Origin of the sequence: Candidatus Electronema sp. JC, from assembly GCF_048287365.2 — a bacterium.
GTDB lineage: Bacteria > Desulfobacterota > Desulfobulbia > Desulfobulbales > Desulfobulbaceae > Electronema.
In genome coordinates this window covers 1-92,405 of sequence record NZ_JBLWEM020000057.1, presented here as the reverse complement: position 1 = coordinate 92,405, position 92,405 = coordinate 1, and the positions used below count along the sequence as shown (strand labels likewise).

The following is a 92,405-nucleotide window of genomic DNA, read 5'->3' as shown; positions in this document are numbered from 1 at the left end:
GCATAGTTTTCCGCCTCTTCTTCCGTCATGTCCATTGTGAATCAATACCAAGAATTGGTTTTCACAACGAAATATTCCCCTTCATTCCATTTCTTGCCTTGGAAATTTTTTGCAAAGGAAAGTTTTGAATAGTAATCATAGATAACCTGATCAGGAATGACCTGATCAGGCGGCGTGTCTGTCCACGGTGTTTCTTTATGCGTCATTGCGCTCAAAGCAACAGCGGACTGATTCACATAAGGATCGAGGAAGAATTTCAGCAGCTCCGCATCTTCACCTTGTATCTGCTGCTCTGATGGAGTTGCAGGCGCAGGAATGGGCTGCTTGCTGAAATCCCTATAGGAAAGATAAATAGACCTGTTCACCGGGCCATATTCCCACCGTTCAAATGCAGCATCAATGCACGGCCTGCCCGCAACAAGTGCCCATGCCTTTGCGTAATAGGCAAGTTTCTGCAATTTCATCGGAGTGATGTTCTTATCAGGATAAGAAATCAGGATGAATTCGGCGAGTGCGGCGGCGTTGATTTGGCACATGGCAGACTGTATCGAGCAAAAGGGTTTGAAAGGAAAATGCACAGCCCGACAGGCTCTGAAAAAACAGGAATACAGCTCAGTGTATTGTATCCTGCTGTAGATAGGTTGTCAATTATTCCTGAAACTGCGGCCTTGTTCCTTCCGGGCAATCCCTTCCAATATCCCAGCAATCTCGTTCGGGCGGAAGGAAGCAGACTCATGCCAAATCCCGAAGCCGCCATGATTGTTGACCGCCTCCACCCATTCCCGCAGATATTCCCGCTTGCTGCGGGCCAGCTCGTTGTCCTGCCCTTTGGTTTCCAAGATCAGGTGCGCCCCGTTGTTCAGCCGCACGATAAAATCAGGGGAATACTTGCGCACGGCTCCTTTGTGGGCGTACATGATGACAAGCCTATCAACTTCCTGTGCCGACAGTATATTCAGGGTGAACCCATTCTGACTCCCAATTCAGAGGTTCCGAAAGAGCAGCCACTTGTCCCCATTCTGAAAAATATGCTGAAGCTAAAGATAGTGATTCTATATATAGCGCATTTTCAAAGGAGTTGTTGCCGTTTTTTGATAAATTGTATGATCCTGACCAAACAGCGTAAGGTTTAATTTTTCCATAGTTGCCAAACAAATTGCACGATGGATATTTACCTGTATAATCTTCATATTCTTCATATATTCCTTTGTATCGACAGAAAACAAGAAACTTGTGGTGCATTAAAGGGAGAGAAAATTGGTTTTTTCTTCTTGCAAATCCAACACAACGGATAGCAGATATTGGTTCTGCTTCTGAGTCCATAGTATTTGTACGTAACACTATCGCTTCTGACGTTGCTTTATTTGTTCGATAAAGGCGAGGTAGTGAATTATAGGATTTATGAAGACGTTTATTAGAGCAATCTTTTTTTTCACCATAATCTGGCCTGAGAAATTCTTCCTTTTGAACTACAATAGATACGGCCACCTTCTCTTTAAGAGAATTTAGTATGGGAAAACTTGTAAGCCACGCCACACAGCCAACAACTATATCGGCATTTTTTATATATCTTATTATATTCGATTCTAAATCACGAAAATGCACTGAAACGCATTCAATGTCCTTAATATCTGAAAAAGAATAATCTGCCAAGTTGGCTTGTCCACCTTTCAATCCGTTTCCAAATAATTTTTGTTTGTTTAAATTTTGGATATCACGCCCCTGTATTTCAGCGATATTACTTACCAACATTTCATCAAATTTTTCTTGAGTAATACAACCACGATCTCGCATCGTAGTAAGTTCTTTTAACTTACTAAAAAACTGTTTGTTAAACCAATCTTCGTCAACATGGGCATGTTGCTCAATATTCCGTTTCTTCGGGGTGCTTTTCATGGTGTCGGCTGAAAACTGCGGCTGTGTTTTTTGAGAAATACAATCGGGCGGCGCGGCGGGTCTCTTGCATCCCAGCGCGGGAACGAGACCTGTCAAATATAGCATAAGCGGCACCTTTTTTCAAGAAATGCGAAAGCTGCTCTGCTCTCACAAAAAAGGGTCAAGCGTTCCCCATAACCGAGCGGCTGCCTGCCATAAAAGAAAAAGGGCTGCCGCCTTTCAGCCGCAACCCTTGAATTGACGTGGTGCCCGGAACGAGAATCGAACTCGTACAGCTGCGAAGAGCCGAGGGATTTTAAGTCCCTTGCGTCTACCTGTTCCGCCATCCGGGCGATGAAGAAGAATGCCGCTGCAAAGATTACCGCCTGTCCGCCCTTTTGTCAAGAGAGCGGACAGGGCGGCGGGTGTCAGAGCAGAAAATCAATCTTCTGATCGTTGGGCTTCATCTCCGGGCAGAGGCGGATTTCAATCGCCGCCTGATGCTTGGCCTCCAGCTCGGCGATGTCCTCCCGCTTCTTGTTGAGCAGATACTGGCCGACTTCGAGCGGCAGATGCACCTCAACCCGCCGCACCCTCCTGCGGCTGACTCCGGTCTGAATCCGGCGCAAGTAGTGCAGAGCCAGCGTTTCGACCGAACGGAGCACGCCGCGCCCGCCGCAGTATTCGCAGACGTGATAGCTGCCCTTCTCAATCGGCGCGCCCATCTTCTGGCGTGATATCTGCATCAGGCCGAAGCGCGAGATGCGGCTGATGTCCACCTTGGCTTTGTCGCGGCGCATGGCGTTCTTGACCTGCCGCTCCACCTCCTTGATGTGGGACATGTTGCGCATGTCAATGAAGTCCACGACAATCAGGCCGCCGAGGTCGCGCAGGCGGAGCTGGCGGGCCAGCTCGTCCGCCGCCTCCATGTTGGCGAGGAAGATGGATTGGTCGAAGTCGCCCCGCTGCGAGGTGCGGCCTGAGTTGACATCAATGGCCACCAGCGCTTCGGTGGGGTTGATGACAATTGAGCCGCCGGACGGCAGCTGCACCTGCGGCTGGTAGATGGACTCAATCTGCTCCTCGATGCTGTGCTGATTGAAGATCGGCTTCACGCCCCGGTGCAGCTTGACTTGGATTTTCCGCTGCTGTTCCGGCAGGCCAGCGACAAAGCGGGTCGCCTGATCGCAGGCATCTTGGGTGTCAGCGATGATCTCCTGAATGTCCGGGGTGAAATGGTCACGGAGAAAGCGGACGATGGTGTCCTGATCCTCATAGACCATTGCGGGCGAGGGCATGGTCTGACCGCGCCGCTTGATCTCCTCCCAAAGCGTGAGCAGCTGGCTGAGGTCTTCCTCCAGCGCGACCGGGGTGATCTCGGCGCTGGCCGTGCGGATGATGTAGCCGATGCCCTCCGGCAGGCTGAGGTTGCCGATCATCTGCCGCAGCTCGCTGCGCCGCTCCTCGCCGGAGATCTTGCGCGAGATGCCGGTGCTGTCGCTGCCCGGCATGAGAACAAGGCAGCGGCCCGGCAGCGACAGATAGGTGGTCATGTTCGCGCCTTTGTTGCCGGTGATCTCCTTGACCACCTGCACCAAGACTTCCTGTCCCTTGTTGACCACATCCTCAATCTTCAGCTTCCGCCACTGCTGCTGGCGGATGAGCGTGCGGGTCTGCTCGCTGATGTCCTCTTTGTAGTATTCCGGGTGAATGTCGCAGAACGGCAGGAAGCCGTTGCGCCCGGTGCCGATCTCCACAAAGGCGGCTTGCAGATTCGGCTCGATAGAGACAATCCGGCCTTTGTAGATGTTGTTCTTGGTGCGCTCGCTCACCGTGGTTGAGACATGGAAGGTTTCCAGCCGCCCGTCCTCAACAATGGCGATGCGGCATTCCTCCGGCTCCTCCGCGTTGATCAGCAGCTTCGCGCAGACCTTTTTGCCGCTGCGCTCCTGCGGCTCATCATCGCGAATCAGATCGTCTTCATCATCGTCCTCTGTCCGGCTCCGCTGCGGCTGCCGCTCAGGCCGCTTCTTTTCCCGCTGGCCTTTCTTCTCAGCAGGCGGCGCTGGCGCAGCAGCCTCATTGACAAGGGCGGCCCCGCCCTGATCTGTCTGCGGCTCGGCCTTTTTCTTGCCCCGGCGGCGCGAACGCTTCTTCTTCGCGGGAGGCACTGCGTCTGTAGCTGGTGCCGCTGCGGTGCTGGCTTCAGCGGACGACGGCTGCTCTTCAGCGGGAATCACCTCGGCAGCAGCCACCGGCGGCGCGGTCTCCTCTGCAACAGGCGCGGCTGCTTCTTCCGCCGCTGGCTGCTCTTCGCTTTTCTTTTTCCGAGGAGCGCGTTTCTTCGGCACTTTCTTTTCCGGCACAGCATCAGGCGGCACTGCCGCTTCAGCCGGAGCTTCTGGCTGTACTATCTCCGCCGCTGGTTCCGCTGCCGCAGGCTCTACGCTTTGCTTTTTGCGAGGAGCGCGTTTCTTCGGGGCCTTCTTTTCTTCAGCTGGAGCTTCCGGCTGAACTGTCTCTGCTGTTGTTGCAACTACAGTCGTCTCTTCGCTTTTCTTTTTGCGAGGGGCGCGCTTCTTCGGCGCAGGCGGTGTCGCCTCTTCTGCCGCCGCTTCCGGCGCGTCTTTTTTCACTGACGCTTTGCGCGCCTTTTTCTCCTGCTGCTCTTCAGCGGGCTTCTCCGCTTCATCGGTCATAATTCAACATCCTGAATAAAAAAGTAAACAATCTAAGCAGCCGCGCTCATTCCGAATGCGCCTCGTCCGGGCCTGTCTGATAATAGAGCCTGCCGTTGTGCGTCCGCTTGTGCAGCAGACCGTCCCGGATCAGCGCGTCAAGCAGCTGCTCAACCCTGTCCGCCCCTCCCGCATGGAAGACGCGGTTTATGTCGGCAGCCGTGCAAGGCCGCCGTTTCAGCATTTCAACAATCTCAGCCTGCAAGGCCAGCCGGTCCGCAGTCTTGCCGAGATCAATTGTTCTTTGCCCGTCTGCTCCGTTTTCCTCCTGCGTTGCGCCGCCGGAAAGCATGTCCACAGGCCGAGCCGGGTCGTGACGGAGAAACTCCGCTGCAACCGCCTCCATCCGTGCTTGTTCCACAGGCCGGGCGAACGGCTCCAGCGGAGGCCGGATCACCGTGTTGAGCTGAATGCGGTCAAGCCGCATCTGCGCCGCCGCCTGGCAGAGGGCCGCCACTTCCTCATCCGTGTCGTTGATGCCTTGGGCGAGCAGGATTTCCAGCCAGATCTGGCCGTGAAACTCGTGCGAAAAGACTGTCAGCCCCTCGATGATTTTGGCCAAATCAAGGCAGCGGGCCGGTCGGTCAATCTTCCTGAATCCGGCAGGCAAGGCGGAATCCAGCGATGGAATAACCACATCCGCAGCGGCCAGCTCGCGCCTCACCTGCGCGTCCCAGAGCAGAGTGCCATTGGTCAGCACTGCAACCGGTTTCGCCGCCCGCTGCTTCAGGTGGGCGAGAATCTTGCCCAAGCCAGAATGCAACGTCGGCTCGCCGCTGGCCGTGACCGTGACGAAATCCACTGCCGCCGCTCGCTCCTGATCCGCGAAAAAGGCATCTATCTCCGCCTTGACCGCCACTGTTGGAGCATATTCCACCCGCTCGCAGGTCAGAAGCGTGGTTGCCCCCACTTCGCAGTAGATGCAGTTGAGGGAGCAGATCTTTTCCCTGAAGAGGTCAATGCCCAGCGAACGTCCGAGCCGCCGCGAGTTGACCGGGCCGAAGATGTAGTTCATAGGAAGACTGCGGAGATGCGGAGACCGCTGCCGCCGGAGGAATTCACTTTGGCAAGGATGAGGTTGAAGGGCCAAAAACCTGACTGCGCAATACCTTGCTGTATAAAAGAAAATTCCGCTTTGCGCAAGGACAAACTGCGCCGCCTGCCGCGCCTTTTCCCTTGACACGGGCAGGGCGGGAGCGTAAGTTTGAGGCTGAACCAGCCGTTTGCAAGCTGTTCTTTTCCTTTTCCGAACACATCCACAGGAGCGCGTCACCGTGCATTCCCAGCGATATTTTTTCCCGGCAGCGGCGCTGGTCTGCTGCGCCGTTTCCGTTTTGCGTCCTGCCGCCGCTGAGGCGGAGTCTGTCAAGGCCCTGCAATGGGAGATCAACGCCGACAAGCTGACCCGGCTGGAGAATCCTGCCCGGATTGTGGCGGAAGGCCATGTTGAACTGATCAAGCTGCAAAAAACGGCGGCGGACAGAAAAAAAGGCCGGTCAGCCCGCTGGAACGACCTGCTCGGCGAGGATGCGGGCCAGCCGGAGGAGGAGCAGCGTCCGGCGGACAGCGGCAGCTCCAAGGCTGTGCCGCAGATCAGTGAGAACGCCGCTGCCGAGGCGGATGAGGCCGGGCCGCGCATGGTCTCCACGGTCATGACCACGGTCAAGGCCGACCGGATGCTCTACAACATGGACGAGGGCACGGTGCGGGCGGACGGCAAGGTCTTTATCGAAATCGGCCCTGACCAGCTCAAGGCGGACGGCGGCACAGTCAATCTCAAGCAGGAGACCGGCTCCTTTGAGAACGCGGCCATCATCCGCCAGTACAAGGACATGCACCTTGAAGGCCAGAAAATTGAGAAAACCGGCGAGCTGACCTATCATATAGAGGACGGCTGGATCATCACCTGCAAGCTCCAGGACGGCGAAACGCCGCCGTGGAGCTTCAAGGCGGCGGAGGCGGACATCACCGACGGCGGCTACGCGTATCTCAAACACGCCACCTTCCGCATCAAGGATGTGCCGGTGCTCTACACGCCGATCATGATTCTTCCGGCCAAGCGCAGCCGCCAGACCGGCTTCCTTTTCCCGCTGGTGTCCATGTCCGACCGCAACGGCTTCGGCATGGAGCTGCCTTTCTTCATCAATCTCTCGCCAAGCGCGGACATCACCCTGTATCCGCATTACATCGCCAACCGGGGCTTCATGGCCGGAGCCGAGGGCCGCTATGCGCTGGATCAGGGCGGCAAAGGCACGCTCATGGCCAATTTTCTCTCAGACGATCTGAAGGCCGAAGGCAGCCGCACCTACACAGATCAGGAGCGGTACTGGCTGCGGGGCAAGGCGGATCAGGAATTCGGCGAATGGACAACCCGTTTGGACATTGATCTGGTTTCCGACCGCGATTACCTGAGCGAATTTGATTTGGGCCGCACCGGCCTGACCCTCAGCGACCGTTATTATTTGGAGCAGTTCGGACGCGGCTTGCAGGACAGAACCACAGATCAGCGGACCAACAGCCTGAAGGCGCTGCGCTCCTGGGGCAACGGCATGTCGCTGCGGGCCAGCCTGACCGGCGTTGACGATCTCGCCGAAGGCGAGAACGGCTCGGCCGCTCTTTGGAAATTGCCGGAAATCGAACATAACGGTCGCTTGACCGTTTATGAGGCGGTGAAAACTGACCTGTCATGGAGCACGGACTACGTTCATTACTGGCGCGAAGAAGGTGTCGGAGCGCAGCGGCTTGATCTGTATCCTAAAGTCACGGCGGCTGTGCCGCTGCTGGAGCAGCGGCTGAACGGCTCAGTCACCGCCGGTCTCCGCAACACAGCTTACGCCATTGACGGCAACGGCGATGCGGCTTGGGCTGACAGCGACACGGAAAACCGGCTTCTCGGCATTCTTCAGTCTGAACTCTCCACGCTGATGCGCAAGGATTTCGGAACTGCCGGCGACGGCTGGAGCCATGTCCTCCGCCCCTTCCTCAAGCACACCTATGTCACCGATGACGATAAGAATCTGCCCCAGTTTGACGGGGTGGACAGCTTCGGCGACCAGAACAGCATCACCTATGGCATCAACAACTTTTTCACTGTTTCCGGGATCAAGCGGAACAAGGAGGAGTTTGAGCGCGACTACGGCTATGTCAAGCTCCAGCAGAGCTATGACCTGCGCAGCGACGCAGGCGACGAGCCGTTCCTGCCGATCGAGCTGCGCACCGCCTGGTATCCGACCAGCAGCATGATTTTCCGCTATGAGACAGATCTTAACGTCTACGATGACGGTTTCCTCCGCCATTTCGCCGAAGGCGACTACCGGAGCTGGCGGGGCGACATCTTCTCCTTGGATTATCTCTATTATAAAAATATCTACAAGGACACCCAGGGCGGCAGCGACACCAGCTCAGTGCGGCTCTCAGCCTTGGTCAACTTGATGTATGACTTCTCCGCAGGCTACTCGCTGGAGAAATCTTTGGAAGATTCGATAACCCTCAAAGAGAAGGTAAGTTTGGTTTATCATCCGGCCTGCTGGGCCGTTGAGCTGGGCGCGGAGACCACCCCGGACAACGAGCAGATCACCATCATGTTCCAGCTCGCCAATATCGGCGCGCCCTTTGGCGTGGATTTCTAAGGCTATGAAGACGACGGATGTTTTCAACGGCGACGCGGACGGCATCTGCGCCCTGCACCAGCTCCGGCTGGCGCAGCCGCAACCGGAAGCCCGCCTGATCACCGGCGTGAAGCGGGACATCGCCCTGCTTCAGCAGATTGAGGAGGAGCGCGGCGGCCAGATCACGGTGCTGGACATCTCTCTGGACAAAAACCGCGCCAGCCTGCTCAAGCTGCTCGCCAACGGCTGCACGGTGCTGTACGTTGATCATCATTACGCAGGCGAGGTGCCGGTTTCCGAACGGCTGACCGTGCATATTGACCCGGAGCCGCTGCTCTGCACCTCGCTGATTGTCAACTGGCTGCTGGAGGACAAACACGCGCTTTGGGCGGTGGCCGGGGCTTTCGGCGACAACTTGGATGAAGCCGCCCTCCAGCTCGCCCGGCGGCTCGGCCTCAGTCAGGAGGATACGGAGCGGCTGCGCGAGATCGGCATTCTGCTCAACTACAACGGCTACGGCGCGGCCTTGGACGATCTCTATTTTCATCCTGCCGAGCTGTACCGCCTTGTCCGGCCTTACGAAAATCCGCTGGCTTTTCATGCCGAATCCCCGGCCCTGCGCACGCTGCGCGAAGGCTGCCAGAACGACATGGACAGAGCTTTGTCCGCCAAACCGCTGCATGAGGACAAAGCAGGCCGGGTCTTCCGCCTGCCTGCCGAAGCGTGGGCGCGGCGGGTTTCCGGGGTCTGCGCCAACGCCTTCGCCAATCAGCGGCCCGCGCAGGCGCACGCCCTGCTGACCGAAAACCGCGACGGCTCGCTCTTGGTCAGCGTCCGCGCTCCTTTGCAGAACCGGAACGGCGCGGACCTGCTCTGCCGCCAGTTTCCGAGCGGCGGCGGACGAGCGGCGGCGGCGGGCATCAACGCCCTGCCTGCTGACCAGCTTGACGATTTCATCAAGGCCTTCAGCTGCCAGTTCGGGCGGCAGGCCGTCTGATCAACCTGAACTTCCGGCCTTTCTCATGCGCATAGCCTCCCTTTCCTGCTCCGTCCTGCTGTTCGCCGCCCTCCAGCTCGCCGTACCGCCTGCACCGGCATTTGCGCAGACAGGCAAGGCTCCCAAAGCCGCCGATCTGGTGCAGGACGGCCAGCTGATTGACCTTCAGCAGCCGAAATACCGCCAGCTCTTCCGCGAGCTGGAGCAGAAATACGGCTTCAGCCAGAACGAGCTGCGCCAGATCTTTCAAGGCCAGAAAATCTCCAGAAAAGTGCTGGAGCTGATGGACCGGCCTTGGGAGGCCAAGCCGTACTATCAATATTCTCCGCTCTTCGTCACCGAGCAGAATATCCGCACCGGCAAGGCCAAGCTGCGCGAGCACAAAGCACTGCTCGACCGCGTTGAAGGACAGTTCGGCGTGAATCGGGAAACCATTGTCGCCATCTGGGCGGTGGAGACCAAATACGGCACGAATCAGGGCAGCTTTGATGTTCTTCAGACGCTGAACACCCTCTTTGACGCATACCCGCGCCGCTCGGACTTCTTCCGAGAACAGCTGGTTGATTTCCTCCGCCTCTGCAAGGAAAACGGGATTGATCCGCACGGCATCAAAGGCTCTTATGCCGGGGCCTTCGGCCAGACGCAATTCATTCCCTCCTCCTTCCGCTCCTTCGCAGTCAGCTTTGACGGCGACCGCAAGCGCGATGTCTGGAACTCAGTGCCGGATGTGCTCGCTTCCATTGCCAATTACATCAGCAAGCACGGCTGGGTGCTGGACGCGCCGGTTTACGCTGAGCTGGGGCCGGAGCTGAAGGACAAACGGCTGCGCGAGGCGATGGAGAAAGGCTGGCAGAAAGGCCGGGTTCCAGTCGAGGCCGTCCGCGCCGCCGCGCCAGGCCGGACGATTCCGCCTTCGCCGGGCAGTCGGTCGCTGTCGATTGTCGGGCTGGAATTGGATCCGCAGCAGTCAGCGCAGGCCTTCCGCTACATCGCGGGCTATCCCAACTTTCAGGCCATCACTCACTGGAACCACTCCAACCGCTACGCCATGGCCGTGACGGAGCTGGCCGAGGCGTTCAAGAAGCCCTGACGCGCGCCTTCGGCTCCGCTCAGGGGCCGTTCCCTGCTGCTCCTGCAAAAACATCGGGCGAGGTTTTTACAAACCCTCGCTCGATCTCATAACACGGCATCGCTCGATCCCGTATAATTCCCTCGCTCGACCTCGTGCTGCGAGATCGAGCGAGGGTTTCTTTTGACATCGGGCGAGGCACTACTTGAGGATCAGCTCGGTGATTTCCTTCTCCGTGCCCACCCGCATCGGCGGCCCCCAGCTGCCTGTGCCCTGATTGACGTAAATCTGCATCTTGCCCTCGCGGTACAGGCCCCGGATGTAGGGCTGCTGGAGAAGGACGAAGTATTTGAAAGGCCAGATCTGGCCGCCGTGCATGTGGCCGGACAGCACCAAGTCCGGCTGCCAGACGGCAGCCTTCTGGGCGGCGGCAGGCTGATGCGCGAGCAGGATAACCGTGCGGCCCGGCGCAATCCCGCCTAACGCCCGCTCGTAGTCAGGCGCATCGCCGAAGCGGCCCGCCTTGTGGTCGTTGACTCCGGCGATCACCACGCTGTCGCCGCCGCGCCGCAGCTCGGTTCGTTCATTGCGGAGAATCCGCACGCCCAGCCGCTCAATCTCCGGCAGCCAGTCCTCCGCGCCGCTGTAGTACTCGTGGTTGCCAGTGACAAAGAACACGCCCTCCTTCGCCCGCAAGCCTCCCAGCGGAGCCAGTTCGCCGCGCAGCTGCGCCGCCTCGCCGTCCACCAAATCGCCGGTGATCGCGACCATGTCCGGTTCAAGGCGGTTGACTATGGCTACGATTTCGGCCAGTTCAGCGGCGGTGGTCATCTCGCCGATATGGATGTCAGAAAGCTGCACAATCTTGAAGCCCTTGAAGGCGGCGGGCAGCGTGTTCAGGCTGATCTCAACCCGGTGGACTGTCGGCGGCTCGGCTCCTTTTTTCACGCCGAAGGCGGTGACGGTCAGCACGATGAGCAGCCCGGCAGCAGCAGTGAGGCGGGAAAGCTGCTGCCAGCGGGCCGGATCCGGCTTTGCCCATTGCCGCAGCAGCAGGCAGCGGCCTGCTAAGGCAAGGATTTTCAGGGCATCGGCGCAGAGAAAAAAAACGAAGAAGAGCAGGAGCATCCCCAGCCAGAGATAGCCCAGCCAGGAGATGTGGAAGGTGTATGCGTAAGGCAGATGCCGCTCCAGCAGGCGGGGGAGCAGCGGCAGGAAAAAGAGGCTGACGAGGGCCGCTGTGCCTGCGCTTCTGGCTCTGCCGCTGAGGCCGGTGTCCTTGACCAAACGCCGCCAAAGATAATAATGCGCCCCGGCCAGCACCAAGCTGACCACGGCGATGAAGCGGAGGAAAAAGAGGGCTGCGGACATGAACAAATATTATTTGTGGTTACGCGGTTGAAAGTTGAAATTCTGTTACAAAGCGTTGCATTGCAATAGCACGAACCGCCAGTTGAGCAAAATCAACACGTTCTCCTGCGCATCCTGCTCCGCCGCCTGCGGAGCAGGACACAGAGCTGCCTACGCCTCTTTTTTCAGCACCAGCACGGCGCAGTGCGCCTTGCCGATGACCTTTTCGGTGACATGGCCCATGAGCAGCTTGCTCAGGCCCTTGCCATGGCCGCCAATTAAAATCATATCCACATTGCGCTCCCGCGCCGCTGCTGTGATCACCTCCGGCGCATGTTTGCCGACCAAGGCCAGCGGATGGAAGGCCACGTGCGGCGCCTGCTCCAAGCCCTGTCGGCACACCGCCTCGACCAGCTCTTGGGCTTGCGCCAGCCCGTCCTCAGACGAGGCCACAGAGACCACGTAAACCTCGTTCAAATTGGAGCAGTTCGCGCCTATGCTCACCGCCTCCGCCGCCGCAAGGCCGCTCGATTCGGAGCCGTCGACCGCCACGAGGACCTTTTCGCCGCCGATGGAGAAATCTTTTGGCACTACAAGCACTTTTGGGAAACCGTGACCGATAACCTTGGCGGTCATGCTGCCGACCAGCAGTTTGAGCAGACCTCCCCGGCCATGCCGACCCATGATCAGAACATCAGCCTGCTCCCTGCGGGCCAGCTCGGCAATTGTTTTATCCGGCTGATATGACTCCTCAACGAACGCCTCGCAGACCACCCCGGCATCCTTGGCCATTTTGAGAATTTTATCAAGATGACCGCTGATCTCCTCGCGCAGAACTTTGGAAACAGCATGGATGCTCATCGCCACCTCCGAATCAATCGGAATGACATGCAGCGCCACGAGTTTAGCCCCGCAGGCCTGAGCGAGAAAAATCGCCTCCTGCGCCGCGCCGTCGGTGTAAGAAGAACCGTCGGTCGCCAGCGCGATGATTTCCGCCTGCCCAATTAGCTGCCCGCTTTTTTCCCTCATCGCTGTCTCCTTTCTGCATCTGTTTGAAAAAGAAAGACTTTGCCAAGATTTTATCCCGGCAAATGTTTTCACCATCTTAACACCGCTGCGGAAAAGATCAAGCCTCAGAAGGTCTTTCTCTCCGCATTTTTTTCTTGACTTTTATTTTTTGTTTGCCTCCATTATGCTGACAGGGCTGCCTGTCAGCTCGCCTGCTTCGGAAGTTGTATTGTTTTCAAGCAATTACAAAGCAAGAGTGTCAAGTTTGCCGCCGCTGCCACTGTCTGTCAGTGTTGAATTTGTCAACAACTGTTGCTTTTTTAAACAAATCGAAAAAGAGGGCAAAATGAAGAAAAACGGAACAAGTAAGGGTTGGGGGGCGATGCCCGTCCTGCTGGCCGCCCTGCTGCTGGCGCTTCCAGCCGCAGCATTTGGAGCCGAGGCTGTCCCGGCGGACGCAACAGCTTGGTGGATCTGGCCGCTGCTGCTGTTAGTCGTGACCTTTGTCATGGGCATCGTCGCGGTGCTGGGCGGAGTCGGCGGCGGCGTGCTCTACGTGCCGATCATCGGCGGCTTTTTCCCCTTCCATATTGATTTCGTGCGCGGCGCGGGCCTCTTGGTCGCCCTCTCCGGCGCGCTGGCCGCCGGGCCGGGCCTGCTCAAGGCCAACTTGGCCAGCCTGCGGCTTGCCATTCCAGTCGCGCTGGTCGCCTCCAGCTGCGCCATCGTCGGGGCGATGTTCGGCCTCGCCTTGCCCGCGCACATCGTCAAACTGCTGCTCGGCGTGACCATCCTCGGCATCGTGGTGATTATGTTCACGGCCAAGAAATCCGACTGCCCGGACGTGCCCAAGGCCGACGCGCTCTCCAGCGCGCTCGGCATCTACGGCATCTACCAAGGCCCGGACAAAACCTTTGACTGGAAGATTCACCGCACCATTCCCGGCCTGCTGACCTTCATCATCATCGGCGTGATGGCGGGCATGTTCGGCCTTGGCGCGGGCTGGGCCAACGTGCCAGTGCTCAACCTGATGATGGGCGCGCCGCTGAAGATCAGCGTCGCCACCAGCAAATTCCTGCTTTCCATCACCGACACTTCCGCCGCTTGGGTTTATCTCAACAACGGCGCGGTGATTCCGATGCTGGTCGCGCCCTCGCTGATCGGCATCATGCTCGGCTCCTTCGTCGGTGTGCGGATTCTCAAAGTCGCCAAGCCCTCATTCATCCGCTGGATGGTCATCGGCATCCTCGCCTTTGCCGGCAGCAAGTCGCTCTATGACGGCATCAAGGCTATGAACGCGCCCGCAAAACCTGCAGTGCAACACACTCAGGAGGCTTCTCATGGAAAATAAGAAGGAACTGGCCGCATCTGAAGAGCAGATGCTCTACGCTGCCTGGCTGGAAAAAGGAATGCTGCTCGGTCTTGCGCTGATTGTCATCAGCTTCGGCCTCTACGTGTTCGGCATCATTGAGCCGGTGATTCCGTTAGACGAGCTGTCCAAGTACTGGGGCCTTTCGGTGAAAGAATATCTTGCCGCAGTGAACAGCAACTTCCTCCACATGGATCACGCGCCCACCGGCTGGGCGTGGATGACGCTCATCGGCAAGGGCGATTACATGAACTTCCTGCCGATCGCCATTCTCTCCGGCATAACCATTCTGTGCTATGCCGTGATTGTGCCGGTTTTCAAAAGAAAAGGCGACAAAGCCTACATGATCATGGCCATTGCCGAGGTCGTGATTCTGACTTTGGCGGCCAGCGGCCTGCTTGCGGTCGGGCACTGAACGCGGCTGATACGGTGCCGCAAGAAAGGCGGTTTTTAAGAGGAAAACCGCCTTTCTTCTTGACTTTGCCGGAGGAAAGAAGTAGCCTTTTTTGAAAATCAAGCATCTGCAATATCGCAGATGCTTGAAATAAAAAACCAAAAAAAGGTGGCAAGATATGAAAAGCAAAATGATCGTCATGAAATTTGCCAGTGTTGCGATGGCGCTTTCCTTGATTGGACTGGCTGGCGACGGACATGCTGATGATAAAAATGTTTCCAGCCGAAGCCGGAAAAACGCTCTGTCCTCCTCAGATGTCTCTCCTGACCTGCACATGGCCCAGCTGGAAAAAGCAGGCATCCGGCCTCAATCACGGATGCCGATGATCACTGATCCGGCCCAGCTTCCGGCTGGAGTGCGCACAATGCTGGAGAGAAAGGCGCAGGACGGCAGAACGTCCGCAGCTTATGGCAGCGAAGGACTTTTTCCGTTCACAACCAAAAGAGCCTTGACCAGCACAAAAAACAATCTGCCCACAGCATCATATTACAGAAAAGATACGGCGCGCGGCGTTGGCAAGCTGTGGATGCGTTTTGGTTCAGATTGGTATGTATGCACAGGATCAATCATTGACAAAGGCTTAGTGGTCACTGCCGCGCATTGTGTGCATAACTTTGGTCAAGGGGCTGAAGGATGGGCGGATGAGGTTCTTTTTGTGCCGATGCAGAATGGTAATTCTAAACCTTATGGGACATGGAAAGGAGAAGAATGGTGGGTGCCAGCAGTATATTACGACGGAACTGACAGCTGTGAAGTGGAATCACCAGGAGTGGTTTGCGAAAACGATCTTGCTGTCGTTGTCATCAAAAAGAAACCAACGAACCGTTATGTCGGCAAGGCAGTTTTCCCGGCACTGGGTGATTCTGTCGGAGGGAAATATAATCATCAGGCAGGCAATTACAGCTATGTTGACATATCCGCGCTCACAGAAGGCAAAACGCTGCTGGCGGCCCAGATAAGCCAGTTTGGGTATCCAGCGTCGCTGGATGACGGAACGCGCATGATTCGGACTGACAGCTTAGGTCTTCAAGACACCTTTTCAAATGTCGTGATCGGCTCAGACCAGACAGGCGGCTCCAGCGGCGGGCCTTGGTTCGTCAACTACGGCAGAGACTATGTCAGCGAAGAAAGCGCGCCTGCGGACCCGCAAATGGCGGTCATGGCTGTGACCAGCTGGGGATATGACGATGGCAGCATGATAAAAATTCAAGGCGCGTCACGATTCGGAACCAACAGCATATACACAGACAAGTCCAATATCGACAGCCTGCATGAGGATGTTTGCGCCGAATATCCGACGCACTGCTATTGAACCACACGCCGCCCAGTCTGTCCTCTCGGCGGCAAAGAAGAATGAAGCGACTCCTCTCAGTCTTGTCTGCCGCCGCCGTCCTGAGCGGCGGCCTTTTTTTTGCATATCTCGTCCAGCCGCCGCCCTTGCTGCGCAGGCTTCCAGTGCCCTGCTCGGCGCAGGTGCTGGACCGGGACGGCAAACTGCTCCATCTCTTCACGACTCAAGGTGGCTACTGGCGGCTGCCTGCCCGGCTGGAGCGCATTGACCCGGACTTCCTCCGCCTTCTTTTAGCCTGCGAGGACAAACGCTTCTGGTCGCACTGGGGGATGGATCCGCTCGCGCTGGGCCGGGCGGTCATGCAGCTGGCCGGGCATGGCCGCGCGGTTTCCGGCGCGTCCACCATCACCATGCAGACTGTGCGCCTGCTGCATCCACGCCCGCGCACAGTGCTGAGCAAGCTGATTGAAATGGCCGAAGCTCTGCGCCTTGAACGGCATCTGAGCAAGCAGGACATCCTTGAAACCTATCTGACATTGGCCCCGTATGGCGGCAATATTGAAGGCATTGAGGCGGCCTGCTTTTTTTATTTCCAGAAAGACGCGGCCCGGCTCACGCCTTCTGAAGCCGCCTTGCTGATCAGCCTGCCGCAGTCGCCGGAGCGGAGGCGGCCTGACCGCCGCCCGGCGCAGGCAGAAATAGCCAGAAACCGAGTGCTCGACCGGCTGGCGGAAAACGGCCTGCTCAGTGCGGATCAAGCCAAACTGGCGCGAACGCAGCCGGTACCTGCCAAGCGGCAGCCCGCGCCTTTTCTTGCGCCGCAGTTCAGCCGCCAGCTCCGCGCTCTTCAGCCAGAAAAGGAAATGCTCCTCAGCTCGTTAGACCGGGCCGTGCAGGAAAAAATGGAGGCCATCGCCGCGCAGGCCCAGCAGCGTCTCGGCGAGGAAGGCAAGAGAACGCTTGCCCTGCTGGCGGTGGATAACCGGAGCCGCCAAGTGCTGGCGCATGTCGGCTCCGGCGGTTGGCGGATCAGCAGCCTTGATCTGACCAAAGCGCGGCGGTCGCCCGGCTCGGCCCTCAAACCCTTCATCTACGGCCTCGCCTTTGAACAAGGCATTCTTCACCCAGAAACTCTGATCCTCGACCGACCGGGCCGCTTCGGCAGCTACGGCCCGGACAATTTCGACCGCACGCACCACGGCTGGGTCTCGGTGCGCGAGGCTTTGCATCGTTCGCTCAACCTGCCTGCGGTGCAGGTGCTGGAGCGCGTCGGCCCGCAGACGCTGCTATCTCGTTTTGCCTCAGTCGGCATTTTCATGGGCCGCAATCAGGGTGAAGCGGGGCTGTCCTTGGCGCTGGGCGGCACGGCAACAAATCTGCGCGACCTCACCGCCCTCTACGCCGCTCTGGCTGATCAGGGCGAATTCCGGCCCATCACTTTCAACCCTGCCGCGCCGCCCGGCCCGGAAAACCGCCTGCTGGCTCCGGCAGCGGCGTGGCAGGTGGATGAAATTCTGCGCAGCCTGCCTGCCGCCGCCGGATTGCAAACAACGGCAAGAATCCGCTATAAAACCGGCACGTCCTACGGCTTTCGCGATGCGTGGGCCATCGGCTACACCCGGCAGCACACCATTGGTGTCTGGGTCGGGCGGCCTGACGGCGGCTATGGCAAGCGCACTACCGGAGCCGAACTGGCTGTGCCGGTGCTGCTGCAAGCCTTCTCCGCTTTGCCAGCGCAAGTCGAAGCTGCCGACAGCCTGCCTGCTGGTTTCCAGCGGTTCAGTCATAATCAACTGCCGCCGCATCTGCAATATTTCAGCCGCTCGGCTGCCGAGCAGAGCCAGCCCCGCATTTATTATCCGGTGGACGGCAGCAGCCTGAATCTGGGTGACAATCCTGTTTTTGTCCTCAAAGCGCACGGCGGAACCCCGCCTTTTCACTGGCTGATCAACGGCCAGCCGGTGGCCAAGGAGCAGCAGGGCGAAATCATCTCCTGCCCGCCGCCGGGGCCGGGGCTTGCCCGCATCACCCTGATTGACAGCCAAGGCCGCCGCGACCGGGTTTCAGTCTGGGTAAATTTGGAGAACTGAGCGGGGCGATGGCGGCTGCGCCTGCCGCTTTTCCGCTTGCTTGCGGCAGGAAAGAAGTTTACAATCGTACTGTAAACAGTATCATTTAAAATGAGCAACAGGAGGCTGTCGTGAACAATATTACCGCCAACCAATTGAAGACAGAGGGAATTTCAGCTATTGAGAAGCATCTTGCCGTTGACCGTGAATTAGTCATCACAGTCCGGGGCAAAGAGAGATTTGTTGTAATGGAAATGCAGCATTACAACTATTTGCGGGAGTGCGAGCTTAATGATGCATTGCATGAAGTGCGGTCAGATTACGAAGCAGGCCGTTTTATTGCGGAAACCGTTGAGAGCCATATTCAGCGCATAACACAATGAGCTACAGAATCATCTACACGGAAAGCTACCTGAAGAGGGCGGCTCGCTTTGTCAAAAAACACCCTGATCTGATCTCGCAGTACGAGAAGACGCTGAAGATATTGGAAGTAAATCCGCAGCATCCTTCGCTCAGGCTGCACCAGCTCCAAGGCAAACTGAAGCATCTGCACTCTATTTCCATCAACATCTCCTTCCGCATCACCTTGGAGTTCTATTTCTCTGAGCAAGAGATTGTCTTGGTGAATGTCGGGCATCACAAGGAAGTGTATTGAATCTACAAAGAATTACCCGACTTGATCACGCCAAGATGTAGTTTCCGTACATTAGAGAGACACCTTACAGGTGGTCTTATATATTTTGAGAAAGGAATCCTATGTGCCTATATTTTATTATAGCTGTCATTATTATCATTTTTGATAAGAAAAGTTGTATAAAAATTACTGAGATTGATTTTAGTCAGATAGCAAGCTGGAGCAAGAAGAGTTGGCGCTGGCTCTGTATAGGAAGAGAGCTTTTCGGAGGAGCGTCTATCATTATTTTTAGCATAATAATATGCTGGATTTCTGATTGGAACAGCAAAGTTTTTATTATTGTAGGGTGTGCGCTTCAGATAGCAGGAGTAAGCCAAGCTATCACCAGCTTGCTCGAAATTAGAAAATATTTCAACCATCCTCCGTTGTTCAATATTATAAAGCAATGGTTCAAATTATATCCAGAGAAGACAAAGAAGAAAACAGGGAATTGTTGTAGTGTATCTATTACATTTACCTCCTCTAAATCAGAGAAAAACGAGCTGTCAGTAATTGACCAAGCTAAACCTCTTAATGAAAAAGTTGATCTTCTCATCAGTAATATGGAGCAGATCAAGGATATATTCTTTCCAGAGCTTCGTCGTGACATTGACCAGCTCAAGAATAAAACAGACAAACTATCTGCCGACATGAGAAAAGAGATCAAGGAAAAGACAGCTACTATCTACAAAGGGGTGGAACAATTGCACCTCGATGATTTCACTCTAACGCTTATAGGTCTTGTTTGGATTGGAGCAGGCACAATTATGGGTGCAATAGGTTCTTTATTGTAATGAAGTTAAATAACGACTTGCGCAATCCGACCACGTCCAAGCAGCTATTTCCGCCATCGGCGGCATCAGCGCGTACATCACCACAACCTTCCTTGATGTCCACAAGCTGTCGCTCAACCAGCTCAACCGCTATTTCACTCAGCCGGTCATCAACGATCATATCGTCATGGCGCAGCGGCTCGCGGAAGATGTAAAAGATGATGAAGTCAGGAAGAAATCCTACGAGAAGATCGTCAGCAGCATCACCGCGCTGATTGATGCCACCAACGCGGATCTGCATAAAAGCAGCGTGAAATGATGATGCCTTCCTCCGCTGCCCGCCGCGACCGGGTTCCGGTCTGGCGGGAGCATTGAAACCTCATTTTCTGTATGTCCTTCCTCTGCGTTCTTTTTGCCGCCTGCCTGCTTGATCTGCTCTTCGGCGACCCGCGCTGGCTGCCGCATCCGGTCCGGCTGATCGGCTGGTTCGCCGCCCGCATGGAGCAATTCACTCGCCGCCTGCCCATCAGCGAATGGAGCAGCGGCGGACTCACTGTTGCGCTCGTGCTGCTGGCTACGGGCTGCGCTTGCGCCGCGCCGCTGCTCGCCGCTGCGCATTTTTCCCGTCTGGCACTGCTTGTTTGCGCCGCGCTGCTGCTTTGGACGACCTTGGCGGCCCGCGATCTGATCAGCCACGCCATGCAGGTGCATGTGGCATTAGGTGAAAGCCTTGCGGTGGCCCGTCAGCGCGTGGCCATGCTCGTTGGACGGGACACGGCACAGCTTGATGCGCCCGGCGTGATCCGCGCTTGCATCGAAAGTGTGGCTGAGAATATGTCGGACGGCATCACCGCGCCGCTGTTCTGGGCTTTTGTCGGCGCGCTGATCGCTTTGCCTGCTGGCGGGGACTATCCTGCGGCTGGCGCGGCCCTTGCAGCCATGCTGTACAAGGCGGTCAGCACTATGGATTCGATGTTCGGCTATAAAAACGAGCGGTATCTCCGCTTCGGCTGGCACCCGGCCCGCCTGGACGATCTGGCCAACTTCCTCCCGGCGCGGATTTCCGGCTTCGCGATTGCGCTGAGCGCCCCGCTGGCGGGCGGCAGCCTGTCCGGCGCATGGCGCGTCCTCCTCCGCGACCGCCGCAACCACGCCAGCCCGAACTCCGGCTGGCCGGAAGCGGCGGCAGCCGGCGCGCTGGGTGTGCAGCTCGGCGGCGAGGCGAGCTATTTCGGCAAAATTACGCGCAAGCCGCTCATCGGCGACCCGCTCCGCGCCCCGGCGGCGGCGCAGATCGTCATGGCCTGCCGCCTCGCCATAGCCGCCGCGCTGCTCTGCCTGTGCGGCTTCACCGCAATTTTCCTCGCCGCCGCCGTCCAGTGAGTCTTGAAATGGGCCGGACGGCCTGATATAATCGAAAAAAGACACCAACAGACTGTTTTTCAACTGCATTCAGGGGGGAGATGAGATGCGCTTCCGACAATTCTTCTGTGCAGCCGTTATTCTTCAATTCGGCATACTTGCAGCTGTTTCGCCTAGCCCTGCGGCGGCGGAGCAGCTTTCGGCCAAGGAAAAGGCGTGGTTTGACACATTTCAGCGGGGCACAGTCTACGCGCGCGGCTGGCAGGACATCACGGAGGCCATTCTGGCCAAAGCGCCAGCGGCGATCAAAAGCGATTTGGAGAGAAATCTGAACGACCTTGGCGCCCGGATCGGACGGGAGTGGAGCAGAAACAACGATATCCGCAGAATTGACAACGCCATGCTGCGGCAGTGGGGCAACATGCTGGAACAGACGGCGGAGCGGGAGCCGGAGCGCATCCCGCAGGTGGTGGCCAAATTGAATCAGAAAGTTGTGGCTCTGCTCGACTGAACGGGCTTCCAGTACCTCTGCCCGGCGCAGGCCCGGCAGAGCGTTCTGCCGTCCCGCTCCGTCTCGCGGCAGTCTTGGACATAGTCGCCGCAGTCCGCGCACTGCACCCGGCGCAGCGGGCGGCCCGGCAGGTCGCAGTCCGGGATGTCTACAGCGACTTCCTCTGCTGTGAACAACTCCTCCTCCGGCATGACCCGGTAGGCTTCCAGCTGCCGCTGATATTTGTCCGCCAGCTCAGGGCAGTATTTGGTGGACAGCTCGCGGGCTTCCTCCCGCGCTGTGACCCGCGCCGCCTTGCCAGTCGCCAAGTTGACAAAGGTGGCCGCCATGATGCCGAAATCCATCCAGCGCAGCGAGCGCTTGCCAAGGCTGCATCCGGTCACGGACTGAATCGCGTCCGTGGCGCAGCGGTCGATCTCCACGATCACGTAGAGCTTTTTTCGGTCCGCTCCTTTGGGATCGTCAATGCCGATCAGGCGGAGGCCGAGCAGGGCCATCCGCACCCCGATCACCTGCCCGGCGCAGAGATGGCCGTGAATCTTCGCTGAAATCTCCAGCAGCTTTGCAAAAGACTCCATCAGACCCGCTCCTTCAGGGGATGGGAGATGGAGCTGAACAGCTCCATGCAGAAACGGCAGGTCTCGCAGCGGTTGTTGCAGACCGAGAGCATGTTGGCGAAGTCAAAGGACAGGCCGCTGTTGTCAATATGCAGCTCCGAGGCCAGCCAGTGCGAAGAGTCGAGCAGCTCCAGCAGATTGCCCTTCCAGCTGCGGGCGATGTACGCGGCGATAATCCGCCTCAGGGCCGCGCTGTTCAGATTTCTGCCGCTGATCTTGATGATGTCCACATCGTAGAGATAGGAGTCAACATCTTCCGGACGGATGAAAGGCGACTGAAGTATCCGGTACGGCTGCTTTTTCAGCAGCTGGCGGCAGCCGAGGGTGTTGTTGATGCCATGACTGCACGTTCTGCCCTCCATGTTGTCCAAGGCGATGTACGCGTCGTGGGAGGAACGGTAGGGGCAATGAGGCAGGCAGCCTTCATTGCCGACCAGCTCCAGCTTCAGGTCAGGCAGTCCCTCGCGGCACCAGCGGGCGATCTCGGTCAGCCTGCTGAGATTGCGGTTGAGGGCGCGGTCGAGCGCAATCCGCGTCGGCGGGCGGAAGCGGGTCTCGCCGATGTAGGCTAAATGCGCGTCAATCTTGGCCTGCGAGTCGAGCATGGTGTTGAGGCCCGGCACCGCCTCCAGCTCGGCGGCCAGATCCGGGGCTTCGTTGGACAGGCATTGCAGCAGGTAGTGGTCGCAGTAGATGATGCCGCTGATCACCTTGCGCTCGGCGCAGATGGCCAAGGCGTTGATCAGCCGCCTGAGCTGCTCCCGGTCGGTGAGCAGGGCCGGGCCGTAGAAGCGGCTGTTGAGCAGGGCGTAGCGTTTGGGCACCGCTGTCTCCTCCAGCAGGCCGGCCAGAGCCTCGACTGTCTCCACAGTCTGCGAATGCGCCCGGTTGTCCATGCGCCGCGCGCCGGGCAGACTGAAATGGACACTGTCGATGTGGCTGCTGCTGCTGTTGAGAAACTCAATATAGGCTTCTTCAGGAAGAAAGGGCACATCAAGGAACGGTGTCATAATTCAGTCGAGTTGAGGATGATTGATGCCGCTGGTCGAGTCGTTTGCGGAACAGCGCGCTGACCTCCACGCCTGCGGGCGGGGGCGCAAGCTCCGGCGCGACCACGCAGCCGGGACTGGCCCGCCGCACCGCCGTTCCGTCGGCGGCGGCCATGGACAGCACCGTGCAGACTTCAGGCTCCAGCTTCCGGCCCAAATATTCAATTTGGTCGCCGACCTCCAAGACATTGCGGGTTTCGAGCAGCAGCGGCTCGGCGCCGCGCACAATGCCGACAGGGACGAACGGCTGCATCTCCCTCATTCTATCATAAAGCATGGCCGCAGATGAAGGGGCGGCGGCAAAAAAGTTTTCCGTCTGGCCTCGCGTGCCGATTTTGGCCGCCTCTTCAGCAAAGGCGGGCGGCAGGACGATCTCCTCCCACGCCGTCCCGGCCTTGCGCCGCTCTTTGATCCAGTCCAGCGCGGCCCGGTACAGCCTGACCGCCGCGCCCACGTAGCCGACCGACTTCATCCGGCCCTCAATCTTGACGGAATCAACCCCGGCGGCGGCCAGCTCCGGCAGGCGGAGCAGCAGGCAGAGGTCGCGGGAGTTGAAGATGTAGGTGCCGCGTTTGTCCTCCTCGACCGGGAAATACTGGCCGGGCCGCTTCTCCTCCAGCAGGCGGTAGGAGTAGCGGCAGGGATGGGCGCAGTCGCCGAGATTGGCGTTGCGGCCTGTGAGATAGCTGGAGAGCAGGCAGCGGCCTGAATAGGAGATGCAGAGCGCGCCGTGGACAAAGACCTCCAGCGCGATGTCCGGCACAGCCTGGCGGACAGTCCGTATCTCCTCCAAACCCAGCTCGCGGGCGAGATTGATCCGGCGCACGCCCTGCGCCGCCCAGAAGCGGACGCTGGCCTTGTTGGTCACATTGGCTTGGGTGGAGAGATGCAGCGGCATGTCCGGCACAGTTTCCCGACAGAGCAGGAGGATGCCCGGATCGGCGACGATCAGCGCGTCCGCACCTGCCTCGCGCAGAAAGAGCAGGTAGTCCTCAAAACCGTTGAGATCGCGGTTGTGGGCAAAGATGTTCACGGTCACATAGACCTTCACCTCGTGCTGATGCGCATAGCTGACCGCCTCGCGCATTCCGGCGCGGTCGAAATTGCCTGCCTGCGCCCGCAAGCTCCAATTTGCTCCGCCCAGATAGACGGCATCTGCGCCGTAATGGATCGCGGTGATCAGCTTCTCCCGGCTGCCTGCCGGGGCCAGCAGCTCAGGCATTGTTTCGTCATTCTTCATGCGGTTTCTCCTGCCCGGCGGAAAAGCGGCGGCAGCGGCTGCTCCGTCTTGACCGGCTCTGATTTTGCGGATATGGTGGATGTGCGTTCTGCATTCTCACCATAAAGTGCGGGGTCTTCCCTGTCAACAGCGGCGGCTGCCGCGCAGACGCTTCTTGTGCGCCGCAGGCTGGGCAGGTCTTGCATTACTCCATCTCTCATACGGACATGAACCACGAGCAGCAGCAGGAGAGCGTTGTCCGCATCGACAAGTGGCTCTGGGCGGCCCGCTTCTTCAAGACCCGCGCCTTGGCCTCGGCAGCGGTGAGCGGCGGCCATGTGCAGGTCAGCGGCAGCCGGGTCAAGCCCTCGCGCAACGTGCAGGTCGGCAACAAGCTCCAGATCAGGCGCGGCGAGGAGCTGTTTGAGATCGACGTGCTGGCCCTGAGCGAGCGGCGCGGCCCGGCCAAGGACGCTGCTCTGCTCTACGCCGAGACTGAGGACTCGCAAGCCAAGCGTGAGGCCGCCCGCGAGCTGCGCAAGCAGATTGGCGGCCCGATGGCCCGGCCAGAAGGACGGCCTGACAAGCGCGACCGCAAGAAGATACGTCAGTTTATCTTGAAGGAGTAGAGTCATGGGGCACACCTGCAACAACCAATTCGACAGCAGCGGCGAGGGCGAGCAGAACGTCGCTCAAGGCGACCACGCCATTGGCAAGCAGGTGAACGTCACGCAGACGGTGAGCGGCGACGGCAACATCGTCTCCGGCACGGGCAATGTGACGGTGAACGGCATCCCTCCTGCGCTCTTTGCGGAGTACGCAGGCAAGCTCGCGGTCACGGACTCCGCCCTTGCCAGCTTCTTCAAGATACTGGAGGAGCAGCAGGTTCCTCTGCATGACTTGGACAGCAAGCTGCGCGAGATAGCCGGGCAGTACAAGGAGCTGCTCCGCAACTGGGAGGCGGTGCAGTCCGCAGACCCGCAGGTGGCGCGGCTGAAGGACGAAGCGCGGCAGGCGATTGAGGCGGGCGACTACGCCAAGGCCGAGAAGCTGCTGGACGACGTTGCTAACCAGCACAGCCTTGCTGCTGCCAAGGCCCATGCCGACAACGCCCGCCTCCAGCGCATCCAGTTGCGCTACGCCAAGGCCGCCGCGTACTGGCAGAAGGCTGCGGCCCTGCTGCCGGAGGACGAGAAGAAGGACAGGGCAGAGTATTTGGGCGAGGCAGGCTATGACCTGCACCGCATTGCCAAGTACAAGGAAGCACTGCCCCTATTTGAACAGAGCTTAGTCATCAGCCAAGATATCGGCGACAGGGCGGACGAAGGCGTGACGCTGAACAACATCAGCCAGATTTACCATGCGCGGGGCGACTACGGCACGGCCCTGAAGTATCTGGAGCAGAGCTTAGTCATCCGCCAAGAGATCGGCAACAGGGCGGGCGAAGGCACGACGCTGAGTAACATCGGTGCGCTTCACCATGCCAAGGGCGACTACGGCACGGCCCTGAAGTATCTGGAGCAGAGCTTAGTCATCCGCCAAGAGATCGGCGACAGAGCGGGCGAAGGTGTGACGCTGAATAACATCAGCCTGATTTACTCTGCTAAGGGCGACTACGGCACGGCCCTGAAATATCTGGAGCAGAGCTTAGTCATCCGCCGGGAAGTCGGCAACCGGGCAATGGAAGGCACGACGCTGAGTAACATCGGTGCACTTCACCATGCCAAGGGCGACTACGGCATGGCCCTGAAGCATCTGGAGCAGAGCTTAGTCATCAGCCAAGAGATCGGCGACAGGGCGGGCGAAGGCACGACGCTGAACAACATCAGCCTGATTTACGATGCGCGGGGCGATATTGGCACGGCCCTGAAGTATCTGGAGCAGAGCTTAGTCATCCGTCAAGAGATCGGCGACAGGGCGGGGGAAGATTGCACACTGAATAACATCGGTGGCATTTACAGTGCACAAGGCGATAAAGCCAAAGCCTTGCAGCATTATGAGCAGAGCCTATCTATACAACGAGAGATTGGCAATAGGTATGGTGAGGTGATGACAAGCTGGAATATCGGCCTCACCTACGCAGAGCAGGGCGATCTTGCCAAGGCGGAGCAATACATCAGTCGCACGGTGCAGCTTGCCGAGGAGATTGGTCATCCTTCACGGGAGAAATACCGCGAGGCATTGGAAGATGTTCGCGCCGAGCTGCGGAGCAAGTAGTCACCCTGCTGACTCCCTCCGTACCAGCATGGTGATACCCGCCGAGTCACCATGCTGATTCGCCAAGTACCAGCATGCTGACTCCCGCCGTGTCACCATGCTGCTGCTTCAGCGCACTGTCTGCTTGATAAAAAACGCGCAGATAGGTAAACTCATGCGGGCGGCATCCCCTGCCGCTGTCACCCGCCCTCATTTCCACGGAGAACTGCCATGTCCATCCAGTACAAAGTTGAGGAGAATCAGCTGACCACGCCCGCTTCCTACAGCGTCCGCTTTGTGCCGCGCGGCTCGGCGGGCCGCGAGGAGATCGCGGCGGACATCGCCCTGCGCCATCCCAACTTCAGCAAGGCCGACATCCTGACCATCCTCAATGCCGAGGACGAGGCATTCATGGCCCGGCTGCTTGACGGCGAGCAGGTGACGAAAGAGGGCTGCTGCACCTGGTTCCCCTCCTTCGCGGGCCGGTTGGACAACCCGGATGACCCGCTGCCGCCGCTGAAGGACTGCCTGCACCTCAATGTCCGCGTTTCGGCTCCCTTTGTTGAGGACTTCTGCCAGAAGGCGCAGACCGAGCGGCTGGCCGCGACCGAGAAGGCCCCGGTGATCACGGCGGCGGAAGACACAGTGCTCGGCCTGCGCGACGTGCTGCGCTCGGACGGAATGCTCCGCATCAGCGGCAGCAATCTCGCCTTTGACCGCAGCGACCCGGCCTCGCGTTGCTTGATCGAAGGCACCCGCAGCGGCAGCGCGGTGCAAAGCCGGATCGGCACGGCCAGCAACAGCGAGATCATCCTCATGCCGGACGTGCCTGCCCAAGCCGCGCCGCACAACAATGAATACCGGCTGTCTGTCACCACCCGCTACACCGAGCACGGCTCGCCGCGCACCGGCATCTGCAAACACCTGCTGCGCAGCCCGCTCACCTTGACCAAGATGGGCCATCCCAATCCGCCGGAAGTCGGCATTCTCAGCGGCAAGGAAGCCAGCCCGCTGGTCAGCGTCACCGGCGGCAGCGTGAGCGCGGACGAAACCCTGCGCATTCAGGCGGTCATTGATGTACGGCAGGACGCGCTCCTCTTCAGCCTGCTGGACATGCAGGAAGGCGGCCAGACCGGCGCGGTCGTGACCGTCACCGCCAACGGCAGCTTCACTGTGCAGGGCTTCAGCGGCTCGGCAGTCAGCAGCCTTGCTGTCCGGGTCAATGACTATGCCGCCCTGAAAGTGCTGATCCGCAACAGCTACAGCAGCCGCCTGGTGGATGTGCTCAAGGTGGAGACGGCCTGACCCTATGCATTGCGCCGCGCCTGCATCTGACAACCTGACTATACACAATACGCAACAGGAGACACGCACCATGAACAAAGCAGCACGCGCCCTGATCAGCCTGACCGACAAATCCGGCATCGAGAGCTTTGCCAAAGAGCTGGCTGGGCTGGGCATTGAGATACTGTCCACCGGAGGCACGGCCAAGAAGCTGCGTGACAGCGGCCTGCCGGTCAAGGATGTGTCGGAATTCACCGGCTTCCCGGAGATGCTGGACGGCCGGGTGAAGACTCTGCACCCGCTGGTGCACGGCGGCATCCTCAATCAGCGCGGCAACGCCGAGCATCAGCGGCAGTGTGCAGCGCACGGCATCCAGCCGATTGACATCATCGCGGTGAATCTCTACGCCTTCGAGAAGACCGTGGCCGATCCCAGCTGCCCGCTGGATGAGGCAATTGAGAACATCGACATCGGCGGGCCGACCATGCTCCGGGCGGCAGCCAAGAACTTCCATGATGTGACCGTGATCGTTGATCCGGCAGACTACCCGCAGGTGCTGGCCGAGCTGCGTGAGCATGGTAACACCACGCTCAAGACTCGCTTCCGGCTGGCGGTCAAGGTCTTCCAGCTCACCTCGGCCTACGACACCGCCATTGCCGCGTGGCTGACCAAGGTGGACGCGGACAGCAACCCCTATTTCGAGGGCCGATAAATGCAGAAGATAGCCGTGCTGCTCTCCGGCTCCGGCAGGACGCTGGACAACTTCCATCAGCGGATTCAGGCGGGCACGCTGCGGGCGGAGATTCAGGCAGTGATCTCCAACGCGGCCAATGCCTTGGGCTTGGAGAAGGCGCGCCGCTACGGCTATCCGGCCTTTCATGCGGTCGGCAGCGCGGCCACCAACGCCATCCTTGCCGACTACGAGCTTGACTTGATCATCTTGGCCGGTTATCTCAAGCTCTATCAGCCGCCGGAGCAGCTCAAACGGCGGGTGCTGAACATTCATCCCTCGCTGATCCCGGCCTTCTGCGGGCCGGGCTTTTACGGCCATCATGTGCATGAGGCGGTCTTGAAGCGGGGCTGCGCAGTCAGCGGCTGCACCGTCCATTTCGCTGATGAGATCTACGACAACGGCCCGATCGTGCTGCAACGCTGCGTGGACATTGCCGACTGCCGCACCGCAGACGAGATCGCCGACCGGGTCTTCGCGCTGGAATGCGACGTTTACCCGGCAGCGATCAACTTGGTGGACGAGCGCGGGGCTGATTCCTTCTGGAACAAACACTGAGAGCGGCACGGCATTGCCATGAGCGACTGTCCTGATTTGCAGAAGATGCGGCAGCGGGTGCGGGATAAATCCGCCAGCTACGAGCAGTACAACTTCACCTGCTATTTTGACGACTTCCTCAAGGCCTTCTTTGATCTGACCCAGGAGTACGACTCGCTGCATGACTTCTACCGCATCTGCGTGAGCGTGCCGCTGGAGATGCTCGGCCTGTCCAGCGCGCTGTATCTCTATGACGACAAGGATCAGGCGCTGTATTTAGTCTGCGATTCCGAGCAGGGCGTGCTGCAGAAGAAGGTGACCGCGCCGGAGAGCGTCATCCTCTGCGGCGAGCCGTACCGGAGCGGCGAAAGCTATGTGCTGCCGGTCTGGAGCAAGGCGCAGCGGGAGCCGGACGCGCCGCCGGAAGAAGAGGTGGAGCATCCGCCGCAATGCGCCCTGCACGGCAGCCTGCACGGCAAGAACCGGGTGCTGGGCATGTACAGCGTCTCGCCGTGCAGCAAGCTCTCCAAGAACGACCGCTTCTTCTTCAGCAAATACACCAACCGAATGGGCTACAGCCTGCACAACCGGCTGACAGCCCTGCAGAACATCCAGCACCTCAAGTTCATCAACACCTTGGTGCAGGACATTGACCACAACATCATCACCCCGAACATGTTCTTCCGCCTGCTCTTCAAGAAGCTGCGGAAGAACATCCTGGAGCTGGAAGGACTGCGCGAGGAGCTGCTGAAGGCGGCGGCATCCGGCAGGCCGGAGGACACGGCGGCCTGCGCGGCCCGCTGCGCCGCCCTTCAGGACAGCCTGCTCCTGCATCACGGCGAATTGGTCAAGCATCACCAGAACATCACCCTCTTTGTCGAGAGCCTGTTCCGGCGCGAGCATTTCGCCGCAGGCCGGATGATCCTGCATCCCAAACGCTGCTTTGTCGAGAAGGAGATCATCCTGCCCCAGCTGGACCACTACGCCAGCCGCTTCCGCTCGGCTGGCATCACGGTGGAGCGGCCCGGCAACATGCTGGAGGAGGAGTTCCAGCTCTATGTGGACATCGGCCTGCTCTCGCAGGTCTACGCCAACCTCTTCTCCAACGCGGCCAAGTACGCCCGCGAGATCATCACCTGCCACGGCAGGCCGCGCAAAGCCGTGGCCTATGGCCGAGAGGTGATCGACAACTTCCCGGAATGCGGCGAGAAGGGCGTGAAGTTCAACGTCTTCAGCACCGGCCCGCATCTGGGCGGCGAGGAGGCGCGGCATATCTTTCAGGAGGGCGTGCGCGGCAAGGACGTGGAGGGCATCCATGGCACCGGCCACGGCTTGGCCTTTGTCCAGCATGTGGTCGAGCTGCACGGCGGCATAGTCGGCTACGAGCGGACTCCTGAGGGCAACAACTTCTACTTCATCCTGCCGATCATCCAGGGCACGCAGGCGGGGTGCGGAGCGTGAGCAGTGCGCCGCTGATCGTCCACACCGACTGGTCCCGCTCCTGGGGCGGCCAGGAGATCCGCACTCTGACCGAGCTGCGGGAGATGCGCAGGCTCGGCTTCCGCACGGCCCTGATCGTCCGCGAAGGCGCGGAGCTGGCCAGCCGCTGCGGCGCAGAGGGCTTTGCCGTGCATCACATCGACTTCTCCTCCAAGTTCAACCTGCGCGCCTGGCTGGACCTGCTCCGCCTGCTCCGGCAGCTGCGGCCTGCGGTGGTCAACACCCATTCCTCGGAAGACTCGTGGATGGCGGGCGCGGCGGCCCGGCTCTGCGGCGTGCCGCTGGTCGCCCGCACCCGGCATGTGCTGGAGCCGGTCTCCTCCTCCTTCAGCTACCGCGCCTTTCCGCATGTCATCTTCGCGTGCAGCGAGGCCATCGCCAAGCAGCTGGCCGGGCAGGGCGTGCCGCGCCGGAAGATCGTGACGCAGTCCACCGGCATTGACGAGGAACGCTTCCGCTTCTCCGCCCGCGACCGCGAGGAGGTGCGGCGCAGCTGCGGCATCGCTGACACAGACGTGCTGGTCGGCAACGTCGCCTTTCTCCGCCACTACAAGGGCCATGAGTTCATCGCCCGGACTGCGGCGGCCCTGCCGGAGCAGTTCAAGTTCATGATCGTCGGCGGCGGCAATGGCCGCGCCCTGCTGGAAGAGGCCATCACCAAGGCCGGAGCGCAGGAGCGCTTCATCCTCACCGGCCACCGCGAGGACCCGGAACGCTACTTCTCAGCCATGGATCTCATCTTCTTCTCCTCCTACGAGACCGAGGGCATCTCCCAGTCCTTCATCCAGGGCCTGCTCTACGGCCTGCCGCTGCTCGCCTGCCGCACCCCCTCCATCCTTGAGCCGCTGGAGTTCGTCCGCAGACACCGCCTGGTGGACTACGGCGACGTGGCCGCCGCCCGGCAGGGACTGCTGGAGCTGGCTGAGAACTTGGAGCGTGACGAGGAGGCGGTGCGGCTCCAGCGGCGGGACATCGCGGCCAAGTACGGCCTGAAGCGGATGGTGGAGAACATCGTTCAAGTGTACGCCGCGCATGGAGTGCGCAACAACACCATCCAAGGAGGATGATCATGCAGGAGACGAACGTCATGCGGCTGGCCGAGCTGGCCGCGTATCAGGACGGCGCAGTGGTGAGCAAGACCCTGCTCAGCAAACTGACCGGCACAGTCACGCTCTTCGCCTTTGACAAAGGGCAGGGCCTGAGCGAGCACACGGCCCCATTTGACGCGATGGCGCAGATACTGGACGGTGAAGCGGAGATCACCGTTGCAGGCACGCCGTTTCAGGTGCGGCAGGGCGAGATGCTCATCATGCCTGCGCACCAGCCGCACGCGCTGCGGGCGGTCACGCCCTTCAAGATGCTGCTGACCATGATCAGATCGTAAACTAAACACCTCATGCTTTCCTGCGCAAATACAGCTGCCCTTCGGCTCCGCTCAGGGCGCTTGCACGAACAAGCGCCCTGACCGGAGCCGAAGGGCGCGCAGTTCCTGAACCTGTCAAAGGATGGCTCCTGAGCTTGTCGAAGGATGAATAATGTCTGTTGACATCCAACGCCATAAGCGGCAGGCCGAAGAGGCCGCCGCTTTTCTCCGCGTCCAGATGCCGCTTCAGCCGGAAGTGCTGATTCAGCTCGGCACTGGCTTGGGCGGGCTTGCGGCGGCGATGACCGGAAGCGTCAGTATTCCGTATGCGGCGATTCCTCATTTTCCCCGTGCCACCGTCATCAGCCACGCAGGCAATTTGATCTGCGGCAGGCTGGCCGGAAAGCCAGCCGCAATTCTGCAAGGCCGTTTGCATTATTACGAAGGCTATTCGGCCCGCGAGGTCGGTTTTCCGATCCGCGTGCTCTCGCTGCTGGGCGTGAGGACAGCGGTCATCACCAACGCGGCGGGCGGTCTCAACCCGGCGTGGCAGGCAGGCGCGGTCATGATCTGCCGCGATCACCTCAACCTGCTGCCGGACAATCCCCTGCGCGGCCCGAACGTGGATGAGTGGGGGCCGCGTTTTCCAGACCTCTCGCAACCTTACAGCGCGGAGCTGCGCGGCCTTGCCGAACATGCAGCCCGGCGGCTCGGTTTCAGCGAGGTCTGCTCCGGCACCTATGCCTGCATCCCCGGCCCCAGTTTGGAAACTCCGGCGGAAACCCGGATGCTGCGCCTGCTTGGCGCGGACGCGGTGGGCATGTCCTCAGTGCCGGAGGTGCTCACCGCCCTGCACGGCGGCCTGCGCGTCCTTGGCCTGTCCGTGATCGCCAATGTCAACAATCCCGACAACCTCGCCCCCATCCTGATCGAAGACATTGTCGCGGCGGCGCAGCGGGCCGAACCCCGGCTGCAAGCCCTGATCGCGGAGATTGTCAGCTCCCTTTGATCAGATCCAGCAGCTCCTCCGCGCTCATGCGGGCACCTGCGTCCGTGCCCTCCAGCAGCGAGCTGGCCAAATTGCGCTTCTCGTGGTGCAGGCGGACGATTTTTTCCTCAATCGTGTTGGCTGTGACTAAGCGGTACACGGTCACGGGCCGTTTCTGGCCAATGCGGTGGGCGCGGTCGGCGGCCTGATCCTCCACCGCCGGATTCCACCACGGATCCATGTGGATGACGTAGTCTGCCGCCGTGAGATTGAGGCCGAGGCCGCCCGCCTTGAGGCTGATCAGGAAAAGGTCGCCCTCGCCCGCTTGGAATTCGTCCACCTGCCGGATGCGGTCCTTGGGCGGCGTGGTGCCGTCAAGGTATTTGTAGCTGATGCCCTTGCCGTCCAAGTACTCGCGGATCAGGGCGAGATGGCCGGTGAACTGACTGAAGACCAGTGCCTTGTGCCGCGATTCGAGCAGCTCGTCGATCACCTCGCCAAAGACCTCCAGCTTGCTTGACGGAATCTTGCTCTGCTCGTCAATCAGCTTGGAATTGCAGCAGGCCCGGCGCAGCCGCATGATCTCGGCGAGAATTTGCAGATGCCGCCCGGACTTGGCCTCGCTGCCCTCGATATTCTCCAAAGCCTGCTGGCGGATGGCCTCGTAGAAAGCCATTTCCGACTTCTTCATCTCCACCCGCAGGGTGATTTCGGTGCGCGGCGGCAGCTCGTCCAAGACCTGCGACTTGATCCGGCGGAGCATGAAAGGCCGGATCAGCTTCTTCAGTTGGCGCCGAGCGGCGCGGTCGCCGTGCTTCTCAATCGGAATGCCGAAGCGGGTGTTGAACTGCTTGTAGGTGCCGAGCAGGCCGGGGTTGATGAAATTGAAAAGGTTCCACAGCTCGCCGAGATGATTTTCTATCGGCGTGCCCGTGGTGATCAGGCGGAACTTGGCCTTCAGGCGCATTGCGGCCTTGGAACGCTTAGTGGCTGCGTTCTTGATCGACTGCGCCTCGTCTAAAACCACGGTCTGCCAGGCCACAGTTTCCAGCAGCTCCACTTCCTGCTGGAGCAGGGTGAAACTGGTGATGAGAATATCGCGTTTGCCAAGGTCTTTGACCACCTGTTTGCGCTCGTCAGGATTGGCCAAGCTGCGCACAGTCAGGGTCGGGGCGAAGCGGGCCGCCTCCTGCTCCCAGTTCATGCAGACCGAAGTCGGCGCGATGACCAAGGTCGGGCCGTCCTCCGCCCGATCGAGAATCACTGCCAGCGACTGAAGCGTCTTGCCGAGGCCCATGTCGTCCGCCAAGCAGCCGCCCACGCCGAGATGCGCCAGCCGCGACATCCAGACAAAGCCTTCGACTTGGTAATCGCGCAAATCGGCCTGCAAGGTGGACGGCACTTCCGGGACGAAATCTTGAACAAACTCAATCCGGGCGAGCTGCTTCTTCCAGCCCTCGTCGGCCTGCGTGTTGGCCTGCCGGGTGAGATCGTCCAAAGCCAAGGCGGCGAGCGGATGGATGCGGATTTCCTCCTCGCCGCTCTCGCTTTTGCCGCCCGCCTCGCTGAAGCGGAGCAGCTCTTCCAAGCGGCTGCGGAACTCCTGCGTCAGGGCAAGGAACTGGCCCTTGCCAAGCGGGATGAAGCGGCTGCGGGCCTCACGCACTTTGTCGAGCAAGGTTTTCAGGTCGATGATTTCGTCCTGATCCACCTGCACATGGCCGGACAAGGCGAACCAGTCCTGCTGGCCGGTGCGGATGTTGAGGTTGAGCTGGCTGATGCCCGCCTGCCGCCGCACTGCCAGCTTCTCGCCCTCCGGCCATTCAAGCACTGCCCGGTCGCGGATTTCCTCCAGCTCCAGCAGGGCTTGCAGGCATTCCTCCGGGTCGAGCAGATGCCACTCGCGGTCGTTCTCCTGCGCCAAGTCGGTGGCGAGGTCGAGAATCGGGCAACTCTCCTCAATCTCGCGGGCCTTCTCCTCTTCCAAAAGCAGGTTGCGGCGGGTCTGCATCCGCCGTCCGCCGACCTCGGCCATCAGATTGGCCACGCCCATGCCCGGCTTGAGATAAGGCCCTTTGCGCGAGAAGGGCTGGACAAACATCTCCAGCCGGAATCCGGTGCCGTAGGGAATGATGTGGATATGAATGGTCGGATCCGCCTCGACAATCTTCACGTCCTTTTCCGCGCCGCCCACGTCAATCGAGGAGTGCACGGTCATGAAGGAGGCCATGTTGCCGATGACGCTCGGCATCTGCCCGCCCGCCGCCACGGGGTAGCGTTTGCCGCTCGCGCCGATAATCCCGGCCACCCGCCGGTGATCGTCGTTGATCTCCATCACCCGGAAGCGGGTCGGCGTCTCCTGCCAGACCGTCACCTTGCCCTCGCCGATCTCTTGGAGGAAGTGAACGAAGAGGAAGCCGTCCTGCTCCTCGATCATCAGCTCCGGCTCGCCGGCCACGATCTCCACCGGCACGTTGCCGGAACTCTCCAAAAAGACATGCGGGTGGCTGACCAGCGCGGGCAGGGCTTTGTCCATGTCGAAGTCGCAGCCGCCGTTGCGGGCGTTGGGATCGCCGACCTGCCGCAGGGCGGCGCAGATTTTCGTGTCCTGCTCGGTGAGGAAATCAAAGTCGTTGGGCGAATAAAGCAGGCGGTTGAGGCCAATGCCCTTGCCCTTGCTCCACTTGCTGCCCGGCTTTTTCTTCTGCTCCTTGGCCGCCAAGGTCAGCTTGCCGTCGGCGAATTCCACCGTCCACGCAAGGCGGCTGGTCTTCTCCGCCTGTCTGGCTCGGCCTGTGACGCTGATCAGCTCCTCAAGGCTCTGCTTCCACGAGTCCTCGCCCGGCGTGATCAGGCGGGCGACGCTGCGGCAGCTGATCTCCTTAGCCAGCTTCTCGGCGGTTTTGATCATGTCTTTGCGGCTGGGATCGGCGGCGGACAGCAGCTGGGCCGCCTCCATCGCCAGCCAGAGGAAGCCGTTGGCCTTGGCCCGGCGGCAGAGGGATTCCAGTCCGGCCTGGAGCTTGTCCGGCAGCTGCACATTCAGCCAGCGCAGCACCAGCCCGGCGGTGAGGATGCTCAGGCTGCGCTCCTCTTTCTCAAAGCCTTCGCTGAGAATGCGCAGATCGGGCATGCCGCCTTCCGCCGCCGCCACGTAGAGGTCGAGGAAGCGGAAAGGCAGCTCCTCAGGCCCGCCTTGGCAGCGGCTGATGACCACCGCCGCTGAACGCCGGATCAGCTCGCGGTCGCCGGGCGCGCTGCGGGCGAGCAGGGCCATGATGCAGAAGATGCCGCTGATGTTGAAAAAAAACGCGCCTTCAGGGCCTGCGTATTTGTTGAGCAGGGCCAAATCTTCCTCGAAGAGCTGAATCGCCTCGTCAGTGCGGCCCTGAAGAAAGGCCGCGCTGCCTGCGAAACCGGAGCCTTGGAAGGATTCGGCCTGCGCGGCCAGCAGGCTGTCCAGCTTGCCGGTGCAGCCGCGCAGCAGATAATGCCCGGCCAGCAGCCGCCGGAACGGCACCCGCTCATCCTCGGACAGAAGCATCGCCTCCTCCTGCTCCAAGTAGGCGGTCACTGCCGGATAATCCTCGGCCTGCTCTCCGGCGTGGCGGAAAATTTCGTTGAGCAGGTAAAACTGGAGGAAGCCGGGCAGGCGTTTGAACCAGTCCGCGTCAAAAGTCTCGGCCACCACCTGCACCGCAGGCGGCGGACCGGCCTCCTCTTTGCACTGCCCCTTGAGAAAGGCGGCGGCCTCCTCCATCTTGTCGATGTCGCAGCTGTGCAGGCCGATGCGGAACTGGCGCAGAGCGCGGCGGCAGCGGGTCGACCATTTGCCGTACAGATAGGAAACCGGGGCCTTCAGCTCGATCAGCTCAGCCAAGGCCGCGAAGCGGCCTTCGGCGGCGGCCTGCCGGGTGAGCTGCTCGGCCAGCAGCGGCGCGCACTGGTTGAACTCGTTGAGCAGGCCCAGCTCGCGCAGTCTGCCGATCATGCCTTCCAGCTCCTCGCCGCCGAGCCGCCGGAGGCCGGGAATGTCGGCTCCAGCCAGGCAGGAGGCGAGGAAGGCCGGAGACACCGGCTCATAGATCACGGAAATGAAGGTGAGCAGGAACTGCTCCAAGGGCGGCAGGGAGCCGACAAGACTCATCTGTCTGCTGTTCTGATCTGAGAGGGGCATTTTTCTTCCGAACAGGCTGTGCTGCGCAGGCAGCATTGAAAAAGAGAACAGGCGGGAGGGCATCGCCTCCCCGCCTGTCAGACCGTCGCGCCGCTGCTGAACTACTGCAGGGCTTCGTCGTCGCGGCTCCGCAGGGCAGCGCCGCTGATCCGTATTTTGGCCTTGCTTTGCAGGCTGGCCAGCCAGGCGGTCAGCAAGTCATGCTTGGCTGAGGCGGACAGTCGCTGCCGGGTCATTTCGTCCGCCGCGCCCTCGCCGGGCTGCCGCTCGCGCACCTCATAGACAAACCATGCCTCTCCGGCCTGCACCGGCGCGGCAGGCAGCTTCTCCTTCCACGCCAGTTTGAAGGCATCGCTCTGCACCTGATCCGGCGGCGCGTTCTCCCCGCCTGGAGCCATGCGTTTGAGCAGCCCGGTGACGGTCACTGTCCCGCCCTCCGGCGTTTGCAGCTCCTGCTTCTCCCGGCTGGCCGCGAGCAAATCCGTTGCCGCCTTGGCGGCCAGCTCCGCCGCTTTTTCTTTTTTCCAGTCCGCCAGAGCTTTGTCCTTCATTGTCTCCAGCTTGGGCAGCTCCGGCTCCTGCACGTCGTCGGCGAAGAGAACGGCATAGCCCTCGCGCAGCTCGATGATCGAGGACAGCTCGCCTTTTTTCAAACCAAAGGCGGCATCAAGAAATTTGGGATCGGCAGGGATGTCCTGCGGACGCTCGCTGCGGGAGAAAGACTCCGCAACCTGCACCTTGCCCGCCTCCTGCTCGCTGTACTTGTCCAAGCTGCCCGCCTTCATCACTGCCTCGTAGGCCGCCGCCGCCCGCTTGAAGCTCAGAGCCTTGGCCTGCTGCCGTTTGAGACCGGCGGCGATGTTGTCCTTGACCTGCTCAAAGCCGCGCACGTTTTCCGGGCGGATTTCCTCCAGCTTGATCAGGTGGAAGCCGAACTCGGTCTCCACCGGCCCGCTGACTTCGCCCGCCTGCATGGAGAAGACCGCCTGATCAAAGGCGGGCACCATCCGTCCGGCGGCGAAAAAGCCCAGATCGCCGCCCTGCTCCTTGTTGCTCTCGTCGTCAGAATATTCCTTGGCCAGCGCAGAAAAATCAGCCTCTGCCGCCTTGGCTTTGGCCAGCGCTTCCTCGGCCTTTTTCCGCTGCGCCGCCTTGACCTCGTCCGCAGCCCCCTCCTCCACCCGGAAAAGGATGTGGCGGGCATGGCGCTGCTCCGGCTGGCGGTAGCTCTCCTTGTCCTGCTCGTATTTGGCCTTCAGCTCCTCTTCGGGAATCTGCACCTCTTTCTCGTCGTCGCTTTGATTGAAGAGCAGATATTTCAGCCGCACTTTCGGCTCGGAGCGGTATTTTTCCTTGTTCTTCTCAAACCAAGCGGCCAATTCCTGCTCATCTTCGGCGACTTTTGATTCAAAATCAGCCGGAGCAAATTTCACGTAAGCCAGCTTGATCTGCTCGTCCGTCCATGCCTGCCAGCGGGCGGCGGCGTTGTCGGAAATCACAGCGAAACTGCCGACCAGCTCCTGCACCCGGTCGGCACTGAGGTCGGATTGCAGCCCTTTCTCAAAGGAGCCGGGAGTCATCCGGTTCTGCTTGAGAATGTCCTTGTAGCGTTGCAGGCTGAATTTGCCGTTTTCCTGAAAGACTTCCATCTCCGCGATCCGCTCCCGCACCGGCAGCTCGCTGATTTTGATGCCCGCCTCCTCGCCGCCTTGACGAAGCAGCTCGGCCTGAATCAGCCGGTGCAGCACCTGCTCGCGGATGCCGAGCTGATCAGCGAAGCCAGGAGGCATTTTGCCGCCGAACTGCTGCTGGAGGCCGTCCACCGCCTGACTGTAAGCGCGGCTGAAGTCCGTGTCAGGTATTTCTGTGCCGTTGACCGTGGCGACAGAGCTGCGGCTGCCGCCCAGATTGGTGCCGACACCCCAGAAAATAAAGACCACCGCGATGACCACGACCACGGCTTGAATCAGGGTTGACTGAGCCTTCTTGCGTAGAAAATCCAACATCTTGCTTCACTCTCCAATAATTTCTTGGTCCGAAAGGAGCTGCGCCTTTCCTGCCTCATCCGCACAAGATAGCAGGTTGTCAGGAAAAATGCCAATCATTGTGCATCCGCTGTCCGCCGCCGCCGTCCTCAGGCCGCCGGAAGAGACAGAAAAAAAGCGAAGAACGCTTGACAAAGCGGTGACCATAGAGTATGTCTTTGCATTGACATCCGCAACAGACCGCAACGGTGAATACGCCTTTATTCATTTCAATCTATCTATTGAAGGGAGAACTACTATGGCAACTATTGAACATCAAGGAAAATCTTACGAAGTTGACGAAGACGGCTTCCTGCTGAACGGCTCTGAGTCCTGGGACCAGAACTGGGTCGAGTACGTCAAGGGCGTGGAAGGCATCAACGACATCACCGAAGAGCACCAGAAGGTGATCGACGCGCTGCAGGAGTACTACAAGAAGAACGGCATCGCTCCGATGGTCCGCATCCTCTCCAAGACCACCGGCTTCCCGCTGAAGCGGATTTACGAGCTGTTCCCGTCCGGCCCCGGCAAAGGAGCCTGCAAGATGGCCGGTCTGCCGAAACCGACCGGCTGCGTCTGATCTGATCAGCCACGCACGTTCAGCGAATACGAAAGGCTGCCTTACGGGCAGCCTTTTTATTTCAGATTTTTCAAAAGCTGCAACAGATCAACTAGCTGATAATAAAAAAAGCTGTATATCGAAAAAATTGAAAACAATACTGCAACAGGAGAAAAAGGTTCGTCCTTGTCTTTGCCTGCTGCAATCTTGGAGCAAGATCAGCGTGACAGAATTTATCAGGAGGTCTGCAACAAAAGCATGAACATCAGCAACGCTCAGGGCCGCCTTTACTTGGTCGGCATCGGCCCCGGCGACCCGGAATTGATCACCTGCAAGGCCGTGCGGATACTGACACAGACCAGCGTCTGGGCTGCGCCCAAGGCGCGGGAGAACAGCAGCAGTGCCTTGCAGATCGCGGCAGCGATGGTCAGCGCCGCAGACAAGACGGTGCTGGAGCTGTGCTTCTCAATGAAGAAAATCCGCCTTGGCTGCGAGCCGGATCAGGAAGCGGCGCAGAGCTGGCGGCAGGCGGCGGAGACCGTTCTTGCCCAGCTTGATCAGGGTCACGACGTGGCATTTCCCACGCTTGGCGACCCCGGCCTTTATTCCACCGGCTTTTACCTGCTCCACACCCTGCGCGAGCTGCGGCCCGATCTGCCTGTGACAGTGGTGCCGGGCATCACGGCTATGTCCGCCTGCTCGGCGCAGGTGGTCAGCCCGCTTGGTCTGGGCGACGACGTGCTGACCGTGGTGCCTGCGGCCTTTGACGATGCGCGGCTGCGCGACATCCTCATGCAGTCGGACGCAGTGGTGCTGATGAAAATCTTCCGCCAGCTCCCGCGCCTCCTCCCATTGCTCGACGAGCTGGGCCTGACCGACAAAGCGGTGATCGTCGAGCGTGGCAGCATGGATGAGCAGCGCATTCACTATGACATCCGCGCTGCGGCGGGCCGCGAGCTGCACTATTTCTCCACCATGCTGGTGCGGAAAAAACAACTGATCAGCAGAGCATCATGACTTATCCTGTGATTTTCCTTGGAGCCGGGCCAGGCGACCCGGAACTGCTCACCCTCAAAGGCCGCCGTCTGCTGGACGAGGCGGACGTGATTGTCTATGCCGGCAGCTTGGTCAATCCGGCCTTGCTGGCAGGTGTGCAGGCGGAAATTCATGATTCCGCCGGCATGACGCTGGATGAGGTGCTGATCGTGCTGATTGCGGCGCAGCAGGCTGGGAAAAAGGCGGTGCGTCTGCACACCGGCGATCCGGCCTTGTACGGGGCCATCCGCGAGCAAATGCAGCGGCTTGACCGCGAAGGCATTGCTTATGAGGTGGTGCCAGGAGTCAGCTCGGCCTTTGCCGCTGCTGCCGCGCTCAAGGTGGAGCTGACTGTGCCGGAGATTACGCAGACGGTGATTTTCACCCGCATCGGCGGGCGCACAGCCGTGCCGGAAGCGGAGTCGCTGCGCAGCTTGGCCGCAATTCGGGCCTCAATGTGCATTTTTCTCTCCGCAGGCATGATGGAGCAGGTGGCCGCCGAGCTGATTGCGGGCGGCTGTCCGCCGGAAACACCGGCGGCAGTTGTGGAGAAGGCTTCGTGGCCGGAACAGCGCATAGTCCGTGGCACCTTGGCGGATATTGCCGGGAAGGCGCAGGCGGCGGGCATCCGCAAAACGGCGATGATAGTGGTCGGGCAGGCGTTGTCGGATGAGAAGACTGCGGCATCAAGGCTGTATGATGCGGGGTTTAGTCATGGGTGCAGAGCGGAATACAGGAGGGAAAAATGAGTCAGTTTCGCAAAAAACTGCGGCAGGAGTTCAATTTAATTGCGCTGTCCCACCCTAAAAAAGTGCAATGCAATCTTTGTGGCTGGTCTGGCAGGCGTTTTGTCAGCGATGCTTGGCATAAACATATCAAATGTCCTGCCTGTGGCTCAAACACCAGGCACAGGCTGTTTTTCTGCATTTTGCAGCATTCAGAATATTTTCCTTTTATTCGGCTGATTAAAGATAAAAACGTGCTGCATTTTGCGCCAGAACGAATAGTTACGTCGCAGGTGAAAAATTTTGCCCGGCACTATTTCACTGCGGATTTCAACCGGACAGACTGCGATCTGAAAATTGACATGTCCAACATGCCGGAAGTAGCAGCTGCCAGCATGGACACCGTCATCGCCTTCGATGTTTTAGAGCATATTGTTGATTACAAGCAAGCTCTTGCCGAAATATGGCGCATCCTTGCTCCGGGAGGATTTGCCATTTTCACCGTGCCTCAGAAAGATCATCTTCTGAAGACGTATGAAAATTCAGCCATCACCAGCCCTGAGGAGCGGACAAAGCATTTTGGACAATGGGATCATGTCAGGATGTTCGGTGCCGATTTTCCGCAGCTTGTTGCGGAAAAATGTTTTCAAGTCACAGCAGTGGACGAAAAGATTTTTCCGGAAGCACTGCGTAAAAAACACGTTCTCTTTCCGCCTGAGCTGTCTCAGCATCCTTTGGCGACAAATTTCAGAAAGGTCTTTTTCTGCCAGAAGCAAATCGACATGCCGTGAGCTTGCCGCCAAAGCGAACCGCCGTCATCGCTCTGACCAAGGGAGGCAGCCTGCTGGCTGAACGCCTTGCCGCCTTGCTGCCCGGCAGCGAGCAAATACGCAGCCGGGGCAAAGTGCAGGAGACGCTCGCCCGCGCCTGGCAGGACTATGACAGCCTGATCTGCATCATGGCGGCAGGGATCGTGGTGCGCTGCATCGCCCCGCTGCTCCGCGATAAAACGACTGACCCGGCGGTGGTGGTCTGCGACGAACGGGGGCAGTTCGCCATTTCTCTGCTCTCCGGCCATCTTGGCGGCGGCAACGCGCTGGCCCGGCAGCTTGCCGCGCTGCTCGGCGGGCAGGCGGTGATCACCACGGCATCCGATGTGCTGGGCCGCACCGCCTTGGATATCTGGGCGCGTGATCTTGGCCTTGCCGCTGCCGACAAACACCGCCTGACGCAGGTCATGGCCAAATTGGTGAACAGCGGCTCCGTGACCTTGTGCAGCGACTATCCGCTGCCGGAGCTGCCGCCGGACATAATTTTAACCGACAAGCCGGAGCAGGCTGACCTGCGCGTCACCTGCCGCACCGCGCATTGGCCGCGCCAAGCCCTGCTGCATCCTAAGACGCTGGCAGCTGGAATCGGCTGCAACCGCAACACTCCGGCAGCGGAAATTGCCGAGGGGTTGCGGCTGACTTGCGCCGAGAACGGCCTGGCGTGGCAGTCAGTGGCGCGGCTGGCCTCCATTGACCTGAAGCAGGACGAGCCGGGTCTGCTCGCTTTTGCGGAACAAGCTGGCCTGCCGCTTGATTTTTACACCGCCGGACAGCTCAACAGCGTGGCAGGCAGCTCCTCCTCAGCAGCGGTGTTTCAGACGACCGGAGCCAAGGCTGTGGCCGAGCCTGCGGCAGTTCTCAGCTCCGGCGGCGGGCCGCTGCTGGCTCGGAAGAAGAAATATACCAATGTCACTGTGGCGATTGCGGAAATCGCCCAATTTGCATTCCCTTCATGATGACAGACAAATCCCGAAACGGCAGCTTGATCGTGGTCGGCATCGGCCCTGGCGCGGCAGACCTGATCACCCCCCGCGCCAGCTTAGCCATTGAGCAGGCCGAGGTGGTGGCAGGCTACCGCACCTATCTTGAGCTGATCGCGCACCTTGTCCGCCCAGAGCAGAACGTGCTCTCCTCGGCGATGATGCAGGAGATTGACCGCTGCCGCCGCGCTCTGGCCCTAGCTGAGGAGGGGAAGCGGGTCGCCCTGATCTGCGGCGGCGATCCGGGCATTTACGCGATGGCCGGGCTGGTCTATGAGCTGGCGCGGGAAACTGGCAGCACCTGCCGGATCGAGATCATCCCCGGCATCGCCGCCCTCAACGCCTGCGCCGCCGTGCTCGGCGCGCCGCTGATGCACGACTTCGCCGCAGTCAGCCTCTCCGACCTGATGACTCCGTGGCCGCTGATTGAGAAACGCCTGCACGCCGCCGCCGCCGCCGATTTTGTCACGGTGATCTACAATCCTAAATCCGGCAGACGCTCCAGCCAGATCGTCCGGGCGCAGGAGATCATGCTCGAACACCGCGCACCGGAGACCCCGGCAGGCATAGTCACCGGCGCGGGCCGCCCTCACGAGAGCGTCCGCCTGACCACCTTGGCCAAGATGCTGGACGAGGAGATCGGGATGCAGAGCACGGTGATCATTGGCAACAGCGCGACCTTCGCCTTTCAGGGCAAGATGGTCACGCCGCGAGGCTACGCGGAGAAATACGGCCTGCGGTGAGAACGCGGCTCAGGCGAAAGCCAGCGTCAGCGATCTGGCCAGCCGGACTGCGTCGGCAAGCAGATCCACCGCCTCAGCCGCTGTTTTCAGCCGCTTTGATTTGCCCGCCACCTCCTGCGCCGCAGCCCGGAGCTGCCGGGCGTTTTCCTCAAACTGCGGCCCGGTCTGCTTGAGGCTTTTCCGCAGCGCGCCGGTGTAGGCAAGGCTGCACGCAATGCAGTCAGACAGCACCTTGCAGACCTGCTCTTGATTCTGACACCGCCGCAGGGCATCACGCTTGGCGGCTCTGGCCGCCTCATCCGCCACCCGCAGGGCCGCCAGCGCTTCCGCGTTGGTCAGCCTGCCGTCAGGGCGGATTTCTTCTCTGCTGTTCATCGTGAAAATTCCTCCTTGGCCGGGGCCGACGGTCTGGCAGCGCGCTGCTGTTCCTCTGCGATTTGAAGCAGGCGGTCGAGATCAAGACTGCCGTCCTGCTCCAGCTTCTTGTGCTCGCGGATCAGCTCGTCCACCGCATTGACACTGGCCTCGTATCCTTCTTTGATCAAGTTGATTTTGCGGCGCAGCCGGGAAGCGACCACCGCCCCCAGCCCGCTGCTGAATTTTTTATCCTTCTGAGCCAAAGTGTCCGCCTCCACCGAGGCGCGCAGGCCGAGATCAGCACCCAGCTCGTCGAGCAGCGGGCTGGGATCAAAAGCGCCCGCCTCCCAGAGCAGCATGACCCCTTCTCCTTTAATGCCGGCAAGATGCTCCTGAAATCCCAGCAGCTGCTCCTGCACCGCCGGATTGCGCAGCATTTTGGCAAAGGCGGTCAGACGCGACCGAAGCAGCCCGCTGGCCTCTTTGAGCCGCTTCTTTTTCATTTCCGCCGTTGCCAGCCAGCCGAGCGCGCCTAAATTCCGCTGCGTCGAGCCGGAAAAAATCGGTCTGCCGCCGGTGGCTTCGGCGTATTTGCTCACCGCGTCGCTCAACTTCTCAATAGCCTCCGCTGTTTCGACAGCGGCCTGATTGTCCGCCAAGTCGAAGAAAACTTGGTAGGCTGCGGCCAGTTCAGCGAAGACTTTCCGCCGCGCCCGCAGCTCATTGTGAATCTGCACATAGTCCTCAGTCAGCTGGGCGCGCTGCTCCGCCAAAGCGGGCGGGGCCTCCATTCCGCCGTAATCGTAGTGAAAAATTAAGGTGTCCACGTCCAGGGCCTGCTGACAGGCGGCATCGGAGAGCAGAACTGTGGCGGCAATGGCCTCCGCAGCCTGCTGGCCCGCCTCGCCCAGCGATTTGGCGGCATCAGTCCGCAAGGAGGAGCAGCCGCCAAGACAGACGGCGGCAAGCAGGAAAGCGGTCAATGGGCGGCAGATTGTTTTCAGCATGATATCCAAAAGTTGCAGAATAAATTCATGAATTGTGATCGTGGATTCAAATTGTAAGTGCAACTTTTGTTGGGTTGAAAAAAGAGTGAATTGTGATGGTATTCATAGCTCAATTTGCACGACCAAGCAAGAGGAGCACGGATAAAAAATTACATACAACTCACTGAAGCAGAGCGTAACCAGATTTACGCTTTGAAGCAAGCAGGATTTAAACCATCCGCCACAGCCTTGGCACCTGTCAGCCATCTATATGGAATTAAGACGCAATCGTGATCTTTTTGGATATCGTCTCCGACAGGCGCAGCAGATGGCTGACAAGTACCCAGCCAAAACAGCTTTTCTTTCTTCTTCAGGCCAGCAATCTTGGCAGCAATTTCATCAATCAGGTAACGTTGCAGCGCGGCATCAACTGCTGACTGGAGATCGTCGTTGAATGAAGGTAGAAGTTCAGCATAGCTGCTGTTGATAGTGATTGATTTCGCAAGGTTTGCTTCCATATCTTAGCTTTTTCCAGCTAACAGATTAAATTCTATGCGACTATTTGGCCAGACAATTTTTATCATCCGTGCGCGATCAACACTTCCAGTCTGCTTTGCAGCTCCCCGTTTTTCCCGCGCGCCCATGCTCTCAAGTTCATCCGCCAAATGTTCAAAATCAAGCTCATCAGCGCATCGTTCACGAAGGAACCGGGCCTTGCGCATGGCCCAAACGTCACTGTCCATTTCGTAAAGGGCGGCGTGTTAATATGGAATTCTGGATAATTACAGTAGATTAGGCCGCGCCTGCAAGTTTAATTTTGACAGAGATATAAATATCTCTATTATTTTTAACAGCACTCCAATTTCAAACATATCGATAAAAAACAGAAGCGTCAAAGGGGTAACGCTATATAACTTGATATTGCCGATAATCATAGAGATAAACGATACTAAAATGAAAAATATGAATATTGATATGTGATGAAACCATAGTTTATGGTGGGGAGTTTTTCCATCGTTCTGCGTGGTTAATAGCCAGCTCTCCCAAGATAACGCTTTCTCTTTTTCTAAAAATCTACTATTGATTTTATTTTCTATCAACGCAATGAATCTTCCAGCCCTAAACATTCTTCCAGTTTCACCAATATAACTTAAAACTATAAGGTATGACACAGCTGGAAGAAGAGCCATAAAAATAATTTCTGGTAAAAATCTTTTCTCCCAAACATTGAATCCTGCCGATAAAATTATCCCTATCGTTGCGGTGCCAAAAGTAAGTATAGATTGCTGCATCTTCATAGAAGACAAACTTGCTTCTCGAAGAGTTTTGTATTCTTCCATTGCTACTGTTATCCAATCCATTTTTCGTTTTAATTTAGATAAAAATAGGAATTACCACCCTTATAGGGTGGAAGGCATTCTCCTATTCAAGGCAAGGCGGCAGAAGAGCTGCCCGCAGCTGTCTGCGCTAGAAAAAAGGGCGGAACCTGCAATAGCGGCCCGCCCTTTCTCATCCCTTCGCTACAACCACCCCTTACTTCGGCGCAATCCCCAGCTCCTTCTCCTTCTCATGCACAGCCATCCGGGTCTTGATGGCAGTGTCCGGGATCAGCGACATGGAGTCAATGCCCAGCTCGACAAGGAAGGTGGCGAAGTCCGGGAAGTCTGACGGCCCTTGGCCGCAGATACCGATCTTGCGCCCGCGCCGTTTGGCAGTCTTGATCACCATGCGGATCATCTCCTTCACCGCCTCATGCCGCTCGTCAGCAATGCCAGTAAGAATACCAGAATCACGGTCAAGGCCATACGTCAGCTGAGTCAGGTCATTAGAGCCGATGGAGAAGCCGTCGAAGATGTCAGCAAAGGCATCAGCGCAGATGACATTGCTCGGAATTTCGCACATCACGTACAGTTCAAGGCCGTTTTCTCCCTGCACCAAGCCGCACTCGCGCATCACCTGAATGACCTTCTTGCCTTCCTCCGGCGTGCGGCAGAAGGGCACCATCAGCTTGATATTGGTCAGGCCCATGTCATTGCGCGCCTTGAGCAGACCTTGGCACTCCAGCTCAAAGGCCGGGCGGTACTTCGGATCGTAGTAGCGGGACGCGCCGCGCCAGCCGATCATCGGGTTCTCTTCGTTCGGCTCATAGAGATGCCCGCCGACCAAGTTGGCGTACTCGTTGCTCTTGAAGTCGGAGAGGCGGACGATCACGTCTTTAGGATAGAAGCCAGCCGCGATGCGGCCCACGCCCTCAGCCACCTTGTCGATGAAGAACTGCCGCTTATCAGTATAAGCACCAGTCTTGGCATCAATCTGGCGGACAATTTCCTGCTTCTCCGGGTCGCTGGACTTCTTCAGCTCCTCGTAGTTGTACAACGCCAAGGGATGCAGGCCGATGTGCGAGTTGATGATGAACTCCTCGCGGGCCAAGCCAACGCCGTCATTGGGAATCTGGCACTCGGTGAAGGCTTTCTCCGGGATAGCCAAGTTCATCATGATCTTGGTCTTGGTTGCGGGCAGGCTGCCAAGATCGGTCTTCTGCACTTCAAACTTGAGCAGGCCTTCATAGACATTGCCGGTCTCGCCTTCAGCGCAAGAGGCGGTGATTGCCTGGCCGGTCTTGATCCGCTCGGAGCCGTCGCCAGTGCCGATGACGCAGGGAATGCCCAGCTCGCGGGAGATAATCGCGGCATGACAAGTACGACCGCCCCGGTTGGTGATGATCGCCGAAGCAATCTTCATGATCGGCTCCCAGTCAGGATCGGTCATGTCCGTGACCAGCACTTCACCTTTGCGGAAGGTGCCGATGTCTTTGGCATCCGCAATGCAATGGGCAATGCCCTGACCAATCTTGCTGCCGACAGCCAAGCCCTTGGCAATGACGTTGCCTTTCTCCAGCAGCTTGTAGGTCTCCATCACGCCTTTGTTGGCCTGCGAATGCACGGTCTCAGGGCGCGCCTGAACGATGAAGAGCTTGCCAGTGCCGACCTTCACACCGTCGCCGTCCTTGGCCCACTCAATGTCCATGCCCTTCTTGTAATGATCCTCGATGATGCAGGCCCAGCTGGCGAGCTGAAGGATTTCATCATCGTTAATGACATACGCATTGCGCTCGGCTGGGGTGGTGTCAATGTTGCGCACCGGCTCTGGCGTAGAAGGGTCGTTGTCGTAGATCATCTTGATCGCTTTCGACCCGACTTTCTTCCCGACGATAGGCCGCTTGCCCTGCTTCAGGGTCGGCTTGAAGACATAATACTCGTCCGGGTTGACTGCGCCCTGCACGACGTTCTCGCCAAGACCCCACGCGCCGGTGATGAAGACCGCGTCCTTGAAGCCGGACTCAGTGTCAATCGAGAACAGCACACCGGAGCAAGCGGAGTCAGAGCGCACCATCTTCTGCACGGTGATGGAGAGATAGACATCAAACTGACCGAAGCCCTGATGCTGCCGATAGGAAATCGCCCGGTTGGTGAAGAGCGAGGCGAAGCACTTGCGGCAGTTCTGAATGATGTTCTCGTAGCCGTGGATGTTCAGATACGTCTCCTGCTGACCCGCGAACGAGGCATCAGGCAGGTCTTCCGCCGTGGCGGAGGAGCGCACGGCCACATCCACGTTCGGGCCGTATTCTTCCTCCATCTTCTTGTAGGCGGCGATGATCTCGTCGCGCAGCAGGGGCGGGAAGGGAGCGTTGCGGATGATGTCGCGGCACTTGGCCCCGCGCTCGGCCAAGTTGGCCATGTCCTCGGTGTCCAAGTCGGAGAGCACCTGGCGGATTTCCGCCTCAATGCCCGCCTCTTTCAGCAGGTAGCGGTAGGCGTAAGCGGTGATGGCGAAACCATGCGGGACAGCCACGCCCTTGCCGGTAAGATGCTGATACATCTCGCCAAGCGAGGCGTTTTTGCCGCCGACCAGCGGCACGTCCTCAATGCCGATTTCATCAAACCAAAGGATCAATTTCTCGTCATGCGCCTGTCCCATATTCTCAGTCTCCCTGAAGCCGCGATTTGCAAGTAGAATTCGTTCGTCCGGCGAGCTGCCGGACGGTTTTTACTCCTCAGTAAGGACTATGCTAAAAAATTGCCCGGCTGTCAACCTTAACCCGTGCAGGCGCCGCTGTTTTGGGGTACTCTTGCCACAGAAGGCGGACTGCGCAACGCGAGCGTGCAGCGGATCAAACTGCGCTCGCACTTCAGGTAAAAGTACTGCCGTAGTTGAGGTAAAAGTACTACCGTAGTTCAGGTAAAAGTATTGCCGTACAATGGACTAAACTACGCTCGTTCTTTTTTGAAAACTACGGTCGTTCTTTTTGCATAACGCGGGTTCATATCGCGCCCCTCGCAGGCGTGCGGAACGAAACAGAGACGAATACGGACAGCAATCATGTGGGATTATACGGACAAGGTGCAGGAGCATTTCATCAGCCCAAAGAATGTCGGTGAGTTAGACAAGCCCAGCGGCACCGGCGAGGTCGGCTCGCTGGCCTGCGGCGACGCGCTCAAGCTGACTATTCAGGTGGATGACAAGGGCATCATTACCGACGCGAAATTCAAGACCTTCGGCTGCGCTTCGGCCATCGCCTCTTCTTCTGTGCTGACTGAGATCATCAAGGGGATGCACATTGACGAAGCGGCCAAGCTGACCAATCAGCAGATTGCTGACGCGCTCGGCGGCCTGCCGAAAGAGAAGATGCACTGCTCGGTCATGGGCCGCGAGGCACTGGAGGCGGCGATTGCCGACTATCGCGGCGTGATCCTGCCGATGGCGCAGGGCAACGTGGTCTGCGAGTGCTTTGGCGTGACGGATTTGGAAATCATCCGCGCCATCCGTGAATCCAGCCTGCGCTCAGTGGAGGACATCACCAACTTCACCAAAGCAGGCGGCGGCTGCGGACGCTGCGAGGACAAGCTGCGGGAACTTCTTCAGCAGACTGTGCAGGAGCTGGCGACGGCAAAATCAGCCCAGCCCAAGGAGCAGCGGCTGACCACGCTCCAGAAGATCAAGAAGATTGAAGACGTGATTGAACGGGAGATACTGCCGACCTTGAAGAAGGACGGCGGCGGCATCGAGCTGATTGATGTGGACGGCGACATTGTCACCGTCTCCCTGCGCGGGGCCTGCTCGCGCTGTCAGTCCTCGCTGACCACGCTCAAGGAATATGTGGAGAAGAAGCTGCGTGAGCAAGTGGCTGAAACCCTGATTGTCGAGGAGGCACGATAATGGACTGCAAGGGCAAGGTAGTTTACATGGACAACAACGCCACCACCCGGATTGCCCCGGAAGTGCTGGAGGCGATGCAGCCTTATCTGACAGAGTATTACGGCAATCCTTCCTCCATGCACACCTTTGGCGGTCAGGTCGGACGGGCAGTGGAGACAGCCCGCGCGCAAGTGGCAGAGCTGCTCGGCGCAGAGCCAAGCGAGATCATCTTCACGAGCTGCGGCACGGAGAGCGACTCCACGGCCATCCTCTCGGCCTTGCAGACTTTCCCGGAGAAGCGGCACGTGGTCACCACAAAGGTCGAGCATCCGGCGGTGAAAAATCTCTGCGAGAATTTGGACAAGCTCACCGGCCACACGCACCGCATCACGAAGCTCGGCGTGGGCGCGGACGGCACCCTCAGTCTCGACGATTACCGCGAGGCTTTGGCCGATGACACCGCCGTGGTCTCGGCGATGTGGGCGAACAACGAGACTGGTGTGCTCTTCCCAGTGGAGGAGATGGCTGCGCTGGCCAAGGAACGCGGCATTCTCTTTCACAGCGACGCAGTGCAGGCCGTGGGCAAGGTGCCGATCAACATGAAGCAAAACCAGATAGATTTCCTCTCGCTCTCCGGCCATAAGCTGCACGCACCCAAGGGGGTTGGCGTGCTCTATGTCCGCAAGAAGACTCCCTTCGTCACCTTCCTGCACGGCGGGCATCAGGAGAAAGGACGGCGTGGCGGCACCGAGAACGTGGCCTCCATTGTTGGTCTTGGCAAAGCCTGTGAGCTGGCAGGCAAGATGATGGCTGAGGAGAACACGCGGGTGCGCGCTCTGCGGGACAAGCTGGAGCAGGGCCTGCTCGCCGCCGTGCCCAAAGCCATCCTCAACGGCCACGCCGAGCTGCGCCTGCCCAACACCAGCAACATCAGCTTTGAGTACGTGGAGGGCGAGGCCATCCTCCTCCACATGAACCGGCACAATATCTGCGCCTCGTCCGGCTCGGCCTGCACCTCTGGTTCGCTAGAGCCGTCGCATGTGCTCCGGGCCATGGGCGTGCCCTTCACTGCCGCGCATGGCTCAATCCGCTTCAGTCTCTCTATTTACAATACTGAGGAGGAAGTGGACTTCGTGCTGGCCAAGATGCCGGAGATTATTGCGGGGCTGAGGGCGATGTCGCCGTTTTGGCAGGCTGCATGACACAGGCGGCTGCTGATGCAAAGCCAGTCCGATTTGGAGGCGCGTTTCGGCAGCAGGCTGAGGAAACTGAGCGGTCAGCAGCACTCGCAGAACCGCTGTTTCGCCCGTCATCTGTCATCATTGCGGCATGAGCCATTGCAACAAACCTCGCCTGAGCGGGCGGCTGCGTCAGTGTTGGCAAATCGCCAGCCATGCTGCCGCAGTGATCACCGACTGGCTGCTGATCGGCAGCGGCCTGCTGCTGGCAGGCATTGCCCTGCTCCGCGTTGACGTGCCGCTGGCAAAGTGGTTTCTTCTGGCCTGCGGCCTGCTCTTCAGCGGCGCGGGCTGCCGTTTCCGCCGTCAGAGGCGGCGCAGGCAGGCTCCGCCGCAGCGTTCAGCCCGTGCACCTCGTTCTGAGAAAAGCGCTTGAGCAGCAGCTGAATGAGATAGAAGCCGAAATCCGGGTTCTGATAATAGAGCTGCCGGATCTGTTTGTCGGTCATTGAGAGCAGCTCCACGTCAGTTTTGCAGCGCAGGGTGGCGCTGCGCAGCTGATCGCTGGCGAAAACTCCCATCTCGCCGAACAGCTCGCCCGGCTTGATCGCCGCATCCCATTCGTCAACCCGCAGATGCCCGGATTGAAGCAGATAAATCTTCTCCGCCCGGTCGCCTTTGCGGAAGACCACGTCCCCTTCTTGGAAATTTTCCTTGGTCATGTGCGGGATCATGAACTCAAAGGACATGTCGCCTTCCGAGGCTAAGCGCACCTGCTTGATCAGCTTGAGCATCTGCGCCAGCCGCAGGCAGTTCATCGGCAGCAGCGCGGTGTGCAGGACGAAAATCGGCCAGACCTGGGCGTTGAAGGTGTAGGCGATGAAGGTGATGTTGCTGGCGATGCCGACAATCCGCAGCGGAATCATGTTCTTCATGTAGAAGGTCGAGAACATGAGGAAGGCCGCGAGATAGCCGAGAAGCTGGATGAAGTCCATGAGCGGGCCGCCTGTGGTGCTTGAAGCGCGAGGAAAAAGCGCATAGTATGCCTGCAACCATCTTAATGAGCGGAGCAGCCGCTGACAATCGAATAATTGCCTTTCCAAGAATCCATGAAGCATGTCACCGCGCTTGGCCTTTTTTCCGGCGGGCTGGACTCCATTCTCGCCTGCCGGACCGTGGCCGCGCAGGGCATCAGGGTGCAGGCCCTGAAATTCGTCACCCCTTTCTTCGGCCATGAGCTGCTGGCGGAGCCGGAAGAGTTCCGGCGGCGGATGCAGGAAAAATACGGTATCGAGGCCGAGCTGATCGACCTGAGCGCAGGCTACATCGAGCTGCTGCGCCGCCCTGCGCACGGCTTCGGCAAGAATTTCAACCCCTGCATTGACTGCAAAATTCTGATGCTGCGCCGTGCCCGCGAGCTGATGGCCGAGCGCGGCGCGGCTTTTCTTTTCACCGGCGAGGTGCGCGGCCAGCGGCCCATGTCGCAGCAGATGGACACCCTCAATCTGATCGAAAAAAAGGCGGGCTGCCAAGACATTCTCCTCCGGCCGCTCTCAGCCAAGCTGCTGCCGCCGACTTTGCCGGAGCGGCAGGGCCTGATTGACCGCGAGCGGCTGCACGGCTTGGCCGGACGCGGACGCAAAGGGCAGCTCGCGCTGGCCAAAGAGCTGGGCATCAGCGATTTTCCGGCCCCGGCAGGCGGCTGCGTGCTCACTGACCCCATTCTTTCGGCCCGGATTGAGCGTTTTTATGACGGACTCTTCGCCGCCAAAAGCGAGGAGATCTGTGCGGAGGACATCCGCCTCCTCCTGCTGGGGCGGCAGTTCCGTCTGCCGGGCGGCCACTGGCTCGTGCTGGGCCGCAACGAACAGGAGAACGAGCGGCTGGAAAAACTGCGCGGGCCGGAAGACTGGCTCGTGCAGATGCCGGAGCATTTCGGGCCGCTGGGCCTGCTGCGCCGGGCCGCTGCCGCCGTCGGCAGCGAGGAGGCCGCCGTCCTTGCCGCCGGACTGATCGTCCGCTACAGCCGGAAAACTAACGGCGTTCCCCTGCCCGGCAATGTGCGGATTGATCAGAACGGCAAAGAGCTGCTGCTGAGAAACACTGCGCCGCTGGCGGATGAATTATTCAGCGCATGGATCATCTGATATGACCTGTCAACACTAAAAGAAAAAATATACCGCAAGATCATCTTGACATTTTGACTGGAACGAGATAAAGCTGAGTCAGCTCCGGCAGCCCCTGCATCTGCCGGGATATGAAAAAGAGCAAACAGAAGAGGTGCGAAATGAAAAGAACTACAGCCCTGCTGTCCCCGCTGCTTGTTGCCTGTCTCCTCGGAGCCGCCTCGGCACAGGAGAATGAAGGGGTTGATTTTATTGAAAGCTATGCGGAGCCAGCAAAAAATGAGCCGTCTGGGCTGCGTCAGAGGAACGCGGCCAAGGCCGCCGCCGCTGTCAGCAGGCTGGCCGCATTCAATGCCGAGCAGGGCGCAAGCTGGAAAGCGAGCGTTGACCAGCGCAGTGGTCAGGTGCGGCTGCTGCACAGCGGACGTTCCAAAAGCTACGGCAGCAATCCAGAAACAGCGGCCAAGAGCTTCCTCCGCGACAGCCAAGCAGTGCTGGGTTTGCGCGGCGACTTGGCCGACATGAAAACTTTGCGGGTGGATGAAACCCCGGACAAAAATCATGTGCGCTTTCAGCAGACCTATGACGGCGTTCCTGTCAGCGGCGCGCTGGTGCTGGTGCATTCCAATAAAAAAGGCCAAGTGACTATGGCCCAGAACAGCTATGCGGTCAATGTTGCGCCGATAAACAGCCGCGCTGTCGCCGAGGAGGAAGCAGTCAGCACAGTCATGAGCGACCTCCGGGCCAGTCTCAGCGGCAGCACCCGGCTCGGCAAAGCTAAAACAGAGGAAGTCATTGAAACCTTCAAAGACAGGCAGTATTTCACGTGGAAGGTGAAGGTGTCCACGTGGGAGCCTCTCGGTTTCTGGGTTTATTATTTAGACGCGGAAAACGGAAAAACACTTTACAAGGCCAATGAAATCATATCACTGCGCAATGGTGTCGGCAGGGTTTATAAAAACAACAAAGATTGGCTGCGCAACAAGCTGACCAAGGTGCCGTTGAGGAGCCTGTTCACCGAACGGGAATATTACCTCACTGGGTGTCTCTGGGGGCTTCATGCTGATGTTTATGATGTTGAGTCAGACGGCGACGGAGATGATCCTTACGCGCCGAATTTAAAATTTCTCTACAACCCTTACGGAAGAGAAAAACCTTGGTTTGACGCGGTTGGTCTCTATTACCGGATGGATAAATCGTGGAGATGGTGGAAGGCAAATGTGGTCAATAAATATGGCCCTAAAAAGATAGACTATTTTCATACTCTTTCCATTCCTGCCGGAGTTAATGCCGCAGGCATGTGCAATGCATATTACGCTCCAGAATTGCAGGAAAATTATCCTCCTGGATTTGTTTTCGGCAATGAAGAATCCTGCGGTTACGGCTCAGAAGATTTGGCTCTTGACGATGACGTGGTCATGCACGAATTTACCCATGCTTTGATGGAATGGAGCTATTTCGGCAGGCAGTTCGGCGATCCGGTGAACGGATATGGCCGGGCGATGGGCGAAGGCAATGCCGACTGGTTCGCCTATCTGTACACCAAAGATCCAAAAATTGGCGATGTGGCCTTTGCGTACACCGATGAAGGCTATCTGCGGAACCTTGACAATGACAGGATGTATCCGGCAGATGTCAACACTCCGACGTATGGAGCGTACTATATAGATGAAAACGGCTATAAAATTATAGTTCATCATCTGCCTGAAGAACATTACACTGGAGAAATATATGGAGGATATCTTTATGATCTCAGTCAAGTGCTCAAAAAACAGGCCCTGAAGTATGTCTACAAGGGAATGTATTATTTTTCTCCGGCTGGCGGGTTCAAAAGCCGTTGGTCTGATTTTTATGATGCCATTTTGGCACAGATGCTGGCTGAAAAAGATTTGACCGGAAAGCTGACCAACACAGTCAAGGCATGGGGATCAATGTCCAGCCGGGGCCTGCTTGGCAGAATACGTGATACATACAGCAGCAGCTGTTATTTTCCGACAGTCACACCTGTCTGTGTCAAAGAGGAGCAGGCAGAGGGCGAGCCTGCGATTGTCATCTGCGAGCCATGCTCGCCCGGCAGCGATTCTCCGGCTTACTTCTCGCTGCAATTCGGTGAAAAGTCGAATGTAAAGACGCAGGCAAAATTCCTCAAGACTGGAGTCTGCAATGAATATCCCATCCAGCTGACGCAGAGCGGATTGCATCTGCAAGTGACCGCCACAGGCAGCGGCACTTGGCCTTCAGTCAAGCTCTACAACGCCGCCAACACATTGATCACCAGCAGTTCCGGCAACACCGCCGACCGGGCCGCTCTTTCCCTGTCCTCGCTTGCGGCCAACGCCTACACCATCGAGGTTTGCGGAGGCAGCACAGGGAAATACACCCTGCAAGTGCAAACTGCGTTGTGATGCGGAAAAATCAGCGGCGGCGCAGCCAGCGCAGCCACTGCGCCCAGCCGTGGCGGCTGGAAAGCAGCAAGGCCCAGCCGATGGCGAAATAGACCGCGCCGAGGAGCGGGCCGGGCTGGAACAGGAGGCGCAGAAGGATGCCGCAGGCCATCATGAAAAGGACGAGGAGCCAAGTTTTCCACGGATAAACTGCGCCAAGGCAGGTGTTGTCGCTGAAGCCAGTGATCCGGCTCAGGGTCTTCTTGGCGGTCTTGTCCAGCACGGTCAGGGATTTGGCCGTGCCGATCAGCAGGGCGATGAGCAGCAGACGCAAGGTCAGATGCAGCCCCATCCAGCCCAGCCCGCGCTCCATCAGCAGGATGCCGACCGCTGTCCAGATCAGCGGCGCGGCAAAAAAATGAATGGAACGGCTCACGCCCGGCTTCAGTTTGTCAGCTATGTTCAGCATGGCGGCGGTACTCCAGCACACGGCGGTTGATATACCTGATTCTGCTGCCCCTGCTCTCATCTACAGCCCTGGCGCGGCGTTGTCAAGCGTGAACCCGAACCGGCCCGCCGTGGCGCAGGCCGGTTTTTCTTTTGCAAAGATATCAGGCGACACTATAATGGAAAAAGGCAGAGTACTGTTTTAAGCAGTTTCAACCGCAGGAGGATGCAGACATGGTTCGCAATATCGTGATAGTTCTGATTCTGGCCGTCATCGGGGTGCCGTCATGGCAGATTGGCATGATCACGCTTCAGAAGAAGAAGACCGGCTACGTGCTTCAGGAGCAGGCTAACAAAATTAAGAAGTACGACAACGAGGAGCTGATCAAGAGGGATTTGACCAAGGAGCTGGAGCTGCTGGGGCTGCCGACGCAGTTCAAAATGGAGCGGCCTGAGCGTTTCAAACTGAAGATCAGCTACAATTACAGCGCATCAGCCAGCGTGTTCGGCAAAACCTACTACGAGGTGAGCGAAATCATGGAGAAGGTCACGGAAGACAGCACATTTGATTCCAAATGAGCCTGTGACTGAAGTCTGCGCTTGCTTTCCGCCGGTTCTTTCAGAACCGGCGTTCTTTTTTTCAAACTGCGGCAGCAGGAATTATGAATTTTTTCATTCAGAACGGGCCGGTCAGCCAAGCCCTTTTCGCCGCCCTTTTCACCTGGGGCCTCACCGCCGCCGGGGCGGCCTTGGTTTTCCTCACCAAAAGCGTCAACAGCAGATTGATGGACGCGATGCTCGGCTTTGCCGCCGGGGTGATGATCGCGGCCAGCTTCTGGTCGCTGCTGGGGCCGGGCATTGAAATGGCGGAGCAGCTCGGCCAGACCGCCTGGCTGACCGCTGCGGCGGGCTTCATGGGCGGCGGCATCTTCATGCGGCTGATGGACAAGTTCCTGCCGCATCTGCACCCCGGCCTGAGCATGGACAAGCAGGAGGGCGTGCGCACCTCGCTCCAGCGCAGCACCTTGCTGGTGCTGGCCATCACCCTGCACAACATCCCGGAAGGGCTGGCGCTCGGCGTTGCGTTCAGTGCCGGAGCCTCGGAGCTGAACGCCGCCACCTTGGGCGGCGCGGCGGCCTTGGCTCTGGGCATCGGCATTCAGAACATCCCCGAAGGCGCGGCGGTGGCCCTGCCTCTGCGCCGCGAGGGGCTGTCCAAAGGCTGGAGCTTCTTTCTCGGCCAGCTCTCCGGCGTGGTCGAGCTGCTCTCCGCCCTTGCCGGGACGCTGCTGGTCATGCAAATTCAAAGCCTGCTGCCCTTCGCACTCTGCTTCGCCGCCGGAGCGATGATTTTCGTGGTGGTGGAGGAGCTGATCCCGGAATCGCAGCAGCGATATGAAAACATAGACTTGGCGACCATGGCGACCATGACCGGCTTCTGCCTGATGATGATTTTAGACGTGGCGATGAGCTGAGAGGCAGCAGCTTTTTTCCGGGTTGGCAAGAAAGGCCGGGCAGGGTATATTCTGAAACCTTCCAGCAGCTTTTTTCGACGGCAATTCAACAAACCGGAGCAGTTTTATGAGCGACTTGAAAAAAATGTACACCACCATCCTCGGCGACTCCTTCCCGATGGAGATGACCATTTCCTTTGGCGGGCAGACCTTGGTCTATCGCAAGCGGACTTGGGCCATTCCGCAGGAGGACGGCACAGTGGACGAGCGCGGCCTGCGCTACGGCGAGAATCCGGATCAGGAGGCGGCCTTGTATGAATTGGTCAACGGCAACCTTGTGCTCGGCGGCTGCACATACATTGAGCCGGGCAAGGGTCTGGTCAGCGGCATCCGGGTGGAGGACATGCTGCAAGTGGGCAAGCATCCGGGCAAGATCAACCTGACCGACGTTGACAACGGCTTGAACATCATCAAATATTTGATGGACAAGCCTGCGGCGGTGATCCTCAAGCACAACAACCCTTGCGGCGCGGCGATTGGCGCAACTTTGGCCGATGCCTACAACCGCGCCAACCGGGCTGACCGCATCGCCGCGTTCGGCGGGGCGGTGGTTACGAGCCGGGCGATTGACAAGGCGACCGCCGAGCTGATGAGCCAGAATTATCTGGAGGTGGTCTGCGCCCCGGACTTTGAAGAGGGCACGCTGGACATCTTAGCCAAGGCCAAGAATCTGCGCATCATCCGCATTGACGGCATCAAGCGGCTGGCGGAGTTTGAGAACTGCCGCTTTATTGATTTCAAATCGCTGATTGACGGCGGCATTATCGTTCAGCAGTCGGCGGTGAATGCGATCCGTTCTGCCGTTGATTTGAAACCGGCAGTAGCGACGTGGAAAGGCAAAGAATACCGCTGCGAGCGGCAGCCGGATCAGCGTGAAATCGACGACATGATTTTCGGCTGGGCCGTGGAGCATGGCGTAACCTCGAATTCTGTCATCTACGTCAAGGACGGCTGCACAGTGGGCATCGGCACTGGCGAGCAGGATCGGGTCGGGGTGGCGGAAATCGCTGTTCAAAAAGCCTACATCAAATATGCGGACATCTGCTGCTTTGACAAATTCGGAATTCCCTACGCGGATTTGGCTCTTGAAGTCGAGCAGGGCAAGCGGGATGCAGCGGAAAAAGCGGAAATTGACGCGAAGGTGAAAGCGGACCGGGCAGGACTGCCCGGTTCCGTGATGATCTCAGATGCCTTTTTCCCTTTCCGCGATGCGGCAGATGTGGGCATCCGCGAGGGAATCACCGCCATCTTGCAGGCAGGCGGCTCCATGCGGGATTACGCTTCGATTGAAGCCTGCAACGAGTCCCGCCCGCAGGCGGCGATGATGTTCACCGGCTGCCGGGCGTTCAAGCATTAAGCGGGTCATATGCAAACATCTCGCGCCGGGCGGCGCGAGATATTATCTCGGAATTATAGGCTGCCCCCCAGCACGTGCAGCAGTCTGATCCAACCTTTATTTGTGCCCGGAACAGGCTCCTCTGCCGTTTGCAGCACGACTTTAACCTTTCTGCCATCTGCCAAGGCTGTCAAAGCGGCGGCGTAAACACCGTCCTTGTCAGGCGTGGCCGGAACGACAAAGGTTCTTTCACCTGCTGTCCATGCGGTGCCAACAGGATAAGCATCGCAAGTCAGGGTGACACTGCGCAAATTATAAACAATTTTGCCGTTCACATATGCGAAGCCAGCTCCTGTCGCAGTCACATTCCCGGATTCGCATGTGTCGAAGGCTAAAGCCCCGGTTGCCGTCAAGGCGAAAAGAGACAGCGCGGCGGCGATTCCTGTGACAACTTTCTTTGCTTTCATTTCAGTATCCTCCCTGCTTTGTTTATGTGCGCTTCTGTCTGCTGACAGCAGGCATCATGCTGATTTTTATAGAAAATTTCTACATTCTCAGCAGATCCGCATCATCAGGCATTGCATCCTCTTCTAACTATACTGCTGCAAACGAAAGTGCGCAATAATTTTGCGTGCGGCAACAGGCGGAAAAACAATGAAGTTATTTGATGAGCAGACTTCTCTGGAGGCGCGGAAGGAAACCTGCTCCGCATGTCCGCCTGGCTGATCAGGCGGCAGGACATGCGGAACACCGAATACGAATGTCGGCCTGCGGCTGACGACGGCTCATTCTTTCAGGTGCAGCGCACGAATGAACGAACGCCGGTATGTTCTGGCATTCACCCGTTCGCTTTCCGCTGCAGAGCTGAGATAATACTCAACTTTTTTGCCATCCACCAAAGCGGTCAGGGCGGCGGCGTAGATGCCGTCTTTATCAGGAGTCGGCGGCACCACAAACGCTCGTGCCGCCCCGTCCCATTGAGTTGCAGAATCAGAAGTGTCCTTGCTGTGGAGAGTCAGTGCGCCTGCATCGCAGGTCAGATACACCGTCCGATGGGATGTCACAATAGTGGGATCCAGCCTCGGAACAGCAGAATAAGGATACGAGAATCCCGCCCCTGCGCCGACCACAGTTCCTGAGCTGCAATGCGTCAGCAGCTGCGCCGCTCCGTTTGTCGCCGTCAAGGCGACACATGCCGCTGCTCCGATCAATCCTGCCGTTAATTTCCGCTGTGTTTTCATCACGTTCTCCTTTTATTGCGGTTTATCTTTTTTGCTTGCTTTTATTATTATACACGCAACGCATTGCAAAGTCTAAATAAAAATTCTATTCAAAATAAAAACAGCATGTTGCCCGGCAACAGCTCGATCTGCCGCGCAAATGCCGGAAAACATTCTGGCTGCCGCCGTGCTTGCCATACCTGCCGCCTCGGAGTACAATCCGCCCTGTCCCGCTGCCGCCGCTCAGGCCGCAGCCCGCTTCCCGGACGCGCTGCCGGGACATTCTTCTGCTCACAAAAGAACTTATGACTGCTCACGCCGCCTGCGCCGCCGAACTGACCAGCTTTCTCCGCTCCTCGCCCACTGCTTTTCATGCCGCCGCCGCCGCCGCCGCTTTGCTGGCCGAGCAGGGCTTTGTCCGGCTGGACGAGCAGGCGGCTTGGGGCCGTCTGCCTGCGGGCAAATACTTTGTCCTCCGCAACGAGTCCAGCCTGATCGGCTTCACGTGGAGCGGCGGCGGTGCTTTCCGCATGATCGGCGCGCACACCGACAGCCCCGGCCTCAAACTGAAGCCGAAGCCGCTGCGGCGGGAGCAGGGCTGCCTCCAGCTGGCTGTGGAAATTTACGGCGGCGCGCTGCTCCGGCCTTGGTTTGACCGCGAGCTGTCCGTGGCCGGGCGCGTGGCTTGGCAGGACAAAAACGGCGGCCTCCGCTCGGCCCTGCTTGATTTCCAGCGGCCTGTCGCGGTCATCCCCAGCCTCGCCATCCACCTCAACCGCGAGGCCAACAAGCAGCAGGAGATCAACGCCCAGACCGACATGGCACCGCTGATCGGCCTTGCTACCGAGACCGCCGCCGATTTTCAGGAGCTGCTGCGCGAGGAGCTGCGCCGCTGCTGTCCTGACGCTGAACCTGCTGGAATCATTGACCACGAGCTGTTCCTCTATGATCCCGCTCCGCCCGCGTTGACCGGTTTGAAGAGCGAATTCATCACCGGGCCGCACTTGGACAATCTCGTCTCCTGCTTCGCCGCCGCGCAGGCCCTGCGCAGTGCTGACAGCAGCTTGAACTGCCTGATTGTCCTCAATGATCACGAGGAGGTGGGCAGCGTCTCCGCCGCCGGAGCGCAGGGGCCGTTTCTCCGCGACGTGCTGGAGCGGCTGCTGCCTGAGGCTGAAGCGCGGCAGGCGGCCCTGCGCGGCTCGTTTTTCATCTCCGCCGACAACGCCCACGCCGTTCATCCCAATTTCGCGGCCAAGCATGACGCGCTGCATCTGCCACAGCTCGGCAAGGGGCCGGTGATTAAGTTCAACGCCAACCAGCGCTACGCCACCACCGCCGCTTCCGCCGCCCGTTTCCGCCAGCTCTGCGCTGAAGCCGGAGTTCCGGCACAGGATTTCGTCTCCCGCAGCGACATGGGCTGCGGCTCGACCATCGGCCCGCTGACCGCCGCAGGCATCGGCGTGGACACCGTTGATGTCGGCATCCCCTCGCTGGCCATGCACTCTGTCCGCGAAACCGCCGCCAGCGTTGACTGCTGGCATTTTTGCCGCGCTCTGAGCCGCTTTTTCTCTCCCGGACAATCTGACACGCTGTGGCAGAAAAAATAAAAAAGAGAGAAAACAGCATGTTCAAGCGCGATGCGCAGATGCGTCCGCCTGCGCTGTTGACAGGTGCCACAATTTGGTGTAGAAGCATTCCCTTGGCTGTTTGAACAGATGCTGAAACGATGCGATTCACCGGCGCAGCAGGCCGGTTGGGGAACCTTTTAAATTCAAGGAGAGGTATCATGGCTTTTTCGAGGAGAAACTTTCTCAAATACGCCGCCATATCCGCCGGAGGCGCGGCTGTCGCCGACACGCCGCTTTTCTCGGCCCGCGCCCGCGCGGCGGCGGAGGGCGGCACGGCCCGCTATGTGCCGACGAGCTGCGAGATGTGCTTCTGGAAGTGCGGAGCCATCGCCAAGGTGGAGAAGGACAAAGACGGCAAGGACGTGGTGGTCAAGCTGGAGGGCAACCCCCTCCATCCGCAGAGCATGGGCAAGCTCTGCGCGCGCGGTCAGGGAGGCATCGGCCAGCTGTATGACCCGGACCGCCTGAAAAGGCCGATGATCCGCACCGGCAAGCGCGGCGACGGCCAGTACAAGGAGGTGAGCTGGGACGAGGCTTTTGACTTTACGGCTAAAAAGCTGAAGGCGATTATCGCGGAGCATGGCGGGCACTCAGTGTCCATGATCTCCCATGGCTCGCCGGGCGACTATTTCACCAACCTGCTCAACGCGCTAGGCAGCGGCAACATCGCCTTCCCCTCGTTCGCCCAGTGCAAGGGCATCCGCGACGCGGTCTGGGAGCTGACCTACGGCCACAAGCCCGCCACCAGCTGCGAGCGGGTTGACCTGCGCAACAGCAAGGTGATGGTGCTGATCGGCACCCATCTGGGCGAGAACATGCACAACTCCCAGACGCAGGAGTTCGCCGAGGCGGTCGGCAACGGCTGCAAGATCATCTGCGTCGACCCCCGCTTCTCCACCGCCGCCTCCAAGTCCTGGCTCTGGCTGCCTATCAAGCCGGGCACGGACACAGCCCTGCTGCTGACGTGGATCAACATCATCATCAGCGAGGAGCTGTACGACAAAGCCTATGTTGATCAATACACGTCCGGCTTTGAGCAGCTCAAGGAGGCGGTCAAGGAATACACCCCGGAGTGGTGCGCCAAGGAAACCGACCTGCACGAGGCCGACATTGTCGCGGCGGCGCAGGAGCTGGGCCGCTACGCCCCCAATGTGGTCGTGCATCCGGGCCGTCATCTGGCCTGGTACGGCAACGACTCGCAGCGGGTGCGGGCGATGGCCATCCTCAACGCCCTCCTCGGCACGTGGGGCCGTCCCGGCGGCCTTTATCTGCCGCCCAAGGGCAAGTTCGCCAAATTCAACGACAGTGCGCCGGACTATCCTGACGCTGAGGAAGATCCGGTGATCAAGGGCGACTATCCCTTCGCCGGCGGCGAGGGGCTGACGCAGGTGCTGCGCGAGACGATCATCACCGGCGAGCCGTATCCGGTCAAGGCGCTGTTTGTCTGCGGCTCCGATCTGCTCAGAGCCTTGCCTGCGCCGGATATAACCCGCAAGGCCATCGACAATTTGGACCTGATGGTCGCGGTCGACATCATGCCCTCGGAAACGACGATGCTGGCTGATGTCATCCTGCCGGAATGCACCTACTTGGAGCGGCATGACGGCCTGTTCAAAATTGAGACCCGCGAGTCCGGCGTGGCCATCCGCCAGCCTGCGGTCGAGCCGATGTATGACACCAAGCCTGCCTGGTGGATCGCCAGCGAGCTGTGCAAAAAGATGGGCTTGGCGGACTACGCGGTCAAGAGTCAAGGCAGCAGCGACATGAAGGCTTGGGAGGAGCGGATGAAGCGCCAGGCCGCCGCCTGGGGCATCAGCTGGGAGGAGCTGGCCGACAAGGGCTATGTCAGCATTCCCGGCAGCTCGGCGCCGTACATCACAGCTGACAATCAGCCGTCCTTCAAAACCTATTCCGGCAAAATAGAGCTGTACAGCACTGATCTGGCCGACTACCATTTTGATCCGGTGCCCAAGTACGAGCCGACCGAGCAGCCGGGAGAGGGCATGTACCGCCTCATCTATGGCCGCAGCCCGGTGCACACCTTCAGCCGGACAATCAACAGTCCGTGGCTGTGGGAACTGCAAAAGGAAAATCAGGTCTGGCTGAACAAGAAGGAGGCGGAGCGGCTCGGCCTGAAGGACCGGCAGTATGTCCGGCTGGAGAATCAGGACCAAGTGAAGAGCGGGCCGGTGCAGGTCAAAGTGACCGAGCGCATCCGCCGCGACTGCGTTTACATGGTGCACGGCTTCGGCCACAAATCCCCCAGCTTGAGCAAGGCGCACGGGAGCGGCGTGGACGACCAGCTTTTGATAACCAGATATAAAGTGGATCCGATCACCGGCGGCACCGGCATGAGGGTCAACTTTGTCAAGATCATCAAGGAGGTCTGAGAATGCCCAGATATGTCATGGTCATTGACCAGTCGCGCTGCGTCGCCTGCATGGCCTGCGTGGTGGCCTGCAAGCGTGAGAACGATGTGCCGGCGGAGCATTACCGCACCCGCGTGGTGGAGATGGTCCGGGGCGAGTTCCCCCGGCTGCGGAGCGAGATGCGTTCCGAGCTGTGCAATCACTGCGATCATCCGCCCTGCGTCAGCATCTGCCCCACCGGCGCCTCGCACAAGCAGAAGGACGGCACGGTGCAGATTGACCGCAAAAAATGCGTGGGCTGCAAGGCCTGCATCGCCGCCTGCCCCTACGATGTCCGCTACATCGATCCTGTCCACGGCTGGGCGGACAAATGCTCCTTCTGCCAGCAGCGGCTCGCGGAGGGCAAGGAGCCGGCCTGCGTCGCCACCTGCATCGGCAGGTCGCGGATGTTCGGCGATCTGGACGATCCCAACAGCGAGGTCAGCCAGCTGCTCCGGGACAACAGCTGGCGGACACTGAAGCCGGAGGTCGGCACGCAGCCGCATGTCTATTACATCAACCAAGTTCCCCGGAAGAGCTGAGGAGGAGGAGCGATCATGGAACTGAGCATCACCGGCGCCAACGCCGTCACCTATCCAGTCATGCACGTCTGGGACTGGCGCGTGGCCATCTACCTCTTTCTCGGCGGCATGTCCGGCGGCCTGATGAGCATGAGCGCCATCAACTACATCCGGCCCAAGAAAGGGCCTGTGGACAGCTCCTGCTCGTGGCAGATTCCGATCATAGCCCCGATCATCCTCGCTGTCGGCCTCTTCTTTCTCAACCTCGATTTGGCCCGGCCTTTCAACGCCTTCTGGTTTTACTTGGCATTCAAGCCGGTTTCGCCGATGAGCTGGGGCGCGTGGATCGTCCTGGCTATTTATCCGCTGATGATCCTCTACGCGCTGGCCGCGCTGCCTGACTCAATCAAGGCGAAGATCAAGAACCCGGATCTGCTCGGCTTGACGGAAAAACTTCAGCCGCACCTGCTCAAGCTGGCCAAAGCCAACTTCCTCGCAGGCATTCTGCTGGCCATCTACACCGGCGTGCTTCTCAGCAGCCTCGTCGCCCGTCCCTTGTGGAACTCGGCCATCCTGCCGATGCTCTTTTTGGCCAGCGGCATGAGCGCGGGCGCGGCGGTGATGATCATGGTCGCCAAAACCAAGGAGACCAAGCTCTTCTTCACCAAGGTTGACATCTGGCTGATCATAGCCGAGCTGATCATCCTGCTGCTCTTCTTCTACGGCCATTACACCGGCGATGCGGCCCACCAGCAGGCGATCAAGCCCTTCTTCAACACCTCGCATGAGTTCTTCCCCTACGTCCTCAGCATCATCATCATCGGCATCTGTCTGCCGCTGGCGATTGTGCTGAAGTTTCTGGAAGTCACCGGCGAGCACACTGAGGAGCTGACCGCCTCCGGCCTGCTGCTGATGAACGCCAGCGCGGTGCTGGTGCTGATCGGCAGCGCGGTGATCCGCTTCGCGATGGTCTATGCCGGCCAGCTCTCCGGCTACGGCGGGTACATGTAAGCCAGCCGCGCCGTCCGCTGAACGCTGCAAACAAGCCGCTGAACTTTGATGGTTCAGCGGCTTGTTTTTTGGGTGCCGGGTTAATCCGTTGATCGATAAATTAAACAAGCAGGCAGTGTTCCTGCAACGTTACGTTGACGTTCCCGCTCCCTTGCGTCAAGGCGGTTGAGCGGAGCCGAAACCGCCGCCGCCTTCGGCTCCGCTCAGGCAGCTCATTGTTCCTGCGGCACATGTCAGCTTAACGTTGCAACAATAGCAGTCCTTAAGGCGTAGATACCGTCTTGCCTGTCAAGAGGAAAGGCCTCCTGACGGGCAAGACAGCGCATAATTTGGCTGATAAGGAAGGCGTGTTTTTAGTACGCCGAAGCAGAGATGAGCGAGCTTGCGCATGGAGGCACCGAGAGCGGACATTTTGGATTTGCCGCGAGCAAGCAGTCGCTCATAGACAGCCTTGACATGGGGATTATGGCGTACAGCCACGACAGCGGCCATGTACAGGACAGCTCGGAGCTTGGCTGGGCCAGTTTTAGACAAGCGAGTTCGACCGAGAACCGAACTGCCAGACTGCCGTTCGACCGGCACCAGACCCAAATAAGCAGCAAGTTGTTCGGCAGATTGAAAATGACGGGCCTTCATGACTGCGAGCATCTTGCTGCCGGTCTGCGGCCCGACCGCCGGGATGCTGGTCAGCAGCTTCATATCCTGCTTCATGCTGGAATGACTGTCAATATGATCATCAGCAGCCTGCTGGAGCCGTTTCAGTTCCACCGCATGAAAGCTGCAGCGTCAAGAATGGATTGCAGGACACGAGGCGGCGTGTCGGCGGCTTCTACCTTTTCCAGCCGGTTTTTCTCGCGGCGGAGGTCTTCAGCCACGGCATCGCGGCGGGCCAGAAGCGACGAGAGCATCCGAGCTTCCAGTGACGGCGGCTGCCATGCTGCCGGCTTGAGCAATGCGCCGCAGCGGGCCAGGACAAAGCTGTCCGCCTTGTCCGTTTTGGTGCGCACGCCTAAGCCGCGTCCCAGGCTTCTGGCCTGCGCCGGATTGATGACGGAGACAACGGCTCCGGCTTCAATGAGGGACAAAGCGGCCTGTTCGTGATACACGCAGGTGGCCTCCATGATGACATGAAGATCGGAGACCGGAACATTCTGCTTGGCCGTCCATTTCAAAAGGATGGCAATGCCTGCTTTAGAATTGAGCGCAACCTTGGTTTTTCGTTTAGCGCCTGCTTCGTCCAGCAGAAGACAGCAGTCCAGTTTGGCTTTGGCAACATCAATGCCGAGATAGAACATGACAGCACCTTTAATAAAAGAATCAATCCGCCAATCGCGCCCACTTGCCTTGTGCATGCAGGGTTTTCCCCTTGGCTACCGTTCAGTGTTGTCGCTGGCGTAAAAGTGAGCCGGGGGGCTTCATCTACGCATCAAGGTTGAAACCTTAAGGGGCACGCCAAGCTCTCCCCGGCTCCTGTGCTGGCAGCTAACCATCACAACGAGTAAGATACAAGCGGCACGCTTGATTCCTCCGCTGAAAATTTTCGCCGGACTTGCATCGAAACTGTCGGCTTGCAGCTGACGGGCCGCTTCAAAGCCGACCATATCCGAACGCACGATCTTTGGCATTTTCAACACAGTTTGATCCGAAAAGCCTTGGCGCGTAATGCCTGTTTTTTCATCAACTTACCCTGAAGCGGCCCGCCGTTGCATCTGGAGGAGCTGATTGCGCGGTATAAAACAGTTGCACATCAGGTCTGATTCCTGTCAAGAAGAAAATAGGGTCATTTTTTATTGCGCTTGACAAGCTGAAATATTGCCGTATTATCACGCTTGTTGCAAATCCTTTGCAAGGACAAGCTCTGTTCTGCCGGATTTGCGCAAATTTAATCAAGCAATTGCGGCGGATACGGGAGTCGTTTGCGGCAGTCTGCATGGCGCGGGGGAAAATCTTTTTATGAAACTTTGTTGAATTACGGGGCGGTGACGAAAATGAACGAGCCAGAATCGATAGTCCGCCTGACCACGCAGCGGCAGATTTTGCTGGAGGAGCTGAAAAGGGCGAAAAATGATCATCCCACGGCCTGCGAGCTGTACGAATTGATGCGGAAACGGCTGCCCCGCATCGGCTTGGGCACGGTGTACAGAAACCTTGAGCTGCTGGCGGAGAGCGGAGTCATTGTCAAGCTGGAGGTCGGCGGCTCGCAAAAACGTTTTGACGCGGACACTGAACCACATTATCATATCCGCTGCGCGCACTGCAACAAGGTTGAGAATATTGATGTCGACGTTGTTCAGGATATTGTCGAAGCAGCCGCAAAAAAAACTAATTACAACATCATTGGTCATCATATTGAATTTTTTGGAGAATGCCCTGATTGCCAAAGCAAGAAAACATGATATAAAAGAGTATTGCGTTGTTTTTTTCTCAACCGCAGAACATTTAACTTCTCATGTCCAAAGAACATTTCACTGAAGTCAGCAGAAAATCTTGGTTCAGCCGCTTGAAAGAGGCAGTCAAAGGCATCCTTCTTGGCCTGATCCTTTTCATCGCCGCCTTTTTCCTTCTTTTTTGGAACGAAGGCCGGGCGGTCAAGGAGTACAAAACCCTGAAGGAAGGAGCCGGGGCGGTGATTTCCGCGCCTGCGGATCAGGTCGATCCTGCCCGCGAGGGCAGGCTGATCCATCTCAGCGGCAAGGCCGTGACCGAGGAAATCCTGCGCGACCCGGATTTCTTCGTGACCGCCAACGCCCTCCGTCTGGAGCGCACCGCCGAGATGTACCAATGGCAGGAACGTTCCGAGAGCAAGACTGAGAAAAAACTCGGCGGCGCGGAGGAGACGGTCACAACCTATTCCTACAGCAGGACTTGGTCAGAGTCGCTGATCAGCTCGTCCGGCTTCCGTGATCAGGCGGGACATGAGAATCCCGGCGCAATGCCTTTCAGCTCGGCGGAGCAGACAGCGCGGAAGGTCTCACTCGGTGCCTTCAGTCTGCCGCCCTCGTTGGTCGGCAAGATCAGCAATTTCGAGCAGCTGCCTCTGGGCGCGGAGGTTCCGCTGCCGGAGAACACCGCAGGCCGGAAGGTCTGGCGGCACGGCAGCGGCTTTTATCTCGGCGAAGACCCGAACGCGCCGCAGATCGGCGACCTGCGGATCAGCTTCCGCATCGTGCCGCCGACCGAAGTCAGTGTTGTCGCCCGGCAAAGCGGCTCCAGCCTGGAGCCGTACCGCAGCAAGGCGGGCGGCAGCATCGAGCTGCTCCAGACCGGGACGCACAGCGCGGCGGCCATGTTCGAGAGCGCGCAGCAAAGCAGTAGAATGCTGACCTGGCTGCTGCGTCTGGGCGGCTTCATCCTGATGCTGATCGGGCTGAACATGATGCTCAAGGTGCTGTCCGTGACAGCGGACATCCTGCCGATCTTCGGCAATTTGGTCGGCGCAGGCACCGGCATCATCTCCTTCCTGCTCGCGGCAGTTCTTTCGCTGCTCACCATCGCGGCGGCTTGGGTGATTTACCGCCCGCTGATCGGCCTGAGCCTGCTGGCCGCAGCCGCCGCGCTGATCTGGGCCGTGCGCGGCAGATTCCGGGCGAAACGGCCTGCGGCGGCCATGCCTCCGCCCCCGCCGCCCCGATGAGGGCAAGCTCCTCTTTCTCCGCTGAAAAAGCCGCTTGACAAAAAACGGGCCGCTGCGGTAAAGTGCGTCCGCTGTCAAGGTGATCCGGACTTGTTCCGGATGAAAAGGGAAGCCGGTCAGTCGAATTTGCGTTCGGCGAATCCGGCGCTGCCCCCGCAACGGTGGGCGCGTCACGCTCTCCGCCATCATGCCACTGGCCCTCGCAGGCCGGGAAGGCGGCGGAAGCGGAGCTTCAGCGGAAGCTCAACGCGCAAGCCCGGAAACCTGCCTTGCCAGCTCGGCCAGAACATGCTGCGGCGGGCGGCAGAGGCAGGAGCCGGGCTTTTCCTCGCCGCCCGTTTCCCTCCCTCCTCCTTTCCTCCGCGCCTGCTCCGGCCTCGTGATTCTGTCTGCCGCACTGACGCGGCGCGTTCATCTCACGTTCCCCATGAGGAGGAAACAAAATGCACATCGAACCCGGATTCATCGCCCCGGCCAAGTTAGTTTTGGCCAACGCCTCGGCTGTCGGCCTGCTGGCCGCTCACCTGCACGGGATCTTCCGCGCCCCGGCCCTGCTCCTGCGCGCTCTGATCGCGGCAGCCTTCTTCTCACTTTTCATGCAGTCCTTCCATATGCCGGTCGGCCCGTCCGAGCTGCACTTTGTCGGCGGCATGGCCATTTACCTGACCTTAGGCTATCTGCCGACCATGTTCGGCTTCGCCGCCGGACTGCTGCTGCAAGGGCTGCTCTTTGAGCCGGGCGATCTGGTCCATCTGGCCGTGAACAGCCTTTCGCTGATCGTGCCGCTGATGGCTGCGCATCACAGCTTCGGCAAACGGCTGACTGAAGGACGGCGCGGCCTGAGCTGGACAGAGATTGTCCGCTTGGACGCGATCTTTTACGCCGGAGTCACGGCGATGGTCGGCTTCTGGCTGCTGGCCGGCGAGGTGGAGACTCCCTTCCTGGCTTGGACGAAGTTTGCCGTCGCGTATGCCCCGTTGGTGCTGATTGAGCCGGTGGTGACCATGAGCGCGGTGCGTCTGCTCAAACGCTGGCAGGAGCATAAGCTGGTTGACCGCTGCTTCAACATCCGCGCCGTGCAGCTCGCCTGATTTCATCGCCGCCGCTGTTTCTTTTTTCCGGCCAGCGTGTTATACATGCGGATGCTTGCCTGCTGACAAACAATATCCGTATGAAAGACGACACCATGACCACCCCGAACGCGGCGGCGAAGAACTGGCGCGAGACCATGCGCGCTTGGCTGCACCCCAGAGTGCTGACCATGCTCCTGTTCGGCTTTTCTGCCGGACTGCCCATCCTGCTGATCTTCTCCAGCCTCTCGCTCTGGCTGCGCGAGGCGGGTGTTGACCGTTCCACAGTCACATACTTCAGCTGGGCCGCCTTGGCCTATTCCTTCAAGTTTGTCTGGGCACCGCTGGTGGACACCCTGCCCTTGCCGCTGCTGACCAAAAGGCTGGGGCGGCGGCGGGCATGGCTGCTGACCGCGCAGCTGGCAGTGATTGCCGCCATCTGCCTGATGGCCATGATCGACCCGGCTGCGGGCGGGCAGACGCTGACCATGATGGCCGTTGCGGCGGTGCTGCTCGGCTTGTCCTCGGCCACGCAGGATATTGTCATTGATGCCTACCGGATTGAGTGCGCGGAGCAGGAGCTGCAAGCCCTGCTCTCCTCGGCCTATATTGCGGGCTACCGCTTGGGCATGCTGGCTGCCGGGGCAGGTGCGCTGTATCTCGCCGCCTGGTTCGGCACGAGCATGGAGGCGTACAACTACGCCGCCTGGCAGGGCAGCTACCTGATCATGGCCGCTGTCATGCTGGCCGGAGTCGTCACCACCCTGCTCATCCCGGAACCGGCGGCGAACCGGGAGAAGGTCTATTATCCGGCCAGCTATTACCTGCGCTTCCTGCTGCTCTTCCTCTGCGCTGCCGGAGTCTTCGCCTGCGTCTTCTTCCTCAGCGGCGGCGTGGTGCTGGCACTGGACGGGCTGTTCAAGGGCCTGTTCAGCTCCGCCTTGGGCAGCGAGCTGGCTCCCTTCTCCTCCCTGCTGGCGGAGACAGGCCGCCTGCTCTTTGCCGCCTGCGCCGCCCTGGCCGCCGCTGTCCTGCTCATCCGCGCCAATCTGGCCGACAGCGGCATGGTCAGCGAGACCTACATCAGCCCGATGTTGGACTTCTTCCGTCGCTACGGCCTCCAGACCTCGCTGCTGCTCCTCGCCCTGATCGGCGTGTACCGCATCTCCGACATCCTTTTAGGCGTGGTCTCCAACCTGTTTTATCAGGACCTCGGCTTCTCCAAAGAAGACATCGCCAGCGTGACCAAGACCTTCGGCCTCTTCATGACCCTGCTCGGCGGCTTTGTCGGCGGCACCCTGACCGTGCGCTACGGTGTGCTGCGGATGCTCTTCCTCGGTGCGCTGCTCTCGAGCCTGACCAATCTGCTCTTCCTCCTGCTGGCGCAGGCCGGGGCCAACGTGCCGCTGCTCTCGCTGGTCATCGCGGCGGACAACCTCAGCGCGGGCTTGGCCTCCGCCGCCTTTGTCGCCTTCCTCGCCGGGCTGACCAACATCTCCTTCACCGCCATGCAGTACGCGCTCTTCAGCTCGCTGATGACCCTGCTGCCCAAGCTCCTCGGCGGCTATTCCGGCACAATGGCCACAGCCTGGGGCTATGAGCGGTTTTTCTTGGCCACAGCTCTGCTGGGACTGCCGGTGCTGGGACTGATCTGGCTGGCAGGCAAGCGGCTGCGCTAAAAAACCTGACTGCGCCGCCGCTTGCTTTTCCCGGCCTGCCGGGATATTATGGGGCGACCGCAGGAAGCGCTGCGGACTTTCCCGGCAATTCGCCAGAGTTGAACATATTTTTCACCAGAAAGGACGGGACACACGATGATGGAGATCACGCTGCGCAAGGCGGAGACGCTGAAGGAGAAGCCGGACGAGAGCAACCTTGGCTTCGGCAGGCATTTCACCGACCATATGTTTGTCATGCGCTGGAACAGCAAGAAGGGCTGGCATGACGCGGAAATCAGGCCCTACGGCCCCTTCAGTCTCGATCCGGCGGCGATGGTCCTGCATTACAGCCAAGAGATTTTCGAGGGCCTGAAAGCCTATCATGGCGCAGACGGCTCCATTTTTCTTTTCCGGCCTTTGGACAATCTCCGGCGGCTGAACCGCTCCGCTGTCCGCATGTGTATGCCGGAAATACCGGCGGAAGAGGTGCTGGAAGCCCTCAAGCAGATGATCGTCTTGGATCGCGACTGGGTGCCGCAGGCTCCGGGCGCGTCGCTCTACATCCGCCCAGCGATGATCGCCACCGAAGCTGCGGTCGGCCTGCATCCCTCCAGCGAATACCTCTTCTTCATCATTTGCTGCCCGGTTGGAGCCTACTACGCCGAAGGCTTCAAGCCGACCCGGATTTACGTGGAAGACCGCTATGTCCGGGCCACCGCTGGCGGCGTGGGCGAGGCCAAGACCGGCGGCAACTACGCCGCCTCGCTCAAGGCCTTTGCCGAGGCCAAGGAGAAGGGGTGCAGCCAAGTCCTGTGGTTAGACGCGGCGGAGCGCAAGTATGTTGAGGAAGTGGGCACGTCCAACATCTTCTTTGTCCTCAACGGCGAGCTGGTCACACCGCCGCTGGGCGGCACCATTCTGCCCGGCATCACCCGCGACACGGTGCTGCAATTGGCCGCCGACTGGGGCATCAAGGCGAGCGAGCGGCGGATCAGCATGGAGGAGATCATGGCCGCAGCGGCGGACGGCTCGCTGACTGAGGCCTTCGGCTCCGGCACAGCGGCGGTCATCTCGCCGGTGGGCGAATTCCTTTATCAAGAGCAGAGCATCGTCATCGGCGGCGGCCAGACCGGGCCAATCGCCCAGCGGCTCTTTGACGGCATCCAGCAGCTCCAGCGCGGCCAAATGCCAGACACGCACGGCTGGTTAGCGCGAGCGGAGTAACCCTCTTGCGGCCCAGTGCGGGGACGGAATTTTGTCCCCGACATGCGGCAAAAGTTCCTGCCTGAGACAGCCCTAACTTCCTGTAAGAACAAAAAACTGAGGCGGCGAGAGCTGTTAGCGGAAAAGTGCGTTCGTTATCAAAAAAACGATTGCTTTTCCTTCTGCAAAAGAATAAAATTTCTTTTCAAGAAAGATGCCTGCTTTCTTGCAGCAGGTTTTGCTGCCTTTAAAGACAGAAGCGGATTTTGCCGCTTCATAAAATTTCAGAGGAAGTAATACTCCTCGCAAGGACTACTGATCATGAAGAAAGTGCTTTCATTGTTCGCCGCTGCCCTGTTCACTGTTGCCGCCAGCAACGCAGTGTTTGCTGAGGAAATTACTGAGGAGACTGCTCCGGCTGTTGATGATGCCGCTGCTGTTACTGAGGCTGAAGAAAAGGATGTTGAGAAGGCCGAGAAAGCCGAAGAAAAGGATGTTGAGAAGGCCGAGAAAGCCGAAGAAAAGGATGTTGTTGAGGAGGAGACAAAGGAATAATCCCTTGCTCTTCATAAAAGCGTAAGCGAAAAAACGGCAGACCCTGCAACAGGGGCTGCCGTTTTTGCTTAGTTCCATACTTGCCTGCAAAAAAAGAGGGCCGCCAATCAGCGGCCCTCTTTGTCATTTCAGACGTTCTGCTTTTCAGGCATCACGCCTGCCCGGCCAGCGGCTGCGGGAGAATGATGCCGACATCCGAAGCCGCCTCGCGCCCGCCGTCCTGCTGCTTGGGCCGTGGAGAGGCAGATTTGCTCAGACCTGCGCCTGCGGGCAGCTGCTGACATTCCCGGAAGATCTGCGCCTTGCAGCCGCTGCATTTCTGCGGATCCAACTTTCTGTGAATGGCGGCGATCGCCTTGCTCTTCTCGTCAAAAAAGTTGCCGCTGCCGATCTTCTTGATAAAGCCGGATTTTGCCGCTGTCTCATAGACCGCAGGCTTCATATCGACAAAATACAGGCCGCCGTTGAGCTTTTTCAAGCGGTCATGCTCTGAGGCCAAGGCTTCCGCACCTGCCAAGTCGATCATGTTGATGCCGGAGGCGATGATCAGAATATGCCGGATGCCTTCCTTGTCGGAAATCTCGGCAATGCGGTTCTGAATGCGGCTGATCGAACCGAAATAGACTGAACGGTCAATGCGGATGATTTTCAGCTGCGGGCATTCGCGCAGCGGTTTCTGGTCAAGGGTGACAAATTTCCTGTGGCTGGTGTCGGAAGAGTCAATGGACAGGGCAGGAATTTCCGGGATGGATGTTTTCGCCAGAAAGAGCACCAGCGAGAGCAGCACGCCGAGATAAATCGCGAATTCCAGCTCCAGAAAGAGGGTGGCGAAAAAGGTGGTCAGCAGGATTGAAGATTCGGATTTGCTGAACTCCAGCACATGCTTGATGTGATGAAAATCAATCAGGTTGTAGGCGACTAAAAGGATGACTCCGCCCATTGCGGCGATGGGCAGATATTTCGCCAGCGGGGCGACCAGAAGAATGATGCCTGCCAAGGCGACAGCGGCGAAAATGGCGGAAAGCGGCGTTTTCGCGCCTGCCTCGTAATTGATGCCGGAGCGGGTGAAGGAGCCGGAGCCTGCGTAGCTGGAGAAGAAGCTGCCGATCAGATTCGACATGCCTTGGCCGATGAACTCCTGATTGGCGTTGATGCGCTGGCCGGATTTGGTGGCCACGGCCCGGCTGATGGACACGGCCTCAATCAGACCAAGCAGGGCGACGGCGAAAGCCTGCGCGGCAAGGGATTTGATGGTTGCCAGCGAGAGGTCTGGAGCGGAGAGCGGCGGCAGCTGGGCGGGAATCTCGCCGACAAATTTGATGCCCTCGGACATGCCGCTGAGGGCCACGGCCAGCACGCTGCCGACAATCAGGCCGACCAGCAGGTTCGGCGCCTTCCGCATGAATTTTTTCACTGCGATGGAAACCCCCAGCGTGACAAGGGCGATCAGCAGAAGAAAAATGTTCAGATGGCCGATGCCGGAAAATAAAGCGACCCAGGTGTGCAGAAATTCGGAGCCGCTTTCAATCGGAATGCCGGTGATATGCTTGAGCTGGCTGGTGGCGATCAGCACTGCGGCTCCAGCAGTGAAGCCGATCACCACGGTGTGCGAGACAAAGTTGACCAGCACGCCCAGCCGCGCCAAGCCAAAGGCGAGCTGATAGACTCCGGCAAGGCAGGTCAGCGTCAGAGCAAGGGAGATGAATTCAGGCGAGCCGGGCGTTGCGTACTGGCTGATGGCCGAGAAGACGACAATGGAGATGGCTGTGGTCGGGCCGGAAATCAGGTGGAAGGAGGAGCCGAAGAGCGCGGCGATGATCGGGGTGATCATCGCTGTGTAGAGGCCGTATTCGGGCGGCATTCCGGCGATGGTGGCGAAGGCCACGCCCTGCGGCAGCACGATCACTGCGCCGGTCAGCCCGGCGAAGAAATCGGCCTTGACGCTCTCCTTGGTGATCAGCTTGAACCAAGCGAGAAAGGGGAACAACGATGTCAACTTCATAAAAACGCCTCCTCAGAAGGAAATAGTGCAGCTGGCCTCATGGCCAGTCATGAGCGGAAAAAATCTGTCGCGGCAGTTTTACTTCAAAAAAGAAAAAAAGGAAATGCTGGGCAGGAGATCAGGGGGGAGCGGGAAAAAACGGCGGAACATTTCCGCCGGGGCCTGTTGTCAGGCAGCAGGCGGCATCTCTCTGCGGCATATTTCGACCGCTGCCGGACGGCGGCATTGGCTCCGCCGCTCGCCGTCCGTCCGGCGGAGCATTTCGCGGGCGGCCTGATGCTCGTTTTCTTCGGCAAACGCCGCTGCGCTGAAGCTCTCTTCGATGGCCAGCAGGGTGCAAATGAGTTTCATACTGATCTCCTGATAAAAATAACTGTTTTTCAGCTTGACATCCTTGTTCATGCAAGGATCGTGCCAAAACGGTTTTTTTTATCATCTCCTCACATTTCCTGAACAAACAAATCCGGTCCGGCTGCCGCGCCCCGGCTGGATGTTGCAAAAAGAATCGCCGCCGCTGTTTCAGGAGAAAAAACCTTGGCGCGGCAGCCATGCAAAAGAAGTTGCATTCCCGACTGCGGCATTGCATTATGCAGCGCATGAAACAGCATCCTTTCCTGAACAGTCTTGCGCGGCGGATACAGCTCGGCTATTGTCTGCTGCTGCTGCTGGTCGCGCTGATCATGCTGCTGGTCGCTCTTGGCTTGGCTGACATCCGCCAGCGCGTCGCCGATTTGGAAACTGTCTCGGCTCTCAGCGACACGGTGCTGGAAATCCGCCGCTATGAGAAGAACTGGCTCCTTTACCGGCAGGAGCAGGACTTCCGCGAGAACCAGACGCAGATCAGCAACGCTCTGGCTTTGCTGCGCGAGAAGCACGGCCAGTCTTCCTCCGGCGCGGCGGAGCTGGAACGCGAGCTGCTGCGCTACCGAGAGCTGATCAACAAGGACTTCAGTTTCTTCCAAGTCGCGCGGCATCATGCGGAGGAGGAGCGGATCCGCAGCGTGGGCAAACACTTGGTTGATCTTTCCGGGGCAATGAATGCGGGCATCCGCCGCTCGATTGACAGCAAGCTGGCCAGCCTGACTTGGACCGGCATTTTTTTCGTGCTGGCCGTGGCCGCCTTGGCCTTGCTTCTTGGCCGGCAGATGACGAAGCTGGTGGTGCAGCCGCTCCAGCATATTGCGGAATACACGCGCAGCGTGGCGCAGGGCTGCTGCGCCGGGCTGAAAGATGCCGATGATGATCCTGTTGAAATTCAAGCTGTGAGCAAGGCGATCCGCCACATGCTGGACGTGCTGGAAAAACGTGAGAAGCAGCTTGTTCAGAGCGAGAAGCTCGCCGCTGTCGGCACTTTGGTCGCAGGCGTGGCCCACGAGCTGAACAACCCGCTCTCCAACGCCAGCAGTTCGGCGCAGATCCTGCTGGAGGAATTGCAGGAGGCGAAGATCCCGGAGAGCGACTTTCTCATTGAGATGGCGGCGCAGATTGACGAGGAGACCGACCGGGCGCGGGACATCATCCGCTCCTTGCTTGAGTTCGCCCATGACCGCGAGATGCGGCCTGCGGAGCTGGAGCTGGGGCGCTTCATCCGTCAGACCAGCAAGCTGGTGGTCAAGGATTTCCCTGCGGAGGTCGCATTCACGCTGGAAATAAGCAGAGACGGCCTCTTCTTCGCCGACAAGCGGCAGCTCCAGCAGGCACTGATCAACATCCTCCGCAATGCGGGGCAGGCGCTGGAGGGCAGAGGGGAAGTGCTGCTCCGGGCTGGACTTGACGAGGAGCGCGGTGAAGCGCTGATTGAGGTGCGCGACAACGGCCCCGGCATCTCAGCAATGGATATGGAAAAAATCTTCGATCCCTTCTACACCACCAAGGACGTGGGCAAAGGCAGCGGCCTTGGTCTGGCTGTCACCCGCGAGATCATCGCCAAACACGGCGGTGAAATCAGCGTGGAGAGCGAGGAGGGGCGCGGCGCGGCCTTCCTCATCCGCCTGCCGGTGAACACGCTGCCGTCGTTGTAGGGACACGACATGTCGTGTCCCTGCAACGACGGCAAAATATCAAACAATTCCGATATGAACCCGCCAAAAATATTGATCATTGACGACGAGCAGGCCGCAATCCGCAATTTGCAGCACATCCTCGGCAAGGAGGGCTATGAGGTCGTCGCCACCCGGAGCGGCCAGAACGCTCTCAAGCTGATTGAGCAGCACCGCTTTGACCTTGTGCTGACAGACCTGCGGATGCCGAATGTGGACGGCATGGAACTCCTGCGGCGCAGCAAGCAGGTCTCTCCGGACACCGAGGTGATCATGATCACCGGCTATGCCACCATCAGCTCGGCGGTCTCGGCGATGAAGATGGGGGCCTGCCATTATGTGATCAAGCCCTACAAGCTTGACGAAGTGCGCAAGGCTGTGCGCGAGGCGCTTGAGAAACGGCAGCTGCGGCAGGAGAGCACGGATCTGAAGGAGCGGCTGGCCAAAGCGCAGGGCGTGGCCATCCTCACAGAGGATCCGGGAATGCGCAAGCTCTTGGATACCGCCTGCGAGGTGGCGCAGAGCGACTGCTCAGTGTTCATCACCGGCGAGTCCGGCACTGGCAAGGAGCTGCTCGCCCGGTTCATCCATGAGCGCAGCCCGCGCGCCGCCGGGCCGCTGAAGGCGGTCAACTGCGGCGTGTTCACCGAAGATCTGCTCGCCAACGAGCTGTTCGGCCACGAGAAAGGGGCCTTCACCGGCGCGGACCGGCACAAAATCGGCCTGATTGAGTCAGCTGAAGGCGGCACTCTCTTTCTGGACGAGGTGACGGAGATGACCCCGGCCATGCAGGTCAAACTGCTGCGGGTTTTGCAGGAAAAAGAAGTGCTGCCGCTGGGCGCGACCGAGCCGGTCAAGATCAACGTCCGCTTTCTGGCGGCCACGAACCGTGATCTGACCCGGATGGTCAGGGAGGGCGGCTTCCGGCAGGATTTATATTTCCGCATCAATGTCATGAATCTGCATCTGCCGCCTTTGTCTGAGCGGCCCCGTGACATCCGCCTGCTGGCCCAGTTCTTTCTTGACCGCTTCAGCGCGGCGATGAGCAAGCCGGTGCGGTCGCTGGCCCCGGAGGTCTTGACACGGCTGGAGGACTACAGCTTTCCTGGCAACGTGCGCGAGCTGGAGAACATCATTGAGCGGGCCGTGGTCTTGGCCAGGGGCGAGCGCGTCGAGCTGGCGCATCTGCCTGAGCTGACAGGCAGAGCTGGCCGCGCTGCCGCGCGCTCAGAAAGCGGCGGCCTCCAGTCGTTGGATCAGCAGGAGCGGCTGCATATCGGACGCGTGCTGGAGCAGACCGGCGGCAACAAGTCCAAGGCGGCGGAAATTCTCGGCATCGACCGGGTCTCGCTCTGGCGGAAGCTGAAAAGGTTCAACTTGGAAAGCGGCAAGCCGTCAGCATGAGGCGCGGGACGGAATACCCCGCGCGCCGCGCCCTTTGACCGGTCAAGGTCTTGATGCGTATTCAGGAGGGTGTTCTTCGTAAATCGCCAAGCTGGTGTTGAAGACCAGCCGCTCCAGCTCCTCGCCCTGCGTCACCGCCCGCCCGATCATCTCGCCGAAACGGCGGGCCTCGTCGATCTGCTGCCGGGTGTGGCCGTATTTTGGGTAATGGTCTTTCATCCACGACATCCGCTCCGGGGTTTCTCCGGCCAGCTTGAGGAACACGCCGACAGTCCGCCACGGCTCCTTGCTGGTGTGGGTGAAGATGATGCCGTTCGGCACCCGCGCCCCCAGATTTTTCAGCAGTGATTTGATCCCCCACCAGTGCATCCGCCAGAAGCCCCGGCAGGAGATGACCGGCAGCACGGTCTGCTGGGCAAAAAGCCGCTGGCCGTCGCGGTCTATGAGGGAGAGCACCGGGCCGCTGGGATTGTACGACCAGGTCGGCCCGGCGAGAATGATCAGGTCATACGGCTCAAAGCAGTGTTCGGGCAGCGGCTCAATCGGAATGCGCTGCCGGAAGAGCGTGACGATCATTTTCTTAAACGTCTTGGGAATGGTGCCGATGGGAAAATGCTGCGGGATGGTCGGGACAAGCCGCTCGCAGACCACCTCGGCCTCGTACTCGGCCATGCCGTCGAGCAGGGACTGAACGAGATTTTTGGTCTGGGAGCTGAAAGAATAATAGAGAACAAGAATGCGCTTGGGCTGCGCCGGGCTGCCGCTCATGAGACACCTTTGCTTTCGCAGATGAGATTTATCACTTTTTTTGATAAGCAAAGGGAGGATACTTTACCACAGAATGAAAAATAAAAAAAGCCCCCTGACTGGTTTTGTCAGAGGGCTGGCCGGAAATTGGGAGCTTCGCGGCTTAGGGCTTGGTGTGGCAAGTCCAGCAGTCAGGCGTTTTCACTGAGGCGTAGGCATGGCAGCTGTCGCAAAACTGCTCTTTGCTGCCGCCGTGGCACATCAGACAGCTCATGGTCGGCTTCTGGCCGTCCTTGGCCGCATTGTAGCCTTTGGCGGTGACATGGATGCCTTGCAGCACATCCATATGTGTGGCCCGCATCTCAGCCGCAGGCGGATGGCTCTGGCCGTTTGGAAAAACCGCGCCTTGCACCATTTCCGGAGTCAGATTGGGATCTTTGGCCGGAGCCGCGCCAACATCGCCAACAAGATTGTTGTACCAGATGGGGAAGGTGATCAGAAGAACAAAGACCGCCAGTCCCGGAATGATTTTGCCGCTGTCGTACATAGTTTCTCCTCCCGGTCAGACCAGAGTCCGCAGACCCTCGGTCAGGTCTTGTCTGTTTTCGCCTTCAATCACCAAGGCGTTGCCCACCAGCTCGCTCACGCCAGCCACCTGCACTTCCGGCACCCAATAGTCCATCAGGGTGCTGAGGGTGGCGCGGTCAATCGCGCAGACGCAGGCCAGCGTGTTGATGCCGTGCTTGTCATAAACATGCTTGACCGCGTTGGCGCGGGGCAGGCCGGAGCGCATCCGCAGCTCCATGATCTCTTCCGTGTTCAAGGCTGTGCCTGAACCGCAGCAGAAGGTCTTCTCGCGGATGGTGTTTTCCGGCATCTCATACCATTCGTCGAGCACGTTATTCAGAATATAACGCGGCTCTTCCAACATGCCCATTGCGCGGGCCGGGTTGCAGGAGTCGTGGAAGGTAGCCTTGACATGTGCATTGCGGCTCTTGTCCAACTTGATCTTGCCGTGCTTGATCAGGTCGGCGGTGAACTCGCTGATATGCACCATCTTGGTCGAGGCCGCATTCTCAAAGACCGTGCCAGTGACTGGCGATTTCGGCACTTCAAGGAAGTCAGCCGGGCCGTTCATGGTGTCCATGTATTGATGAATGACGCGCCACATGTGGCCGCACTCACCACCGAGTATCCACTTCACACCCAGCCGTTTGGCTTCAGCGTACATCTTGCCGTTCAGCTTCTTCATCATCTCATTGGAGGTGAAGAGGCCGAAGTTGCCGCCTTCTGAGGCGTAGGTTGACCAGGTGTAGTCCAAGCCGATGGCGTGGAAGAGCAGCATGTAGCCCATGCAGGTGAAGATGCCCGGCTCGGCGAACACGTCTGCGGACGGGGTGATGAAGAGCACCTCCGCACCTTTGCGGTTGAAGGTCGGATTGACCCGCACGCCGGTCAGGTTTTCAATGTCATCGCAGAGGAACTCGACGTTGCCTTTGAAGGCCTGCGGGGTCAGGCCCATGTGGTTGCCGGTGCGGTTGGAATTGGAGACCGGCTCCATCGCCCAGTTGATGCCGCAGCCGACCAGATGCAGCAGCTCGCGCAGCATCATGGTGATCTCGGCGGTGTCAATTCCGTAAGGACAGAAGACCGAGCAGCGGCGGCACTCGGTGCACTGGTAGGCGTACATGAACCACTCTTTCAGCACGCCGACAGTCATCTCGCGCCCGCCAGCCATTTTGCCGAGCAGCTTGCCTGCCAAGGTGAACTCCTGCCGATAGACAGAGCGCAGCAGCTCGGCCCGCAGCACGGGCATGTTTTTCGGGTCGCCGGTGCCGAGGAAGAAGTGACACTTGTCCGCGCAGGCGCCGCAGCGGACGCAGCAGTCCATGAAAATCTTCAGAGAGCGGAAGCGGTCAAGCCTATCCGCCAGCCCCTTGATGATGATCTCCTTCCAGTTCTCCGGCAGCTTCCAGTCCTCGTCCTCCGGGTTCCAAGCGCGGGCGTTGGGGAAGCTCACGCCCTGCTGGCTGTTGAGATATTCCAGCTTTTCCGGCTTGGTCGGGTAGGCGTAGTTGCCCGGCTTGAACACTGCCGGGATGTCCATCCAGTCTTTGTCCGGCATGGAGCCGGTCATCAAAGTCGGGTCTTCGACCACGCTCCGCGCCAGCTCATCTTTTTTTATAACGGCCATTGTGATAGTCCCTTGTCCACCTGTTATTCGTCAGCCTTGCGGCAGTTCTTTTTCAACCGGGATGCCCTGCTCGATCATGTCCGCCCGGAATTCGTCCTCATAGGACGCATAGGAATGCGGCCTGATGTCCGGGTTCCACGGGTTGATGTGCCGCCGCATCCGGCTGTCATTGGCCAGATTGCGGGTCGGGCTGAGAAAGACTCCGCCCATGTGCATCAGCTTGGAGAAGGGGAAATAGGCCAGCAGGCAGGAGACTAAAAACAGATGCACGTAGAAGACTGAGGCGATATTTGCGGGAACAACCGGCTTGAAGGTGGTCAGGCCGAGAGCCAGCTGCTTGATGGCCACGATGTCCACGCCGGAGCGGAGGAAGTAGCGCATCAGGATGCCGGTGAGGGCGATGCCGATGAGGAGGAAAAGCGGGAAGTAGTCGTTGGCCAAGGAGATATAGTTCACCGTTTTGATCAAAAAACGGCGGGCCAGCAGAGCCACTAAGCCGACGAGAATCAGCGCGTCGGTGACGTAGAGCGACAGCTCCGGGGTCGGGTTGAGGGTGAAGCCGTCCAGTGCCTCTAACGCCGTGACGAAGAATAGCTCTGATCCAACGAAAAGGCGCAGATGCCGGATCAGAATCACCAGCATACTGTAATGAAAAAGGATGCCGAAGAGCCAGAGCCAGCGGGTGGAGCTGTAAGTCAGTTCCGGGCCGGGCTTGATGGTGGCCTTGGTGTTGCGCCAGAGAGAGCGGAAAAAAACGATCTCCATGAACATTCGGCCCAGCACTTCGCCAGTGCTCACCGGGGCCTCGAACTTGTCCCGCTTCACCCACGGCATGGAGTATCCTTGGCCGCAGGTGGTGGGAATGCGGAACGGCACCGGCGACTTGGCCCAGTAGAGCACCCGCCAGCAGAAGCCGCCGACAAAAAGAATCAAGGCCGCATACGGCACCGCAACGCCAAACAGGTATTGCATGCCGGGTATGTTGGACCCGATCCACGCAATCAACGCCAAGGCGATGACTGCAACCAAGGGGAAGATGTGCTTCATTGATCGCTCCCTTTTTAAGAAAGATAAAATATCTGAAGCATATTGCTATGCTTTGTCCGCTGCGCAGCCTCCCTGTGGCGACAGTTCTCGCAAATTTTCCCGGATCAATGCTGAAGCGCAAGCTGAATCGGTGAGAATATAACTGCCGCTTTTCAGCTCCCGGATTCGCGCTTTATGCAGCCGCTCCCGGCATTCCATATACAGGTCAAAGGTCTGCAAGGTCATCCGGTCAACGTCGGCCTCGAACGGCATCAGCTCCAAGAGCTGATGCCGGCAGTCTTTGTCCGCCGAGAAAACCTGCCGCACTGCCGCTTTCAAATCCAGCAGCGGCGCGACCGCCTGCGACGGCGTGAACTGCTGCACCGCCCGGATGCGGATGATCTGATCCAGCGGCTTGGCAAACTGCTCCGCGCCTGCGCCTTCAACCAGCAATCGGAACAGCGCGGTCAGACCCTCGCGGATGTTCATGCCGACCGGATTGGCGAACCTGTCCTGTGACTTCTTGAAAAAACTGGATGACTCATACGTGTCCAGCGTCCGCTCGGTCCACAGGGCGAGGATTTTTTCTTCATTGCGCTTCAGGGCTTCGTTCAGGCTCTGCATGATGGTCTTCTGCTCTATCACGATTGCGGGCTGATTTCAAGAAAAAAATTATTTTCTGCCGCCAGCGCTGTCCACCACCGCCGCCGTGCTGTCCATGAGAAAGAGGGCTATATCCGTGTACGGATCGTCGGCCAGCTCCTCCTCCAAGCTCTTCTTTTTCTTGGCGCCAGCGTGCGTCTCATCCTCATCGCCGCCGTCAAGAACCCCGGCGGCTTCGGTTTCCTTTCTCGCCCGCTCCAGCTCCTTGCGGTCCTTCAGCACTCCGGCCAGATACACAGGCACCAGACTGTTGTCCCTGCGCTCCTTGGCCCGCAGGCTTTCAGTCTCAATTTTTTTGAATTTTTCACTTTCGGCCAGATAGCTGGCAGTTTTCAGCTGGGCGGCGGCAGCGTCAATGCGGGGGCCGTGCCACGCTTTATGAGAGACCTCCTTGACCTGATCCCAAGGCAGGGAATTGTCTAAATGCTGCTCGCCGGTTTCCAAGTAGTCCAACATGCTGGGCAGCGTGACATCCGGGGTCACCCCCTTGTACTGGGTGGAGCTGCCGTTGACCCGGTAGAATTGCTGAATCGTAACTTTGAGCGCCCCCAAGTCCTCATATTTTTTCAGATGCAGCAGCGGCAGATTGCGGTTCATGTCGGTCAGGGCCTGCACCGTGCCCTTGCCATGAGTGTGGGCGCCGCCGACGACCAAGGCGCGGCCATAGTCCTGCAGGGCGGCGGCCAGAATCTCCGAAGCCGAGGCGGCGAACTGGTTGATCAGCACCAGCATCGGCCCGTCGTAAGCCACGCTGCGGTCATTGTCCTCCAGCACCATAATCCGGCCTTCGGCGTTTTTGACCTGCACCACCGGCCCGCCGGGCAGAAACAGTCCAGAGACATCCACCGCGTCGGAAAGCGAGCCGCCGCCGTTGTTGCGCAGGTCAAGAATCAGTCCGGCGACACCCTCCTTTTTCAGCTTGGCCAGCTCGCGGCGGGTGTCGTCCGTGACGTTGCGGGCCTCATCATCCCCGCCCCCGGCGGAGAAGTCACGGTAGAAGCTGGGAATGCGCAGATAGCCGACCTTCTGGCCCTGCCTGTCTTTGAGGACAGCGGATTTGACAAAGCTGTCCTCCAGCTTGACCACGTCGCGGATGATAGGAATGACTAAACGGGCGCCGTCCGCTCTGGAGACGGTCAGCCGCACTTCCGTGCCTTTGGGGCCGCGAATGTGCGAGACCGCCTCACGGATGCTCATGGCTGAAATATCGATTGGCTCGCCGTCCTTTTCCGACACCGCCATGATGATGTCCTCAGCCTGAAGCTGACCCTGCGCCTCCGCCGGGCTGCCGGGGATGATGCTCACGACTTTGATGTGGCCGTCGTCCTCCCGCAGCAGCGCGCCGATGCCTTCCAGCGCACCGCTCATGTGAATGTCAAAATCCTCTTTTGATTCCGGAGCCATATATGTGGTATGCGGATCAAAAGCCCGCGCTGCCGCGTCGAAATAACGGTTGTAATGCTCCTGCCGGTCTGTCTTGCGCAGCCGCTCGATGTAGCGGTGGGTTTTCTTGCGCACCTTGTCCAGCGCAGCTGTCCAGCGCGGCTGATCCAGCGGCGTTGCGGCCAGATCAAGGGCAGGCTGACCTTTTTCCTCGCGCTCTTTGTTCAGCTTTTCCATCTCCTCAAGATAGCCGTCAATCACTTCCAGCTTGAGAGAACGCCGCCAGCGGTCGCGCAGTTCGGCGGCATCGGCGGCATAGGTCATTTTTTCGGGATCGGTCTGCAAATAATCAACCCGGCCCGGATCAAACCCGGCATCCAAGATCTCGTCGGTCAGCTTGTCCACTTCGGCGGCGCGCCGGTTGAGCAGCCCCATGCCTGCGTCCGGCAGCAGCAGCCGGCCCTGACTCAGCTCCTCGCCGATTTTGTCGGCAAAGGTGTCTAACTGGCGCACATCCTCGGCCAGCAAGAACTGCTTGCGCGGATCGAGCTGCTTGAGATAGAGCGCGTAGGCGGCCTTGGAGGTCTGCGCGTCCAGCGGCTTGTGGCTGAAATGCTGCGCAGGCAGCTGATGACTGAGCATGTAGGCGATCAGACGGTTGCGTCCGGCATCAAACTCGCTCGGCATGACTTTGCCATGCAGCATCGAGCCGAAAAACAGGGATGTCAGAACAGCGCCGCTGAGGAAAAAACGATGCAGCCGCATAGGATGACTCCAAAAAAATGCAAAAGAAACGGCGGAAGGCCAGTCTGCGGGAAACAGTGTTCAGCAGCTGCGTCGAACGCGGTCAACGCAGCCGGACAAAGTTTCATACCACGGGCTGGGTAAAATGTAAACAGGCAAAAGAGATGCGGCGGGAATGATGTGCAGGCTGCGTTGGTGGATCATCAGCGGAAGGAGGGCAAGCGGAACATGGAGAGGCAGCTCGCAAACTGCCTCTTGCTTTTTTCGTCAACATTTGGCAATATGACAAAATAACCACAGGGGGAACACATGAACTGGAACACTGAATGGAAGAAGCTGGCGTGGATTGCCGGACTGTTTCTGCTCTTCTTTTATCTCCCGGTGGGCTGGGAGCGCTTTGACAACGCGGTGCTGGAGGCCCTGCACCTGAGCAAGTGGTACGCCCGCGAGCATGTGCTGCTCTGCCTGATCCCTGCCTTCTTCATAGCCGGGGCCATCGCCGTCTTTGTCAGCCAGGCCTCGGTGATGAAATACCTCGGCGCAGGCGCGAATCCGCTGCTCGCCTACGGCGTGGCCTCGGTGTCAGGCACCATCCTTGCGGTCTGCTCCTGCACCGTGCTGCCGCTCTTTGCGGGCATCTACCGCATGGGCGCAGGCTTGGGGCCAGCGGCGGCCTTCCTCTACTCCGGCCCGGCCATCAACGTGCTGTCCATCGTCCTGACAGCGCGGGTGCTGGGCTTGGAGCTGGGCATAGGCCGGGCGGTCGGGGCAATCGTCTTCAGCGTGGTCATCGGCCTGCTGATGGCCTTCATCTTCCGCAAGGAGGAGGCGGCCAAAGCCGCAGCGCGCATGGCCCTGCCAGATGAGGAGGTGAGCCGCCCGCTCTGGCAGAACGCGCTCTATTTCGCCTCGATGGTCGGCATCTTAGTCTTTGCCAACTGGGGCAGGCCGGAGGAGAGCACGGGCATCTGGGCGGCCATCTACAGCGTCAAGTGGCTGGTGACTTCCTGCTGCGCCGCCGGACTGGGCATCATGCTCGTGCTCTGGTTCAAGCTGGCGTGGTGGAAAGTGGCGGTGAGTGCCCTGCCGGTTATAGCACTCGCCGTCCTCTTCCCAGAGCAGCCGCTGCTCGCCTTCACCGCTGGCAGCATCGGTCTTTCCGTCATCACCAGCACGGACAAGGGCGAGACCGGCGACTGGTTCGCCTCGTCTTGGGACTTTGCCAAGCAGATCCTGCCGCTGCTGCTCTTCGGCGTGCTCATCGCGGGTCTGCTGCTGGGCAGGGTCGGGCAGGAAGGGCTGATTCCTTCGGCATGGATAGCTGGCGCGGTGGGCGGCAACTCGCTGGGAGCGAACTTCTTCGCCTCCTTTGCCGGAGCCTTCATGTACTTCGCCACCCTGACCGAAGTGCCCATCCTGCAAGGACTGCTCGGCAGCGGCATGGGCAAGGGGCCTGCGCTGGCCCTGCTGCTGGCCGGCCCCGCCCTGAGTCTGCCCAACATGCTGGTCATCCGCACCGTGCTGGGCACCAAGAAGACCGTGGTCTTTGTCAGCCTGGTGATTATTATGGCAACTGTCAGCGGCGTGATATTCGGGGCGCTGTTCGGATAAACAACTGCTCAATCAACGGCCCCGTCATACTGGGCGTTGATCAACAAGGAGAACCACATGAAAAAACTGGCGCTCATCTTCCTGCTGGCGGCAATGTGCCAGCCTGCATACGCAAGCGATGCCCAGCTGGAGAAATACATCACCGCCTTTGATTATGCCGCCAGAAATGAGATGAAGGTTGACAGCAAAGAGCTTGTCCAGCTCTTGAAGGAAGGGAAAGCGCAATTGATTGACATCAGGTTTGCAGAGGAATATGCAGCGTGGAAGGTCATGCCGTCAATCAACATCCCTTTGAACGAGCTGCCGAAAAGGCTTGCAGAGCTTGACAAGGACAAGATCATTGTGACTGCATGTCCTCACAAAGACCGCGCAACTATCGCGATGGTGTACCTCCGCTCAAAAGGTCTTGAGGCGAGATACCTGACCGACGGACTGGTCGGACTCGCAGACAATCTTCGCGGCGACACGGCCAAGGATTTCATCAACGCTCTTGGAAAGGCGCAGTGATTCCTGCCTGCTGTTCTGATAAACAAACAACTATGGAGATGGCAATGAAGATCCAAATACTGGGCACCGGCTGCCCCAAGTGCAAGAAGCTGGCCGAGAACGCCGAGGCCGCTGCCAAGGCCCTTCAGCTTGACTACGAGCTGGAGAAGATCACCGACATCAACCAGATCACTGCCTTCGGGGTGATGATGACTCCCGCCTTGGCGGTGGATGGCGTGGTGAAGCTGGTTGGCAAGACCTCATCCGTGGACGAGCTGAAGGCTGTGCTGGCAGGAGGAGCAGGGAAATGAGGAAGAGCATCCGCATCATGGCCTTGGCCCTTTCAGTGTTCGCCCTCAGCGGCAGCGCAGCTTTTGCTGAGGAAGCCCCAGCCAGCGGGCAGGCGCAGCGCGTCGAGCAGAGCACAACGCGGGTCTATTACTTCCACGGCAACCAGCGCTGCAAGACCTGCAAGAAGATTGAGGCACTGACCAAGAAGACCTTGGAGGAAGGCTTTGCCGCCCAGCTCAAGGACGGCTCAGTGGAATTGCAGGTGGTCAATGTGGACGAGACCGAGAACGAGCACTTTGTTGAAGACTACGAGCTGGCTGTCCGCTCGGTGGTTATCTCCCAGCTCAAGCAGGGCAAGGAGGCCAGGTGGCGGCGTTTGGACAAGGTCTGGCAGCTGGTGCATGACGAGCCTGCGTTCACCGACTACCTCCGCACCGAGATCGCCGCCCTCAATCAGGGCGCAGGCTCATGACGGAGTCCATCCTCGTGCCGCTGGCCTCGGCCTTCTGGCTCGGCATCCTCACCTCCATCAGCCCCTGCCCGCTGACCACCAACATCGCCGCCATCTCCTATGTGGGGCGGCGGGTGGGCAGACCGGCCAGCGTCTTGCAGGCAGGACTGCTCTACACCGCCGGGCGCGCTCTGGCCTATCTGCTGCTGGGCGTGCTGCTGGTCGGCAGCCTGCTCTCCGCGCCCTCGCTCTCGCAGATGCTGCAAAAACAGATGAACATGGCCCTTGGCCCGGTGCTGATTGTGGTCGGCCTGATCCTGCTGGAGGTCATCCGCCTGCCAACAGGCAAGGGCGGCGGCCTGAGCGCGGCCTTGCAGAACAAGGCCGACTCTCTGGGCATCGGCGGGGCCGGGCTGCTGGGCATGGTCTTCGCCCTGTCCTTCTGCCCGACCTCGGCGGCCCTGTTCTTCGGCTCGCTCCTGCCCTTGGCCGTGCAGCAGCAGTCAAGCCTGCTCATTCCCGGCATCTACGGGCTGGCAACCGGCCTGCCGGTGCTGCTCTTCGCCCTACTGCTGGCCTTTGGGGCCAACAAGGTCGCCCAAGCCTTCAACCGCATCACCGTCTTTGAACGCTGGGCACGGCGGCTGACCGGTGTGCTGTTCCTCTTAGTGGGCGGCTATTACTGCGCGGTGTATTTTTTGTGAGCGGAGCAAGGGAGTGATGTGCAAGGCAACAGTTGCGCATCTGCCTTGCCGCATTCTATAATGACGTATGATTCAGTCTTTCAAGAGCGCGGGCGCAGAGGACATCTTTGACGGCGCGGCATCACGGGCGGCGTTGAAGCGCTGCCCCAAGTCAATTTGGCCTGTAGCCCGCCGGAAACTGGATCAGCTCAACCGTGTTCGAGAGGTTGCCTAACTCAGAGTGCCGCCGGGCAACCGCTTGGAACTCCTGCAAGGCGACCGCGAGGGGCAATACAGCATTCGGATCAACCAGCAGTACCGTATCTGCTTTCAATGGGAGGATGGCCATGCCTGCGCAGTCGAAATCACAGACTATCACTGAACGAAGCAGCGGGCGGCGGCTGCCCGCGCATCGTCCGCCGACCCATCCGGGAGAGATGCTTGAGGAGGAGTTCCTCAAGCCGCTCGCAATCACCAAGACCGAGCTTGCCCGGCATCTGGACATCCCGTATTCCCGTCTAAACAACATCATCAAGGGCACGTCTTCGGTCACGCCGGACACTGCTCTGCGGCTGTCGCAGGTCGTGGGCATGTCGGCTGATTTCTGGCTGGGCTTGCAGCAGGACTGGGACTTGTGGCAGGCCATGCACCGGCCTGAAGCGCGGGCTATCTTCCGGCTGAAGCCTCTTGTTGCGGCTGCGAAGAGTATTCCTGCCTGAGCAGTTGCAGGGATGTATCCGTTCGGATAGACTGAATTCATGAACACGTTTCTGCGGACGGAGGAGTTCGACGCTTGGCTCTCCGCCTTGAAAGACAAGATTGGCCGCGCCCGCATCGCGCATCGCATCCGCTCCGCCGAGCATGGCAACTTCGGCGACTGCGAGGCGGTTGGCGAAGGTGTATCTGAAATGCGGGTGCATGTCGGCCCCGGCTATCGAGTCTATTACACCCGTCGCGGAGACGTGATCTATCTGCTTCTGCTGGGCGGCGACAAGTCCTCGCAGAAGCGCGACATCAAACGCGCTATTGAGATGGCGCGGGCTTTGGATGCGGAGTGAATCATGGCCAAACCTGTTCCCTTTGACGCTGCTGACTACCTCGACGATGAAGAGACCATTGCGGAGTATCTGACCGCCGCCTTGGAAGATGCCAATCCCGATGTGTTCCTTGCCGCTGTCCGTGATGTGGCGCACGCACGCGGCATGGCGCAGCTTGCCAAAGATGCCGAGCTTGGCGGTGAGAGCCTGCACAGGCTGCTTGCGCCCGGCGTGAAGCTGCACTATGACACAATGCTCAAGCTGCTTCATGCCTTGGGCATCAAGCTCTCCGCAAGACCTCTTCATGCACCGGCCTGAAGCGCGGGCTATCTTCCGGCTGAAGCCTCTTGCTGCGGCTGCGAAGAGTATTCCCGCCTGACTGCTATTTTCCCTATTGACAGAGTTTGGCTCGGTGCTTACCTATGAGCCAGGTTACTGGGTACATGTTACGCAGCAGGTCAAAGTGAGCAGACTTGCCCTAACCTATGGCCCAGCGCAGTTACGAACTATTTCAATACAATAAAGGATCATTCATGAAAATTGTATCAATTAACTTAGAGAGTACTGACAAGCTTGTATCAGCTAACCTTAAGGACCGTCAATATCCGCCCCATAGTGTTGCCTTCAATCTTGATCGTCCACTATCTCCACGTGCTAAGAAAAAACTACCGTCATGTCTTAGCGATTTCCCTGGCTTGAGTATTAAAGTTAACGAGAGCGGTCTGTGTCTGACTGTAAAGAATACAAGTGGATCTATTGATAGCGATGCCGTCAAGTTCATCAATGAAAAACTCGAGGCTATAGAGAAAGAAGAGCAAAGTTTTTTCCAAAAAAGGAAAGAAGAGTTACAAGCCATTGCGGAGAACACTAAACTGGACTTTGATCAACCATTAGAGAGTGTCGAGCCAGACGAGTTCAATGTCATAATAGGTGGTTAATAAGCACCGCAGGCTGGGCAAGCCTCTTCTTGCTTGCCCAGCCCTCTTCACCACCCATAGCCCCTTCCCGCCCAAGCACATAGACGAACCCGGCATAAGCACGTATGCCGATCTCGTCTATGTGCTTATCCGAACCTCGCCTAAGCACTTATGTCCGACTCTCCCATGCGCTATAACCGTTTCGGTTTATAGGCTGTAGAATTTTTCCCAATAGCCTGTAACTTTTCCGGCCTATAAGCTGTCGGAGAAGAAAACCGCCGCAGCCTTCCGCTGCTCTTCTTTTTTTATTGACAGGAACCCCGCCGCCGCATAATCTGCCGGATTAGATTGTTTTGATGTCATGACAAACAGTTAATCCCCAAGGAGAGCAGTTATGGCAACCGTGCAATGGAGACCAGAAGTCAACGCCCTGACCACACCCCAGTCTTGGCGGCCCCGCTATGTGGCGCGCAACACCAACGGCAGCGACGTTCTGGCTGCCCGGATTGCCCTGAAACACCCCTCTCTGGACGAAGAGACCATCAAAACAACCATCACCGCCTTGATTGAGGAGATACGCATTGACCTG

The 92,405-nt window shown here is 59.0% G+C and carries 87 protein-coding genes, 1 tRNA gene, 3 pseudogenes and 1 riboswitch; of the genes and pseudogenes, 57 read left to right on the top strand and 34 right to left on the bottom strand.

Annotated elements, in window-relative coordinates; genetic code table 11:
- Nucleotides 1-41: 41 nt before the first annotated feature.
- The 6 genes from ACNKH3_RS09535 to ACNKH3_RS09510 form a co-directional block, all read right to left on the bottom strand.
- Nucleotides 42-536 carry a Panacea domain-containing protein gene (locus ACNKH3_RS09535; RefSeq protein ID WP_420209053.1) on the bottom strand — a complete coding sequence of 165 codons (495 nt, stop codon included), beginning with the start codon at nucleotides 534-536 and terminating at the stop codon, nucleotides 42-44.
- Nucleotides 537-644: 108 nt separating this feature from the next.
- Nucleotides 645-917 carry a hypothetical protein gene (locus ACNKH3_RS09530; RefSeq protein WP_420209052.1) on the bottom strand — a complete coding sequence of 91 codons (273 nt, stop codon included), beginning with the start codon at nucleotides 915-917 and terminating at the stop codon, nucleotides 645-647.
- 13 nt (nucleotides 918-930) lie between these two features.
- Nucleotides 931-1,896, bottom strand: coding sequence for a hypothetical protein (locus ACNKH3_RS09525; protein ID WP_420209051.1), 966 nt, complete (start codon nucleotides 1,894-1,896; stop codon nucleotides 931-933).
- A 243-nt stretch (nucleotides 1,897-2,139) separates the two neighbouring features.
- Nucleotides 2,140-2,228: transfer RNA gene (locus ACNKH3_RS09520), tRNA-Leu, on the bottom strand.
- Between the two features lie 75 nt (nucleotides 2,229-2,303).
- Entirely contained in the window at nucleotides 2,304-4,574 is a 2,271-nt protein-coding gene (locus tag ACNKH3_RS09515) for an Rne/Rng family ribonuclease (protein ID WP_417916172.1), read from the bottom strand.
- Nucleotides 4,575-4,620: 46 nt separating this feature from the next.
- The gene (locus ACNKH3_RS09510) at nucleotides 4,621-5,628 is read right to left on the bottom strand and encodes a radical SAM protein (protein WP_420209050.1); all 1,008 of its coding nucleotides are present in this window, start codon (nucleotides 5,626-5,628) and stop codon (nucleotides 4,621-4,623) included.
- Between the two features lie 259 nt (nucleotides 5,629-5,887).
- Here ACNKH3_RS09510 and ACNKH3_RS09505 point away from each other — a divergent pair, with 259 nt between their 5' ends.
- The 3 genes from ACNKH3_RS09505 to ACNKH3_RS09495 are packed head-to-tail and all read left to right on the top strand — an operon-like array spanning nucleotide 5,888 to nucleotide 10,308.
- A complete protein-coding gene (locus ACNKH3_RS09505; protein ID WP_417916087.1) occupies nucleotides 5,888-8,242 on the top strand; it encodes an LPS-assembly protein LptD in 2,355 nt (784 codons plus the stop codon).
- A gap of 4 nt (nucleotides 8,243-8,246) precedes the next feature.
- The gene (locus ACNKH3_RS09500; protein ID WP_420209049.1) at nucleotides 8,247-9,218 is read left to right on the top strand and encodes an acetyltransferase; all 972 of its coding nucleotides are present in this window, start codon (nucleotides 8,247-8,249) and stop codon (nucleotides 9,216-9,218) included.
- A gap of 25 nt (nucleotides 9,219-9,243) precedes the next feature.
- On the top strand, nucleotides 9,244-10,308 hold the full coding sequence (locus tag ACNKH3_RS09495) for a lytic murein transglycosylase (protein WP_420209048.1): 1,065 nt from the start codon (nucleotides 9,244-9,246) through the stop codon (nucleotides 10,306-10,308).
- 180 nt (nucleotides 10,309-10,488) lie between these two features.
- Here the strand turns inward: ACNKH3_RS09495 and ACNKH3_RS09490 are convergent, their stop codons facing one another.
- Nucleotides 10,489-11,658 (bottom strand): metallophosphoesterase, encoded by a 1,170-nt coding sequence (locus ACNKH3_RS09490; RefSeq protein WP_420209047.1) that lies wholly within the window; start codon nucleotides 11,656-11,658, stop codon nucleotides 10,489-10,491.
- Between the two features lie 150 nt (nucleotides 11,659-11,808).
- The gene (locus ACNKH3_RS09485) at nucleotides 11,809-12,666 is read right to left on the bottom strand and encodes a universal stress protein (RefSeq protein WP_420209046.1); all 858 of its coding nucleotides are present in this window, start codon (nucleotides 12,664-12,666) and stop codon (nucleotides 11,809-11,811) included.
- Nucleotides 12,667-12,991: 325 nt separating this feature from the next.
- On the opposite strand from ACNKH3_RS09485, the gene ACNKH3_RS09480 reads away from it, so the two are divergent.
- The 7 genes from ACNKH3_RS09480 (at nucleotide 12,992) to ACNKH3_RS09450 (ending at nucleotide 19,295) form a co-directional block, all read left to right on the top strand.
- Nucleotides 12,992-13,996 carry a sulfite exporter TauE/SafE family protein gene (locus tag ACNKH3_RS09480; RefSeq protein ID WP_420209045.1) on the top strand — a complete coding sequence of 335 codons (1,005 nt, stop codon included), beginning with the start codon at nucleotides 12,992-12,994 and terminating at the stop codon, nucleotides 13,994-13,996.
- Entirely contained in the window at nucleotides 13,986-14,429 is a 444-nt protein-coding gene (locus ACNKH3_RS09475) for a hypothetical protein (protein ID WP_420209044.1), read from the top strand. Before ACNKH3_RS09480 ends, ACNKH3_RS09475 begins: the two co-directional genes overlap by 11 nt.
- 157 nt (nucleotides 14,430-14,586) lie before the next feature.
- Nucleotides 14,587-15,780 (top strand): trypsin-like serine peptidase, encoded by a 1,194-nt coding sequence (locus tag ACNKH3_RS09470; RefSeq protein WP_420209043.1) that lies wholly within the window; start codon nucleotides 14,587-14,589, stop codon nucleotides 15,778-15,780.
- A 41-nt stretch (nucleotides 15,781-15,821) separates the two neighbouring features.
- On the top strand, nucleotides 15,822-17,849 hold the full coding sequence (pbpC, locus tag ACNKH3_RS09465; protein ID WP_420209042.1) for a penicillin-binding protein 1C: 2,028 nt from the start codon (nucleotides 15,822-15,824) through the stop codon (nucleotides 17,847-17,849).
- 110 nt (nucleotides 17,850-17,959) lie between these two features.
- Nucleotides 17,960-18,211, top strand: a complete 252-nt coding sequence (locus tag ACNKH3_RS09460) for a type II toxin-antitoxin system Phd/YefM family antitoxin (protein WP_420209041.1) — start codon at nucleotides 17,960-17,962, stop codon at nucleotides 18,209-18,211.
- Nucleotides 18,208-18,483 (top strand): type II toxin-antitoxin system YafQ family toxin, encoded by a 276-nt coding sequence (locus tag ACNKH3_RS09455; protein WP_420209040.1) that lies wholly within the window; start codon nucleotides 18,208-18,210, stop codon nucleotides 18,481-18,483. Before ACNKH3_RS09460 ends, ACNKH3_RS09455 begins: the two co-directional genes overlap by 4 nt.
- A 101-nt stretch (nucleotides 18,484-18,584) precedes the next feature.
- Nucleotides 18,585-19,295 (top strand): hypothetical protein, encoded by a 711-nt coding sequence (locus tag ACNKH3_RS09450; RefSeq protein ID WP_420209039.1) that lies wholly within the window; start codon nucleotides 18,585-18,587, stop codon nucleotides 19,293-19,295.
- Here the strand turns inward: ACNKH3_RS09450 and ACNKH3_RS09445 are convergent.
- Nucleotides 19,267-19,575: a hypothetical protein gene (locus ACNKH3_RS09445; protein ID WP_420209038.1), complete on the bottom strand. Its 309-nt coding sequence runs from the start codon at nucleotides 19,573-19,575 to the stop codon at nucleotides 19,267-19,269. The two genes, ACNKH3_RS09450 and ACNKH3_RS09445, sit on opposite strands and share 29 nt — an antisense overlap.
- 89 nt (nucleotides 19,576-19,664) lie before the next feature.
- On the opposite strand from ACNKH3_RS09445, the gene cbiB reads away from it, so the two are divergent.
- Both cbiB and ACNKH3_RS09435 read left to right on the top strand, forming a co-directional pair.
- Nucleotides 19,665-20,657, top strand: coding sequence for an adenosylcobinamide-phosphate synthase CbiB (gene cbiB / locus ACNKH3_RS09440; protein ID WP_417916478.1), 993 nt, complete (start codon nucleotides 19,665-19,667; stop codon nucleotides 20,655-20,657).
- 85 nt (nucleotides 20,658-20,742) lie between these two features.
- Nucleotides 20,743-21,147 (top strand): hypothetical protein, encoded by a 405-nt coding sequence (locus ACNKH3_RS09435; protein WP_417916479.1) that lies wholly within the window; start codon nucleotides 20,743-20,745, stop codon nucleotides 21,145-21,147.
- On the opposite strand, the gene ACNKH3_RS09430 is transcribed toward ACNKH3_RS09435, so the two are convergent.
- The 3 genes from ACNKH3_RS09430 to ACNKH3_RS09420 are packed head-to-tail and all read right to left on the bottom strand — an operon-like array spanning nucleotide 21,120 to nucleotide 24,053.
- Entirely contained in the window at nucleotides 21,120-21,725 is a 606-nt protein-coding gene (locus ACNKH3_RS09430) for an FmdE family protein (protein WP_420209037.1), read from the bottom strand. The two genes, ACNKH3_RS09435 and ACNKH3_RS09430, sit on opposite strands and share 28 nt — an antisense overlap.
- Nucleotides 21,725-22,774, bottom strand: coding sequence for a hypothetical protein (locus tag ACNKH3_RS09425; RefSeq protein WP_420209036.1), 1,050 nt, complete (start codon nucleotides 22,772-22,774; stop codon nucleotides 21,725-21,727). The genes ACNKH3_RS09430 and ACNKH3_RS09425 overlap by 1 nt, the downstream gene beginning before the upstream one ends.
- Nucleotides 22,758-24,053: a U32 family peptidase gene (locus tag ACNKH3_RS09420; RefSeq protein WP_420209035.1), complete on the bottom strand. Its 1,296-nt coding sequence runs from the start codon at nucleotides 24,051-24,053 to the stop codon at nucleotides 22,758-22,760. The genes ACNKH3_RS09425 and ACNKH3_RS09420 overlap by 17 nt, the downstream gene beginning before the upstream one ends.
- Nucleotides 24,054-24,259: 206 nt before the next feature.
- On the opposite strand from ACNKH3_RS09420, the gene ACNKH3_RS09415 reads away from it, so the two are divergent.
- The 9 genes and pseudogenes from ACNKH3_RS09415 (at nucleotide 24,260) to ACNKH3_RS09375 (ending at nucleotide 32,651) form a co-directional block, all read left to right on the top strand.
- A complete protein-coding gene (locus tag ACNKH3_RS09415) occupies nucleotides 24,260-24,661 on the top strand; it encodes an RNA-binding S4 domain-containing protein (RefSeq protein WP_417916895.1) in 402 nt (133 codons plus the stop codon).
- 4 nt (nucleotides 24,662-24,665) lie between these two features.
- Nucleotides 24,666-26,249 (top strand): tetratricopeptide repeat protein, encoded by a 1,584-nt coding sequence (locus ACNKH3_RS09410; RefSeq protein ID WP_417916892.1) that lies wholly within the window; start codon nucleotides 24,666-24,668, stop codon nucleotides 26,247-26,249.
- 210 nt (nucleotides 26,250-26,459) lie between these two features.
- Nucleotides 26,460-27,533 carry a hypothetical protein gene (locus ACNKH3_RS09405; protein WP_417916893.1) on the top strand — a complete coding sequence of 358 codons (1,074 nt, stop codon included), beginning with the start codon at nucleotides 26,460-26,462 and terminating at the stop codon, nucleotides 27,531-27,533.
- Nucleotides 27,534-27,603: 70 nt separating this feature from the next.
- Nucleotides 27,604-28,185, top strand: a pseudogene (locus ACNKH3_RS09400) (IMP cyclohydrolase); the annotation flags it as partial.
- 39 nt (nucleotides 28,186-28,224) lie between these two features.
- Nucleotides 28,225-28,800 (top strand): phosphoribosylglycinamide formyltransferase, encoded by a 576-nt coding sequence (locus ACNKH3_RS09395; protein ID WP_417916894.1) that lies wholly within the window; start codon nucleotides 28,225-28,227, stop codon nucleotides 28,798-28,800.
- A gap of 18 nt (nucleotides 28,801-28,818) precedes the next feature.
- Nucleotides 28,819-30,240: a sensor histidine kinase gene (locus tag ACNKH3_RS09390; RefSeq protein WP_420209034.1), complete on the top strand. Its 1,422-nt coding sequence runs from the start codon at nucleotides 28,819-28,821 to the stop codon at nucleotides 30,238-30,240.
- Nucleotides 30,237-31,346, top strand: a complete 1,110-nt coding sequence (locus tag ACNKH3_RS09385; RefSeq protein ID WP_420209033.1) for a glycosyltransferase — start codon at nucleotides 30,237-30,239, stop codon at nucleotides 31,344-31,346. The genes ACNKH3_RS09390 and ACNKH3_RS09385 overlap by 4 nt, the downstream gene beginning before the upstream one ends.
- A gap of 2 nt (nucleotides 31,347-31,348) precedes the next feature.
- Nucleotides 31,349-31,663, top strand: a complete 315-nt coding sequence (locus tag ACNKH3_RS09380; RefSeq protein WP_420209032.1) for a cupin domain-containing protein — start codon at nucleotides 31,349-31,351, stop codon at nucleotides 31,661-31,663.
- Between the two features lie 151 nt (nucleotides 31,664-31,814).
- Nucleotides 31,815-32,651, top strand: a complete 837-nt coding sequence (locus tag ACNKH3_RS09375; RefSeq protein ID WP_420209031.1) for a purine-nucleoside phosphorylase — start codon at nucleotides 31,815-31,817, stop codon at nucleotides 32,649-32,651.
- Here ACNKH3_RS09375 and ACNKH3_RS09370 read toward each other — a convergent pair.
- Both ACNKH3_RS09370 and ACNKH3_RS09365 read right to left on the bottom strand, forming a co-directional pair.
- Nucleotides 32,638-36,777, bottom strand: coding sequence for a DEAD/DEAH box helicase (locus tag ACNKH3_RS09370; protein ID WP_420209030.1), 4,140 nt, complete (start codon nucleotides 36,775-36,777; stop codon nucleotides 32,638-32,640). The two genes, ACNKH3_RS09375 and ACNKH3_RS09370, sit on opposite strands and share 14 nt — an antisense overlap.
- 131 nt (nucleotides 36,778-36,908) lie before the next feature.
- Nucleotides 36,909-38,813, bottom strand: a complete 1,905-nt coding sequence (locus ACNKH3_RS09365) for a SurA N-terminal domain-containing protein (RefSeq protein WP_420209029.1) — start codon at nucleotides 38,811-38,813, stop codon at nucleotides 36,909-36,911.
- A 277-nt stretch (nucleotides 38,814-39,090) separates the two neighbouring features.
- On the opposite strand from ACNKH3_RS09365, the gene ACNKH3_RS09360 reads away from it, so the two are divergent.
- From ACNKH3_RS09360 to cobJ, 6 genes are all read left to right on the top strand, one after another.
- The gene (locus tag ACNKH3_RS09360) at nucleotides 39,091-39,411 is read left to right on the top strand and encodes a TusE/DsrC/DsvC family sulfur relay protein (RefSeq protein WP_420209055.1); all 321 of its coding nucleotides are present in this window, start codon (nucleotides 39,091-39,093) and stop codon (nucleotides 39,409-39,411) included.
- Nucleotides 39,412-39,648: 237 nt separating this feature from the next.
- The gene (gene cobI, locus ACNKH3_RS09355) at nucleotides 39,649-40,407 is read left to right on the top strand and encodes a precorrin-2 C(20)-methyltransferase (RefSeq protein ID WP_417917018.1); all 759 of its coding nucleotides are present in this window, start codon (nucleotides 39,649-39,651) and stop codon (nucleotides 40,405-40,407) included.
- Nucleotides 40,404-41,174: a precorrin-4 C(11)-methyltransferase gene (gene cobM, locus ACNKH3_RS09350; protein ID WP_417917017.1), complete on the top strand. Its 771-nt coding sequence runs from the start codon at nucleotides 40,404-40,406 to the stop codon at nucleotides 41,172-41,174. Before cobI ends, cobM begins: the two co-directional genes overlap by 4 nt.
- Entirely contained in the window at nucleotides 41,171-41,941 is a 771-nt protein-coding gene (locus tag ACNKH3_RS09345) for a class I SAM-dependent methyltransferase (RefSeq protein WP_417917016.1), read from the top strand. The genes cobM and ACNKH3_RS09345 overlap by 4 nt, the downstream gene beginning before the upstream one ends.
- Complete coding sequence (locus tag ACNKH3_RS09340; RefSeq protein ID WP_417917015.1) at nucleotides 41,938-42,936, top strand: cobalt-precorrin 5A hydrolase; 999 nt, start codon at nucleotides 41,938-41,940, stop codon at nucleotides 42,934-42,936. The genes ACNKH3_RS09345 and ACNKH3_RS09340 overlap by 4 nt, the downstream gene beginning before the upstream one ends.
- Nucleotides 42,933-43,703: a precorrin-3B C(17)-methyltransferase gene (cobJ, locus tag ACNKH3_RS09335; protein WP_417917014.1), complete on the top strand. Its 771-nt coding sequence runs from the start codon at nucleotides 42,933-42,935 to the stop codon at nucleotides 43,701-43,703. The genes ACNKH3_RS09340 and cobJ overlap by 4 nt, the downstream gene beginning before the upstream one ends.
- 9 nt (nucleotides 43,704-43,712) lie before the next feature.
- Here the strand turns inward: cobJ and ACNKH3_RS09330 are convergent, their stop codons facing one another.
- From ACNKH3_RS09330 to ppsA, 6 genes are all read right to left on the bottom strand, one after another.
- Nucleotides 43,713-44,078, bottom strand: coding sequence for a hypothetical protein (locus ACNKH3_RS09330; RefSeq protein WP_417917013.1), 366 nt, complete (start codon nucleotides 44,076-44,078; stop codon nucleotides 43,713-43,715).
- Nucleotides 44,075-45,067, bottom strand: a complete 993-nt coding sequence (locus ACNKH3_RS09325) for a hypothetical protein (RefSeq protein WP_420209028.1) — start codon at nucleotides 45,065-45,067, stop codon at nucleotides 44,075-44,077. Before ACNKH3_RS09325 ends, ACNKH3_RS09330 begins: the two co-directional genes overlap by 4 nt.
- Nucleotides 45,068-45,252: 185 nt before the next feature.
- Complete coding sequence (locus ACNKH3_RS09320) at nucleotides 45,253-45,564, bottom strand: hypothetical protein (RefSeq protein ID WP_420209027.1); 312 nt, start codon at nucleotides 45,562-45,564, stop codon at nucleotides 45,253-45,255.
- 3 nt (nucleotides 45,565-45,567) lie between these two features.
- Nucleotides 45,568-45,789 carry a DUF29 family protein gene (locus ACNKH3_RS09315; protein ID WP_420209026.1) on the bottom strand — a complete coding sequence of 74 codons (222 nt, stop codon included), beginning with the start codon at nucleotides 45,787-45,789 and terminating at the stop codon, nucleotides 45,568-45,570.
- 39 nt (nucleotides 45,790-45,828) lie between these two features.
- Nucleotides 45,829-46,407 (bottom strand): hypothetical protein, encoded by a 579-nt coding sequence (locus tag ACNKH3_RS09310; protein ID WP_420209025.1) that lies wholly within the window; start codon nucleotides 46,405-46,407, stop codon nucleotides 45,829-45,831.
- A gap of 172 nt (nucleotides 46,408-46,579) precedes the next feature.
- Entirely contained in the window at nucleotides 46,580-49,024 is a 2,445-nt protein-coding gene (ppsA, locus tag ACNKH3_RS09305; protein WP_420209024.1) for a phosphoenolpyruvate synthase, read from the bottom strand.
- Nucleotides 49,025-49,426: 402 nt separating this feature from the next.
- Here ppsA and nifU point away from each other — a divergent pair, with 402 nt between their 5' ends.
- Together nifU and nifS are read left to right on the top strand one after the other, a co-directional pair.
- Complete coding sequence (gene nifU, locus ACNKH3_RS09300) at nucleotides 49,427-50,263, top strand: Fe-S cluster assembly protein NifU (protein ID WP_420209023.1); 837 nt, start codon at nucleotides 49,427-49,429, stop codon at nucleotides 50,261-50,263.
- Nucleotides 50,263-51,444 carry a cysteine desulfurase NifS gene (nifS, locus tag ACNKH3_RS09295; protein WP_420209022.1) on the top strand — a complete coding sequence of 394 codons (1,182 nt, stop codon included), beginning with the start codon at nucleotides 50,263-50,265 and terminating at the stop codon, nucleotides 51,442-51,444. The genes nifU and nifS overlap by 1 nt, the downstream gene beginning before the upstream one ends.
- Nucleotides 51,445-51,758: 314 nt before the next feature.
- On the opposite strand, the gene ACNKH3_RS09290 is transcribed toward nifS, so the two are convergent.
- Nucleotides 51,759-52,415 carry a Crp/Fnr family transcriptional regulator gene (locus ACNKH3_RS09290; RefSeq protein WP_420209021.1) on the bottom strand — a complete coding sequence of 219 codons (657 nt, stop codon included), beginning with the start codon at nucleotides 52,413-52,415 and terminating at the stop codon, nucleotides 51,759-51,761.
- Between the two features lie 114 nt (nucleotides 52,416-52,529).
- Here ACNKH3_RS09290 and ACNKH3_RS09285 point away from each other — a divergent pair, with 114 nt between their 5' ends.
- Both ACNKH3_RS09285 and ACNKH3_RS09280 read left to right on the top strand, forming a co-directional pair.
- Nucleotides 52,530-53,567, top strand: coding sequence for a thiamine biosynthesis protein (locus ACNKH3_RS09285; protein ID WP_420209020.1), 1,038 nt, complete (start codon nucleotides 52,530-52,532; stop codon nucleotides 53,565-53,567).
- 140 nt (nucleotides 53,568-53,707) lie between these two features.
- A complete protein-coding gene (locus tag ACNKH3_RS09280) occupies nucleotides 53,708-55,951 on the top strand; it encodes a M36 family metallopeptidase (protein ID WP_420209019.1) in 2,244 nt (747 codons plus the stop codon).
- Nucleotides 55,952-55,961: 10 nt separating this feature from the next.
- Here the strand turns inward: ACNKH3_RS09280 and ACNKH3_RS09275 are convergent, their stop codons facing one another.
- Entirely contained in the window at nucleotides 55,962-56,399 is a 438-nt protein-coding gene (locus ACNKH3_RS09275; RefSeq protein WP_420209018.1) for a hypothetical protein, read from the bottom strand.
- Between the two features lie 212 nt (nucleotides 56,400-56,611).
- Between ACNKH3_RS09275 and ACNKH3_RS09270 the strand changes: the two genes are divergently transcribed.
- The 3 genes from ACNKH3_RS09270 (at nucleotide 56,612) to ACNKH3_RS09260 (ending at nucleotide 59,248) form a co-directional block, all read left to right on the top strand.
- Nucleotides 56,612-56,956, top strand: coding sequence for a hypothetical protein (locus tag ACNKH3_RS09270; protein ID WP_420209017.1), 345 nt, complete (start codon nucleotides 56,612-56,614; stop codon nucleotides 56,954-56,956).
- 80 nt (nucleotides 56,957-57,036) lie between these two features.
- On the top strand, nucleotides 57,037-57,852 hold the full coding sequence (locus tag ACNKH3_RS09265) for a ZIP family metal transporter (RefSeq protein WP_420209054.1): 816 nt from the start codon (nucleotides 57,037-57,039) through the stop codon (nucleotides 57,850-57,852).
- A gap of 106 nt (nucleotides 57,853-57,958) precedes the next feature.
- Nucleotides 57,959-59,248, top strand: coding sequence for an IMP cyclohydrolase (locus ACNKH3_RS09260; RefSeq protein ID WP_420209016.1), 1,290 nt, complete (start codon nucleotides 57,959-57,961; stop codon nucleotides 59,246-59,248).
- A gap of 53 nt (nucleotides 59,249-59,301) precedes the next feature.
- On the opposite strand, the gene ACNKH3_RS09255 is transcribed toward ACNKH3_RS09260, so the two are convergent.
- Entirely contained in the window at nucleotides 59,302-59,694 is a 393-nt protein-coding gene (locus tag ACNKH3_RS09255) for a hypothetical protein (protein ID WP_420209015.1), read from the bottom strand.
- A gap of 318 nt (nucleotides 59,695-60,012) precedes the next feature.
- Nucleotides 60,013-60,468 (bottom strand): hypothetical protein, encoded by a 456-nt coding sequence (locus tag ACNKH3_RS09250; RefSeq protein WP_420209014.1) that lies wholly within the window; start codon nucleotides 60,466-60,468, stop codon nucleotides 60,013-60,015.
- A 284-nt stretch (nucleotides 60,469-60,752) separates the two neighbouring features.
- Between ACNKH3_RS09250 and ACNKH3_RS09245 the strand changes: the two genes are divergently transcribed.
- The 4 genes from ACNKH3_RS09245 to nrfD all read left to right on the top strand — a co-directional run bounded on the left by ACNKH3_RS09245 (nucleotide 60,753) and on the right by nrfD (nucleotide 66,018).
- Nucleotides 60,753-62,057 (top strand): M18 family aminopeptidase, encoded by a 1,305-nt coding sequence (locus tag ACNKH3_RS09245; RefSeq protein WP_420209013.1) that lies wholly within the window; start codon nucleotides 60,753-60,755, stop codon nucleotides 62,055-62,057.
- A gap of 179 nt (nucleotides 62,058-62,236) precedes the next feature.
- The gene (locus ACNKH3_RS09240) at nucleotides 62,237-64,468 is read left to right on the top strand and encodes a molybdopterin-containing oxidoreductase family protein (RefSeq protein WP_420209012.1); all 2,232 of its coding nucleotides are present in this window, start codon (nucleotides 62,237-62,239) and stop codon (nucleotides 64,466-64,468) included.
- Between the two features lie 2 nt (nucleotides 64,469-64,470).
- Nucleotides 64,471-65,028, top strand: coding sequence for a 4Fe-4S dicluster domain-containing protein (locus ACNKH3_RS09235; RefSeq protein ID WP_420209011.1), 558 nt, complete (start codon nucleotides 64,471-64,473; stop codon nucleotides 65,026-65,028).
- Between the two features lie 15 nt (nucleotides 65,029-65,043).
- Complete coding sequence (nrfD, locus tag ACNKH3_RS09230; RefSeq protein WP_420209010.1) at nucleotides 65,044-66,018, top strand: NrfD/PsrC family molybdoenzyme membrane anchor subunit; 975 nt, start codon at nucleotides 65,044-65,046, stop codon at nucleotides 66,016-66,018.
- A 288-nt stretch (nucleotides 66,019-66,306) separates the two neighbouring features.
- Here nrfD and ACNKH3_RS09225 read toward each other — a convergent pair.
- Nucleotides 66,307-67,313 (bottom strand): annotated as a pseudogene (locus ACNKH3_RS09225) (IS110 family transposase).
- Nucleotides 67,314-67,433: 120 nt separating this feature from the next.
- A complete protein-coding gene (locus ACNKH3_RS09220) occupies nucleotides 67,434-67,643 on the bottom strand; it encodes a hypothetical protein (protein WP_420209009.1) in 210 nt (69 codons plus the stop codon).
- 363 nt (nucleotides 67,644-68,006) lie between these two features.
- Here ACNKH3_RS09220 and ACNKH3_RS09215 point away from each other — a divergent pair, with 363 nt between their 5' ends.
- The 6 genes from ACNKH3_RS09215 to ACNKH3_RS09190 all read left to right on the top strand — a co-directional run bounded on the left by ACNKH3_RS09215 (nucleotide 68,007) and on the right by ACNKH3_RS09190 (nucleotide 74,138).
- Nucleotides 68,007-68,414, top strand: coding sequence for a Fur family transcriptional regulator (locus ACNKH3_RS09215; RefSeq protein WP_420209008.1), 408 nt, complete (start codon nucleotides 68,007-68,009; stop codon nucleotides 68,412-68,414).
- A 53-nt stretch (nucleotides 68,415-68,467) separates the two neighbouring features.
- Nucleotides 68,468-69,652 (top strand): TMEM43 family protein, encoded by a 1,185-nt coding sequence (locus ACNKH3_RS09210; protein WP_417915896.1) that lies wholly within the window; start codon nucleotides 68,468-68,470, stop codon nucleotides 69,650-69,652.
- A 60-nt stretch (nucleotides 69,653-69,712) separates the two neighbouring features.
- Nucleotides 69,713-69,939, top strand: a riboswitch (cobalamin riboswitch).
- Nucleotides 69,940-70,095: 156 nt separating this feature from the next.
- Nucleotides 70,096-70,743 (top strand): energy-coupling factor ABC transporter permease, encoded by a 648-nt coding sequence (locus ACNKH3_RS09205; protein WP_420209007.1) that lies wholly within the window; start codon nucleotides 70,096-70,098, stop codon nucleotides 70,741-70,743.
- Nucleotides 70,744-70,823: 80 nt separating this feature from the next.
- Complete coding sequence (locus ACNKH3_RS09200; RefSeq protein ID WP_420209006.1) at nucleotides 70,824-72,401, top strand: AmpG family muropeptide MFS transporter; 1,578 nt, start codon at nucleotides 70,824-70,826, stop codon at nucleotides 72,399-72,401.
- 135 nt (nucleotides 72,402-72,536) lie between these two features.
- Entirely contained in the window at nucleotides 72,537-73,604 is a 1,068-nt protein-coding gene (locus ACNKH3_RS09195; protein WP_420209005.1) for a branched-chain amino acid aminotransferase, read from the top strand.
- A gap of 300 nt (nucleotides 73,605-73,904) precedes the next feature.
- Nucleotides 73,905-74,138, top strand: a complete 234-nt coding sequence (locus ACNKH3_RS09190) for a hypothetical protein (protein WP_417916116.1) — start codon at nucleotides 73,905-73,907, stop codon at nucleotides 74,136-74,138.
- A gap of 151 nt (nucleotides 74,139-74,289) precedes the next feature.
- Here the strand turns inward: ACNKH3_RS09190 and ACNKH3_RS09185 are convergent, their stop codons facing one another.
- Both ACNKH3_RS09185 and ACNKH3_RS09180 read right to left on the bottom strand, forming a co-directional pair.
- On the bottom strand, nucleotides 74,290-76,140 hold the full coding sequence (locus ACNKH3_RS09185; RefSeq protein ID WP_420209004.1) for a SulP family inorganic anion transporter: 1,851 nt from the start codon (nucleotides 76,138-76,140) through the stop codon (nucleotides 74,290-74,292).
- A gap of 168 nt (nucleotides 76,141-76,308) precedes the next feature.
- Nucleotides 76,309-76,491: a hypothetical protein gene (locus ACNKH3_RS09180; protein WP_417915881.1), complete on the bottom strand. Its 183-nt coding sequence runs from the start codon at nucleotides 76,489-76,491 to the stop codon at nucleotides 76,309-76,311.
- A 245-nt stretch (nucleotides 76,492-76,736) separates the two neighbouring features.
- Between ACNKH3_RS09180 and ACNKH3_RS09175 the strand changes: the two genes are divergently transcribed.
- Together ACNKH3_RS09175 and ACNKH3_RS09170 are read left to right on the top strand one after the other, a co-directional pair.
- Entirely contained in the window at nucleotides 76,737-78,161 is a 1,425-nt protein-coding gene (locus ACNKH3_RS09175; RefSeq protein WP_417915882.1) for a sensor histidine kinase, read from the top strand.
- A 54-nt stretch (nucleotides 78,162-78,215) separates the two neighbouring features.
- Nucleotides 78,216-79,583: a sigma-54-dependent transcriptional regulator gene (locus ACNKH3_RS09170; protein ID WP_417915883.1), complete on the top strand. Its 1,368-nt coding sequence runs from the start codon at nucleotides 78,216-78,218 to the stop codon at nucleotides 79,581-79,583.
- A gap of 42 nt (nucleotides 79,584-79,625) precedes the next feature.
- Here ACNKH3_RS09170 and ACNKH3_RS09165 read toward each other — a convergent pair whose 3' ends face one another.
- From ACNKH3_RS09165 to ACNKH3_RS09140, 6 genes are all read right to left on the bottom strand, one after another.
- A complete protein-coding gene (locus ACNKH3_RS09165) occupies nucleotides 79,626-80,351 on the bottom strand; it encodes a hypothetical protein (RefSeq protein ID WP_420209003.1) in 726 nt (241 codons plus the stop codon).
- 142 nt (nucleotides 80,352-80,493) lie between these two features.
- Nucleotides 80,494-80,877 carry a cytochrome C gene (locus ACNKH3_RS09160; RefSeq protein ID WP_417917245.1) on the bottom strand — a complete coding sequence of 128 codons (384 nt, stop codon included), beginning with the start codon at nucleotides 80,875-80,877 and terminating at the stop codon, nucleotides 80,494-80,496.
- A gap of 15 nt (nucleotides 80,878-80,892) precedes the next feature.
- Nucleotides 80,893-82,524, bottom strand: coding sequence for a sulfate reduction electron transfer complex DsrMKJOP subunit DsrK (dsrK, locus tag ACNKH3_RS09155; protein WP_417917244.1), 1,632 nt, complete (start codon nucleotides 82,522-82,524; stop codon nucleotides 80,893-80,895).
- A gap of 30 nt (nucleotides 82,525-82,554) precedes the next feature.
- Complete coding sequence (gene dsrM, locus ACNKH3_RS09150; protein WP_417916251.1) at nucleotides 82,555-83,571, bottom strand: sulfate reduction electron transfer complex DsrMKJOP subunit DsrM; 1,017 nt, start codon at nucleotides 83,569-83,571, stop codon at nucleotides 82,555-82,557.
- A 45-nt stretch (nucleotides 83,572-83,616) separates the two neighbouring features.
- Complete coding sequence (locus ACNKH3_RS09145) at nucleotides 83,617-84,195, bottom strand: RsbRD N-terminal domain-containing protein (RefSeq protein ID WP_420209002.1); 579 nt, start codon at nucleotides 84,193-84,195, stop codon at nucleotides 83,617-83,619.
- 27 nt (nucleotides 84,196-84,222) lie between these two features.
- Nucleotides 84,223-86,361: a carboxy terminal-processing peptidase gene (locus ACNKH3_RS09140; RefSeq protein WP_417916249.1), complete on the bottom strand. Its 2,139-nt coding sequence runs from the start codon at nucleotides 86,359-86,361 to the stop codon at nucleotides 84,223-84,225.
- A gap of 288 nt (nucleotides 86,362-86,649) precedes the next feature.
- Between ACNKH3_RS09140 and ACNKH3_RS09135 the strand changes: the two genes are divergently transcribed.
- The 11 genes and pseudogenes from ACNKH3_RS09135 to ACNKH3_RS09085 all read left to right on the top strand — a co-directional run.
- A complete protein-coding gene (locus tag ACNKH3_RS09135; protein ID WP_417916248.1) occupies nucleotides 86,650-87,951 on the top strand; it encodes a permease in 1,302 nt (433 codons plus the stop codon).
- Between the two features lie 57 nt (nucleotides 87,952-88,008).
- Entirely contained in the window at nucleotides 88,009-88,458 is a 450-nt protein-coding gene (locus ACNKH3_RS09130) for a rhodanese-like domain-containing protein (protein WP_417916247.1), read from the top strand.
- Nucleotides 88,459-88,502: 44 nt separating this feature from the next.
- Nucleotides 88,503-88,748 (top strand): thioredoxin family protein, encoded by a 246-nt coding sequence (locus ACNKH3_RS09125; protein WP_417916246.1) that lies wholly within the window; start codon nucleotides 88,503-88,505, stop codon nucleotides 88,746-88,748.
- Complete coding sequence (locus ACNKH3_RS09120) at nucleotides 88,745-89,200, top strand: nitrophenyl compound nitroreductase subunit ArsF family protein (protein WP_417916245.1); 456 nt, start codon at nucleotides 88,745-88,747, stop codon at nucleotides 89,198-89,200. Before ACNKH3_RS09125 ends, ACNKH3_RS09120 begins: the two co-directional genes overlap by 4 nt.
- Nucleotides 89,197-89,883 carry an aromatic aminobenezylarsenical efflux permease ArsG family transporter gene (locus ACNKH3_RS09115; protein ID WP_420209001.1) on the top strand — a complete coding sequence of 229 codons (687 nt, stop codon included), beginning with the start codon at nucleotides 89,197-89,199 and terminating at the stop codon, nucleotides 89,881-89,883. The genes ACNKH3_RS09120 and ACNKH3_RS09115 overlap by 4 nt, the downstream gene beginning before the upstream one ends.
- A 67-nt stretch (nucleotides 89,884-89,950) precedes the next feature.
- Nucleotides 89,951-90,244 (top strand): annotated as a pseudogene (locus ACNKH3_RS09110) (type II toxin-antitoxin system RelE/ParE family toxin).
- Nucleotides 90,210-90,581, top strand: a complete 372-nt coding sequence (locus tag ACNKH3_RS09105) for a HigA family addiction module antitoxin (RefSeq protein WP_420209000.1) — start codon at nucleotides 90,210-90,212, stop codon at nucleotides 90,579-90,581. Before ACNKH3_RS09110 ends, ACNKH3_RS09105 begins: the two are co-directional and overlap by 35 nt.
- 39 nt (nucleotides 90,582-90,620) lie before the next feature.
- A complete protein-coding gene (locus ACNKH3_RS09100) occupies nucleotides 90,621-90,920 on the top strand; it encodes a type II toxin-antitoxin system RelE/ParE family toxin (RefSeq protein WP_420208999.1) in 300 nt (99 codons plus the stop codon).
- 3 nt (nucleotides 90,921-90,923) lie between these two features.
- Nucleotides 90,924-91,217: an addiction module antidote protein gene (locus tag ACNKH3_RS09095; RefSeq protein WP_420208998.1), complete on the top strand. Its 294-nt coding sequence runs from the start codon at nucleotides 90,924-90,926 to the stop codon at nucleotides 91,215-91,217.
- Between the two features lie 215 nt (nucleotides 91,218-91,432).
- Nucleotides 91,433-91,837: a hypothetical protein gene (locus tag ACNKH3_RS09090; protein ID WP_420208997.1), complete on the top strand. Its 405-nt coding sequence runs from the start codon at nucleotides 91,433-91,435 to the stop codon at nucleotides 91,835-91,837.
- A gap of 373 nt (nucleotides 91,838-92,210) precedes the next feature.
- Nucleotides 92,211-92,405, top strand: a 195-nt coding sequence (locus ACNKH3_RS09085; RefSeq protein ID WP_417909332.1) for a hypothetical protein, incomplete at its 3' end; no start/stop codon positions are given.

What these genes read in the sequence shown, in the direction of transcription:
- ACNKH3_RS09535 (WP_420209053.1), bottom strand. Translation starts at nt 536, where the DNA reads ATGTGCCAAATCAACGCCGCCGCACTCGCCGAATTCATCCTGATTTCT.
- ACNKH3_RS09530 (WP_420209052.1), bottom strand. Translation starts at nt 917, where the DNA reads ATGTACGCCCACAAAGGAGCCGTGCGCAAGTATTCCCCTGATTTTATC.
- ACNKH3_RS09525 (WP_420209051.1), bottom strand. Translation starts at nt 1,896, where the DNA reads ATGAAAAGCACCCCGAAGAAACGGAATATTGAGCAACATGCCCATGTT.
- ACNKH3_RS09515 (WP_417916172.1), bottom strand. Translation starts at nt 4,574, where the DNA reads ATGACCGATGAAGCGGAGAAGCCCGCTGAAGAGCAGCAGGAGAAAAAG.
- ACNKH3_RS09510 (WP_420209050.1), bottom strand. Translation starts at nt 5,628, where the DNA reads ATGAACTACATCTTCGGCCCGGTCAACTCGCGGCGGCTCGGACGTTCG.
- ACNKH3_RS09500 (WP_420209049.1), top strand. Translation starts at nt 8,247, where the DNA reads ATGAAGACGACGGATGTTTTCAACGGCGACGCGGACGGCATCTGCGCC.
- ACNKH3_RS09495 (WP_420209048.1), top strand. Translation starts at nt 9,244, where the DNA reads ATGCGCATAGCCTCCCTTTCCTGCTCCGTCCTGCTGTTCGCCGCCCTC.
- ACNKH3_RS09490 (WP_420209047.1), bottom strand. Translation starts at nt 11,658, where the DNA reads ATGTCCGCAGCCCTCTTTTTCCTCCGCTTCATCGCCGTGGTCAGCTTG.
- ACNKH3_RS09485 (WP_420209046.1), bottom strand. Translation starts at nt 12,666, where the DNA reads ATGAGGGAAAAAAGCGGGCAGCTAATTGGGCAGGCGGAAATCATCGCG.
- ACNKH3_RS09480 (WP_420209045.1), top strand. Translation starts at nt 12,992, where the DNA reads ATGAAGAAAAACGGAACAAGTAAGGGTTGGGGGGCGATGCCCGTCCTG.
- ACNKH3_RS09475 (WP_420209044.1), top strand. Translation starts at nt 13,986, where the DNA reads ATGGAAAATAAGAAGGAACTGGCCGCATCTGAAGAGCAGATGCTCTAC.
- ACNKH3_RS09470 (WP_420209043.1), top strand. Translation starts at nt 14,587, where the DNA reads ATGAAAAGCAAAATGATCGTCATGAAATTTGCCAGTGTTGCGATGGCG.
- pbpC (WP_420209042.1), top strand. Translation starts at nt 15,822, where the DNA reads ATGAAGCGACTCCTCTCAGTCTTGTCTGCCGCCGCCGTCCTGAGCGGC.
- ACNKH3_RS09455 (WP_420209040.1), top strand. Translation starts at nt 18,208, where the DNA reads ATGAGCTACAGAATCATCTACACGGAAAGCTACCTGAAGAGGGCGGCT.
- ACNKH3_RS09450 (WP_420209039.1), top strand. Translation starts at nt 18,585, where the DNA reads ATGTGCCTATATTTTATTATAGCTGTCATTATTATCATTTTTGATAAG.
- ACNKH3_RS09445 (WP_420209038.1), bottom strand. Translation starts at nt 19,575, where the DNA reads ATGCAGATCCGCGTTGGTGGCATCAATCAGCGCGGTGATGCTGCTGAC.
- cbiB (WP_417916478.1), top strand. Translation starts at nt 19,665, where the DNA reads ATGTCCTTCCTCTGCGTTCTTTTTGCCGCCTGCCTGCTTGATCTGCTC.
- ACNKH3_RS09435 (WP_417916479.1), top strand. Translation starts at nt 20,743, where the DNA reads ATGCGCTTCCGACAATTCTTCTGTGCAGCCGTTATTCTTCAATTCGGC.
- ACNKH3_RS09430 (WP_420209037.1), bottom strand. Translation starts at nt 21,725, where the DNA reads ATGGAGTCTTTTGCAAAGCTGCTGGAGATTTCAGCGAAGATTCACGGC.
- ACNKH3_RS09425 (WP_420209036.1), bottom strand. Translation starts at nt 22,774, where the DNA reads ATGACACCGTTCCTTGATGTGCCCTTTCTTCCTGAAGAAGCCTATATT.
- ACNKH3_RS09420 (WP_420209035.1), bottom strand. Translation starts at nt 24,053, where the DNA reads ATGAAGAATGACGAAACAATGCCTGAGCTGCTGGCCCCGGCAGGCAGC.
- ACNKH3_RS09415 (WP_417916895.1), top strand. Translation starts at nt 24,260, where the DNA reads ATGAACCACGAGCAGCAGCAGGAGAGCGTTGTCCGCATCGACAAGTGG.
- ACNKH3_RS09410 (WP_417916892.1), top strand. Translation starts at nt 24,666, where the DNA reads ATGGGGCACACCTGCAACAACCAATTCGACAGCAGCGGCGAGGGCGAG.
- ACNKH3_RS09405 (WP_417916893.1), top strand. Translation starts at nt 26,460, where the DNA reads ATGTCCATCCAGTACAAAGTTGAGGAGAATCAGCTGACCACGCCCGCT.
- ACNKH3_RS09395 (WP_417916894.1), top strand. Translation starts at nt 28,225, where the DNA reads ATGCAGAAGATAGCCGTGCTGCTCTCCGGCTCCGGCAGGACGCTGGAC.
- ACNKH3_RS09390 (WP_420209034.1), top strand. Translation starts at nt 28,819, where the DNA reads ATGAGCGACTGTCCTGATTTGCAGAAGATGCGGCAGCGGGTGCGGGAT.
- ACNKH3_RS09380 (WP_420209032.1), top strand. Translation starts at nt 31,349, where the DNA reads ATGCAGGAGACGAACGTCATGCGGCTGGCCGAGCTGGCCGCGTATCAG.
- ACNKH3_RS09375 (WP_420209031.1), top strand. Translation starts at nt 31,815, where the DNA reads ATGTCTGTTGACATCCAACGCCATAAGCGGCAGGCCGAAGAGGCCGCC.
- ACNKH3_RS09370 (WP_420209030.1), bottom strand. Translation starts at nt 36,777, where the DNA reads ATGAGTCTTGTCGGCTCCCTGCCGCCCTTGGAGCAGTTCCTGCTCACC.
- ACNKH3_RS09365 (WP_420209029.1), bottom strand. Translation starts at nt 38,813, where the DNA reads ATGTTGGATTTTCTACGCAAGAAGGCTCAGTCAACCCTGATTCAAGCC.
- ACNKH3_RS09360 (WP_420209055.1), top strand. Translation starts at nt 39,091, where the DNA reads ATGGCAACTATTGAACATCAAGGAAAATCTTACGAAGTTGACGAAGAC.
- cobI (WP_417917018.1), top strand. Translation starts at nt 39,649, where the DNA reads ATGAACATCAGCAACGCTCAGGGCCGCCTTTACTTGGTCGGCATCGGC.
- cobM (WP_417917017.1), top strand. Translation starts at nt 40,404, where the DNA reads ATGACTTATCCTGTGATTTTCCTTGGAGCCGGGCCAGGCGACCCGGAA.
- ACNKH3_RS09345 (WP_417917016.1), top strand. Translation starts at nt 41,171, where the DNA reads ATGAGTCAGTTTCGCAAAAAACTGCGGCAGGAGTTCAATTTAATTGCG.
- cobJ (WP_417917014.1), top strand. Translation starts at nt 42,933, where the DNA reads ATGATGACAGACAAATCCCGAAACGGCAGCTTGATCGTGGTCGGCATC.
- ACNKH3_RS09330 (WP_417917013.1), bottom strand. Translation starts at nt 44,078, where the DNA reads ATGAACAGCAGAGAAGAAATCCGCCCTGACGGCAGGCTGACCAACGCG.
- ACNKH3_RS09325 (WP_420209028.1), bottom strand. Translation starts at nt 45,067, where the DNA reads ATGCTGAAAACAATCTGCCGCCCATTGACCGCTTTCCTGCTTGCCGCC.
- ACNKH3_RS09320 (WP_420209027.1), bottom strand. Translation starts at nt 45,564, where the DNA reads ATGGAAGCAAACCTTGCGAAATCAATCACTATCAACAGCAGCTATGCT.
- ACNKH3_RS09315 (WP_420209026.1), bottom strand. Translation starts at nt 45,789, where the DNA reads ATGGACAGTGACGTTTGGGCCATGCGCAAGGCCCGGTTCCTTCGTGAA.
- ACNKH3_RS09310 (WP_420209025.1), bottom strand. Translation starts at nt 46,407, where the DNA reads ATGGATTGGATAACAGTAGCAATGGAAGAATACAAAACTCTTCGAGAA.
- ppsA (WP_420209024.1), bottom strand. Translation starts at nt 49,024, where the DNA reads ATGGGACAGGCGCATGACGAGAAATTGATCCTTTGGTTTGATGAAATC.
- nifU (WP_420209023.1), top strand. Translation starts at nt 49,427, where the DNA reads ATGTGGGATTATACGGACAAGGTGCAGGAGCATTTCATCAGCCCAAAG.
- nifS (WP_420209022.1), top strand. Translation starts at nt 50,263, where the DNA reads ATGGACTGCAAGGGCAAGGTAGTTTACATGGACAACAACGCCACCACC.
- ACNKH3_RS09290 (WP_420209021.1), bottom strand. Translation starts at nt 52,415, where the DNA reads ATGGACTTCATCCAGCTTCTCGGCTATCTCGCGGCCTTCCTCATGTTC.
- ACNKH3_RS09285 (WP_420209020.1), top strand. Translation starts at nt 52,530, where the DNA reads ATGAAGCATGTCACCGCGCTTGGCCTTTTTTCCGGCGGGCTGGACTCC.
- ACNKH3_RS09280 (WP_420209019.1), top strand. Translation starts at nt 53,708, where the DNA reads ATGAAAAGAACTACAGCCCTGCTGTCCCCGCTGCTTGTTGCCTGTCTC.
- ACNKH3_RS09275 (WP_420209018.1), bottom strand. Translation starts at nt 56,399, where the DNA reads ATGCTGAACATAGCTGACAAACTGAAGCCGGGCGTGAGCCGTTCCATT.
- ACNKH3_RS09270 (WP_420209017.1), top strand. Translation starts at nt 56,612, where the DNA reads ATGGTTCGCAATATCGTGATAGTTCTGATTCTGGCCGTCATCGGGGTG.
- ACNKH3_RS09260 (WP_420209016.1), top strand. Translation starts at nt 57,959, where the DNA reads ATGAGCGACTTGAAAAAAATGTACACCACCATCCTCGGCGACTCCTTC.
- ACNKH3_RS09255 (WP_420209015.1), bottom strand. Translation starts at nt 59,694, where the DNA reads ATGAAAGCAAAGAAAGTTGTCACAGGAATCGCCGCCGCGCTGTCTCTT.
- ACNKH3_RS09250 (WP_420209014.1), bottom strand. Translation starts at nt 60,468, where the DNA reads ATGAAAACACAGCGGAAATTAACGGCAGGATTGATCGGAGCAGCGGCA.
- ACNKH3_RS09245 (WP_420209013.1), top strand. Translation starts at nt 60,753, where the DNA reads ATGACTGCTCACGCCGCCTGCGCCGCCGAACTGACCAGCTTTCTCCGC.
- ACNKH3_RS09240 (WP_420209012.1), top strand. Translation starts at nt 62,237, where the DNA reads ATGGCTTTTTCGAGGAGAAACTTTCTCAAATACGCCGCCATATCCGCC.
- ACNKH3_RS09235 (WP_420209011.1), top strand. Translation starts at nt 64,471, where the DNA reads ATGCCCAGATATGTCATGGTCATTGACCAGTCGCGCTGCGTCGCCTGC.
- nrfD (WP_420209010.1), top strand. Translation starts at nt 65,044, where the DNA reads ATGGAACTGAGCATCACCGGCGCCAACGCCGTCACCTATCCAGTCATG.
- ACNKH3_RS09220 (WP_420209009.1), bottom strand. Translation starts at nt 67,643, where the DNA reads ATGCCAAAGATCGTGCGTTCGGATATGGTCGGCTTTGAAGCGGCCCGT.
- ACNKH3_RS09215 (WP_420209008.1), top strand. Translation starts at nt 68,007, where the DNA reads ATGAACGAGCCAGAATCGATAGTCCGCCTGACCACGCAGCGGCAGATT.
- ACNKH3_RS09210 (WP_417915896.1), top strand. Translation starts at nt 68,468, where the DNA reads ATGTCCAAAGAACATTTCACTGAAGTCAGCAGAAAATCTTGGTTCAGC.
- ACNKH3_RS09205 (WP_420209007.1), top strand. Translation starts at nt 70,096, where the DNA reads ATGCACATCGAACCCGGATTCATCGCCCCGGCCAAGTTAGTTTTGGCC.
- ACNKH3_RS09200 (WP_420209006.1), top strand. Translation starts at nt 70,824, where the DNA reads ATGAAAGACGACACCATGACCACCCCGAACGCGGCGGCGAAGAACTGG.
- ACNKH3_RS09195 (WP_420209005.1), top strand. Translation starts at nt 72,537, where the DNA reads ATGATGGAGATCACGCTGCGCAAGGCGGAGACGCTGAAGGAGAAGCCG.
- ACNKH3_RS09190 (WP_417916116.1), top strand. Translation starts at nt 73,905, where the DNA reads ATGAAGAAAGTGCTTTCATTGTTCGCCGCTGCCCTGTTCACTGTTGCC.
- ACNKH3_RS09185 (WP_420209004.1), bottom strand. Translation starts at nt 76,140, where the DNA reads ATGAAGTTGACATCGTTGTTCCCCTTTCTCGCTTGGTTCAAGCTGATC.
- ACNKH3_RS09180 (WP_417915881.1), bottom strand. Translation starts at nt 76,491, where the DNA reads ATGAAACTCATTTGCACCCTGCTGGCCATCGAAGAGAGCTTCAGCGCA.
- ACNKH3_RS09175 (WP_417915882.1), top strand. Translation starts at nt 76,737, where the DNA reads ATGAAACAGCATCCTTTCCTGAACAGTCTTGCGCGGCGGATACAGCTC.
- ACNKH3_RS09170 (WP_417915883.1), top strand. Translation starts at nt 78,216, where the DNA reads ATGAACCCGCCAAAAATATTGATCATTGACGACGAGCAGGCCGCAATC.
- ACNKH3_RS09165 (WP_420209003.1), bottom strand. Translation starts at nt 80,351, where the DNA reads ATGAGCGGCAGCCCGGCGCAGCCCAAGCGCATTCTTGTTCTCTATTAT.
- ACNKH3_RS09160 (WP_417917245.1), bottom strand. Translation starts at nt 80,877, where the DNA reads ATGTACGACAGCGGCAAAATCATTCCGGGACTGGCGGTCTTTGTTCTT.
- dsrK (WP_417917244.1), bottom strand. Translation starts at nt 82,524, where the DNA reads ATGGCCGTTATAAAAAAAGATGAGCTGGCGCGGAGCGTGGTCGAAGAC.
- dsrM (WP_417916251.1), bottom strand. Translation starts at nt 83,571, where the DNA reads ATGAAGCACATCTTCCCCTTGGTTGCAGTCATCGCCTTGGCGTTGATT.
- ACNKH3_RS09140 (WP_417916249.1), bottom strand. Translation starts at nt 86,361, where the DNA reads ATGCGGCTGCATCGTTTTTTCCTCAGCGGCGCTGTTCTGACATCCCTG.
- ACNKH3_RS09135 (WP_417916248.1), top strand. Translation starts at nt 86,650, where the DNA reads ATGAACTGGAACACTGAATGGAAGAAGCTGGCGTGGATTGCCGGACTG.
- ACNKH3_RS09130 (WP_417916247.1), top strand. Translation starts at nt 88,009, where the DNA reads ATGAAAAAACTGGCGCTCATCTTCCTGCTGGCGGCAATGTGCCAGCCT.
- ACNKH3_RS09125 (WP_417916246.1), top strand. Translation starts at nt 88,503, where the DNA reads ATGAAGATCCAAATACTGGGCACCGGCTGCCCCAAGTGCAAGAAGCTG.
- ACNKH3_RS09120 (WP_417916245.1), top strand. Translation starts at nt 88,745, where the DNA reads ATGAGGAAGAGCATCCGCATCATGGCCTTGGCCCTTTCAGTGTTCGCC.
- ACNKH3_RS09115 (WP_420209001.1), top strand. Translation starts at nt 89,197, where the DNA reads ATGACGGAGTCCATCCTCGTGCCGCTGGCCTCGGCCTTCTGGCTCGGC.
- ACNKH3_RS09105 (WP_420209000.1), top strand. Translation starts at nt 90,210, where the DNA reads ATGCCTGCGCAGTCGAAATCACAGACTATCACTGAACGAAGCAGCGGG.
- ACNKH3_RS09100 (WP_420208999.1), top strand. Translation starts at nt 90,621, where the DNA reads ATGAACACGTTTCTGCGGACGGAGGAGTTCGACGCTTGGCTCTCCGCC.
- ACNKH3_RS09095 (WP_420208998.1), top strand. Translation starts at nt 90,924, where the DNA reads ATGGCCAAACCTGTTCCCTTTGACGCTGCTGACTACCTCGACGATGAA.
- ACNKH3_RS09090 (WP_420208997.1), top strand. Translation starts at nt 91,433, where the DNA reads ATGAAAATTGTATCAATTAACTTAGAGAGTACTGACAAGCTTGTATCA.